The 83,453-nt window shown below is 66.4% G+C and carries 79 protein-coding genes and 3 tRNA genes (1 of these 82 only partly in view); 59 read left to right on the top strand and 23 right to left on the bottom strand.

What is annotated here, in order from left to right; all coding sequences use genetic code 11:
* Together G578_RS0115185 and G578_RS0115180 are read left to right on the top strand one after the other, a co-directional pair.
* Window positions 1-287 (top strand): integrase core domain-containing protein (locus tag G578_RS0115185; RefSeq protein ID WP_028794962.1); only part of this gene is annotated, 287 nt, incomplete at its 5' end.
* Window positions 288-492: 205 nt separating this feature from the next.
* Window positions 493-879, top strand: a complete 387-nt coding sequence (locus tag G578_RS0115180) for a hypothetical protein (protein ID WP_156907338.1) — start codon at window positions 493-495, stop codon at window positions 877-879.
* Between the two features lie 51 nt (window positions 880-930).
* Here the strand turns inward: G578_RS0115180 and G578_RS0115175 are convergent, their stop codons facing one another.
* The 3 genes from G578_RS0115175 to G578_RS0115165 form a co-directional block, all read right to left on the bottom strand.
* Window positions 931-1,389, bottom strand: coding sequence for a hypothetical protein (locus G578_RS0115175; RefSeq protein WP_038014236.1), 459 nt, complete (start codon window positions 1,387-1,389; stop codon window positions 931-933).
* Between the two features lie 104 nt (window positions 1,390-1,493).
* Complete coding sequence (locus G578_RS0115170) at window positions 1,494-3,332, bottom strand: O-acetylhomoserine aminocarboxypropyltransferase (RefSeq protein ID WP_028794959.1); 1,839 nt, start codon at window positions 3,330-3,332, stop codon at window positions 1,494-1,496.
* A gap of 4 nt (window positions 3,333-3,336) precedes the next feature.
* Entirely contained in the window at window positions 3,337-4,149 is an 813-nt protein-coding gene (locus tag G578_RS0115165) for an enoyl-CoA hydratase (protein WP_028794958.1), read from the bottom strand.
* Between the two features lie 311 nt (window positions 4,150-4,460).
* Here G578_RS0115165 and G578_RS29585 point away from each other — a divergent pair, with 311 nt between their 5' ends.
* The gene (locus tag G578_RS29585; protein WP_156907337.1) at window positions 4,461-5,573 is read left to right on the top strand and encodes a hypothetical protein; all 1,113 of its coding nucleotides are present in this window, start codon (window positions 4,461-4,463) and stop codon (window positions 5,571-5,573) included.
* Window positions 5,574-5,607: 34 nt separating this feature from the next.
* On the opposite strand, the gene G578_RS0115160 is transcribed toward G578_RS29585, so the two are convergent.
* A complete protein-coding gene (locus G578_RS0115160) occupies window positions 5,608-6,546 on the bottom strand; it encodes an AEC family transporter (protein ID WP_028794957.1) in 939 nt (312 codons plus the stop codon).
* 128 nt (window positions 6,547-6,674) lie between these two features.
* Here G578_RS0115160 and G578_RS0115155 point away from each other — a divergent pair, with 128 nt between their 5' ends.
* Both G578_RS0115155 and G578_RS0115150 read left to right on the top strand, forming a co-directional pair.
* Window positions 6,675-7,484 carry an alpha/beta fold hydrolase gene (locus G578_RS0115155; protein WP_028794956.1) on the top strand — a complete coding sequence of 270 codons (810 nt, stop codon included), beginning with the start codon at window positions 6,675-6,677 and terminating at the stop codon, window positions 7,482-7,484.
* A 14-nt stretch (window positions 7,485-7,498) separates the two neighbouring features.
* Complete coding sequence (locus G578_RS0115150) at window positions 7,499-8,161, top strand: HAD family hydrolase (RefSeq protein ID WP_028794955.1); 663 nt, start codon at window positions 7,499-7,501, stop codon at window positions 8,159-8,161.
* Window positions 8,162-8,206: 45 nt separating this feature from the next.
* Here G578_RS0115150 and G578_RS0115145 read toward each other — a convergent pair whose 3' ends face one another.
* Window positions 8,207-9,313, bottom strand: a complete 1,107-nt coding sequence (locus G578_RS0115145) for an NADH:flavin oxidoreductase/NADH oxidase (protein WP_028794954.1) — start codon at window positions 9,311-9,313, stop codon at window positions 8,207-8,209.
* Window positions 9,314-9,385: 72 nt separating this feature from the next.
* Here G578_RS0115145 and G578_RS0115140 point away from each other — a divergent pair, with 72 nt between their 5' ends.
* The 5 genes from G578_RS0115140 (at window position 9,386) to G578_RS0115120 (ending at window position 13,480) form a co-directional block, all read left to right on the top strand.
* Entirely contained in the window at window positions 9,386-9,826 is a 441-nt protein-coding gene (locus G578_RS0115140) for a PaaI family thioesterase (protein WP_028794953.1), read from the top strand.
* A 13-nt stretch (window positions 9,827-9,839) separates the two neighbouring features.
* A complete protein-coding gene (locus tag G578_RS26545) occupies window positions 9,840-10,736 on the top strand; it encodes an aldose 1-epimerase (protein WP_051244827.1) in 897 nt (298 codons plus the stop codon).
* 172 nt (window positions 10,737-10,908) lie between these two features.
* Window positions 10,909-11,367, top strand: coding sequence for a 50S ribosomal protein L13 (gene rplM, locus G578_RS0115130; protein WP_028794952.1), 459 nt, complete (start codon window positions 10,909-10,911; stop codon window positions 11,365-11,367).
* Window positions 11,368-11,370: 3 nt separating this feature from the next.
* Entirely contained in the window at window positions 11,371-11,868 is a 498-nt protein-coding gene (rpsI, locus tag G578_RS26540; protein WP_038014234.1) for a 30S ribosomal protein S9, read from the top strand.
* A gap of 163 nt (window positions 11,869-12,031) precedes the next feature.
* Window positions 12,032-13,480 (top strand): TrkH family potassium uptake protein, encoded by a 1,449-nt coding sequence (locus G578_RS0115120; RefSeq protein WP_051244826.1) that lies wholly within the window; start codon window positions 12,032-12,034, stop codon window positions 13,478-13,480.
* 59 nt (window positions 13,481-13,539) lie between these two features.
* Here the strand turns inward: G578_RS0115120 and yghU are convergent, their stop codons facing one another.
* The 3 genes from yghU to G578_RS0115105 all read right to left on the bottom strand — a co-directional run bounded on the left by yghU (window position 13,540) and on the right by G578_RS0115105 (window position 15,684).
* Window positions 13,540-14,394: a glutathione-dependent disulfide-bond oxidoreductase gene (gene yghU, locus G578_RS0115115; protein WP_028794949.1), complete on the bottom strand. Its 855-nt coding sequence runs from the start codon at window positions 14,392-14,394 to the stop codon at window positions 13,540-13,542.
* Window positions 14,395-14,594: 200 nt separating this feature from the next.
* Window positions 14,595-15,032 (bottom strand): YqaA family protein, encoded by a 438-nt coding sequence (locus G578_RS0115110; RefSeq protein WP_028794948.1) that lies wholly within the window; start codon window positions 15,030-15,032, stop codon window positions 14,595-14,597.
* A gap of 67 nt (window positions 15,033-15,099) precedes the next feature.
* Complete coding sequence (locus G578_RS0115105; RefSeq protein ID WP_038014231.1) at window positions 15,100-15,684, bottom strand: NAD(P)H-dependent oxidoreductase; 585 nt, start codon at window positions 15,682-15,684, stop codon at window positions 15,100-15,102.
* 72 nt (window positions 15,685-15,756) lie between these two features.
* Here G578_RS0115105 and G578_RS0115100 point away from each other — a divergent pair, with 72 nt between their 5' ends.
* Entirely contained in the window at window positions 15,757-16,344 is a 588-nt protein-coding gene (locus G578_RS0115100; protein ID WP_028794946.1) for a TetR/AcrR family transcriptional regulator, read from the top strand.
* Window positions 16,345-16,357: 13 nt separating this feature from the next.
* Here G578_RS0115100 and G578_RS28525 read toward each other — a convergent pair whose 3' ends face one another.
* Window positions 16,358-16,930: a formyltransferase family protein gene (locus G578_RS28525; RefSeq protein WP_028794945.1), complete on the bottom strand. Its 573-nt coding sequence runs from the start codon at window positions 16,928-16,930 to the stop codon at window positions 16,358-16,360.
* 122 nt (window positions 16,931-17,052) lie between these two features.
* Here G578_RS28525 and G578_RS0115090 point away from each other — a divergent pair, with 122 nt between their 5' ends.
* Together G578_RS0115090 and G578_RS0115085 are read left to right on the top strand one after the other, a co-directional pair.
* Entirely contained in the window at window positions 17,053-17,574 is a 522-nt protein-coding gene (locus tag G578_RS0115090) for a gamma carbonic anhydrase family protein (RefSeq protein ID WP_028794944.1), read from the top strand.
* A 5-nt stretch (window positions 17,575-17,579) separates the two neighbouring features.
* Window positions 17,580-18,347, top strand: a complete 768-nt coding sequence (locus G578_RS0115085) for a hypothetical protein (protein ID WP_028794943.1) — start codon at window positions 17,580-17,582, stop codon at window positions 18,345-18,347.
* A gap of 124 nt (window positions 18,348-18,471) precedes the next feature.
* On the opposite strand, the gene G578_RS26530 is transcribed toward G578_RS0115085, so the two are convergent.
* Complete coding sequence (locus G578_RS26530) at window positions 18,472-19,380, bottom strand: DMT family transporter (RefSeq protein WP_051244825.1); 909 nt, start codon at window positions 19,378-19,380, stop codon at window positions 18,472-18,474.
* A gap of 79 nt (window positions 19,381-19,459) precedes the next feature.
* On the opposite strand from G578_RS26530, the gene G578_RS28520 reads away from it, so the two are divergent.
* The 5 genes from G578_RS28520 to G578_RS0115055 all read left to right on the top strand — a co-directional run bounded on the left by G578_RS28520 (window position 19,460) and on the right by G578_RS0115055 (window position 23,610).
* A complete protein-coding gene (locus G578_RS28520) occupies window positions 19,460-20,428 on the top strand; it encodes a LysR family transcriptional regulator (RefSeq protein ID WP_028794942.1) in 969 nt (322 codons plus the stop codon).
* A gap of 84 nt (window positions 20,429-20,512) precedes the next feature.
* A complete protein-coding gene (locus G578_RS0115070) occupies window positions 20,513-21,301 on the top strand; it encodes a hypothetical protein (RefSeq protein WP_028794941.1) in 789 nt (262 codons plus the stop codon).
* Between the two features lie 150 nt (window positions 21,302-21,451).
* Window positions 21,452-22,348, top strand: coding sequence for an alpha/beta fold hydrolase (locus G578_RS0115065; protein WP_028794940.1), 897 nt, complete (start codon window positions 21,452-21,454; stop codon window positions 22,346-22,348).
* A 15-nt stretch (window positions 22,349-22,363) separates the two neighbouring features.
* Window positions 22,364-23,128, top strand: coding sequence for an SDR family NAD(P)-dependent oxidoreductase (locus G578_RS0115060; RefSeq protein WP_028794939.1), 765 nt, complete (start codon window positions 22,364-22,366; stop codon window positions 23,126-23,128).
* Between the two features lie 14 nt (window positions 23,129-23,142).
* A complete protein-coding gene (locus G578_RS0115055; protein ID WP_051244824.1) occupies window positions 23,143-23,610 on the top strand; it encodes an L-2-amino-thiazoline-4-carboxylic acid hydrolase in 468 nt (155 codons plus the stop codon).
* Between the two features lie 273 nt (window positions 23,611-23,883).
* On the opposite strand, the gene G578_RS0115050 is transcribed toward G578_RS0115055, so the two are convergent.
* On the bottom strand, window positions 23,884-25,023 hold the full coding sequence (locus G578_RS0115050; protein WP_028794937.1) for an alpha-D-ribose 1-methylphosphonate 5-triphosphate diphosphatase: 1,140 nt from the start codon (window positions 25,021-25,023) through the stop codon (window positions 23,884-23,886).
* Window positions 25,024-25,201: 178 nt separating this feature from the next.
* Here G578_RS0115050 and rpmF point away from each other — a divergent pair, with 178 nt between their 5' ends.
* Entirely contained in the window at window positions 25,202-25,387 is a 186-nt protein-coding gene (rpmF, locus tag G578_RS0115045) for a 50S ribosomal protein L32 (protein WP_028794936.1), read from the top strand.
* A 272-nt stretch (window positions 25,388-25,659) separates the two neighbouring features.
* On the top strand, window positions 25,660-26,940 hold the full coding sequence (locus G578_RS0115040; protein ID WP_028794935.1) for a GGDEF domain-containing protein: 1,281 nt from the start codon (window positions 25,660-25,662) through the stop codon (window positions 26,938-26,940).
* 44 nt (window positions 26,941-26,984) lie between these two features.
* On the opposite strand, the gene G578_RS0115035 is transcribed toward G578_RS0115040, so the two are convergent.
* Genes G578_RS0115035 through G578_RS0115020 form a run of 4 tightly spaced genes read right to left on the bottom strand, consistent with a single transcriptional unit; the run spans window position 26,985 to window position 30,599 of the window.
* Window positions 26,985-28,115, bottom strand: a complete 1,131-nt coding sequence (locus G578_RS0115035) for an Ldh family oxidoreductase (protein ID WP_245565617.1) — start codon at window positions 28,113-28,115, stop codon at window positions 26,985-26,987.
* On the bottom strand, window positions 28,112-28,882 hold the full coding sequence (locus G578_RS0115030) for an HpcH/HpaI aldolase family protein (RefSeq protein ID WP_038014230.1): 771 nt from the start codon (window positions 28,880-28,882) through the stop codon (window positions 28,112-28,114). Before G578_RS0115030 ends, G578_RS0115035 begins: the two co-directional genes overlap by 4 nt.
* 27 nt (window positions 28,883-28,909) lie before the next feature.
* On the bottom strand, window positions 28,910-29,884 hold the full coding sequence (locus tag G578_RS0115025) for a hydroxyacid dehydrogenase (RefSeq protein WP_028794932.1): 975 nt from the start codon (window positions 29,882-29,884) through the stop codon (window positions 28,910-28,912).
* A 10-nt stretch (window positions 29,885-29,894) separates the two neighbouring features.
* Entirely contained in the window at window positions 29,895-30,599 is a 705-nt protein-coding gene (locus G578_RS0115020; RefSeq protein WP_028794931.1) for an RraA family protein, read from the bottom strand.
* A gap of 195 nt (window positions 30,600-30,794) precedes the next feature.
* On the opposite strand from G578_RS0115020, the gene G578_RS0115015 reads away from it, so the two are divergent.
* From G578_RS0115015 to G578_RS0114995, 5 genes are all read left to right on the top strand, one after another.
* On the top strand, window positions 30,795-31,703 hold the full coding sequence (locus G578_RS0115015; RefSeq protein ID WP_028794930.1) for a sugar kinase: 909 nt from the start codon (window positions 30,795-30,797) through the stop codon (window positions 31,701-31,703).
* A gap of 316 nt (window positions 31,704-32,019) precedes the next feature.
* The gene (locus G578_RS0115010; protein ID WP_245565616.1) at window positions 32,020-32,970 is read left to right on the top strand and encodes a TRAP transporter substrate-binding protein; all 951 of its coding nucleotides are present in this window, start codon (window positions 32,020-32,022) and stop codon (window positions 32,968-32,970) included.
* 167 nt (window positions 32,971-33,137) lie between these two features.
* Window positions 33,138-33,797: a TRAP transporter small permease subunit gene (locus tag G578_RS26520; RefSeq protein WP_051244823.1), complete on the top strand. Its 660-nt coding sequence runs from the start codon at window positions 33,138-33,140 to the stop codon at window positions 33,795-33,797.
* 3 nt (window positions 33,798-33,800) lie between these two features.
* The gene (locus G578_RS0115000) at window positions 33,801-35,414 is read left to right on the top strand and encodes a TRAP transporter large permease (RefSeq protein WP_051244822.1); all 1,614 of its coding nucleotides are present in this window, start codon (window positions 33,801-33,803) and stop codon (window positions 35,412-35,414) included.
* Window positions 35,415-35,542: 128 nt separating this feature from the next.
* Window positions 35,543-36,487 carry an alpha/beta hydrolase gene (locus G578_RS0114995; RefSeq protein WP_028794927.1) on the top strand — a complete coding sequence of 315 codons (945 nt, stop codon included), beginning with the start codon at window positions 35,543-35,545 and terminating at the stop codon, window positions 36,485-36,487.
* Between the two features lie 18 nt (window positions 36,488-36,505).
* Here the strand turns inward: G578_RS0114995 and G578_RS0114990 are convergent, their stop codons facing one another.
* Window positions 36,506-36,946 carry a type II 3-dehydroquinate dehydratase gene (locus G578_RS0114990; protein ID WP_028794926.1) on the bottom strand — a complete coding sequence of 147 codons (441 nt, stop codon included), beginning with the start codon at window positions 36,944-36,946 and terminating at the stop codon, window positions 36,506-36,508.
* 26 nt (window positions 36,947-36,972) lie between these two features.
* Complete coding sequence (gene recG / locus G578_RS0114985) at window positions 36,973-39,051, bottom strand: ATP-dependent DNA helicase RecG (RefSeq protein WP_028794925.1); 2,079 nt, start codon at window positions 39,049-39,051, stop codon at window positions 36,973-36,975.
* A gap of 127 nt (window positions 39,052-39,178) precedes the next feature.
* Here recG and G578_RS0114980 point away from each other — a divergent pair, with 127 nt between their 5' ends.
* The 4 genes from G578_RS0114980 (at window position 39,179) to G578_RS0114965 (ending at window position 44,967) form a co-directional block, all read left to right on the top strand.
* Window positions 39,179-39,445: an FAD assembly factor SdhE gene (locus G578_RS0114980; protein ID WP_028794924.1), complete on the top strand. Its 267-nt coding sequence runs from the start codon at window positions 39,179-39,181 to the stop codon at window positions 39,443-39,445.
* 19 nt (window positions 39,446-39,464) lie between these two features.
* A complete protein-coding gene (mfd, locus tag G578_RS0114975; protein ID WP_156907336.1) occupies window positions 39,465-42,962 on the top strand; it encodes a transcription-repair coupling factor in 3,498 nt (1,165 codons plus the stop codon).
* A 219-nt stretch (window positions 42,963-43,181) separates the two neighbouring features.
* Window positions 43,182-44,006: a formate/nitrite transporter family protein gene (locus G578_RS0114970; RefSeq protein WP_028794922.1), complete on the top strand. Its 825-nt coding sequence runs from the start codon at window positions 43,182-43,184 to the stop codon at window positions 44,004-44,006.
* A 1-nt stretch (window position 44,007) separates the two neighbouring features.
* Window positions 44,008-44,967: an ABC transporter transmembrane domain-containing protein gene (locus G578_RS0114965; protein WP_038014227.1), complete on the top strand. Its 960-nt coding sequence runs from the start codon at window positions 44,008-44,010 to the stop codon at window positions 44,965-44,967.
* 49 nt (window positions 44,968-45,016) lie between these two features.
* On the opposite strand, the gene G578_RS0114960 is transcribed toward G578_RS0114965, so the two are convergent.
* Both G578_RS0114960 and G578_RS0114955 read right to left on the bottom strand, forming a co-directional pair.
* Complete coding sequence (locus G578_RS0114960) at window positions 45,017-45,676, bottom strand: DsbA family oxidoreductase (protein ID WP_028794920.1); 660 nt, start codon at window positions 45,674-45,676, stop codon at window positions 45,017-45,019.
* A 93-nt stretch (window positions 45,677-45,769) separates the two neighbouring features.
* Window positions 45,770-46,150: a hypothetical protein gene (locus G578_RS0114955; RefSeq protein WP_028794919.1), complete on the bottom strand. Its 381-nt coding sequence runs from the start codon at window positions 46,148-46,150 to the stop codon at window positions 45,770-45,772.
* Window positions 46,151-46,372: 222 nt separating this feature from the next.
* Here G578_RS0114955 and G578_RS29580 point away from each other — a divergent pair, with 222 nt between their 5' ends.
* Together G578_RS29580 and G578_RS0114945 are read left to right on the top strand one after the other, a co-directional pair.
* Complete coding sequence (locus G578_RS29580) at window positions 46,373-46,510, top strand: helix-turn-helix domain-containing protein (RefSeq protein ID WP_156907334.1); 138 nt, start codon at window positions 46,373-46,375, stop codon at window positions 46,508-46,510.
* 94 nt (window positions 46,511-46,604) lie between these two features.
* Window positions 46,605-48,230, top strand: coding sequence for an acyl-CoA synthetase (locus tag G578_RS0114945; RefSeq protein WP_028794918.1), 1,626 nt, complete (start codon window positions 46,605-46,607; stop codon window positions 48,228-48,230).
* Window positions 48,231-48,501: 271 nt separating this feature from the next.
* On the opposite strand, the gene G578_RS0114940 is transcribed toward G578_RS0114945, so the two are convergent.
* Complete coding sequence (locus G578_RS0114940) at window positions 48,502-51,027, bottom strand: mechanosensitive ion channel domain-containing protein (protein ID WP_028794917.1); 2,526 nt, start codon at window positions 51,025-51,027, stop codon at window positions 48,502-48,504.
* A gap of 83 nt (window positions 51,028-51,110) precedes the next feature.
* Between G578_RS0114940 and G578_RS0114935 the strand changes: the two genes are divergently transcribed.
* Window positions 51,111-52,145, top strand: coding sequence for a Gfo/Idh/MocA family protein (locus G578_RS0114935; RefSeq protein WP_028794916.1), 1,035 nt, complete (start codon window positions 51,111-51,113; stop codon window positions 52,143-52,145).
* On the opposite strand, the gene G578_RS28515 is transcribed toward G578_RS0114935, so the two are convergent.
* Window positions 52,138-53,940 (bottom strand): adenylate/guanylate cyclase domain-containing protein, encoded by a 1,803-nt coding sequence (locus tag G578_RS28515; protein WP_051244821.1) that lies wholly within the window; start codon window positions 53,938-53,940, stop codon window positions 52,138-52,140. The genes G578_RS0114935 and G578_RS28515 overlap by 8 nt on opposite strands.
* A gap of 154 nt (window positions 53,941-54,094) precedes the next feature.
* Here G578_RS28515 and G578_RS0114925 point away from each other — a divergent pair, with 154 nt between their 5' ends.
* The 10 genes from G578_RS0114925 to G578_RS0114880 all read left to right on the top strand — a co-directional run bounded on the left by G578_RS0114925 (window position 54,095) and on the right by G578_RS0114880 (window position 64,979).
* Entirely contained in the window at window positions 54,095-55,684 is a 1,590-nt protein-coding gene (locus G578_RS0114925) for a peptide chain release factor 3 (RefSeq protein ID WP_028794915.1), read from the top strand.
* Window positions 55,685-55,779: 95 nt separating this feature from the next.
* Window positions 55,780-57,213 carry a malonyl-CoA decarboxylase domain-containing protein gene (locus G578_RS0114920; protein WP_028794914.1) on the top strand — a complete coding sequence of 478 codons (1,434 nt, stop codon included), beginning with the start codon at window positions 55,780-55,782 and terminating at the stop codon, window positions 57,211-57,213.
* Window positions 57,214-57,274: 61 nt separating this feature from the next.
* Complete coding sequence (locus tag G578_RS0114915) at window positions 57,275-57,721, top strand: GFA family protein (RefSeq protein WP_211228909.1); 447 nt, start codon at window positions 57,275-57,277, stop codon at window positions 57,719-57,721.
* Between the two features lie 87 nt (window positions 57,722-57,808).
* Window positions 57,809-57,893 (top strand) — tRNA-Leu (locus G578_RS0114910).
* Between the two features lie 85 nt (window positions 57,894-57,978).
* Complete coding sequence (gene tig, locus G578_RS0114905; RefSeq protein ID WP_028794912.1) at window positions 57,979-59,535, top strand: trigger factor; 1,557 nt, start codon at window positions 57,979-57,981, stop codon at window positions 59,533-59,535.
* Window positions 59,536-59,657: 122 nt separating this feature from the next.
* Complete coding sequence (gene clpP, locus G578_RS0114900; RefSeq protein ID WP_028794911.1) at window positions 59,658-60,293, top strand: ATP-dependent Clp endopeptidase proteolytic subunit ClpP; 636 nt, start codon at window positions 59,658-59,660, stop codon at window positions 60,291-60,293.
* Window positions 60,294-60,457: 164 nt separating this feature from the next.
* Window positions 60,458-61,735, top strand: a complete 1,278-nt coding sequence (clpX, locus tag G578_RS0114895) for an ATP-dependent Clp protease ATP-binding subunit ClpX (protein WP_028794910.1) — start codon at window positions 60,458-60,460, stop codon at window positions 61,733-61,735.
* Between the two features lie 129 nt (window positions 61,736-61,864).
* Window positions 61,865-64,279 carry an endopeptidase La gene (lon, locus tag G578_RS0114890; RefSeq protein ID WP_028794909.1) on the top strand — a complete coding sequence of 805 codons (2,415 nt, stop codon included), beginning with the start codon at window positions 61,865-61,867 and terminating at the stop codon, window positions 64,277-64,279.
* A 239-nt stretch (window positions 64,280-64,518) separates the two neighbouring features.
* Window positions 64,519-64,791: an HU family DNA-binding protein gene (locus tag G578_RS0114885; RefSeq protein WP_028794908.1), complete on the top strand. Its 273-nt coding sequence runs from the start codon at window positions 64,519-64,521 to the stop codon at window positions 64,789-64,791.
* 112 nt (window positions 64,792-64,903) lie between these two features.
* Window positions 64,904-64,979, top strand: a tRNA-Val gene (locus G578_RS0114880).
* Window positions 64,980-65,006: 27 nt separating this feature from the next.
* On the opposite strand, the gene G578_RS26510 is transcribed toward G578_RS0114880, so the two are convergent.
* Together G578_RS26510 and G578_RS29900 are read right to left on the bottom strand one after the other, a co-directional pair.
* A complete protein-coding gene (locus G578_RS26510; protein ID WP_051244820.1) occupies window positions 65,007-65,717 on the bottom strand; it encodes a DUF2161 family putative PD-(D/E)XK-type phosphodiesterase in 711 nt (236 codons plus the stop codon).
* 17 nt (window positions 65,718-65,734) lie between these two features.
* Window positions 65,735-66,160, bottom strand: a complete 426-nt coding sequence (locus G578_RS29900; RefSeq protein WP_051244819.1) for a hypothetical protein — start codon at window positions 66,158-66,160, stop codon at window positions 65,735-65,737.
* 280 nt (window positions 66,161-66,440) lie between these two features.
* Between G578_RS29900 and G578_RS0114870 the strand changes: the two genes are divergently transcribed.
* The 17 genes from G578_RS0114870 to G578_RS0114790 form a co-directional block, all read left to right on the top strand.
* A tRNA-Asp gene (locus tag G578_RS0114870) sits at window positions 66,441-66,517 on the top strand.
* A gap of 226 nt (window positions 66,518-66,743) precedes the next feature.
* Window positions 66,744-67,109: an NADH-quinone oxidoreductase subunit A gene (locus G578_RS0114865; RefSeq protein WP_028794907.1), complete on the top strand. Its 366-nt coding sequence runs from the start codon at window positions 66,744-66,746 to the stop codon at window positions 67,107-67,109.
* Window positions 67,100-67,639, top strand: coding sequence for a NuoB/complex I 20 kDa subunit family protein (locus G578_RS0114860; RefSeq protein ID WP_028794906.1), 540 nt, complete (start codon window positions 67,100-67,102; stop codon window positions 67,637-67,639). Before G578_RS0114865 ends, G578_RS0114860 begins: the two co-directional genes overlap by 10 nt.
* 65 nt (window positions 67,640-67,704) lie before the next feature.
* Window positions 67,705-68,343 carry an NADH-quinone oxidoreductase subunit C gene (locus G578_RS0114855; RefSeq protein ID WP_028794905.1) on the top strand — a complete coding sequence of 213 codons (639 nt, stop codon included), beginning with the start codon at window positions 67,705-67,707 and terminating at the stop codon, window positions 68,341-68,343.
* Window positions 68,343-69,521 carry an NADH-quinone oxidoreductase subunit D gene (locus tag G578_RS0114850; protein ID WP_028794904.1) on the top strand — a complete coding sequence of 393 codons (1,179 nt, stop codon included), beginning with the start codon at window positions 68,343-68,345 and terminating at the stop codon, window positions 69,519-69,521. Before G578_RS0114855 ends, G578_RS0114850 begins: the two co-directional genes overlap by 1 nt.
* Window positions 69,518-70,189 carry a complex I 24 kDa subunit family protein gene (locus G578_RS0114845; RefSeq protein WP_028794903.1) on the top strand — a complete coding sequence of 224 codons (672 nt, stop codon included), beginning with the start codon at window positions 69,518-69,520 and terminating at the stop codon, window positions 70,187-70,189. The genes G578_RS0114850 and G578_RS0114845 overlap by 4 nt, the downstream gene beginning before the upstream one ends.
* A 1-nt stretch (window position 70,190) precedes the next feature.
* Window positions 70,191-71,495 (top strand): NADH-quinone oxidoreductase subunit NuoF, encoded by a 1,305-nt coding sequence (nuoF, locus tag G578_RS0114840; protein WP_028794902.1) that lies wholly within the window; start codon window positions 70,191-70,193, stop codon window positions 71,493-71,495.
* Between the two features lie 30 nt (window positions 71,496-71,525).
* On the top strand, window positions 71,526-73,625 hold the full coding sequence (gene nuoG / locus G578_RS0114835; protein WP_028794901.1) for an NADH-quinone oxidoreductase subunit NuoG: 2,100 nt from the start codon (window positions 71,526-71,528) through the stop codon (window positions 73,623-73,625).
* 22 nt (window positions 73,626-73,647) lie between these two features.
* On the top strand, window positions 73,648-74,652 hold the full coding sequence (gene nuoH, locus G578_RS0114830; RefSeq protein WP_028794900.1) for an NADH-quinone oxidoreductase subunit NuoH: 1,005 nt from the start codon (window positions 73,648-73,650) through the stop codon (window positions 74,650-74,652).
* A 20-nt stretch (window positions 74,653-74,672) separates the two neighbouring features.
* Complete coding sequence (gene nuoI, locus G578_RS0114825; RefSeq protein WP_028794899.1) at window positions 74,673-75,161, top strand: NADH-quinone oxidoreductase subunit NuoI; 489 nt, start codon at window positions 74,673-74,675, stop codon at window positions 75,159-75,161.
* A 96-nt stretch (window positions 75,162-75,257) separates the two neighbouring features.
* Window positions 75,258-75,866 carry an NADH-quinone oxidoreductase subunit J gene (locus G578_RS0114820; protein ID WP_028794898.1) on the top strand — a complete coding sequence of 203 codons (609 nt, stop codon included), beginning with the start codon at window positions 75,258-75,260 and terminating at the stop codon, window positions 75,864-75,866.
* Window position 75,867: 1 nt separating this feature from the next.
* Complete coding sequence (gene nuoK / locus G578_RS0114815) at window positions 75,868-76,176, top strand: NADH-quinone oxidoreductase subunit NuoK (RefSeq protein ID WP_028794897.1); 309 nt, start codon at window positions 75,868-75,870, stop codon at window positions 76,174-76,176.
* Window positions 76,177-76,180: 4 nt separating this feature from the next.
* Entirely contained in the window at window positions 76,181-78,112 is a 1,932-nt protein-coding gene (gene nuoL / locus G578_RS0114810) for an NADH-quinone oxidoreductase subunit L (RefSeq protein ID WP_028794896.1), read from the top strand.
* Between the two features lie 4 nt (window positions 78,113-78,116).
* A complete protein-coding gene (locus tag G578_RS0114805; protein ID WP_028794895.1) occupies window positions 78,117-79,628 on the top strand; it encodes an NADH-quinone oxidoreductase subunit M in 1,512 nt (503 codons plus the stop codon).
* A 19-nt stretch (window positions 79,629-79,647) separates the two neighbouring features.
* Window positions 79,648-81,099 carry an NADH-quinone oxidoreductase subunit NuoN gene (gene nuoN, locus G578_RS0114800; RefSeq protein ID WP_028794894.1) on the top strand — a complete coding sequence of 484 codons (1,452 nt, stop codon included), beginning with the start codon at window positions 79,648-79,650 and terminating at the stop codon, window positions 81,097-81,099.
* A gap of 64 nt (window positions 81,100-81,163) precedes the next feature.
* Entirely contained in the window at window positions 81,164-81,982 is an 819-nt protein-coding gene (locus tag G578_RS0114795; RefSeq protein WP_028794893.1) for a type III pantothenate kinase, read from the top strand.
* Window positions 81,979-83,453, top strand: the 5' portion of a protein-coding gene (locus tag G578_RS0114790; protein WP_028794892.1) for a ribonuclease J. Its footprint extends 205 nt past the window's final position; 1,475 of the gene's 1,680 nt are visible here — the first part of the coding sequence; its start codon is at window positions 81,979-81,981; its stop codon lies beyond the right edge, outside the window. Before G578_RS0114795 ends, G578_RS0114790 begins: the two co-directional genes overlap by 4 nt.

Here is an 83,453-nt window from a genome sequence, read left to right as displayed (position 1 = left end):
CGAACGCCATCCTGGCTTGGCAAGAAGAGCGCGGTGTCGAGTGGCATTACATCGCGCCCGGCAAACCGATGCAGAACGGCCTGGTCGAAAGCTTCAACGGACGGCTGCGCGACGAGTGCCTGAACGAGCACCTGTTCTCCAGCCTGCGCCATGCCCGCCAGTTGATCGGCGCCTGGCGCGACGACTACAACCAACACCGCCCCCACACGAGCCTCGGCGGGCTCACACCGTGGGAATACCGCAACCGGTCAATCGAGGACCAAAACCGGAACAGAACTAACTTCTGAACGAGGACATATCGGGGAGCAGGTCAATGTCGACCTGCAGAATCTGCGCCTCGAACATTGGACGCTCGACTGGAGTTGGCCCTGGATCGGCTTCTCAAAGGATCCCGACAACGATATCCCCGCGCTTCGGCGCCTCAAGGAACTGGCCGAGGCGAACCGGCATCACGACGCGGCAATGCGGTTCTTCGGAGACGAGCGACGGGCCATGCGCTGGCACCCCCGACATCTGGGGAAAGCAGCCTCATGGCTTGAGTGGATCTACGACGGGTTGTCCCGGTACGGCCAGTCTGTCGCTCGTCCGATTGTTGGTCTGTTCGTTAGCACACTAGTCTTCGCCCGGATTCTCTTCGACCTGGCGACCCAGGCGCCCAAGCAGGGCGTTTGGATGTTCGGTGAGGCGCTCTCCGCATCGATCGCCAATACTCTGCCCTTCATTCCATCGGTGCGGGCGGTTCGTATAGACGCGCTCGACACACTGTTTGGGCAGGATCCCAGCTTCTGGGTCGATATCATGAACATCGGCCAAGGCGCTGTCAGCTTCGTGTTCCTGTTCCTGATCGGCCTTGGACTCAGGAATAGGTTTCGGCTGTGAGGACACTGTGATGCCAGGGGCGCTGAGTCTAACGAGGGAGGGCGCCCCGGGTCAGTCGATCCGGTCCGGCAGGCCGCGGCCGTTGTTCCACCAGCGGTTAGGGTTGTCGCTGGTCGGGTCGTAGGCGGCCCGGCTGGCCCAGTCTTCGCGCAGGAAGATCACCGGCTCCTCGTAGTGATGGGCGTAGATGATCGCGTCCATCACCTGCTCCAGCGCCTGCAGATCCCGCTCGAGGGAAATCTTCAGCTCGACCATCGGATAGGTCTCGGTCGACCCGGCCTCGAAGCCGTCCACATGGGTCGTCGTGGTCGAGCCCGGTTCCGGCTGGGCGGTCTCCTTGCCGACCGCGGAGATACTGGCATTGCGCTGATACCGCCCGAAGCTGAGCGGGTGGACCTTCATGACCGCGTCCAGGATCCGGTCGGTATCCTCGGCCAGCGTCTGGATTTCCAGCGTCCAGACCGGCACGAAGCGGCCGGACTTCGCCTTGTAGGCGGACAGGTACGTCATGGCGCGCATCTCCAATTGTTCTTGTTATGTTCTATGCGTTGGGATGCGAGGGGTCAACGGGGCGGTGCGTGCGAACCGACCGGCGATGGATAGGGGCGTGTCGTTCAGCCCAGCGCCCGCTCCAGGTCGGCGATGATGTCCTCGGCCGTCTCCAGGCCGATGGAGAGCCGGATCACGTCGTCGCCGGCCCCCGCCGCCGTCCGCTGCTCCTCGGTGAGCTGGCGGTGGGTGGTGCTGGCCGGGTGCAGGATCAGCGAGCGGGTGTCGCCGATATTGGCCAGGTGCGACAGCAGGCGGCAGCGCTCCACCACGGCCATGCCGGCCTCGTAGCCGCCTTTGACCCCGAAGGTGAACACCGAGCCGGCCCCCTTGAGCAGGTAGCGTTCGGCCAACTGCTTGTACTTGTTGCCTTCCAAGCCCGCGTAGCTGACCCAGGCGACCTTGTCGTGCGCCTCCAGCCATTCCGCCACCGTCTGGGCGTTGGCGACGTGGCGCTCCATGCGCAGGGCCAGGGTCTCGATGCCGGTGATGGTCAGGTAGGCGTTCATCGGCGCCATGGTGGGCCCCAGGTCGCGCAGGCCGACCGCGTGGCCGTAGGTGGTGAAGGCGAGGTCGCCGAATGTCTCGTAGAAGGTCAGGCCGTGATAGGCCGGCTCCGGCTGGGACAGGGACGGGAACTTGTCGTTCTGCGACCAGTCGAAGGTGCCGCTGTCGACCACCGCCCCGCCCATGGCGTTGCCGTGGCCGGACAGGAATTTGGTGGTCGAGTGTACGATCAGGTCGGCCCCATGCTCGAACGGCCGGCACAGGTAGGGGGTGGCCATCGTGTTGTCGATGATGAGCGGCACCCCGGCGTCCTTGGCGATGCGGGACAGGGCGGCGATGTCGGTGATCACGCCGCCCGGATTGGCCAGGCTCTCCGCGAAGATCGCCTTGCACTTGTCCTGCATGGCGGCGGCGCGGACCGCCTCCAGATCCTCGGCATCGACGAAGTCGCAATGCCAGTCGAACTTCTGGAAGGTGCGGCCGAACTGGGTGATCGAGCCGCCATAGAGCCGGCGCGAGGCGACGAACCGGTCGCCCGGGCTCATCAGCGCGAACAGCGCCAGCATCTGGGCCGCATGGCCCGAGGCGGTGCAAGTGGTGCCGCGCCCGCCTTCCAAGGCGGCAATCCGCTCCTCCAGCACCGCGACGGTCGGATTGGACAGGCGCGAATAGATGTTGCCGAAGGTCTGCAGGTTGAACAGCGAGGCGGCGTGGTCGGCGTCGTCGAACACATAGGCGGTGGTCTGGTAGATCGGCGTGCCACGGGCGCCCGTTGCCGGGTCCGGCGAGGCGCCGGAATGCACCGCCATGGTCTCGAAGCCCTTGGGAATGAAGCCGTCGCCCACGTCGCTCTGCTTCGACACCTTGTCGGAGCGGCCGGGCATGCGGCGCTTGGAGGAGACGACCCGGCTGTTGAACCCGTGCCAGCCGAGCTCGCCGAACAGGCGGGAGAACTCGATCTTCGGGCAGCGGTCCATGATGACGGTGAGACCGGCGGCCTCGGCCCGGTCGGCGGCCTCGTCGTTGCGCACGCCAAGCTGCATCCACACGACCTTCGCCCCGTGCTCGATGGCGGCATCGGAGATCGGTCCGGCGGCGGTGGAATTGCGGAACACGTCGACCATGTCGACCGTTTCCGGCAGGTCTGACAGCTCGGCATAGGCCTTCTCGCCGAGGATCTCGCCGCCCGCACCCGCGACCTTCGGGTTCACCGGATAGACCTTGTAGCCCTTCTGCTGCAGGTACTTCATGGCGAAGTAGGAGGGGCGGTTCCAGTTGTCCGACGCGCCGACCATGGCGATGGTCTTCACGTCGCGCAGGATGTCGCGGATCACGTCGTCGTCGTAGACGAGTCCGCCATTGGCATCGGTCGCGCGCTTCGGGTCGATTTCGGCCATGGGTTTATTCTCCCTTCCAGACGGGGGCGCGCTTTTCGATGAAGGCGTCGATGCCTTCCCGGGCGTCGTGGGCCAGCATGTTGCGGGTCATCACCGCGCTGGCATAGGCGTAGGCCTCGTCCATCGGCAGCTCAAGCTGACGATAGAACGCTTCCTTGCCGATCGTGAGGGTCAGCGGGGATTTGGATGTGATCTTGGCGGCGAGCGCATCCACCGCGGAATCAAGATCCTCGGCCGGGACCACCTTGTTCAGCAGACCGGCGGCCTCGGCGGTGGCGGCGTCCAGCGGTTCGCCGGTGACCAGCATCTCCATCATCTTCTTGCGGCCGACATTGCGGCTGATCGCGACCATCGGGGTCGAGCAGAACAGGCCGATATTGACGCCCGGCGTGGCGAACTTCGCGGTGTCGGCGGCGACGGCCAGGTCGCAGGCGGCGACGAGCTGGCAACCGGCCGCCGTCGCCATGGCGTGCACCTTGGCGATGACGATCTGCGGCAGGCGGTTGATTGCCATCATCAGGTCGGAGCACTGATCGAACAGCGCTTTGAAGAACGGTTCGCCCTCGTTCTCGCGCACTTCCTTCAGGTCGTGGCCGGCGCAGAAGGCCGGGCCGGCGGCGGCCAACACCACCACCTTGACCGTGCGGTCTGCCGCGATCGCCGCCAGCTCGCGCTGCAGCTCGGCCATCAGCGCCCGCGACAGGGCGTTGCGCTGCTTCGGCCGGTTCAGGGTCAGGGTGGCGACACCGTCGATGTCCTCGCGGACCAGGATGGGCAGGGCGTCGGTATCCGGCGTCTCAGCCTGGGGCAGGGCCATGGCTGTCTCCCTCGGTTTCTTGATTGGTGGTCACAATGCGCTCTCGCAGAAGGATTTCAAGATCTGTTGGGCAGCCTAGTGGGTCCAGGTCGCGCAAGAAACAACCGTGAGATTAGTCACGGACTTTTCCATAAATTTCGCGGACAAATAACAAAACCAACTAAAGACCGGGGGCGGTTATGTTGCGGATTTTGAGGCTGTTGTGGATAGGCTTCATAGCGTCAGGGATTTTCCTTGCAGATTGCCGGAATAACGCAGTGCTAGCACAAGGAGATCCGCCGTCGCCCGCTTCGCTTTCTATGGAAACTGCGGTGGCGCCCGAACCCGCTGCCGCGCTACCGGCAAATACTTCGGCACCTGCATTAATCGTGAATCAGTCACGCGAGAGCTGGAAAATTCGTTTTGAAAGAATTGTTTCGAAGAAACCGCCTACAGATAACGTAGATCAAAAGATTGAAGTTTTTAAAGGGGATGTAAACGCGATATTTCGCTGGATTCGGAGGGAGCGTGATACGTATTTCACGTTACGTAAAAATCAGGAGATTACGCTTCGTGAAATAAAGGATTTATCGGAGAAGAGAGAAAGTGATATTGACAAGAGTTTGAATAGAATTGAATTATTAAAGAGTCGTATAGGTGATTTACAAGGTAGAAAAGATCTTGATCGTCTACAGAGGCTGATTTCGGATGGACGTAAATCAGGGATTCAACGAAGCAGAGTTGAGCAGGATATTATAAGAATAGAAAAGCTATTGAGCGCATATAATCTATCACCAGAAGAAATAAAAGAAAATAACTTAAAATTACAAGAACTTAGGGATGAGTTAGAGTATATAAATTATGATACCCAGGATATTAAAGCAGAAATTGAATATGTAGAGGCAAGTTTAAAAGATAGAGCAGATGAAAAAGAAAGATTAGAAAAAGAGCAAAAAATTATTTTTGCAGAAATAAATGATATTAGGGATGATTTCAATTTATTGAATCAATATCATTTAACGCTAAGCGATAATTCCATTGTGACCGACGACTATCTTGAGCAAATTGACGATCATGCGGCGCTTATACTTCTTCCAGAGTCAGAGAAAAACGAATTTAAAATGATAATGTCCGCGACATTTGCTGGATTGGTACTTTCAGTCATTGTTGGGTTTTTTGTTGTATCTTATAAAGATGAATATGTGAGAAAATCGATATTTTCTAATCAATCTGGTATTCAATTCATTACGCTATTTTCTCTTGTTATTGCGATTATTTTATTTGGGATACTAGGAGTATTGGGGGACAAAGAGCTTGCGGCTCTTCTTGGTGGATTGTCTGGATACATTCTCGGCAAGGTCGGCGACGGTATCGGTCGGTCAAGGCCACCCGCTCAAGCCGTTGATCAGCAACCGAAGGGACCCGATCCGGTTGTACCAGGCTAGCTTGGGTGATGGTCAGAAGCGGTGCCGCCTGCTTCTAGCGCACGTCCAGCAGCAGCAGCACGCCGGCGACCGAGAGGACCGACAGGCCGGTGGAGATCAGGATTGCCGTGGTCGACTGGGCGACGGCCGACTGGTAGCGCTGGGCCATCAGATAGACGTTGATCCCGACCGGCAGCGAGGCCAGCAGCACCGCCACGTCGCGCCACAGGGTCTCCACTCGGAACACGTGGGTCGCCAGCGCCCAGACCAGCAGCGGGTGCAGCGCCAGTTTCAGCACGGTGCCGACCGCCGCCTGCTGAACTGCCCCGGCGATCCGGTAGGCGGCGATGGAGGCGCCCATGGCGAAGACGGCACAGGGCAGGGCGGCGCGGCCGAGCGTGCTGGTCAGGGTGTCGATGAAGCCGGGCAGCTTGAAGCCCAGCAGGTTGACCAGCACCCCGAGCAGCAGGGCGATGATGATCGGGTTGGTGATCAGCCCCTTGGCCACGTTGACCGGCAGCCGCCGCATCTCCTGGCGGGCGCCGATGCCGACCTCGGCCTGGATGGTGACGACCGAGAGAAGCTGCCAGGAATGGAAGGCGATGATCAGGAACAGCGGCAGGGTCGCCACGTCGCCGAAGGTGGTCAGCACCAGCGGCACGCCGAGCATGACCGTGTTGGAGAAGGCGCCGGTCATCCCGGCGATGGCCGGCGCCGCGCCGGAGCCCTTGAAGGCATACCGGTTCAGCAGCGATCCGACGATCCAGGCGATATAGCCGCCGCCGAAATAGGAGATGAGAAACCCCCACTGGATCGTCGCCGGCAGCTCCGTCGTCGCCATGGTGCGGAACAGCATCGCCGGTATCGCGTAGTCGAACACGAAGCGCGACAGGCCCTTGGTGGCGTCGTGCGGGAACAGGCCGGTGCGTGCGGCCCCGTAGCCCAGCGCCACGATACCGAACACCGGCACGATGATCTCGAGAAGGATCTCCATGAAGACGGGCTTAAGGGGCGCGGACCGACGGCGCCAGATGCTAATCTCGCGTTGACGGCGTTTTGCGCCGCGCGCTACCGCTGAAGCAGAGCGTGATCCATAAGAATAAATCTTCCGGGAGGACGACCATGCCGCATCTTGAGATCGCCGACGGCGAGAGCCTGTATTTCGAGCACACCGCACCGAGCGATCCCGCCGGCAAGACCTTCGTCTTCGTCAACGCCCTGACCGGCAGCTACACCATGTGGGAGGCCTCGATCGCGCCGGCCCTGCGTGAGGCCGGCCACGGTACACTGGTCTACAATTTCCGCGGCCAGGCGGAGAGCCGCACGGCGCCGACGACGAAACCGACCCCGACCCAGATCGTCGACGACCTCGACCGGCTCTGCGCCGAGGTGCGGCCGGCGCGTCCGGTGCTGGTGGGCCTGTCCATCGGCGGGCTGTTCGCCGCCCAGGCCTATGCCAGGGGCCTCCGGGCCGACGGGATCGTGCTGATCAACACCCTGCGCAAGCCGACCGAGCGGCTGGAGTGGATCAACACCGCCATGGCCCACGGGGTCGCGGCCGGCGGCTTCCGGCTGATCATGGAGCTGAACCTGCCGATGCTGGTGAACCCGGACCAGCTCGCCAAGATGCGCGCCGACGTGCAGACCGGGGCGCCCTACACGCCGATCGATCCGGCGGATGGCGGTTACCGGCTGATGGTCGAGTCGGTGGCGACCGACTGGAACTTCCCGTGGGAGACGCTCGACATTCCGGCGCAGATCATGGTCGGCTTGCACGATCGGGTATTCTACGTTGCGGATGACGTGGAAGAGCTCGCGGCGCGGATCCCGACCACCTCGCGGGTCGTGTTCCCGGATGCGGGCCATCTGATTCCGATCGAGCGGCCGGGCGCCTTCACCGAGGCGTTGCTGGATTTCGCGAAGACGGTATGAGAGGGGAGACCGCCGTGGCCTGGAAGCCGGCGCTGGTAATTTTCGACTGCGACGGCGTCCTGGTGGACAGCGAGCCGATCGCCACCCGCATCATCGCCGCCGCCCTGACCAAGGCGGGGCTGGAGATGAGCGGGGAGGCGGCCCTGCACCAGTATCTCGGCGGCAAACTCACCCGCATCAAGATCAAGGTTGAGGAGGATCTCGGCATCGAGCTGGGGGACGGCTGGGTCGAGGCGATCTACGAGAAGCAGTTCGCCGCCTTCCGCGCCGAGCTGCAGCCGATCCCGGGCATCGTCGACGCGCTCGACGCCCTCGACCTGGCGGGCATCCAGTACTGTGTCGGATCCAACGGGCCGCTGTACAAGATGGACGTGTCCCTGGCGGTCACCGGCCTGCACGAGCGGCTGGAGCACCGGATCTTCTCGGCCGACATGGTGCCGGAACCGAAGCCGGCGCCGGACCTGTTCCTGCATGCCGCCGCCAATTTCGACGTGCCGCCGGGCGACGTGGCGGTGGTGGAGGACAGCCCACCCGGCGTGCGCGCCGGGGTGGCGGCCGGGATGCGGGTCTTCGGCTATGGAAAGGATTCCGGCGTCGACCGGCTGAAGGAAGCCGGGGCCCAGGTGACATTCGAGAACATGGCCGACCTGCCAAAACTGCTGGGCGTCGGCGGTTGAGCGGCGGACCCGGCCGAGAGAAGACCGGCCGGGCCCTTTCTGATCCTACTTCTTCGGCACGAACGAGCCGTGGCCGGCGCGCCAGATGTCGGGGCGGCAGCGCACGTACTGCGGCGGATACTCGATCTTGACGTCCAGCGCCTGGGCGGCGTGCCAGGCCCAGCGCGGATCGTCCATCGCCCCGCGGGCGACGGCGACCATGTCGGCCTTGCCGGTGGCGACGATCTCCTCGGCCTGGGTCGCGTCGGTGATCATGCCGACCGCCATCACCGCGATGCCGACCTCTTCCTTCACCTTCTCCGCGAAGGGCACCTGATAGCCCGGGCCGACACTGATCTTCTGTCCCGGATCGTTGCCGCCGGAGCTGACATCGACGAAGTCGCAGCCGGCATCCTTCAGCGCCTTGCAGACTTCCACGGTTTCCTCGACGGTCAGACCGCCCTCGACCCAGTCGGTCGCCGACAGGCGCATGCCCATGGCCTTGCCCTCCGGCCAGACCGCGCGGCAGGCCTTGAACACCTCCAGCGGGAAGCGCATCCGACCCTCGATCGAGCCGCCGTAGCCGTCGTTGCGGGTGTTGGACAGAGGCGACAGGAACTGGTGCAGCAGGTAGCCGTGGGCGCCGTGGACCTCGGCGACCTCGAAGCCGACCCGGTCGGCCCGCTTGGTGCTCTCCACGAACTGCTGCTTGACCCTCTCCAGCCCGTCGGCGTCGAGCGCCTTCGGCGCCGGCCAGTCGCCGTAGCCGCGATCGGACGGGCCGAGGGTCTGCCACGGATTCTCGTCCGGCTGCAGCGGACCGCCGCCGTTCAGCGGGATGCGGTTGGAGGCCTTGCGGCCGGCATGGGCGATCTGGATACCCATCACCGAGGTGCCGTACTGATAGCAGAAGTCGACGACCCGCTTCAGAGTCTGCTCGTTCTCGTCCGACCACAGGCCGAGACAGCCCGGGGTGATGCGCCCTTCCGGCGACACATGGGTCGCCTCGGTGAAGACGAGGCCGCCCGCGCCCATGGCGAACTGGCCGAGATGCATGAGGTGCCAGTCGTTGGCGCTGCCATCTTCGGAAACGTACTGGCACATCGGTGCCACCACGATACGGTTCGGCAGAGTGACGTCGCGCATCGAGATCGGCGAAAACAGTTGGCTCATGGGGTCCCCTCTGGTTGTCCTGTCGGGCAGGCCGGGGGACGGTAGCGGGTCGCGCCAGGGGGAGGAAGTGCCATGACGGCAAAAGTGTCTGTCGCCGAAATGAACCAGATTCTGCAGGAGGACCTGTCCTTCATGGGGAATCTGGGGGCCCGGTTCGAGGAGATGACCGACGGCTACGTGGTCGCCCGGCTGCCGTATTCGGACCTGCTGCTGCGGCCCGGCGGAACGATCAACGGGCCGGCGATGATGGGGCTGGCCGACGCGGTGCTCTACGCCGTGGTGCTGTCGCGCATCGGCATGGTGAAGCTGGCGGTGACCACCAGCCTGACCGCGAACTTCCTGCGCCGTCCCAAGCCGGGCGACCTGATGGCGGTCGGCAAGCTGATCAAATGCGGCCAGCGCCTCGCATATGGCGAGGTGCTTCTCCATATAGACGGTAGGGACGACGATCCGGTCTGCCACGTGACCGGCACCTATTCGATCCCGCCGAAGGAAGACCGGCCCAACGGTTAAGGAGAGTGCTGCAATGAGCCATCCGATCACCCTTGCGAGGGGCGCGGTCAGTGCCGTGGTCGAGCCGGCCTTCGGCGGGCGCATCACCGCTTTCCGCCACGGCGACACCGACATCCTCGCGCCGATCCCGGCCGACGGGTCGCGCGATCTGGCGTCGCCCGCCTCCTGCGGCTGCTTTCCGCTGGTGCCCTGGTCGAACCGGATCCGAGACGCTCGGCTCCATGTGGAGGGCGAGACGGTCGACCTGGCGCCGACCGAGCTGCCGGCCGGCCACGCGATCCACGGCCACGGCCTGCGCCGGATCTGGGAGGCGGAGAGCAACGGTACCACCCTGCGCATGCACTACGCCCACGAGGCGGGGGTCGGCGGCTGGCCCTGGCCCTACCGCGCCGCCCAGGTGATCGAACTCGACGAGGACGGCATGACCGTCACCCTGTCCGTGCTCAACAGCGGCGAGGGGGCGATGCCGGTCGGCCTGGGCTTCCATCCCTATTTTCCGCAGACCGCGGGTACCCGGCTAACCCTGCCGGTCGCCACGTCCTGGCCGCCGACCGAGGCCGAGAAGTTCCCGGTCGCCGGCGGCCAGCCGGTGCCGCCCGAGCTCGACCGGCGGGAGGAGGGACCGGTGCCGATGGGCCTCGACCAGGGCTTCGGCGGCTGGGAGAAGACCGCCCGGATCGCCTGGCCGGAGCGTGGCGTGGCGCTGACCATGACCGGCGAGGGGCCGCTGGACCATGTGATCGTCTACACCCCGACCCATGGGAAGTATTTCTGCGTGGAGCCGGTCACCCACGCCATCGACGCGGCCAATCTGACGGAAACCCAAGGCGTTGCGGATACCGGCCATGCCATTCTGCCGGCCGGCGCGGAGTTTTCGGTATCTCTGAGGTTTACTGTTGAGGTAATATAATACCGCAATCGCAACGCCCCTGAAAAAACGACGTTTTTCCGCTTGATTCCCGACCGTTCGCGCGGCATAAGGCGGCCTCCGTCGGAGGCGGGTTGTTTTCCGTGCCGACTCCAGATTTCCAGGAACCTGGCTGTGCACTGCGGTGCAGGGCCGATCGAGCGAGGGGACCGTCATGCGGACCTATTCGGCAAAGCCGAGCGAGATCGAGAAGAAGTGGGTTGTGGTCGACGCCGAAGGGCTCGTCCTCGGCCGGCTCGCTTCGGTCATCGCGAACTACCTGCGCGGCAAGCACAAGCCGACCTTCACCCCGCATATGGACTGCGGTGACAACGTCATCGTCGTCAATGCCGAGAAGGTCAAGCTGACCGGCAACAAGATGATCCAGAAGCAGTACTACTGGCACACCGGCCATCCGGGCGGCATCAAGTCCCGCCGGGTCGACCAGGTGCTGGGCGGCGCGCATCCCGAGCGCGTGATCACCAAGGCGGTGCAGCGGATGATCGCCCGCGGCCCGCTCGGCCGTCAGCAGATGTCCAACCTGCGGGTCTATGCCGGTGCGGAGCATCCGCATGAGGCGCAGCAGCCCCAGGTGCTGGACGTTGCGGCCATGAACCCGAAGAACGCGAGGTAAGCGATGTCGATGGAAACCGAGACCACGTCGACGGATGAGGCCCAGGGCCTCGACAAGCTCGCCGAGCTGCAGGCCGAGACCACGGTCGCGCCGGCGGAGCCGGTGGTCGACAAGTTCGGCCGCTCCTACGCGACCGGCCGTCGTAAGAACGCCATCGCCCGTGTCTGGATCAAGCGCGGCCAGGGCGTCATCACCGTCAACGGCAAGCCGTCGGCCGAGTATTTCGCCCGTCCGGTGCTGCAGATGATCATCGATCAGCCGTTCGAGGCGGCCGAGCGGACCGCTCAGTTCGACGTGTTCTGCACGGTCACCGGCGGCGGCCTGTCCGGCCAGGCCGGTGCGGTGCGCCACGGCATCTCCCAGGCCCTGACCCTGTTCGAGCCGGGCCTGCGCCCGACCCTGAAGAAGGGCGGCTTCCTGACCCGCGACCCGCGCATGGTCGAGCGTAAGAAGTACGGCAAGGCCAAGGCCCGCCGCAGCTTCCAGTTCTCCAAGCGCTAAGGCGGTCCGGAGCCGGGGCGGTGGCCCCGGACAAACGAAGATTTTGGAAAAGCGCTGTCTTCGGGCAGCGCTTTTTCGCTTTCTGGTGCATCATCCCGGCGCCGATCCCACGCAGCGATCTTCGGGCGGGGCGGTGACCACCGGCTGACACGGAGACTTCGCGGTGCTGGACCTCAGGGTCGTTGCCCACATCCTGGGATGGGTGATGATTTCCGTCGCGGTGACGCTGCTGCTGCCCGCGGGCCTCGACTGGGTGCGGGCGGATGCCGACTGGCCGGCCTTCGTGGTGGCCGCCGTGATCTCCGCCCTGTTCGGGGCGCTGATGATCCTGGCCAACACCATGCCGGAGCGCCCGGATCTGAGCCTGCGCCAGGCCTTCGTGCTGATCGCCTCGGGCTGGCTCACCGTCTGCGTGTTCGGCTCGATCCCGTTCATGGCCTACGGGCTGTCGGTCACCGACGCGGTGTTCGAGACCATGTCGGGGATCACCACCACCGGATCGACCGTGCTGACCGGCCTCGACGCCATGCCCGAGGGCATCCTGCTGTGGCGCGCCCTGCTGCACTGGATCGGCGGCATCGGCATCATCGCCATCGCCGTGATGATCCTGCCGTATCTGCGGGTCGGCGGCATGCAGATCTACAAGATGGAGACCTCGGTCCACGAGGGCGAGGCGGCGTCCTTCACCAGCCGCATCCTGCTGCGCCTGTCGGTGGTCTATATTGGCCTGACGATCCTTTGCTTCGCGGTGTATTGGGTTCTCGGCATGGGCTTCTTCGATGCCGTCACCCATTCCATGGCGACGATCTCCACCGGCGGTTACTCGACCCACGACTCGTCGTTCGGGCATTTCGAGTCGCTCTGGCTGCACTGGGCGGCGATCGTGTTCATGATCTGCGGGGCGATCCCGTTCATCCTGTTCGTACGCGCGACCCAGGGAAACCTGCGCGGCCTGGTCAAGGACGAGCAGGTGCGCGGCTTTCTCGGTTTCCTGGCGGTGTTCAGCATCCTGACCGCGCTGTGGCTGATGAGCCGCGACGACGGGCTCGGTTTCGGCCGGGCACTGACGCTCACCGCCTTCAACATCACCGCCATCGTCACCACCACCGGCTTCGCCACGACCGACTACACGCTGTGGGGCAACGGGGCGGTCGGCCTGTTCCTGCTGCTGATGTTCGTCGGCGGCTGTTCCGGATCGACCTCGGGCTCGATCAAGATCTACCGCTATCAGGTGCTGTGGCTGTTCGTGCGCGCCCATCTGAAGCGCCTGTTCTCGCCGCGGCGGATCGTGGTGCTGCGCTATAACGGCGCGACGCTGGGCGAGGACGTGCCGCTGTCGGTGCTGGCCTTCCTGGCCGTGTTCATCGCGACCATCGCGATCTTCACCGTGGTGCTGACGTTCTTGGGGCTCGATCTGGTCACCGCCTATTCGGCGGCGGTCACCGCGATTTCCAACGTGGGTCCGGGCCTGGGGCCGATCATCGGGCCGTCCGGCACCTTCCAGTCGCTGCCGGATCCGGCCAAATGGGTGCTGGTCGTCGCCATGCTGGCCGGCCGGCTGGAGGTCCTGGCGCTGTTGGTGTTCTTCGACCGCGACTTCTGGCGGGCGTAGGGCGCGGATATGAAAAGAGCCGCCCGAAGGCGGCCCTTTGAGTTGGTCCGGAGACTGTCTCAGAGACCCATGGCGTCGATATCGGCGGCGCTGTGCCGCTCTTCCAGCTTCTCGTCCTCGGAGCCGCGCACCCGGTTGACGACCCGGCCGCGCTTGACGCCCTTTCGCTCGGCGATCTCGTTGGTCCAGCGCTGGACGTTCTTGTAGGAGGCGACGTCGAGGAACTCGCCGGCATCGTAGAGCTTGCCCTGGGCGAGCTGGCCGTACCACGACCAGATGGCCATGTCGGCGATGGTGTACTCGTCGCCGGCGATGTAGCGGTTCTCGGCGAGCTGGCGCTCCATCACGTCGAGCTGGCGCTTGGTCTCCATGGCGAAGCGGTTGATCGGATACTCCCACTTGTCCGGCGCGTAGGCATAGAAGTGTCCGAAACCGCCGCCGAGATACGGCGCGCTGCCCATCTGCCAGAACAGCCAGTTCATGGTCTCGGTGCGCTTGGCCGGGTCCTTCGACAGGAAGGCGTCGAACTTCTCGGCCAGGTAGAACAGGATGGAGCCGGACTCGAAGACCCGGATCGGCGTGTCGACGCTGCGGTCGAGCAGGGCCGGGATCTTGGAGTTCGGGTTGACCCCGACGAAGCCGCTGCCGAATTGGTCGCCGTCGCCGATCCTGATGATCCAGGCGTCGTACTCGGCGCCCTTGTGACCGGCGGCCAGCAGCTCCTCCAGCATGATGGTGACCTTCACGCCGTTCGGGGTGCCGAGCGAATAGAGCTGCAGCGGGTGCTCGCCGACCGGGAGCTCCTTGTCATGGGTCGCGCCGGCGATCGGCCGGTTGGTGCTGGCGAAACGGCCCCCGTTCTCCTTGTCCCAGGTCCAGACCTTCGGCGGGGTGTAGGACGGCATGTCGTTCATGGCGGTCTCCGTTGCTGATGTCGTCGTCGGCAGAAGGCTCTGCCCAAAGTCGGTGTCGGGGTGCCGGTCTCGGGCGCTCGGTCCCGGTCCTGGCGATCTGGCTTAGCGGCCGGCGATTACAACCCACAACCCGGTCGCACAGTAGTCACGCTCGCGCATCGGTGTCTGTCCCCACCGAGGAGAATGAAGCGGCGCGGGGGTTAGAACACGCCGAGAATGAGCGCGGTGACGATGACGTAACGCAGGGTCTTGGCGATGGCGACGAGAATGACGAAGACCCAGAGGGGCTCGCGCATCAGCCCGGCGGCGAGTGTCAGGGGATCGCCGATGAACGGCGCCCAGCTCAGCAGCAGCGACCAGTAGCCGTAGCGCTGGTACCAGCGTGACGCCCGGTCGAGCTGCTCGGGCGTCGCCGGAAACCATTTCTTGTCCTTGAACTTCTCGATCTGCAGGCCGATCACCCAGTTGATGACCGAGCCGAGCGTGTTGCCGAGGCTGGCGACGAGGACCAGGGCGACCACGGAATAGTCGGTCTTCAGCAGCAGGCCGGTGAGCAGGAACTCGGACTGGATCGGCAGGAACGTGGCGGCCCCCAGCGAAATCAAGAAAAGGCCGCCATAGGCGCCGATGAAACTCATACAGTCCCGCTCCGTGCTCCGATCCAAGGGCATATGGAGCGGGACGCCCGAATGTCATCGTCTTGCGTCACGCCGCCGCCCGGACACCGAGGGTGCGGGCCCGGTCGATCCAGGCGCGGATCTTCTCGGGGGCGGCGGTCTTCACCGATCCGAACTGCAGGGCCCGGCGCGTCTTCACGCCACAGAAGCCGAGGATCTGATTGATCAGGACCCGGCGCCCCGGCCGCCAGTACAGCAGGGTGTCGAGCAGCGGCGGGGTGTCGGAGGTGATCATCACATCGGCGGTCTTGCCGGTCAGCAGCTTGTCCCAGCCGAGACCCCGGCGGTGGTACTTGAAGGCGAAGCCGGGGGCGAGCGCCCGGTCGATCACCGCCTTCGCCTTGGTCGGCATCGCGCCCCACCAGTAGGGATGGACGATCAGGATGTGGTCGGCCCAGGCGACCGCCTCCTGCCAGGCGATCAGGTCGGGCTCCAGCGGCGTGGCGTCGGCGCCATAGCCGTCGGTGTTCAGGTCGAAGCGCATGTCGCAGAGATCGATGCGGCGAACCTCGCCGCCCTTGACCTCCACGCCCGTCTGATAGGCATCGGCCATGCCCCGGCACAGGGAGTTTTCCTTGGGATGCGCAACCCAGATGAAGATGCGTCTGCTCATCGTCGGCTCCAGTTCGAATGAGGTTTACACAGTGTAAATTGACACGATGTCAAATATGGCTAGATTGACGCCATGTCAAGTGCACAGCCAGATACCCGAGAGCGCATCCTGACCGCCGCCTGGACCCTCCTGGAGGAGGGCGGCGGCCGCGGCGTGCGGATGGCCGATGTGGCCCGGCAGGCGGGCCTCAGCCGTCAGGCGGTGTACCTGCATTTCCCGAGCCGCGCCGAACTGCTGATCGCCACCACCCGCTATATCGACGCGGTGAAGGATGTCGAAGGCCGGCTGGCCGAATGCCGGGCCGCGGTCGGCGGGTTCGCCCGCATGGAGGCCTTCATCCGTGCCTGGTGCGCCTATATCCCGGAGGTGCATGGCGTCTGCGGTGCGCTGCTGGCGATGCGCGACAGCGACGCCGAGGCGGCGGCGGCCTGGGACGACCGGATGGACGCCCTGCGCGAGGGGTGCGCGGCTGTGGTGCGCGACCTGGCCGCCGACGGAAGCTTGCGGGCGGACCTGGACGGCGAAGCGGCGACGGACCTGCTGTGGACCCTGGTGTCGGTGCGGAACTGGGAGCATCTGACCGGCGACCGCGGCTGGTCGCAGGAGCGCTATGTCGCGGCGATGGTCATGATGGCGCGCCGGGTGCTCTGCGACCTCTAGGTCTCTGTAACCTTTAGGCCGGCGTCTCGGCGTGGAGGGCCCGCCAGGCGGCCTCGCTGCAGTCCCGCTCGGCCCAGGCGAGATCCGGATCGGGCGTCAGGGGAAGCTCCGCCGCAAGTGTCGGCATCAGGCCGAACATCAAGGCGAATCCGGCGCGCCAGGTGAGATAGCGCAGGGCCTCCTCGGTCATGCCGTCGGTGATCGGAAAGCGCTGGACCGAGAGGATCGGTCCGGAATCCACCGGCAGGGTCATCACGTGGGCGGTCACGCCATAGCTGCGTGCCCCGTCGCGCAGGGCGAACTCGAGGGCGCGCCGGCCGGGATAGTCCGGCGGTGCGGGGTGGATGTTCACCGGCTCCAGCGACATGGCGTCCAGGTAGTGTTGCGGCACGATCACGTCGCTGTAGAAGGCGACCAGCCGGCCGGGCCAGGGCCGCTCGGCGTCGAACGGTTCGAACAGCCGGTCCAGGGCGGCGCGGCTGGAGACGAAGAACACGGTGTTCGGCAGGCCGCGCGCGGCCGACAGGGTCGAGATGGCGGCGGCGGAGACCATGTCCGTCAGCAGGGCGATGGGGGCGGAGGTCATGCGTGGGCCCCGTGCCGTGGGTCTGTCACGGTCTTGCCACTTGGGCGATGAAGGCTGGTCCCCAATTCGGCTACAGTGCGCGTCAACAAGCGCCTCAATAAGATACGCATTGGAGGAAACAGATGTCCGCCCTTATCCGACCGCATCACGGCCAGACGCCCCGGGTGGCGACCGGCGCCTTCATCGCCGAGACCGCCGTGCTGATCGGCGAGGTCGAGATCGGCGAGGACGCGTCGATCTGGTACGGCACGGTCCTGCGCGGCGACGGCCAGTCGATCACGGTCGGCGCGCGCACCAACATCCAGGACGGAACGATCGTCCATATCACCTCCGACCGGTTCCCGACGGTGATCGGCTCCGGCATCACCATCGGACACGGCGCGATCATTCACGCCTGCACGCTGGAGGATGACAGCTTCGTCGGCATGGGCGCTACCGTGATGGATGGGGCGGTGGTCCAGCGCCACGCCATGGTCGCCGCCGGCGCCCTGGTCACGCCGGGCAAACTGGTGCCGACCGGCGAGCTGTGGGCCGGATCGCCGGCGAAGAAGATGCGCGACCTCACCGAGGCCGACTTCGACCAGATCCACCGCTCGGCAGAACATTACTGCGAGCTTGCCCGCAGCTACATGGTCGGACGGTGAGCGCCATGGCACGTCTGACCTTCGCCCTGTGCCTCATCCTGGCCGCCATCGGCGCCGGACCGGCCGCCGCCCAGACCCCCGCCCAGACCCCCGCGTCTTCGGAGAAGGATCCGGTCGTCCTGGTCCGCCTGACGCCGGAGATCCTGGCGCAGTTCGCCGATCCCGATCTGCTGCTGCGGCAGGGGCCGCTGGAGATGTCGAAATACGATGAGGCGACCAAGAAGGACGTCGTCATCCCGCCGGTGACCGACTGTTCCACCCTCCGGGCCAGGCAGGAGGAGGGCTACTACACCTACACCTCCCAGGGCATGGCCCAGGAGACCGTCGTCTCGGACGTCTGCCGCATGGGCGAGCGCTACGCGGCGGCGACCTTCGAGGAGACCACCGCACCGAAGCACACCCTGCATGCCGACGTGCTCGACCTGTGGTCGGCCTGGTTCCAGCTCGCGGTCTCGGCCAATGTCGCCGATTCGGTGGCGGAAGCGGTTGAGCGCGGCGTCTCCCTCGGCGCGTTCCATGAGCCGTCGCTGGAATCCTGCGGGCCGCGGGCGGTGGAGCGCAAGGATCCCTGGACGATCACCGCGCGGAACAAGTGCGACGGGCTGTACCTCTCGATCGTGGGGGAGGAGTTCACGGCCTCGGGCAAGGTGCGTCCGGTGGTGTTCTACCACCTGAACGCCACCGGGGGCTCGCTGCGCACCGGCGGCTATACCGCGGTGGACCGCCATCCGGCCTCGGGCGTGTGGACTCCGGTGCAGTTCCTGTCGCGCTAGAGGGCGATCGGTTCAGGTCGAAACGATCTGAACCGTGAATCGCCCTCTGACCCATTAGAGATAGAGAAAATTCACACGAACAGATGTTTCCATCTGATCGTGATTTTCTCCAGGGAGGGACCTGCTAAGCGGTCTGCGGGCGCGGCGGCGCGATCGGCGGGACCAGCAGGATCGCGGCCAGGACGAGGCCGGAGGCCGCGATCTCGCGCGCCCCGACCGCCTCGCCGAAGGCCAGCCATCCCAGCGCGATCATGGTCGGAAGTTCGACCGCGCCGGCCGCCGCACTGCGGCCGGGTCCGATCTTCGGGGCCGCCACCGTATAGAGAAGCTGCGGGATCAGGGCGGTGACCAGGCCCATGGCGAGCAGGATCAGCCAGACATCGCCGTCGCGCGGCAGGAAGGCGGCCGGATCGGTCAGCGCCACCAGCGGGGCGAGGCCGATCACGCAACCGACCATGCCGCAGGCCAGCTTCTCCACCGAGGTGAGGCTTGGGGTGAGGCAGGTCAGCACCACGATGATCAGCGCGAACATGATCGGCGCCGGCAGCGACAGCAGCAGGGACCAGGACGCGGCCCCGCTCACGCCGCCGTCGAAGATCAGCAGGGCGGCTGCCAGGACCAGGGCGCAGCCGCCCCAGGCCCGCAGCGTCGGCGTCTGCCGCGCCAGCAGCCAGGCCAGCAGCAGGGCGAAGACCGGATAGGTCATGTAGACCAACCCGACCATGGCCACCGACTGGACCTCCAGCGCCTCCAGATAGCTGACCCAGCCGATCCCCATCAGAATCCCGGCCCCGAGCAGCCGGAAGGCGTCGCGGCGCTTCTCCCGGGCCAGGGGCAGGAAGGGAAACATGATCAGCGCGCTGGAGGCGTAGCGGAAGAAGCCGATCGAGGCCGCCGACATGCCGGCGTCGAGCAACAGCTTGGCGAACAGCGGCACCATGCCGAAGCTCACGCAGGCGGCGGTGACGGCGAGCGTGGCCGTGGCCGGAGTCAGCCGGGGCGCGCGCAGGGGAAGGGGTCGGTTCAGGCTCATGCGCTTCCAGATAGAGCTCGGACGGGTTGTCGAAAATTTCCAAATATTCATGTTCGACATGAAATGATTTAATGACTCTATGAATCCACGCCTTGGCACCAACCATCTCGCCCTGCTGATCGCGCTGGCCGAGACCGGCAGCGTCGCGGCGGCCGGCAACCGCCTGGGGATCACCCAGTCCGCCGCCTCCCATCGTCTGCGCGAGGCCGAGCGGCGGCTGAACACGCCGCTGGTGCGGCGCAGCTCCACCGGCGTGACCCTGACCGAGGAGGGGGAGCGGCTGCACGCCTTCGCCGACCGGTTCCTGCGGGAGCTGGGGCGGCTGGAACAGGACATCGAGAACACCCGGGCCAGCGGCCGCGACCTGGTCCGTGTCGGTCAGGCGACCTACAGCCGGTTTCACTGGCTGCCGGCCTTTCTCGAGTTTCTGGAGCGGCGCGATCCGACCCTGTCCTGCGATCTCTCCGTCGGCGCGACCCTGCGCCCCCTGGGCTGTCTGCAGGAAGGGGCGGTGGATGTGACCGCGGTCTATGGCAAGCCGACCGGATCCCGCCGCTTCCGGTGGCAGTGGCTGGCCAACGATCCGGTCGTCGCGGTGATGGCGCCGGACCATCGGCTGGCCGGCGAGGCGTATGTCGACTCGTCCCTGCTGGCGAACGAGCGGGTGTTTTCCTATCCCTTCGCCAGCGATCCCGGCTTCGAATGGGAGACGCTGATCGGTCCGCCGACCACGCCCTATCGCCGCCTGACCGTGCTGCCGACGCCGGAATCCTCCATCGACCTGTTGCGGGCCGGCTACGGGGTCGCGCTGTTCAGCCGCTGGGCGATCCGCCCGGAACTGGCCGACGGCACGCTGATCGCCAAGCCGATCGGCCAGGAAGGCCTGTCCCTGGACTGGTGGGTGGTGACCCGGGCCGACGATCCGCCGGACGCGCCGTCGAACCGCATGGTGGCGGCATGGCTCGACTGGGTGGCCTACGGCAAGCAGGGCTTCGCCACCCTGTCGTTCGACGGGGCGACGGGTGTCATGCAGGATCCGGGGGACTGACCGGCGACGCGGGAGGTTGCTTTTGGCGTCGCCAGAGGCTTGTCTCTGCCGCCCCCTTCGGCCGCCCCCTTGCATAGCGGTTCCATGACCCTCGTTCTGTTCTCCATTCTCTGGAAGACCCTCGCCACCGCCTCGGTGATCATCGCCGCCGGCCGTCTCGCCCGCCGGCTCGGCCCGCTGCTCACCTCGGTGCTGATCACCATGCCGTTCAACGCCGGCCCGGGGTTCTTCTTCGTCGCCCTGGATCAGGAGCGGCAGTTCATCGCCGAGGGCGCGCTGATGGCCTTCGGCGTGACCGGGATCATCCTGATCTACTGCACCGCCTGGGTGCATGCGGCGCGACGGTTCAATTTCGTCGTCACCTCGCTGCTGGGCATCTGCGCCTGGCTGGCCGGGGTGCTCGCGCTGGACTCGCTGACGCCGTCGCTGCTGGTGGCGAGCTGTTCGGTGGCGCTGGGCGCCCTCGGGGCGCTGGTGCTGCGCCGGCGCGGCATTCCCAAGCCGGTGGCCCCGCCCTCGGCCGCCGGATGGCGCTTCGCCATCGTGCGCGGGTTGGCCGCCGGCATCGTGGTGGCAACGGTCGCCACCGCCAGCCCCTGGCTCGGGGCGCACTGGTCGGGGATTCTGCTGGCCTTCCCGACGACCCTGCTGGCCTCGACCTGGATGCTGTGGGGCCATTACGGCCGGGACTTCACCGCCGCGACCATGAACGCCGCCCAGCCGTCCCTGGTGGTCTATGCCAGCTTCTGCCTCGCCCTGCACCTGCTCGCCGGGCCGATGGCCGGGGTCGCTGCCGTGCTGACCGCCTTCGCTCTCTCCGGCGTGGTGGCGGGGCTCTACGCGGCCGTGCTGATGCGGTTCTCCCGGCGTTAGAGCACGATCGCTTCAGATCGACTCGATCCCAGGCGTGAATCGTCCTCTCGACCATTAAAGCTGCTTGAACCATTGCCGCCGCGCCGAAAGCGGTGCTCCAATGCCGTCCTCAGCAATCAATCGAGCCAGGACGCTCCCGGGGGACTGACAATGGGTCACGTGACGACCGACGACGGTGTGAAGCTCTACTTCGAGGAGGTCGGAGAGGGCACGCCGATCGTGTTCGTGCACGAGTATGCCGGCGACCACCGATCGTGGGAGCCGCAGATGCGCCATTTCGGCCGGCGCTACCGCTGCATCACCTACGCCGCGCGCGGCTACGCGCCGTCCGACATTCCGGAGAGCCCGGAGGCCTATGGCCAGGACCGGGCCCGTGAGGATATCCGCTCGATCCTGGACGGGCTCGGCATCGACGCCGCCCATATCGTCGGCCTGTCCATGGGCGGGTTCGCCACCCTGCATTTCGGCTTCCACCATCCCGACCGGGCCCTGTCCCTGACCGTGGCCGGCTGCGGCTACGGCGCCGATGCCGACCGCCGCGAGCAGTTCCGCAAGGAAACCGAGGCGACGGCCGACCGCATCGCGGCGGAGGGCATGGACGTGGTCGGCAAGGCCTATGCCATCGGCCCGACCCGGGTGCAGTTCGAAAACAAGGATCCGCGCGGCTGGAAGGAGTTCGAGACCCAGCTCTGCGAGCATTCCACCCTGGGGTCGGCCAACACCATGCGCGGCGTGCAGGCGCGCCGGCCGTCGCTCTACGATCTGGTCGACCAGATGAACGCGCTGACCGTGCCGACCCTGATCGTCAACGGCGACGAGGACGATCCCTGTCTGGACGTCGGCAATTTCATGAAGCGGATGATCCCGTCGGCCGCCCTGTCGGTGCTGCCGAAGACCGGCCACACCATGAACATCGAGGAGCCGGCCCTGTTCAACGCCGTGGTGGAGGACTTCTTCCACACCGTGGAGTGCGGGCGTTGGGCATTGCGCGATCCGCGCTCGACCACCGGTGCCATCATCACGGCGGGGCCGGTCAACGACAAGTAAGGGGAGGGTGCCGCCATGGCGGACAAGCTGGAAGGACGGGTGGCCATCGTCACCGGTGGCGCGCGCGGCATCGGCCGGGCGATCTGCGAGGCCTTCGTGGAGGAGGGGGCGGCGGTGTACGTCGCCGACCTGCACGGCGGCGAGGCCGAGGCCCTGGCGGCGTCCCTGGTGGAGAGCGGCGGCCGGGCGGCCGGCGGCTATTGCGACGTGCGCTCCACCGACAGCGTCCGCGACGTGGTCGAGCAGGCGGCCCGGGCCTTCGGCGGCCTCGACATCCTGGTGGCCAACGCCGCGACCCTGACGCCAAAGGCGACCATCGAGACCCTGGAGGAGGAAGCCTGGACCCAGGCCCTGGCGGTCAACCTCACCGGCGCCTTCCACCTGTGCAAGCACGGCATCCCGCATCTGAAGCGGGCCGGCGGCGGGTCGATCATCCTCACCGCCTCGCAGATGGGGCGGGTGGCGCGGGCCGGCAGCACGACCTACTGCACGACCAAGGGCGCGCTGATCCAGATGGCCAAGGGCATGGCGCTGGACCACGCCGAGGACGGCATCCGGGTGAACACCCTGTCCCCCGGCGGCACCGCCACCGACCGCATGATCTCCCAGTTCGGCACCATGGATGAGGCGGAGAAGCAGTGGGGGCTGGCCATGCACCCGCTCGGCCGTCTCGGTCAGCCGGCGGAGATGGGCCGGGGCGCGGTGTTCCTGGCCAGCGACGATTCCAGCTTCATGACCGGTGCCGATCTGCTGCTCGACGGCGGGTACAGCGCGCGATAGCGCAGGAGGAGACGATGGCCGACAGACTGCCGATCCTGGAACAGCGCCGAATCGAGGCGGAGGTGATCAAGCCGATCTACGAGGAGATGGTCGCCCAGCTCGGCAAGGCGCAGGCCCAGGACATCCTCGACAGCGCGATCCGGAAGGCGGCGATCGCCCAGGGCCAGAGCTTCGCGGCCGAGGCCGAGGGCGGCACCGACCTGGACAGCTTCGCCGACATCCAGAAGCACTGGACGGCGAGCGGCGCGCTGGAGATCGAGCCGGTCGACCGGACGCCGGAAACGCTGGACTTCAACGTGACCCGCTGCCGGTACTCGGAGATGTACAAGGCGATGGGGCTCGGCGAGATCGGCCACCTGCTGTCCTGCAACCGCGACGGCACCTTCTGCGAGGGCTACGACCCGCGCATCAAGCTGGAGCGCACCCAGACTCTGATGGGCGGGGCGAGCCACTGCGACTTCCGATACACGTTCGAGGAATAGGCGCGGGGCGCGTCGGAAGGGCGCGCTCACTCCTTCCCGTCTTCCCGGCCTTGCGCCGGGATCCAGGGTAAAGCAGCCGGAACTCCGGAGGACGATTCCTGACGCTCCTGCAGCGTGATGGCTGGATCCCGGCGCAAGGCCGGGAAGACGGCAAAAAACGGCCGGGACGACGGGAAAGACGGCCGGGAACACGGGGACCCGTTCAGAGCCGAGTCCTCATCCAGGCGAGCCGCGGGCTCGACCCGGGGCGCGGCGAAGGGCCGCCCGGGCAGCCTACGCCACCCGCTGGCCTTCGACCCACACCCCGCGCACCACCGGCCGTCCTTCGATCAGCCGCACCCGGATCAGGTCCGCCCGCTTGCCCGGCTCCAGCACGCCGCGGTCGTCCAGTCCCGCGTAGCGTGCCGGCGTCGCGGTCACCGTGGCGACCGCGCGCGGGACGTCCCAGCCGGCCACATGCTCCACCAGCGAGAACGCCCCGTGCAGCATGCTCGCCGGCACGTAGTCCGACGAGATGATGTCCAGCAGCCCGGCGGCGGCCAGGTCGCGCGCCGTGATGTTGCCATAGGACGACCGGCCCCGGACCAGATTCGGCCCGCCCATCAGCACCGCCAGCCCATGGGCGCGGCAGGCCTCGGCGGCGACCCGGGTGGTCGGGAACTCGGCGATGGAACAGCCGATCTCGGCCGATTCCCGGACATGCGCCTCGGTCTCGTCGTCATGGCTGGCGAGGCTGATTCCGCGCTCCCGCGCCCAGTCGGCCACCGCGCGGCGCTGGTGCGGGCCGCGGGTGCGCGAGGCCTCCGTCAGGCGCTCGTAGGCCTCGGCGATCTCCTGCTCGCTCTGGCCGTCCACCTCGCGGCGCAGGCGGCGCCAGACCTCGATATCGGCGGTCTGGCGCTGGCCCGGCGCGTGGTCCATCAGCGAGACCAGCCCGACCAGCGCGTTGTCGTCATGCTCGCCGAGCTGGTCGAGAACCTCCTCGCCGATGACCTCGCACCGCAGATGGATCCGGTGATCGGCCCGCAGCATCCCGGCGGTCCGGGCATCGGCGATGCCCTGGATGATCGGACCCACATGCGCGGCGCGCAGCTCGCCCTTCTCGGTCAGTCCCAGGCAGAGCGAATCGTAGACCGTGGTGATGCCGGAGGTGGCGATATGGCCGTCATGGGCGACGGCGGCCGAGACCGCGTCCCAGAACACCTGGGCCCGCGGCTGGAAATGCTTCTCGATATTGTCGGTATGCAACTCCACCAGCCCGGGCAGCAGGTAGTCGCCCGCGCAATCCACCGCGTCCGGCGGGGCGGCGGCGGTGTCGTCGACGGCGGAGATCTGCGATCCGGCCACCGACAGGGTTCCGTCGATCACGGCATCGGGGAGGACGATCCGGGCATTCTTGAAGGCGAGGGACATGGCGGGAGCTTGTGCGGCCTGTGGGGTGAGTCGAGTATGCGGCGACGGTTGTGCGGGCAAGTTACCTTTATGTGTCGACGCGGGACAGGAACCCTTGCGTCGCACCGCCAAGTTCCGTATATACCGCGCTCCGCTGCGGGGGTGCCCGCGGCACCGTGTTTCTATTGGAGTGCGAACGATGGCGGTTCCCAAGCGTAAAACTACCCCGTCCAAGCGGGGCATGCGCCGGGCGCACGACAAGCTGACGTCCGATGCCTATGTCGAGAGCCCGGACACCGGCGAGCTGCACCGGCCGCACCACATCGATCTGAAGACCGGCATGTATCGCGGTCGCCAGGTGATGAAGGTCAAGGAGCGGGTCTGATCCCGGTCCGGCGGCGTTCGTCGAGCGCCGCGTCGAGATTGAAGAGCCCCGGTGTGCCGCATCGGGGCTTTTTCGCGTCCGACCTCTGGCCTTGGGACGATCGCGCCCTGAAACCCGGTGACGACGGAGCACGGATGGCGGGTCGCAACGGCGCTTGCCGCCAGGCGGAAGACCTCCGGCGAAAACGGCTCAGCCATGCAGTTACCGGCGTTGTCGCCGCGCCGTTTGGCGTGTAGGACTGGTCGCGAACTCGCACGAAGGGCGCCTTTCGCATGGCTATTACGCTGGAAACCAGCAACTTTTTCCTCCTGCTGGCCCAAGCGTTCTCCTATTTCTGCGTAATGGCCGCGCTGTTCTGGGCGCGCCGCCGGGTCGGACTCGGCGTATTCCTGTGCGCGCTCGGGGTCATGCACTTCCTGGAGACCTATCTGGCGGCGGTGTTCTACATCCAGCTGCCCTTCGGGATCATCTCGCCGGGCTCCACGGTGCTGTTCTCCGGCAAGCTGCTGATGATCCTCCTGCTCTATATCAAGGAGGACGCCGCGACCGTGCGGCAGCCGATCTACGGCCTACTGATCGGCAATTTCCTGATCGTCGGGCTGGTGGTCGTGCTGCGCAACCACGAGGTCGTGCCCGCCGTGCCCGGACGCGAGCCGAACATCGCCTTCGTCGACGAGATGGGCTGGCTGATGGTCTGGGGGACGGCGCTGCTGTTCCTCGATTCCATCGGCGTCATCCTGCTCTACGAGCAACTCGGCCGCTGGTTGCGGAGCCATCAGCTCGCCCGGATCTTCCTCGCCTCGGCGGCGATGCTGACCTTCGACCAGTTCGGCTTCTTCATGGCGCTGCACTACGTCACCGGGGCGCCCTGGCATGTGCTGTATGGCGGCTGGGCGGCGAAGATGGGGGCCGCATTGGTCTTCAGCCTCATGGTCTTCGCCTATCTGCGGCTGGTGGAGCGCCGGACCCGGGATCTGCTCCCGGCGCAGCTTTCCGACGTTTTCGATACGCTGACCTATCGCGAGCGGTATCTCGACCTGCTGGGCGAGAGCGGCCGGGACCGACTGACCGGGGCGCTCGACCGTGGGCGGTTCGATGCCATGGGGCAGGATCTGGTCGGGCCGACCCTGGCGACCGGCGAACCGGTGAGCCTGCTGGCCATCGACGTGGACGGTCTGGGCCGGATCAACGACGGTGAGGGGCGGCCCGCCGGGGATCTCATCCTGCGTGACCTGGCGCGCCTGCTGATCGGGACCATGGGCGATGGGCGCTGCCACCTGTTCCGTCACGGCGGGGGTACCTTCGCCGTCGTGGCCCAGGGCCTGGACCATCCGACCGCGGTGGATCTGGCGGAGCTGCTGCGCCGCACCACCGCCCGGGCGGAGATGTCGGAGCGCGGCGCAATCGTGACGGTCAGCGTCGGCGTCGCCACCGCGCCGGAGGATGGTCGCGACCTGTATCGGGCCTACGCGGTTGCCGAGTCCCGCCTGCGCGAGGCCAAGGCGGCCGGCAAGGACCGGGTGGTCGGCCGCGACGGGGTGGTGCTGGGGTAGGAGCGAGGAGCGGGCCGGTCCGTTACTCGGACCGGCCCGGGCCGTCAGCGCATCTCGACGTCGTTGACGCCCTTGGACCGGGCGGTGGCGACGATGTCGTCCCAGGCTTCGGCCGCCAGCGGCAGACCGGTCTTCAGCCGCTCCGCCATCACCATCTTCTCCTTCTCGCCCGGGATCAGCACATGGCCGCCCGGTTCGGTCGGGCGCGCCGACTTCACGAACTCCACGTAGTTGCGGACCTCCTCGGCGAACGGGTGGCCCATATGGGTGGGCACGCCGGTGACCGCCTCCAGGTTCACATAGATGGAGAACATACCGTTGCAGAACGGCCGGTTCTGTTCCTCGCCCAGCGCGCCGGCGGTGCCGGAGCCGGTGAGAGCACCCGCCATCATCTCCATCAGGAAGTTCATACCGAACCCCTTATGGTCGCCGAAGGCCCGCAGGGCGCCGGGGCCCCTGGCCGGGTCGGGATACTGGCCCGGCGGGGTCTCGCCGTAGAGCGGCTTCGGGTCGCTGGTGATCGTGCCGTCGGCATCGACCAGGGAGCCGGCGGGAAGCGGCTTGCCGCCCTTGAGCGCCACCAGCGCCTTGCCCTCGGCCACCAGGGAGGTGGCGAAGTCGAGGATGATCGGGTCGTCGTCCGGCATCGGAATCCCGGCGCAGAACGGGTTGGTGCTGCCGCGCCGGTCGACACCGCCGAACGGGGCGACGATCAGCGAGCCGCGCACGTTGACCATGTGGATGGACACGATGCCCTGGGCCGCCGCCCGCTCGGCCCAGTCGCCGATGCGGCCGAGATGGCCGGAATTGCGCAGGGCGGTCATCGCCACGCCGTGCTGCTTGGCCTTGGCGATGCCGATATCGACCGTCTGCTCGCCGATGCTCTGGCCGAAGCCGAATCGGCCGTCTATCACCGCGAAGCTCGGCTGGTCGAGCATGACCTCGATGGTCTGATTCGGCACCTGCCGGCCGTCGTCGATCCACTGCACGTATCGCGGCACGCGGATCACACCGTGGCTGTCATGGCCGCGCAGGTTGGCGCCGGCCAGCCGGGTGATGATGGTCTCGGCCTCCTGAGGCGAGCAGCCGCTCGCCTCGAAGGTGGCCTTGCCGACCCGCTCCATCACCTCGGCCGGGACGAAGACCTCCTTGCCTTCGCGCCGAACAGCACTCATCGGTCGCCCCCGCCGAGCTTGCGGAACTCGGCCACGCCGGCGGCCTGGGCGGCGGTGAAGATCCGCACGTCGCTGGCCAGGGTGACGAAGTCGAAGCCCTGCTTCACCGCGTCCGCCATGAACGGCGGGTTCAGGCAGTGCATGCCGCATTTCAGGCCGGCGGCCTTGGTCTTCTGCAGGATGCCGTCGATCACGCCGGCCATCTCCGGGTCGGTGTGGTCGAGCGCCGGCGGCTTCCCCATGGACACGGCGAGGTCGCCCGGCCCGACATAGACGCCTGTCAGGTTCGGGGTCGCCAGGATGGCGTCCAGGTTGTCCACCGCCTGCACCGTCTCGATCATCGCCAGGGTGACGATCGTGTCGTTGGCGTTCTTGAAGTAATCGGGATAGATCAGCCCGGCCCGGGTCGGCCCCGACGAGCGGTAGCCCCGCGGGGCGTACTGGCAGGCGCCGACGAAGCGGGCGGCCTCCTCGGCGGTGTTGATCATCGGGCAGATGATGCCGAGCGCGCCGCCGTCCAGCAGCTTCATGATGATGCCCGGCTCGTTCCACGGCACGCGGGCGAGCACGGTCTTGCCGTATCCGGTCACCGCCTGCATGAGCTCCAGCGCGCTCTGGTAGTCCACCAGCCCGTGCTGCAGGTCGAGGGTGAGGCTGTCGTAGTCCTGAAGCGCCGTGATCTCTGCCGTCACCGTGGACGGGATGGAGAGCCAGCCGTTGAGCGCGCCGCGATCGGCGGCCCAGACGTCGTGCAGGCGGCTTTTCATGATGTTTCCTCCGGAAGTGGGGTCCCCTTAGCCGAGGACCTCCTTGTTGACGACCACGTCGGGGTCGAGGGTGCCGTCGAAGACCGCCAGGATGTTCTCCACGGTCTGGTAGGAGGAACGCTGCCGCGCCTCCAGGCTCATGCCGGCCGAATGCGGGGTCATGAGGATGTTCTTCTCGCTGAAGAACGGATGGTCCATCGCCGGCTCCACGTCGAACACGTCCAGCCCGGCGCCGACCAGATGGCCGGATTTCACCGCGTCCAGAAGGGCCGGCTCGTCGACGATGCCGCCGCGCGCGCAGTTGATCACCAGCGCGCCGGCGGGAAGGGCGTCGAGCTCCTTCTTGCCGATCAGGCCGATGGTCTCCTTGTTGCGCGGGCAGTGGACGCTGACCATGTGGCACTCGCCCAGGACCGTGTGGAAGTCCGCCACCGGCTCCACACCCATCGCCCGGATCTTCTCGGGGTCGATATAGGGGTCGTAGCCGAACACCTTCATGTCGAAGGCGAGCGCCCGCTTGGCCAGCCGCGAGCCGATCCGGCCCAGGCCGCAGATCAGCAGGGTCCGGCCGGCGAGGTCGAAGGCTTCCACTTCCGACCGGCGGTTCCAGGTATTGGCGCGGACCATCGGGTCCAGCACATGCATCTGCTTGGCATGGACCAGCATGAACATCATCGCCTGCTCCGCCACCGACGGGGCGTTTGAGCGGGGCGCGATGCAGAGCGGGATCTTGCGCTCGGTCAGCGCGTCCTGGTCGACGCTGTCGTATCCCACGCCGTGGCGCGAGACGACCTGCAGGTTCGGCGCGTTGTCGATGACCAGCCGGTTGATCTGGGCGACGCGCACGCCGATGCCGTGGGCGTCGGCGGCGTGGCGCTTGATCACTTCGGGATCGAGGGTGTCGATGACCTCCACCGTGATGTCGTCGCGCCCTTCGAGCAGGGCCATCCCGTGCTCGTGGATCGGGCCGACGATCAGCACCTTCTTCTTGTTCGTGCTCATGATGTCGGCCTCAGTGGATGTCGGCCGACTGGCCCATGGCGGCCTTGAGCTTGTCGAAGCTGAAATCCGGGGCGCGGGCGGCGTCGAGGATCACCGCCTCGCGGCGGGTCAGCAGATCGATCGCGTCCGGCAGCTTCTTCACGGCTTCCGGCGGGATCACCACCGCGCCGTGGCGGTCGGCGTGGACGATGTCGCCGTCATTCACCACCATGCCGAAGATGTTCACCTGGCCACCATGGTCGACCACGTGGACATGGGCATGGCTCGGCCCGACCTTGCGGGCGAGGAGCTGGAAGCCGGGGGCGCTGGCGTCGAGGTCGCGGATCGAGCCGTCGGTGATCACGCCGAGGGCGCCGAGCCCCTTATGGATGGAGGTGTTCACCTCGCCCCAGAACGCGCCGAAGCCGGGCTCGCTGTCGAGATCCTGGATGACGGAGATGGACGGCGCCGGGCCGCCCTTGGCGACATACTCGTAATAGGCCTGGCGCGAGGCGACGTTCTCCGCCCCGGTGCGCTTGGGCGCCACCATCGCGCGGATCGTGGCGGTGCGGGCGTAGCCGCAGATCGGCTTCAGCTCCGGGAAGGCGCAGAACATCACGCCGGTGGTGAAGCCCAGGGCGCGCCGCTCCGGGTTGGTCACTTCCAGGCCGTTGCAGATCGTGGGGGTGTCCCAATCGGTCAGGCGTTCGAGATCAGCCGCCGTGATGTCGGTCATCGTTTCTTCCCTATGGATGCTTTTGTCATGGGCGGCGCCGGTCGGCCCACCCCTCTTGCCGCCTACGATGGTGGCCCGAAGCCGTTAGGGGGCGCAAGCGGCCAAGGTGAGCTTTTCGCAATGTGGAACAGTCCATAGGCTGTCCGGCGGCGGCGCGAGACCGCCTGAGGAAATGCCCAAGGGAGGAGAGACGGGATGGATTTCGACCTTCTGTGTTTCGGCGAGGCGATGATTGAACTCACCCGGATGGGCTCCGGCGACTACAAGGCCGGATACGGGGGCGATACCTCCAACTGCGCCATCGCCGCGGCCCGCCAGGGCGCGCGGGCGGGCTACATCACCGCCGTCGGCGACGACGCCTTCGGGCGCGAGTTGCTGGACCTGTGGCAGCGCGAGGCGGTGTCGACCGAGTTCGTGCGGGTCGACTCCACGGCACCCACCGGCCTCTACATCATCACCCCCAGCCCGGCCGGCCGGGACTTCGCCTATTACCGGGCGGGCTCGGCGGCCAGCCGCTATACCGCCGCCGATCTGCCGGTCGCGGCGCTGCGGCGGACGCGGATCGTTCAGCTCTCGGGGATCAGCCAGGCGATCGGCGCGGGGCCGCTTGCGGCCGGAACCGCCCTGATCGAGGCCGCCCGGCAGGCGGGATGCGAGGTCGCCTACGACACCAACCTCCGGCTGAAGCTCTGGGACCTGGAGCAGGCCCGCGCGACCATGCATGCGGCGATGACGCGGTGCACGATCGCCCTGCCGTCGATCGACGATTCGCGGGTCCTCACCGGCCTGGAGGACGCGGATGCCATCGCCGATGCGTATCTCGCCATGGGGCCTCGGGTCGTCGCCCTGAAGATGGGGGAGGCGGGGGCGATGATCGCAACCACAAAGACGCGTGTGGTCATTCCGCCACACAGGGTCACGCCGGTCGACGCGACGGGGGCGGGCGACACCTTTGACGGCGCCTTTCTCGCCAGGCTGGCGGCCGGTTCCGACCCGGTCGACGCGGGTCGATATGCCGCGGTCGCGGCCGCCCTGACGACCACCGGATACGGAGCGGTTTCGCCGATCCCCCGCTTCGTGGAGGTCCAACCGGTATTGAGTTAAACCACAGAATTCAGATGGAGATTCCATCTTCATTTATGCTTCAAAACAGCAACGGTGAGACGACAACCCCTGTATCCTTGCCAAATGGCAAATGGTCTATTGACATAAACCGGACGTTTTCCGGTAAGGTGTCGGCGATCAATCGATCGTGTTGATCGTGAAATGCGGGCATAACAAAAACTAACCCGCAATAAAAAGGGAGGTTACCTCTATGTCGTTGAATTTGTTGAAGAAGGCTGGCCTCGTGGCAGCTGCGGCGGCGTTTGTCCTGTCGGCTGGTGCGGGTGACGCTGAGGCCAAGAAGGTCCGATGGAAGATGCATTCGGCGTTCGGTACGAACGTCGCCGTGCTCGGCCCTGTCGGAGTTCGCATCACCGACTGGGTCAACAAGATCTCGGACGGCGATTTCGACATCAAGCTGTTCGAGCCGGGTGCACTGGCCGGTGGCTATGCCTATTACGACCCGATCAGCCAGGGCGCGTTCGACGCGGCCTACGGTACGCCGGGCGCGAACCAGGGCAAGAACTCGGCTTTCGCGTTCCTGTCCACCTGGCCGTTCGGCCCGGGCGCGCTCGAGTTCAACGCGTGGCTCCAGTACGGCGGCGGTGTTGAGATCGGCAAGGAGCTCTATGCCCGCGACGGCATCGAGTACTTCTACTGCGGCATGATTCCGCCGGAGACTTCCGGCTGGTTCCGTGAGCCGATCGAGAGCCTCGACCAGCTGAAGGGCCTGAAGATGCGCTTCTTCGGCGTCGGCGCGAAGGTCATGCAGAAGCTCGGCGTGTCCACCCAGCAGCTTGCCGGCGGCGACATCTACCCGGCGCTGGAGCTCGGTACGATCGACGCGACCGAATTCTCCATGCCGGCCATCGACCGGTCCTACGGCTTCTACCAGATCGCGAAGTACAACTACTTCCCGGGCTGGCACCAGCAGTCGACGACCAACGAGGTCCTGGTCAACAAGGCCAACTGGGAAGGCCTGGAAGACGTGAAGAAGGCCCAGTTCGAGGTCGCCTGCAAAGCCAATATCGGCGTTGAGCTGGCCGAGGGCGAGGCGCTTCAGCCGGCGGCGATGATCGCCAACCAGAAGGACGGGGTCACCAACGTCACCTGGTCCGACGACGTCCTGAATACTCTGCGCGAGAAGTGGGAAGAGGTCCTGCAGGAGGAGCTCGCCGCGAACCCCGACGTTCAGAAACTCTGGGACAGCTACACGGCGTTCCACGAGGAGTACAAGGTCTGGGGCGAGATGGGCTACCTCAAGTAAGCCTCACGACGCCTGGCCGGGGGTGGGACGACCACCCCCGGTTGCTCTGACTGCTTAGCTTACGGCGGCGAGAAGCGCCGCCGTTTCTTTACCGACTGTCAGATTGGACGCGGCCGGCGCATGCGTGCGTCGAGGCCGAGGCGTAGCAACCAACCGAAAGCAGAGAGATGGGTGCACTTCTAAGCGTCGCCGGACTCCTGGACGGGATCGCCAGATGGATCGGCAAGACGATCGGCTGGATCATGATCCCCCTGATCCTGGTGATTATTTTCGACGTCATCACGCGGAAGATCGACTTCACGCGTTTGCTTTTTGCCGAATATACGGCGGCGTCCGGCTATTCGGTTTCCACGATCCTGCAGGACCTGCAGTGGCACTTCCACGCGGCTCTGCTGATGCTGACTTTCGGTTTCGGATACCTGGCGAATGCGCATGTCCGGGTCGACGTGTTTCGGGAGCTGCTTTCGCGCCGGCCCCAGGCCTGGATCGAGATCTGCGGCCTGATCTTCTTCGGCTTGCCCTTCGTCGTGCTGATGATCTTCTACGCCTACCAGATGACCGAGCTGTCCTTCCATCAGGGCGAGGGCTCGGAATCGATGACCGGCATCGGCCAGCGCTGGTTCATCAAGAGCTTCATGCTGTGGGGCTTCATCGTGACGATGATGGCGATCCTGGCGACGCTGTTCCGGCTGATCGCCTATCTGTTCGGCGACCAGGACGCCCAGGACGAGGCGCAAGAAGGCCTGGAGATCTTCGCGGACGCTAATGACGAGCTCGAGGAGGCCCGTCGTCTGGCGGAAGAAGCCCTCAAGCGTGGGGGAGACTGACCGATGGAGTTCTTCGACGCGATCTACGATCACCTCTATGAGTTTATCGGCGCCTACATGTTCCTGGCGCTGGCGCTGACGCTGTTCACGGGTCTGCCCGTGGCCATCGCGCTCGGCGGCATTTCGGTGATCTTCGGCGGTGTCGCCATCTACCTGGAATTCCTCGACGTCGCGGTGTTCTTCCAGGTCATCCAACGCGTCTGGGGCGGTGACGGGGCCTCCGGTGCCGTGCAGAACCCGATCCTGGTGGCGGTCCCATGTTTCGTCTTCATGGGAACCATGCTGGAGAAATCCCGTGTCGCCGAGGACCTGCTGCATATCCTGCAGGTCATGCTGCGGCGCGTGCCGGGCGCCCTGGCGCTCTCGGTCACGGTCATGGGCACGATCATGGCGGCGACCACCGGCATCATCGGCGCCTCGGTCGTCATGATGACGCTGCTGGCCCTGCCGGCCATGCTGCATCGTGGTTACCATCCCGCACTTGCCACAGGCACGATCGCCGCCTCTGCGACGCTCGGCATTCTGATCCCGCCGTCGATCATGCTGGTCCTCATGGCCAACCTGCTCGCGGTGTCGGTCGGCAACCTGTTCATCGGGGCGATCTTCCCGGGACTGGTGCTCTCCGGCCTGTACTTCGCCTACATTCTGCTGATCAGCGGCATCCGCCCCCAACTGGCGCCGCCGCTGCCCGACGATGCGATCGTTCTCGACCCGACGCAGAAGAAGAACGTTGCCCGTGTCTGTTTCATCGTGGCGGGGATCGTTCTGATCGCCTATCTCGGCACCACGTTCATCGGTGACGAGACGATCAACTGGGGGCTGTCCGGCTTCCTGGCGATCTTCGCGGCCTGCATGCTCCTCGGACGCGTGGAAGGCGACACGATGCTGGGCGGTGTGCTCAGGGGCTTCGTGCCGCCGATCTTCCTGATCGTCATGGTGCTGGGCTCGATCTTCGCCGGCTGGGCGACGCCGACGGAAGCGGCGGGCGTGGGTGCCTTCGGCTCCCTGATCCTGGCCTGGTTCAACCGGACGCTGACCCGCCAGGTCCTGACCCAGGTGATCCACCGGACCGCCCTGACCACCGCGATGATCTTCTTCATCTTCGTCGGTGCCACGGCGTTCTCGACGATCTTCCGGAACGTCTACGGCGAGGACCTGATCATCGAGTTCATCGAATGGCTCGACCTGCATCCCTGGTCGCTGCTGTTCATGCTGATGTTCACGATCTTCCTGCTGGGCTTCTTCTTCGACTTCCTGGAGATCACGCTCATCATCCTGCCGGTCTTCGCCCCGGTCATCCGGGCGCTGGCGCCGGCCTTCGCGAACCATCTGGGGTATGCGGAGCCGTCGAACGTGGCGGAAACGCAGTTCTTGGAGGCACAGGTCATATATTGGTTCGCCATCCTAGTGGCGACGAACCTACAGACCTCGTTCCTAACGCCTCCATTCGGGTTCGCGCTGTTCTATATGAAGGGCGTGGCACCATCCTCGGTGAAGATGCAGGACATCTACTTCGGCATCATCCCGTTCGTGGCTCTGCAGGTGGTCGGCATCCTGCTGGTCCTCGAATTCCCGGGGCTGGCGCTCTGGCTGCCTGAGCAGATCCTCGGACGCTAGCCAGGCTGATCTGAACACCGACCAAAGCGGCCGCTCCGGACCTCCGGAGCGGCCGTTCTCATTGTGGAACCGGCGCGCTACGATCGGGTCACCAAGAGTCGACAAGAGCCCCCGAGGAGAGGAAGACCATGGCGCTGGATCCGCAATGCGTTGAGCTGATGGCCGCGATCAACGACATCGGCTCGCCCTTCGACACGGACGATCCGGTCGAGGCGCGGCGGCGGGTGCAGGAATCCGTCGACCGGGCCAAACCCTATGGCGGGCGCTTCAGCGCGGTGGAGAACGGCAGCCTCGACGGGCCGGAGGGCACGATCGCCTACCGGCTGTACCGGCCGGAGGACGCGGTCGAGAGTCCGGGGCCGGTGCTGGTCTACTACCACGGCGGCGGCATGGTGTTCGGTTCGCTCGACAGCCACGATCCGATCTGCCGGGCGATCGCCGAGGCGGTGCCGTGCACGGTGATCTCCATCGACTACCGCCTGGCCCCCGAGACGCCGTTTCCGGGGGCGGCCGAGGACGCGATCGCCGCCTTCCGCTGGGTCGTGGCGCAGGCCGAACGCCTTGGCATCGATCCTACGCGGGTGGCGGTCGGCGGCGACAGCGCCGGGGGCAATCTGGCGGCCGTGGTCAGTAACGAGACCCGGAGCGACCCGATTCCGCCCTGCTTCCAATGGCTGATCTATCCCAATGTGGACCTGGCGGCCGAGGGCGGGTCGATCGACGCCTTCGCCGAGGGCTACTTCCTCACGAAGTCGGCGATGGACTGGTACAAGAACTTCTATGCACCCGATTCCGCGAGCCGGCTCAACCCGCTGTGCTCGCCGCTGCGCGCGGAGAGCCTTGTCGGCGTCGCCCCGGCTCTGGTGACCACGGCCGGGTTCGACCCGTTGAAGGACGAGGGCAGGGCCTATGTGGAGAAGCTGAAGGCCGACGGCGTGCCGGTCGAGTACATCGACTATCCCGGCATGATCCACGGCTACCTGCGGGCCTTCGCGATCGTCGACGTGGCGCGTCAGACCATCGTGGAGTCCGCCCGGTCGATCCGCGCGGCGTTCGGGATGCCGGCCGCCTGAACCGGGGAGGGGCGGCGGTCAGTCCGCCCGTTTCTTCTTCACCACCCGGATCAGGGCATCGAGGCCGAGCAGATAGGAATCGATGCCCATCCCGGTGATCATCCCGTCCGCCTCGCTGGACGGGATGGAGGGGATGCCGCGCCGCTCGATGTTCGACATGTGAACCTCCACATAGGGCAGCTCCACCCCGCGCAGGCAGTCGCGCAGGGCGTATCCGGCGTAGTTGAAGCCGGCCGGGTTCATCATCAGCCCGTCGATCCCGTCGCGGGCGGCCTGGTAGATCCGGGTGATCGCTTCGCCCTCGACGTTTGTATAGTAGATGTCCAAATCGACTCCGTGCCGCCGGGCTTCGGCCAGCAGCAGCGCGTCGAGCTCGGCGGCGGTCGTGGTGCCGTAGACTTCCGGCTGGCGGCGGCCCAGCCATTCCATGTTGGCGCCCTGGATCAGCAGCAGCTTCACCGGTTCCTCCCTTGGTCTTCTGACTTTTATGCGCCCCGCAGGTATCGCACGGCGGCATCCCGCTCGAACAGGTAGAGAAGGGTGCGCACCGCCTTGCCGCGCGCGCCCTCCAGCTCCGGGTCCTGGTTCAGCAGCAGCCGGGCGTCGTCGCGGGCGACTTCGAACAGGTCGTTATGGGCGGCGGCGTCGGCCATGCGGAAGGTCGGCAGGCCGCTCTGCCGCGTGCCCAGCACCTCGCCGGCGCCGCGCAGCTTCAGGTCCTCCTCGGCGATGCGGAACCCGTCCTCGCTGTCGCGCATGACCGACAGCCGGGCCCGGCCGGTCTCGCTCAGCGGCGCGGCGTAGACCAGCAGGCAGGTGGAGGCCTTGTCGCCGCGCCCGATCCGCCCGCGCAGCTGGTGAAGCTGGGCCAGGCCGAAGCGCTCGGCGTGTTCGATCACCATCACCGTGGCGTCCGGCACGTCGACCCCGACCTCGATCACCGTGGTGGCGACGAGCAGGTCGACGGAGCCTTCCTTGAAGGACGCCATCATCTTGTCCTTCTCCGGCCCCTTCATGCGGCCGTGGATCAGCCCGACCCGGTCGCCGAACCGTTCGCGCAGGGTGCTGGCGCGCTCCTCGGCGGCGGCCACGTCCAGCACCTCGGATTCCTCCACCAGCGGGCAGACCCAGTAGACCTTGGCGCCGGCATCCATGCGCCGGGCTATACCGTCGATCACATCCATCAACCGGTCGTTGGAGACCACGCGGGTGTCGATCGGCTGGCGCCCCGGCGGCTTCTCGGTCAGGCGCGAGACGTCCAGGTCGCCATAGGCGGTCATCACCAGGGTCCGGGGGATCGGCGTGGCGGTCATCACCAGGATGTCGACGCCCTGACCCTTCTGGCCCAGCACCATGCGCTGGTGCACGCCGAAGCGGTGCTGCTCGTCGATCACCGCCACGGCGAGGTCGCGGAACTCGACCTCTTCCTGGAACAGGGCGTGGGTGCCGACGACGATCTGCGCCGTACCCTCGGCGATGCGGCCGAGGATGGTGCTACGGGTCTTGCCCTTGTCCCGACCGGTCAGGATCTCGCAGCGGATGCCGACGGCGCGGGCCAGCGGCTCGATGGTGGCGAAATGCTGGCGCGCCAGGATCTCGGTCGGCGCCATCAGCGCCGCCTGGGCGCCGCATTCGATCGCGTTGGCCATGGTGACCAGCGCCACCAGGGTCTTGCCGCTGCCCACATCGCCCTGCAGCAGCCGCAGCATCCGGTTCGGCGCGGCCATGTCGCCCTCGATCTCTGAGAGCGCCGTGCGCTGGGCGCCGGTCAGGCTGAACGGCAGGTTTTTCAGGATCGCGTCGCGCAGCCGGCCGTCGCCCTTGATGATGCGGCCCTTCTGTTTCTTCATCCGCGCGCGCACCAGGGCGAGTGCCAACTGGTTGGCCAGGATCTCGTCATAGGCCAGCCGCTGCCGGGGCAGGGAGTCCGGCTCCATCTCCAGCCGGTTCTGCGGATGGTGCACCGCCTTGACTGCCGCGTCCCAGGCCGGCCAGCCGCGCGCCTGGACCAGGGTGGCGTTGATCCACTCGTCCAGCACCGGCACCCGGGCCAGCGCGCCCTCGATGGCCCTGCGGATCGTGCGCTGGTGCAGACCGTCGGTGGACGGATGGGTCGGCTCGACGATGCGCACGCTGTCGGCCTCCTCCAGCGGCACCACGTGGTCCGGATGCGGCATCTGCGCCTTGCCGCGGAACCGCTCGACCTTGCCGCTGATCACCCGCTTCTGGCCGTGCGGCAGCAGCTTCTCCAGCCAGTCGCCCTTGGCGTGGAAATACACCAGCTCGATCTCGCCGGTCTCGTCGGCGCAGATCACCCGGTAGGGCGCGCGGCCGCGTCCCGGCTCGTGGCGCATCGTGGTGACGGTGAGGGTGGCGATCATCCCGTCCGGCGCGTCGGCCACCGTGGGGGAGAACCGGCGGTCGACCATGCCGCTCGGCAGGTGCCAGAGCAGGTCGACGATCTGCGGGCCGGCCGCCTTCTCGATCAGCTTGGCATAGCGCGGTCCGATGCCCGACAATTGGGACACATCGGCGAAGAGCGGGAAGAGGATCTCGGGGCGCAATGTCGCAACTCGTCCAGTCGGCGTGCCGGGGGTGGTCTCGGGTCTGTCCCTGCTTTATATCCCACAGCCCGGCATTGCGAGACCATGACAAGCCATCGGGACGGGACAGCTTGAAGAGGAGTGCGGCATGACCGAGGCCCTGGACGCCCGCCGCAAGCGCCTGCGCTACCGCAGCACCTATACCGGCACCAAGGAGACCGACCTGCTGCTCGGCGCCTTCGCCGACAGACATCTCGGGTCGCTGTCGGACTCCGATCTGGACGATTACGAGCATCTGCTCAGCATCGAGGACCCGCGGCTCTATACCTGGATCACCGGGCAGGAGACGCCGCCGGCGGAATTCGAGACGCCGGTGCTGCAGATGCTGCGCGACTTCAAACTGACCCAGGCCTGATAAGAAGAAGGACCGGCCCATGGACATGGTGGGCGACCACGACCGGCTGTTTGCCGACTTCCCGACCGCCGTCGGCCGCGTGGCCATCGCGTCGGCCCCGGAAGGGGTGGACGCGGAGGCGATCGCCGCACTCGCCAATGCGCGCGGCCTGCTGCTGCATGTGGCGCGCGACGATACCCGCGTCGCGGCCCTGGCCCGGGCCATCGCCTTCTTCGACCCGGATCTGCGGGTGATGCAACTCCCGGCGTGGGACTGTCTGCCCTATGACCGGGTGTCGCCCAATACCGAGATCGTCAGCCGCCGGATCGACACCCTGGCACGGCTCGCCGCCCGCAAGCGCAGCGCCAAGCCGACTGTCGTCCTGACCACGGTCAACGCCGTGCTGCAGCGGGTGCCGCCCAAGAGCTTCTTCGACGGCGCCACCCTGGTGCTGAAAGTCGGCCAGTCCATGCCACTGGACGAACTCACCGCCTTCTTCACCCGCAACGGCTACAACCGCTCCGACACGGTGCGCGAGCCCGGTGAATACGCCGTGCGCGGCGGCATCGTGGACGTGTTCCCGACGGGAACAGAGGAGCCGGTGCGGCTCGACTTCTTCGGCGACGACCTGGAGGAGATCCGGCGCTTCGACCCGATGTCCCAGCGCACCACCGGCAAGCGCAAGAGCGTGGCCTTCCTGCCGGTCGGCGAGGTGCTGCTGGACGAGACCACGATCCAGCGCTTCCGCTCCGGCTACCGCTCCCGGTTCGGCGCCGAGGTGACCGCCGATCCGGTCTACGAGGCGGTCTCCGCCGGCCGGCGTCATGGCGGCATGGAGCACTGGCTGCCGTTGTTCCACGAGAGTCTGGGCACCGTGCTGGACTATGTCGGCGACGCGCCGGTTACCCTGGACCATCAGGCGGAGGAATCCGCCTCTGCCCGGTTCGAGCAGATCCAGGAATATCACGACGCCCGGGTGCAGATGCTGCGCGCCGGCGGGGCGGAGGCCGGCGGCATCTACCGGCCGCTCGACCCCTACGCGCTGTATCTGGCGCCGGCGGATTGGTCGGTGCTGATGGCCGACCGGGCGGTCGGCGCCTTCACCCCGTTCTCCCTGCCGGAAGACGGTGCGGTGATCGATTTCGGCGCGCAGTCCGGCGTCGATCTGGCCGAAGCTCGCGCGCGCGGCGGCTCCGCCGTCTACGACGCTGTGCGCGACGCGGTGGTGGACGAGATCGGCAAGGGCCGCCGGGTCGTGGTCGCCGGCTACAGCGAAGGCTCCTGCGACCGGCTGGCCCATCTGCTGCGCGACCACGGCATCGACGCGATCGAGCCCGCTCCCAGCCTGCAGGCCGCGATGGCCCTGCCTCCGGCCACGGTGGCGACGGCGGTGCTGCCGCTGGAGCACGGCTACCGCCGGGGCGCGCTGACCGTCATCTCCGAGCCGGACATCGTCGGCGAGCGGCTGGTCCGCCCGTCCAGGCGACGCAAGCGCCGGGGCGAGGACTTCCTGCGCGAGGTCTCCTCCCTGGAGGCGGGCGACTACGTCGTCCATTCCGAGCACGGCATCGGCCGCTATCTCGGGCTGGAGACGCTGGAGATCGGCGGCGCGCCGCACGACGTTTTGCGCCTGGAATATCTCGGCGGCGACAAGCTGTTCGTGCCGGTCGAGAACATCGACGTGCTGTCGCGCTACGGCAGCCAGGAGACCAAGGCGCAGCTCGACAAGCTGGGCGGCGCCGGCTGGCAGGCGCGCAAGGCCCGGGTCAAGAAGCGGCTGCTGGACATGGCCGAGGCGCTGATCGGCATCGCCGCCGAGCGCGAGCTGCGCAAGACCGAGCCGCTGTACCCGCCGCCGGGTACCTATGACGAGTTCTGCGCCCGCTTCCCCTTCACCGAGACCGAGGACCAGCTCAAGGCCATCGACGATGTGCTGGAGGACATGGCGTCCTCGCGGCCGATGGACCGGCTGGTCTGCGGCGATGTCGGCTTCGGCAAGACCGAGGTGGCCCTGCGCGCGGCGCTGGTCGCCGCGGGGCAGGGCTATCAGGTCGCGGTGGTGGTGCCGACGACGCTGCTCTGCCGCCAGCATTACCGGAACTTCCGCGACCGGTTCCAGGGCTTCCCCATGCGGGTCGCCCAGCTCTCCCGGCTGGTCACAACCAAGGACGCCAACGAGATCCGCGAGGGCCTGCGCTCAGGCGACGTGAACATCGTGGTCGGCACCCACGCGGTGCTGTCCAAGCAGATCCAGTTCGACAATCTCGGCCTCGTCATCGTCGACGAGGAGCAGCATTTCGGCGTGACCCAGAAGGAGTGTCTGAAGGACCTGCGCAAGGAGGTCCACGTCCTGACCATGACGGCGACGCCGATCCCTCGCACCCTGCAGATGGCCCTGTCCGGCGTGCGCGAGATGAGCCTGATCGCCACGCCGCCGGTCGACCGGCTGGCGGTGCGCACCTTCGTCATGCCCTATGACGGGGTGATCATCCGCGAGGCCCTGCTGCGCGAGCGCTATCGCGGCGGTCAGACCTTCTATGTCTGCCCGCGCATCGAGGACCTGAGCCGGGTGCACGAGCGGCTGATCAAGCTGGTGCCGGACCTGCGCATCGGCCTGGCCCATGGCCGCATGGCGCCGACCGAGCTGGAGGACGTGATGACGGCCTTCACCGACGGCAATTACGACGTGCTGCTGTCCACCAACATCGTGGAGTCCGGCCTCGACATCCCGTCGGCCAACACCATCGTCATCCACCGCTCCGACATGTTCGGCCTGGCCCAGCTCTATCAGCTCCGCGGCCGGGTCGGGCGGTCGAAGACAAGGGCCTATGCCTATCTGACCACCCATCCGACCAAGGTCCTGCCGCCGATCGCCAAGCGCCGGCTGGAGGTGATGCAGACCCTGGACACGCTGGGGGCGGGCTTCTCGCTGGCCAGCCACGACATGGACATCCGCGGGGCAGGCAACCTGCTGGGCGACGAGCAGTCGGGCCAGGTCAAGGAAGTCGGCATCGAGCTGTATCAGGAACTGCTGCGCGAGGCGGTGGAGGCGGCCCGCGCGGGCGAGGGGACGGTCGCCGAGGACACGTCCTGGACGCCGCAGATCGCCCTCGGCATGCCGGTGCTGATCCCAGACGCCTATGTGCCCGACCTGTCGGTGCGCATGAGCCTGTACCGCCGCATCGCCATGCTGGTCGACAAGGACGAGATCGACGGGTTCGCCGCCGAGCTGGCCGACCGCTTCGGGCCGACCCCGCCGGAGGTGGAGAACCTGCTGAAGGTGGTCGCCATCAAGGGCCTGTGCCGCTCCGCCGGGATCGAGAAGGTCGATGCGGGCCCGAAGGGTGCCATCGTCGCTTTCCGCAACAACACCTTCGCCAACCCGCAGAAGCTGGTGAATTTCATGCAGCAGCAGGCGGGGTCCGTGCAGCTCCGCCCGGATCACAAGCTGGTCTACCGCCGGGCCTGGAACAAGCCGGAGCAGCGGGTGCTTGGCCTGACGCGCCTGATGGAGGAACTGGCCGCGATGGCGGCCTGATGGTCGCCGCACCGGTCTTCGCGACGCCGGACTCCTATATGGCGCGGCTGACCGATACCGGCTTCCGGCGGCCCTATCTGGCCACCATTCTGTTTCCTGGTCTGACGTCCCCCGTCCGTCTAAATGGGGAACCGTCGTCGCTTCCCGCGGGTTTACCATTGACGGGACCCCAATCGGAATCATCTGACGGGTTATTCCGATTGGGGAGCGGGCGGCCGGATGACGAACGAGCGAACGGAACAGGACGAAGCCGAAAAGAGCGCTGAGCGCATCGACGCGCTGAAACCGCTCTCCTCCGACGAGATGTTCGAGGTCGTGCGCCTCAACGGAGTGGAGGAGCTGAGCCGCCCGACCGTTTCTCTGGCGTTTTCAGGCCTGGCGGCCGGTCTGGCCATCGGCTTCTCCGTCATCGCCGAAGCGGCGGTGGTGGGCAGGCTGGACAGCGAGGCGAGCTGGGCCTCCCTACTCGGCGACATGGGCTATACGGTCGGCTTCATCATCGTCGTCCTCGGACGCCTTCAGCTGTTCACCGAGAACACCATCACCCCCGTGCTGCCGATCTGCCATGCGCCGACCCGCCGGAATTTCCTGGCGCTCGCGCGCAACTGGAGCGTGGTGCTGACGGCGAACATCGTCGGCGTGGTGATCTTCGCCGCGTTCCTGATGTTGCTGCCCTCGATCCCTCCCGAGATGCGCGAGGCCGTGGTGGATCTCGGCCGGCACTCGGTCGATGGCGGGTTCCTCGTAACCATGACCAAAGGGGTCGGCGCCGGCTTCCTAGTGGCGGCACTGGTCTGGGTGAACGCCAACAGCCGGGGCGCCAGCCTGATGGCGGTGTTCGTGATCACCTATGTCATCGCGCTCTGCGAGTTCTCCCACGTGATCGCCGGCACCATGGAGATCGCCGCCCTGGTGATGGTGGACAACATCACCCTGTCGGGCGCGGTCTTCGGGTTCTTCCTGCCGGCTCTGATCGGCAATGTCATCGGCGGGACGGTCCTGTTCGCGTTCATTTCCTACGGACAGGTATACCAGGAGATCTGAGGTGTTTCTGAGCAGGCCCAAGCGGATCGACCGGACGGGCGACGACCGGCCGGCATCGAATCTGGTGTCGTTCATGTGGCGCATGAGCGGCTGGTACCAGCTGCCGGCCTGCGCGCTGGCGCTGATGGTCGCGGGTCTCACCGTTGTGCCGCTGGAGCTGCAGCGCCGCATCATCGACGACGCGCTGAGCCAGGGGAACGCCGATCTGCTGATGATCCTGGCGCTGATCTATCTCGGAGTGATCACCCTCAATGCCGGGGTCAAGTTCACCCTGCGGATCTACCAGGGCTGGCTGGCGGAGAGCGTCATCGCCTATTGCCGCCGGCACATCATCGACCTGCACGGCCGCCAGCCGACGGGAGACGGGCAGGGCGGCACGGCGGTGTCGATCGTCAACCACGAGCTGGAGGCGATCGGCGGCTTCGTGGGAGACGGGATCTCCGACCCGCTGGCCCAGGTCGGGGTTCTGCTGGCGATCGTTATCTACATGGTGACGGTGGAGCCGATGATCGCGCTGGTCAGCGTGGTCTTCCTCGGACCGCAGATCGTCCTGATCCCCGTGATCCAGCGCAAACTGAACGCCCTGGTCGACAGGCGGATCGACCTGATCCGGTCGCTGAGCGAAGACGTCGCCGAACGGTCTGACGACGCCGACGACCAGATGCGCACCGACAACGACATCCGTCGGGTGTTCGGCAACCGCATGCGCTTCTTCGTCTGGAAGTTCCTGGGCAAGGTGGCGCTGAACTTCCTGAACGCCGCCGCCCCTCTGATGGTGCTCGGGTTCGGCGGCTGGATGGTGGTTCAGGGCCAGACCGAGGTCGGCGTGATCGTCGCCTTCATCTCCGGGTTCAATCGGATGGCGGAACCGCTGCGGGACCTGATCAACTATTACCGCACCTACGCCCAGACCGAAGTGAAGCACGACAAGGTCGCCAGCTGGATGGACACGCGGGCGTAACAGGGCGGGCGTAACAGGAGACGGGCGTAACGGGTAAACGGTCGGGCGGTCAGGCCGTGTTGGCTGCGGCCGGCCGGGCGGCGGCTTCGTTCTGGACCAGCTCGAACAGCGGGAAGAAGGCCTCCGGCTCCTGCGCGCCGGCCAGCGCATAGCGCCGGTCGAAGATGAAGCAGGGCACGCCGTTGATGCCGTTCTCGTAGGCGAAGCGGGTTTCCGCCAGCACGTCGGCCACGGCCTCGTTGCTGTTCAGGAACTCGATCGCCTCGTCCCGGTCGAGCCCGGCCTCGGCGGCGATGTCCGCCAGCGTCTCCACGTCGCCGATATTCTGACCGTCGTAGAAATAGCCGGTGAACAGGCGCTCCACGAGAGCGTCCGACGCGCCGCGTTCCGACGCGAAGCGGATCAGCCGATGGGCCCGAACCGTGTTGGGCGTGGTGCCGATCTTGTCGAACTGGAAGTCGAGGCCTTCCTTGCGGCCGTTCTCGCGGATCGTCTCGTAGATCTGCGCCGCCCGCTCCGGCCCGCCGAACTTGGTCTGCAGGTAGGTCTGGCGCGGCATGCCCTGAACCGGCATGTCGGGATTGAGCTGGAACGCGCGCCAGTGGATTTCCACCTGCTCCTGCGGACGCTGGGCCAGGGCTCGCTCCAGCCGGCGCTTGCCGATGAAGCACCAGGGGCAGACGACGTCGGAGAAAATGTCGATACGCATGAACAGACCCTAACGTGCACCCCCGGCGCATACAACCGATCTATGGCGATGGGGCCGGGGAGTATGCGGCCCTGACGGACGGTACGTGCCGGGTCAGCGAACGATAGGGCCGTTCTTCCGATCGGTCGTAAAGTAGCGTCCGTTGCTGGTCACCACGTTGTCGTTGTTGTCCACCATGTGGTCAAACACATGATACGTCCTGTTACCGGCACTCACCGTGGTGTGAAGGTTTCCAGACCCGGCAACACATTCGGATCCGCCGGCATGACCGCCGTCGAGGATGGTGCACGTTTCGTTGTCGTAGGCCTGTCGAAGTGCCCGGCTGGTCGACGCGGCGATACGGTCGAAGTCCCTGGAACCGATCGGGTGTGTGTGACTGTTCGAGATATCGCACGCCCAGGCACCCGGGGCGGTGACCAGAGCGGCGAGACAGATCGTCAGACCGAGCCCGAGTGCGATCATCGTTTTCTTCATAGGAACCTCCTGACAACGAGACCGGTTTGCGGATCACGCTCTGCGGCGCGACCTCGCTCGGGACTCGGGGACTGCGCGAAAGGGACGGGATATGCGGGACGCCAGCGGCTCACTGCGCGGCGCATTGGCGATCCACTGCTGCACATTGGCGGGCAGGCCCCGGTTCGGTTTCGCCACCGAGCAGGCCGTGCTGTTCGCTGTGCCGGCCGGCCGCTGTCGGAGGTGGCGGAGGCGCGCGGCACCAAGATCAGCACCGTGCGCTGGCACCTGAAGAACCTTCAGGCGAAGCTGGGAGCGACGGACAAGGCCGGGGTCGTCGCCTGGATCGCCCGCAGTCCGGCCTGCGGGCTCGCGCGGTAGGCAGGAGCCGATCGCACGCTTGACGTTTGCCCGGCCCACGGAAATGGTTAAGTCCCGCTCGCCAAGGACCCGCTCGTCAAGGACACGACTGCCAATGACCGACTCGATCTACGACCGCGACCTAGACCGACGCCCGGCGAACTACGCACCGCTGACACCGAGCGATTTCCTGGCTCGGGCCGCCCACACCTATCCTGACAAGGTGGCGGTGATCCACGGCACCCTGCGCCAGACCTATGCGCGGACCTATGCCCGGGCGCGGCGCCTGGCCTCCGCCCTGGTGCGGCGCGGGATCGGCACCGGCGATACGGTGGCGATCCTGGCGCCCAACACGCCGGCTATGCTGGAGGCGCATTACGGCGTGCCGATGGCGGGCGCGGTTCTGAACGCGATCAATACCCGCCTGGACGCGTCTGCCGTCGCTTTCATTCTGGATCACGGCGCCGCCAAGGTCGTGCTGGTCGACCGCGAGTTCACCGGCGTCATGGCCGACGCCCTGTCCCAGTCCGAGGGCGCGCCGACGGTCGTGTGGATCGACGACATCCTGGCCGAGAGCGGAGACCCATTGGGCGCGTGCGACTACGAGGCTTTCCTGGCGGAAGGCGACCCGGACTATGCCTGGTCCTGGCCAAAGGACGAGTGGCAGGCGATCTGCCTGAACTACACGTCGGGCACCACGGGCGATCCCAAGGGCGTGGTCTATCACCACCGCGGCGCCTACCTGAACGGCATGGGCAACGCCATCGCCTTCCAGGTCGACCGGAACTCCCGGTATCTGTGGACCCTGCCGATGTTCCACTGCAACGGCTGGACCTTCACCTGGGGCGTGACGGCGGCCTGCGGCACCCATGTCTGCCTGCGCAAGGTCGATCCCAAGCTGATCTTCGAGCTGATCGGCGAGCATACGGTCACCCATATGTGCGGCGCGCCGATCGTGCTGACGATGCTGATCCACGCGCCCGACGAGGTGAAGCGCCGCTTCGACCATGAGATCTGGATCGGCACCGGCGGGGCCGCCCCGCCGAGTGCGGTGATCTCCGGCATGGAGCAGATGGGCTTCAAGGTCATGCACCTGTACGGGCTGACCGAGACCTACGGCCCGTCGGGCATCTGCGCCTGGCCGCCGGAATGGAACGAGCTGGTGCTCGACGACAAGGCCCGCAAGATGGCCCGCCAGGGCGTCGGCTATCCGACCCTGGAGGGGTTCCGCGTGGTCGACCCGGAGACCGGCGAGGACGTGCCGCGCGACGGCAAGACGATCGGCGAGATCGCGATCCGCGGCAACACGGTGATGAAGGGCTACCTGAAGAACCCGGCCGCCACCGCCAAGGCCTTTGTCGACGGCTGGTTCCGCTCCGGCGACCTGGCGGTGATGCATCCCGACGGCTATGCCGAGGTGAAGGACCGTTCCAAGGACATCATCATCTCCGGCGGCGAGAACATCTCCTCGCTCGAAGTGGAGGACGTGCTGTTCCGCCACCCGAAGATCATGGAGGCGGCCGTGGTCGCCCGGCCGGACGAGAAGTGGGGCGAGACGCCCTGCGCCTTCGTCACCCCGAAACCGGGCGCCGATCTCACCGTGGAGGAGGTGGTGGCCTTCTGCCGGGAGAACATGGCGCATTTCAAGGTGCCGAAGACCATCGTCTTCACCGACCTGCCGAAGACCTCGACGGGCAAGATCCAGAAGTTCGTGCTGCGGGAGCAGGCGGTCGCGATGTAGGGGAGGGCGGTCATGGCTGCCGAGACCGGCTTCCAGACCCGCCGACCTGGGTTCGCAGCGGACAGCCGGTTGTCGCAGCGGCGACCCTTCGATAGGTCGCTCCCCTGGATCAAGTCCAGCGGCTTCTCAGGGTGAGGTCATCTCATAAATCCAGTCGTCATCCCGGCCGATCGTGGGATGACGGATATTTAACACTACCGATACCCTCGCCCTGAGCGGCGCCGGCTCAAGGCCGGAGCGCGTCGACGGGCCGGGCAGCGCACCCAGACCTTTAGCTGTCCATCTCGCCGCCCTTCGGCGCCTGATGGTCGAAATCGCGGTCCGCCGGCACCGGGCCGAGCATCCGGTCCTGCACGTCGTCGCGGCGCAGGCGGGTGTCGGTGTGCGGGCGCGGGAAGGCGATGCCCGCGGCGCGCAGGCGTTCGGCCACGCCGAAATGCAGATCGTTGGTCACCGTCAGGAAGTTGTTGATGTCGATCAGATAGACCCGGAGCTGCAGCCGCATCGCCACGTCGTCGAAGCCGTGGAAATACAGGTACGGCTCTGGCCATGTGGCGACCATCGGGTGTTCGGAGGCGACGTCGAGCAGGATGTCGCCCACCTTCTTCGGATCCTCGCCGTAGCTTACCGGCACGGCGACGTCGATGCGGCCGTACTTGTCCTTGTGGGTGTAGTTGATCAGCGCCGAGGTGATCAGCTCGGAGTTCGGGATGATCACTTCCGAGCGCTGGAAGGTCTGGATCTCGGTGGCGCGCACGTTGATGCGCTTCACCGTGCCCTCGAAGGCACCGATCTTGATCCAGTCGCCGACCTTGATCGGCCGCTCCGCCAGCAGGATCAGACCGGAGACGAAGTTGTTCACGATCGCCTGCAGGCCGAAGCCGATACCGACCGACAGCGCACCGGCGATCAGCGCCAGATTGGACAGATCGAAACCGACCGTCGCCACCGCGGTCAGCAGCGCCAGGGTCACGCCGATATAGCCGATGCCGGCGGTAACCGAGTGCTGCACGCCGGAATCGATATGGGTATGCGGGAAGATCCGGCGCACCAGGCCGCGCTGGATCATCCGGGTGATCACCAGGGCGACGAAGAAGGCCAGGAGTCCCGCCAGCAGACTGCCCGGCGAGATCCGCACCGAGCCGACATCGAACCCCTCCAGCGCCCGCATCACGATCAGATACAGATCGCCGGCGCTCATCCCGACGATCAGGGCGATGCCGAGCATCGCGCCGGCGAAGGTCGCCAGGTCGATCAGGATGTTGAACCAGAAGATCGTGCGCGTGATCGCCGCGTCGCTGGCGCCGGCGATCCGCTGGACCCAGCGATGGGCGCGGGTGGTCGGGTCGTCGACGATGCCGCCGAGGTCGCGTACCAGGCCGCGCGCCATGATCAGGGCCAGGGCGAGGAAGCTGACGTCGATCAGCTTGGACAGCAGCCAGATCGCGGCCTCGCTGTAGCCGATCAGGGCGAAGGCGACGCCCGAGACGGCGACCAGGATCAGGAGCCAGCGGATCACGGTGCCCGGATCGATGCCGGTCCGGGCGTCGTCGGACTCGTCCTCCCCGTCGGCGGCCTGGGCCTGCGGTTCCCAATAGTCCCGGCGCAACAGGGCCAGCAGGTTGGTGGCGATCAGCACGCTGAAGACGAGCGCGAAGCCCGAGCGCAGTTCCGGCGAGATGTTCAGGTTCTGCGCCACCTCGATCAGGAACAGCGCGACATGCAGGGTCGTCAGCAGGATCAGCGACCGGCGCCAGATGACCGAGACCGACTCGTCCGGAATGTCGGGCAGGCGCCAGGGCGTGTTGTGCGGCGCCAGGGCGGCGCGGATCAGTCCGGTCAGCAGCAGGAACCGCACCAGCGCTTCCTGGGCGGAGACCAGGACGATGGTGGCGAGCCCCGAGGTGACCGCGAGCTGTTCGATCACGAAGACCGGGGCGGCGATCAGCGCGGCCGGAGCAAGTCCGCGCGAGATGGCGACGACGATGGCGGCCAGCACCCTGCGCGAATAGGACGTCGGCTCGCCATGGGGGCCGAAGCGGCGCTCCAGCCAGAACAGGGAGGCGAGCCAGACCGCCAGGGCGATGACCGTCACCGTAATCAGCGGCGGAAGCGCCGACAGGCTGCGCTCGAGTCCCCGGCTCAGATCCATGAGCGGGGCGGAGATGATCCGTGCCAGCACGTCCAGCCCGTCGCGCAGCCCGGTCAGGAGCACCTCCGGGCGCAGCGGCGTGGGATACTGGGTGAACAGCCGCTCGCGCAGCTCCGCGACCCGGGCGACGCCGATCTGCTCGACCAGCTGGTCGGCCAGCTCGATCAGCAGGCCGATCTCCTTGTGCCGGCCCTCGACCTCGCGGATGCGCTCGGTCAGCTCGCCGCGTCGCCGCAGGACCGCGTCCGGCTCCAGCCCGTCTTCGGGGGGCGGGCCCAGGGAGTCGAGTTGGGCATGGAGCTGCGAGATCTGGGCGTCGAGCTGCCGCCGGCGCTCCTCGATCACCGCCTTGGTGTCGACGATCTGGGTACGGATGACCGCGAGCTGCTCCTGGCTGAGATCGGCGCGGCCGCCGATCAGCCGGAACACCTCCAGCGCCTGTTCCCAGCGCGCGATATCGCCGTCGGTTTCTTCCAGGACATGGTCGGTGTCGGGCGCCGGGGACGGCCCGAGCGAGCGCGTGATGGTGTCCTGCAGGCTGCTCGTGGAGGGGGGGCTGGCCGGCTGGGCGTGGACGTTCCCGGCTGCGAGGCTCCACGCCACGGCCGCAAGGACGGAGCCGACAAGGAAGGCGGAGCGCAACATAGGGGGCGATGTGCCATGGCACGCGCTTGCGCACAAGCGGCGTCTGGACGAGCCTGGGCGGCAACAAGAAAAGGGGGAGGCGGATGACGGATCGGATCGCCATCGTCGGCTGCGGCTATTTCGCGGCGTTTCATCACGAGGCCTGGGCCCGGATGCCGGGCGTGGAGGTCGTCGCGGTCTGCGACCGGGAGCCCGCGAAGGCCGAGGCGGTGCGCGCGGCCCATCATCCCGCCGCCACGGTGTTCGACGACGTGGCGCGGATGCTGGACGAAACCGGTCCAAGCCTTGTCGACATCGTCACCCCGCCGGCCACCCATGCGCCGCTGGTCGCGCTCTGCGCCGCGCGCGGGATCGACGTGATCTGCCAGAAGCCGCTCGCGCCCGACCTGGAGGCCGCGCGCCGGCTGGTGGACGAGGCCGAGTCCGCCGGGATCCGGCTGGCGGTGCACGAGAACTTCCGGTTCCAGCCCTGGTTCCGCGAGGCCCGGCGGCTGATCGACGGGGGCCGGTTCGGAGCGCTGCATTCGGTCGCCTTCCGGATGCGGCCGGGGGACGGGCAGGGGCCGCGCGCCTATCTCGACCGGCAACCTTATTTCCAGAAAATGGACCGCTTCCTGGTGCACGAGACCGCTGTGCACCTGATCGACACCTTCCGCATGCTGATGGGCGAGGTCGCCACCCTCTATGCCGACCTGCGGCGGATCAATCCGGCGATCGCCGGCGAGGATGCCGGCTACATTCTGCTGGGCTTCGAGACCGCGGCGACCGGGCTGGTGGACGGCAACCGGCTGAACGACCACGTCGCCGAGAACACGCGCCTGACCATGGGCGAGATGTGGCTGGAGGGCGAGGGCGGCGTGCTGCGGCTCGACGGGTCCGGAGGCCTGCACTGGAAACCCCATGGCGGGACCGAGGCGGAACACGGCTATGCCTGGCAGAACCGGGGCTTCGGCGGCGACTGCGTCTTCGCCACCAACGCCCATATCGTGGAGGCCTGGCGCGCCGGCGCGGCGGCGCAGAACGAGGGCCGGGCCTATCTGCGCAACATGGAACTGGTGGACGCGGCCTACCGCTCCAGCGAGGCCGGACGCCGGCTGGACGTCCGGACCGTCAGCTGAGCCGCCAGATCCCGATCGGGTGGGAGAGGCCGCGCAGGGTGCGGTCGCCCAGGTTCTGCGCCGCCGCGGGCGGATCCCCGGCGCCCTCGACCGTCACCGCGCTGGCCAGCGCCACCACCTCGCCCTGCGGATCGACCTCCTTGCCGAGCTGCTCGATCCGGTTGGCCACGTTCACCGGGTCGCCCACCAGGGTGTAGTTGATCCGGCCCGGCGCGCCGATATTGCCGACGACGACGGTGCCGGAATGCAGGCCGATGCGGATCCTGACCGGCGGCTCGCCGGCCGCCGCGCGCACCTCGTTCTCGGCGTGCACGGCCCTGGCGATGGCCTGGGTGGCCCGGATGGCGCGGGCGGCGTGATCCTCCTGCCGGCTGGGCGCGCCCCAGAAGGCCATGACGCTGTCGCCGATATACTTGTCGATGGTGCCGTCCTCGGCCTCCACGCAGCGGGCGACCAGCGAGAAATGCGCGTTCAGAAGCTCGGAGATCTCGCCGGCGCCCTTGTTCTCCGACAGGGTCGTGAAGCCCGAGATGTCGGTGAACATCACCGTCACCTCCCGGCTGCGCGTCGGAAAGCCGTCGGTCTGGGAGGCGTCCATCAGCCGCTTGACCAGGCGGCGCGGCACGTAGATCTCGAACCAGCGCAGGGCGCCCACCATGCTGTGGAAGGCGGCGGACGCGTCGCGCAGCTCGGCGACGGTGGTCTCCGGCGCGTCAGGAATGGAGTCCAGATCCAGGCGGCGGATGCTGTCGGAGGCGAGCGCCAGGGCGGTGACCGGCTGGCGCACCGACTGGGCGACCCGCCACAGCAGGAACAGGGTGAGCGCGAGCACGGCGCCGCCGGCGATCAGGATGGCGTAGAGCCGGGTGAACAGGATCTCCGAGCTCTCGGTGCTCGCGGCAACGCCTACGGTCCATTCCAGCGGCAGGACGGCGGGAAGATGCTGGGTGATGATGGCGTATTCGACGCCGTCGACCTCCACGATCGCGGTCTTCAGCCCCTCCAGACCGCGCAGCAGGCTGGTGTCGCGGGAATCGCCGCGGATGAACGCGGCGAGCACCTCGTCGCCCAGCTCCTCGGCGGTCGGCGTCGCGCTGCGGTGCTCGTCGAACCGATTGATGTGCGGGTCGTGGTGGGCGACCACATGGTTGCTGGAGTCGAGCAGGAAGGCTCGGACCGACGGGCTGGACAGCCGGGCCAGGAAGGTGGAGAGGTCGCCCGTGGTGATGCCGCTGGCGACGAAGCCGAGCACCTCGCCATTGGCCCGGATCGGATACTGGGCGACGACGATGGCGTGGCCGATATCGGCGGCCCAGACCGGGTCGCTCCACGTCACGCCGTCGACCCGGGTGCGGGCCTCGAAGCCTTCCGGGGTGATCCCGAGATCCTTCCAGGTCCCGCGCGCGACCAGATCGTTGCGGCCGACGCGGATCGTGCGGCCGTCCTTCAGCACGATGGCGGTGCCGCGGATCTGCGGCATGGCGGCCATGGTCAGGCGGATCCGGTCGATATCGGCGGAGCGGAAATCGAAATTCTCGCTGGCGATCATGTCGGCGACGACACGGGCATGATCCTCGGCCGGGCGGAGGTGAGTCGCGGTGCGGGTGGCGACCACGGCCATGACCTCCGACACCCGCTCGCGGATCAGGTCGACGGTGTTCCGGCCGGCGGCGATGAAGCCGGTGGCGAGGACGATCACCAGGGACAGGGTGACCAATGTGCCGACCCCGCCGAGCAGCAGCCAGGCGATCGGAACGCTGCGCGGACGCAGTACGGGTTTTTTGCGCGAGAACATCGGATACGTCCATAAGCGCCCGACAGCGCGCCGTCCAGCCCCACGCCGTTGCGGTCGGCGCCGAGCCTATGCGTGGCGATGGCCGAGCCTTTACTTGATGACAGCCCGCCCGGGGTTTATCTAGCGCCGGTCTCTACACCGAGCGGAAATGTCCATGCCCAGCCTGGCCGAGGAAGTGGACCGGCGCCGCACGTTTGCGATCATTTCGCATCCGGACGCCGGCAAGACGACGCTGACCGAAAAGCTGCTGCTGTTCGGAGGCGCGATCCAGTTGGCCGGCGCGGTCAAGGCCCGCGGCGAGCGCCGGCGTGCGCGCTCGGACTGGATGAAGGTCGAGCAGGAGCGCGGCATCTCGGTGGCGTCCTCGGTGATGACCTACGAATATCTGGGCCGGACCTTCAACCTGCTGGACACGCCGGGCCACGAGGATTTCTCCGAGGACACCTATCGGACCCTGACCGCCGTCGACAGCGCGGTCATGGTGATCGACGCCGCCAAGGGCATCGAGGCGCAGACCCGCAAGCTGTTCGAGGTCTGCCGCCTGCGCGACGTGCCGATCGTCACCTTCGTCAACAAGCTGGACCGCGAGGGCCGGGACCCGTTCGAGCTGCTGGACGAGGTCGAGCAGACCCTGGCCCTCGACGTCACCCCGGCGAGCTGGCCGATCGGCATGGGGCAGCGCTTCAAGGGCTGCTACGACCTGATCCACGACCGGCTGATCCTGGTGGAGCGCGGCAACAACGACCGCCCGGCCGAGGGCATCCAGTGCAACGGTCTGGACGATCCGAAGCTCGACGAGCTGCTGCCGGCCGATCTGGTGACCGAGCTGCGCGAACAGGTGGAGATGGCGCGCGGCCTGTGCCCGGAATTCGACCTGGAGGCGTTCCGACAGGGCACCATGACGCCGGTCTATTTCGGCAGCGCGCTGAACAATTTCGGCGTGCGCGAGCTGCTGGAGGGGGTGGCGGACTACGCGCCCTCGCCGCGCCCGCAGCCGGCGGTCGAGCGCTCGATCTCCCCGGCGGAGGACAAGGTCTCGGCCTTCGTCTTCAAGATCCAGGCGAACATGGACCCCAAGCATCGCGACCGCATCGCCTTCGTGCGGCTCAGCTCCGGCCATTTCAAGCGCGGCATGAAGCTGAAGCACGTGCGCAGCGGCAAGATGATGACCATGCACAACCCGGTGCTGTTCCTCGCCCGCGACCGCGAGGTGGCGGAGGAGGCCTGGCCGGGCGATATCATCGGCATCCCGAACCACGGCAACCTGCGGATCGGCGACACCCTGACCGAGGGCGAGGACCTGCACGTGAAGGGGATCCCCAGCTTCGCCCCGGAACTGCTGCAACGGGTCCGGCCGACGGATCCCATGAAAATGAAACACTTGTCGCGCGCCGTTGAGCAATTGGCTGAAGAAGGTGCCGCCAAGGCTTTCAAGACCCGCCTGGGCAGCCAGTGGATCGTCGGCGTGGTCGGCGCCCTGCAGTTCGAGGTGCTGGCCGATCGCATCCGCACCGAGTACGACGTGCCGGTGACCTTCGAGACCGCGGGTCTTCATACCGCGCGCTGGCTGGCGGCGGACGATCCGGCGGAGCTGAAGAAGTTCATCGACGCCCACCAGGGCGATCTGGCCGAGGACCATGACGGCGACCCGGTCTTCCTGGCCCGCAACGGGTGGCATCTGAACCACACGGCGGAGACCTGGCCGAAGCTGCGGCTGCTGGCCACCAAGGAGCCGGCGACCTGAGCGCTCCGGCGCACCGGATCGGGGCGTCATAAAATCGCATAGCGCCGCGGGTTAAGTGTGTTGTCGGGATTATGGGTTGGAGGCATGCTGCGGCCATGAGCGACGCGACCGTTGAAAGTTTTCTCGACCGGACCCTGCGCAACCTCCGCGGTGCGTGGGAGGACATCTCCGTCTCCACCCGCCACTACTGGACCGGCGCGCCGCGCCCGGACCTGCCGACCGACGATCTTGAGAAGATCCGGGGCCAGATGTCGGACTGCCTGTCGGACAAGGGCGGCGAGGTCACGGCCCGGGTTCGGGCCGCCGATCTGGGTCGGTCCTATCTGTCCCTGAACCAGACCGGACGCCATCGCTTCCTGTCGCTGCTGGCGACCGAGTTCGGCGCCGACCACGTGGCGGTCGACACCGCCATCGCCAAGCTGCGCGAGGCCAAGGACGAGGAAGGCCGCCGACGGGCCGAACGGTCCCTGCGGACGGCGCTGGTTCCGCGCTGGCGCACCCTGCTGCGGCGCTTCACCGCCCTGCCGGAAGGGGTGAAGTTCCTGGTCGACCTGCGCGCCGAACTCATCCCCTTCGCCCGCGAGACACCGGAACTGGCCGATCTCGACGGCGACCTGAAGGATCTGCTGGCCGCCTGGTTCGACGTCGGGCTGCTGGAGATGAAGCGCATCACCTGGAGCGCGCCGGCCGCCCTGCTGGAGAAGCTGATCGCCTACGAGGCGGTGCACGCCATCCGCTCCTGGGAGGATCTGAAGAACCGCCTGGACAGCGACCGCCGCTGCTTCGCGTTCTTCCATCCCAACATGCCGGACGAGCCGTTGATCTTCGTCGAGGTCGCGCTGGTCAGCGGCATGTCGGACAACGTCCAGACCCTGCTCGACGAGGATGCGCCGTCCAGCGATCCGAGGAACGCCGACGCCGCGATCTTCTATTCGATCTCCAACGCCCAGCGCGGGCTGGCCGGGATCAGCTTCGGCAACTTCCTGATCAAGCGCGTCGTCGACGTGCTGAAGAACGAGATGCCGAACCTGAAGACCTTCGCCACCCTGTCGCCGATTCCGGGCTACCGCCGCTGGCTCAATGCCCGGCTGGAGGAGGGCGAGGGGCTGTCGCTGACCGCATCCGAGCGCAAGGCCCTGGTCCAGGTGCTGGAGCCGGGCAAGGACGTGTCCGATCTCGACCTGATCAGGGCCGGCCTGGGCGTCGACGGCTGGTGGGACGACGAGGGACTGTCGGAGGCGCTGAAAGGCCCGCTGATGCGCGGTGCGGCACGCTACCTGACGACGGAGAAGCGGCGGAGCGGCAACGGCGCAGGCGACCCGGTGGCGCATTTCCACCTGTCGAACGGCGCGCGCATGGAACGGCTGAACTGGCTGGGCGACCGCTCGGCCAACGGCTTCCGCCAGTCCTGCGGCATGATGATCAACTACCTCTACCGGCTGGCCGATATCGACGACAACCACGAGGCCTATACCGATGACGGGCGCATCGCCCAGTCCTCGCAGATCCGCAGCCTGTCCAAGGGCTGATTTCCGCCCAGGGGCCGATCTGCGCCCACGGACCGGCGCCCCCCGGCGGCGGGTGGGCGCGGTGAGGGACCTGTCTGGCCAGTGTCTGTGCGGAGCGGTCCGCTATCTGGTCGCCGATGGTTTTTCCTACGCCGCCAACTGCCACTGCGGCGATTGCCGGCGGGCGACAGGTTCGGCCTTCAAGCCCTTCGCCGGGATCGAGCGCGAGCGGTTGCGCCTGGTCGGCGGCACGGCGATGGTCATGGTCTACGGCGATACCGACGGTGCGGGACAGGCGGGCGACGTCCACTGCCGGACCTGCGGCTCCCTGTTGTTTTCGATCGTGCGCGACGGCGCCTGGGTGCATGTCGCCATGGGCACGCTGACCGACGCGCCCTCGATCCGTCCGGACAGGCACATCTTCGTCGCCTCCAAGGCGCCCTGGTACACCATCACCGACGATCTGCCCCGATATCGCGGCCATGCGGTCGCCGGCGGCCCGGACATGCCGGCCGAACAGGGCGGCTAGGCGCGCGGCGGTTACCCGGGCACGGTTGACGCCGCCCCCGCCGTCATATAGCAGTGCGCGTCCCCAATGTGGGCGCGTTTGCCCGGCGCGGGTGTGGTGGAATTGGTAGACACGCTGGATTTAGGTTCCAGTGGCGCAAGCCATGGGGGTTCAAGTCCCTCCACCCGCACCATGCGGCCAGGACGCGCGGCCCGGCGGGGAAGAGACACACTGGCCCACGCCACGAAAATGGCCCTGTTCGAGCGGGATTTTTCCTTATGCAAGTGAACGAAACCCTCAACGAGGGACTGACGCGCGAATTCACCATCACCATTCCGGCCGCGGACCTGGACGCCGAGCTGAACGGCCGTCTGGTCGAGCTCGCGCCGCAGGTGAACATGCCCGGCTTCCGTCCGGGCAAGGTGCCGCCGGCACTGCTGCGTCAGCGCTACGGCGACTCGCTGCTCGGCGAGGTGATCGAGAAGTCGGTCAACGAGAGCTCCCAGCGCGCCCTGGACGAGCGTGACCTGCGTCCGGCCTCCCAGCCGAACGTGGAGATCACCTCCTACGAGAAGGGCAAGGACCTGGAGTACAAGCTCTCGGTCGAGCTGATGCCGGAGATCGAGACCGTCGATTTCTCCACCCTGGAGCTGGAGCGGGTGGTCGCCGAGCCGAGCGACGACGACATCAACGACGCGCTGAAGCGCATGTCCGAGGGTCAGAAGGAGTCGGCGCCGATCGAGGAGGCCCGCCCGGCCGCCAATGGCGACGTCGTGGTCATCGACTTCGTCGGCAAGATCGACGGCGAGCCGTTCGACGGCGGTGCCGCCCAGGACCACCACCTGGAACTCGGCTCCAACACCTTCATTCCGGGCTTCGAGGAACAGCTCGTCGGCGCGAATGCCGGCGACGAGAAGGCGGTCACCGTCAGCTTCCCGGAGGACTACCAGGCCTCGCACCTGGCCGGTAAGGAGGCCGTGTTCGACGTCACGCTGAAGGAGATCCGCGAGCCGAAGCCGGTCGAGATCGACGACGCCTTCGCCCAGCGCTTCGGCCTGGACTCGCTGGACGCCCTGAAAGAGGCGATCGGCGAGCAGATGAAGGGCGAGTACCTGACCGCCACGCGCACCCGCATGAAGCGTCAGCTCCTCGACATCCTGGCCGATAAGCACTCCTTCGAGGTGCCGCCGAAGATGGTGGAGGAGGAGTACAAGGGCATCGTCCACCAGGTCGTCCACCATTCCGAGGGCGAAGCGGGCCATGATCACGATCATGACCACGACCATGATCATGACCACGGGCATGACCACGATCACGCGCATGATCACGACGCCGGCCACGACGCCGACGAGAAGAAGCTCAGCGAGGAGGACCGCGCCGAGTACCGCGGCATCGCCGAGCGCCGCGTGCGCCTGGGCCTGCTGCTCTCCGAGGTCGGCCGCCAGAACAACATCCAGGTGACCGACGAGGAAGTCTCCCGCGCGATCCAGGAGCAGGCCGCCCGATTCCCGGGGCAGGAGCGGTTCGTCTTCGACTACTACCAGAAGAACCCGCAGGCCCTGGCCCAGGTCCGCGCCCCGCTGTTCGAGGACAAGGTCGTCGACTTCGTGGTCGAGATGGCCAAGGTCACCGACAAGACCGTGACCGCCGAGGAACTGTTCCGCGATCCGGACGCCGAGGACGAGGCCGCGAAGAAGGCGGACGACGCCGAGAAGAAGCCGGCGAAGAAGAAGGCCGCGGCCAAGCCGAAGGCCGCATCCTCGAAGGCCAAGACGGCGTCGAAGTCGAAGAAGAAGGCGGACGATTCCGACGCCGAGGCGGATTCCGACGCCTGAGTGGAGAGCGCCGGCAACCGACGCACTGGTGCCGGCGCTTCCGACGACCCATATTAGCGGGGCGTGATAGTTAAAGGGGCTGGGCAAGAGCCCGCGACCAACCGGACGAAGGAAGAGGCACTATGGCCAACCCGGCCGAAATCTACATGAACTCCCTGGTGCCGATGGTGGTCGAACAGACCAACCGCGGCGAGCGCGCGTACGATATCTACTCACGCCTGCTCAAGGAGCGGATCATCTTCGTGATGGGCCCGGTGAACGATGCGGTCGCCAGCGTGGTCTGCGCCCAGCTGCTGTTCCTGGAGGCGGAGAACCCGACGAAGGACATCTCCATGTACATCAACTCGCCGGGCGGCGTGGTGACCTCCGGCCTGGCGATGTACGACACCATGGAGTACATCCGTCCCGACGTGTCCACGGTCTGCATCGGCCAGGCGGCCTCCATGGGCTCGCTGCTGCTGACCGCCGGTGCGACGGGCAAGCGCTACGCGCTGCCGAACGCCCGGATCATGGTCCATCAGCCGTCCGGCGGCTTCCAGGGTCAGGCGACGGATATCGAGATCCACGCCCGCGAGATCCTGTCGGTGCGTTCGCGTCTGAACGAGATCTACGTGAAGCACACGGGCCAGAAACTGGACGATATCGAGAAGGCCATGGAGCGTGACAACTTCATGACCCCGGAGGCCGCGAAGGGCTTTGGCATCATCGACGAGGTGATCGAGAAGCGCGCGAGTCCCGTGGAAGACGGCGCGGACTGACGGGTCCCGTTTGTCCTTCCGATCCGAAAAGTCGAATCCGGTTTCTCGCGGTATACCGTCGGTAAAGGGTTTTTTACTGATGGCGTGGGATATTTCGCATTGTGACTATGCGGGCCGGGTGGCTAACATAGAACCGATGGAACAGGTAAACAGGGCCGAGAACCATGAGCAAATCTGGTAGCGGCAGCGGCTCCAGCGAGTCCAAGAACACCCTCTACTGCTCCTTCTGCGGAAAGAGTCAGCACGAGGTCCGCAAGCTTATCGCGGGCCCGACGGTGTTCATCTGCGACGAGTGTGTCGAGCTGTGCATGGACATCATCCGCGAGGAACACAAGACCACGCTGGTGAAGTCCCGCGACGGCGTGCCCACCCCCCAGGACATCTGCACGGTACTGGACGATTACGTCATCGGCCAATACACGGCGAAGCGCATCCTGTCGGTGGCGGTGCATAACCACTACAAGCGGCTGGCCCACGGGGCGAAGAACAACGATGTCGAGCTGGCGAAGTCCAACATTCTGCTGATCGGCCCGACGGGCTGCGGCAAGACCCTGCTGGCGCAGACCCTGGCCCGGATCATCGACGTTCCGTTCACGATGGCCGACGCGACCACGCTGACCGAGGCCGGGTATGTCGGCGAGGATGTCGAGAACATCATTCTCAAGCTGCTGCAATCCGCCGACTACAACGTGGAGCGGGCGCAGCGCGGCATCGTCTATATCGACGAGGTCGACAAGATAAGCCGCAAGTCGGACAACCCCTCGATCACCCGCGACGTGTCGGGCGAGGGCGTGCAGCAGGCGCTGCTGAAGATCATGGAAGGCACGGTCGCCAGCGTGCCGCCCCAGGGCGGCCGCAAGCATCCGCAGCAGGAGTTCCTGCAGGTGGACACGACCAACATCCTGTTCATCTGTGGCGGCGCCTTCGCCGGGCTGGAGAAGATCATCTCCAACCGCTCCAAGGGCTCGTCCATCGGCTTCGGCGCCGATGTCCGCGCGCCGGACGACCGCCGCACCGGCGAGATCCTGCGCGGGGTCGAACCGGAGGATCTGCTGAAGTTCGGTCTCATTCCCGAGTTCGTCGGCCGTCTGCCGGTCATCGCGACCCTGGAGGACCTGGACGAAGAGGCGCTGATCGAGATCCTCACCAAGCCGAAGAACGCCCTGGTCAAGCAGTACCAGCGGCTGTTCGAGATGGAGGACGTGAAGCTCGAGTTCCGCGAGGACGCCCTGACGGCCATCGCCAAGAAGGCGATCGAGCGCAAGACCGGTGCCCGTGGCCTGCGGTCGATCATGGAGAGCATCCTGCTCGATCCGATGTACGACCTGCCGGGGGCCGACGACGTCGAGGAGATCATCATCAACGGTGATGTCGTCGCGTCCGGGGCCAAGCCGATCTTCGTCCATGGCGAACGCCGAGAGGATGCAAACGCGGGCGCGTGACCGAGAAGCCTTGATCCTCGGGGGTCCGCGCGCCACCTAATGTCCTCGTGCGCAGGGTTCATCCCCCGCCCTGTGTGACGCCAACGCATTTTCGTCACGGGGGAGGCGCTTATATCGAGGCCAATTGACGTGACCGCAGGAAACGAGGTCTATCCCGTCCTCCCGCTTCGGGACATTGTGGTGTTCCCGCACATGATCGTGCCGCTCTTCGTGGGGCGCGACAAGTCGGTGCGGGCCCTCGAGGACGTCATGCAGGACGACAAGAAGATCCTGCTCGTAACTCAGCGCAATGCCGCTGACGACGATCCCGCACCGGGCGACATCTACGACATCGGCACCATCGGGACGGTGTTGCAGCTGCTGAAACTGCCGGACGGCACCGTGAAGGTGCTGGTCGAGGGCGGTCAGCGCGCGAAGATCCACCGCTACACCTCCACCGTCGCCTTCTTCGAGGCCGAGGCGGAGACGATCGAAGAGGATGCCGGCGACGAACAGGAAGTCGAAGCCCTGTCCCGCGCGGTGGTCGGTCAGTTCGAGCAGTACATCAAGCTGAACAAGAAGATCCCGCCGGAAGTACTTGTTTCCGTTAACCAGATCGAGGAGCCGGCGAAGCTCGCCGATACGGTCGCCTCGCATCTGGCGCTGAAGATCTCGGACAAGCAGGAGCTGCTGGAAAGCGCCGGCGTGATGGACCGGCTGGAGCGGGTCTACGGCTTCATGGAAGGCGAGATCGGCGTTCTCCAGGTGGAGAAGCGCATCCGCACCCGCGTGAAGCGGCAGATGGAGAAGACCCAGCGCGAGTACTATCTGAATGAGCAGATGAAGGCCATTCAGAAGGAGCTGGGCGAGACCGACGACGGCCGCGACGACCTGGCCGAGCTGGAAGAGCAGATCCACAAGACGAAGCTCTCCAAGGAGGCCAAGGACAAGGCGCTGCAGGAGTTCAAGAAGCTCCGCAACATGAGCCCGATGTCCGCCGAGGCGACGGTGGTTCGCAACTACCTCGACTGGCTGGTCAACATCCCCTGGAAGAAGCGCTCCAAGGTGAAGAAGGACATCTCACACGCCGAGGTCGTGCTCGATGCCGACCATTACGGCCTGGAGAAGGTCAAGGAACGGATCCTGGAGTATCTCGCCGTGCAGGCCCGGGTCGGCAAGGTGAAGGGCCCGATCCTGTGTCTGGTCGGCCCGCCGGGCGTCGGCAAGACCTCGCTCGGCAAGTCGATCGCCAAGGCGACCGGCCGCAACTTCGTGCGCATGTCGCTCGGCGGCGTGCGGGACGAGGCGGAGATCCGCGGCCACCGGCGCACCTACATAGGGGCGCTGCCGGGCAAGGTCATCCAGGGCATGAAGAAGGCCAAGACCTCGAACCCGCTGTTCCTGCTCGACGAGATCGACAAGCTCGGCCAGGACTACCGGGGCGATCCGTCCTCGGCCCTGCTCGAGGTGCTCGATCCGGAGCAGAACAACAGCTTCCAGGACCACTATCTGGAGGTCGATTACGACCTGTCGGACGTGATGTTCGTGACCACGGCGAACACGCTGCGGATGCCGCAGCCGCTGCTCGACCGCATGGAGGTCATCCGGCTCTCGGGCTACACCGAGGACGAGAAGGTCCAGATCGCCCGCCGCCACCTGATCGAGAAGCAGATCGCCGATCACGGCCTGCGCAAGGGTGAGTGGACGATCTCCGACGAAGCCCTGTACGACCTGATCCGCTACTACACCCGCGAGGCGGGCGTGCGGAACCTGGAGCGCGAGCTGGCCAACCTGGCCCGCAAGGCGGTCAAGGAGATCGTGCAGAACGGCAAGAAGCGGGTCGCCGTCACGCCGAAGAACCTGGACAAGTACGCCGGTGTGCGCCGCTACCGCTACGGCGAGGTCGAGGAGACCGACCTGGTGGGCGTCACCACCGGTCTGGCCTGGACCGAGGTCGGCGGCGAGCTGCTGTCGATCGAGGCGCTGACCCTCCCGGGCAAGGGCAAGGTCACGTCAACCGGCAAGCTCGGCGATGTGATGAAGGAGTCGGTCCAGGCGGCCGAGTCGTTCGTGAAATCACGCTCGCTGACCTTCGGAATCCAGCCCAAGGTCATCGAATCCCGCGACATCCACGTGCACGTTCCGGAAGGGGCGACCCCGAAGGACGGTCCGTCGGCCGGCGTGGCCATGGTCACCTCCATCGTATCGGTGCTGACCGGCATTCCGGTGCGCCGCGACGTGGCGATGACCGGCGAGATCACGCTGCGCGGTCGGGTGCTGCCGATCGGCGGGTTGAAGGAGAAGCTTCTGGCCGCCCTGCGCGGTGGTCTGAAGACCGTCCTGATCCCGCGCGACAACGAGAAGGACCTCGCGGAGATTCCGGATAACGTCAAGAAGGGTATGAAGATTATCCCCGTGGGGACGGTCGACGAGGTGATCGGGCACGCCCTGACTTCGCAGCCGGTTCCGATCGACCCGGCGACCTTGGATCCGGACAAGGCGGGCATCGAAAGCCTGTCCAAACCGGCCAAGCCCGAAGGGGTCGAAGGTGTGGTAACGCACTGACATCCTTCCACTTCCCTATATGCTTCTCCGGCCGCTCACTCAGTGCAGCGGCCGGTTGCATTCAGGGGGTGAAGTGATGATCTTGCTTTGAAGTCAAGCTCGAAAACCGCAGAAAACCTTGAATTCTGGTCCTCACGAACGTTGACGGACACAGAATGAGCGGCATAGAGTCTGGGCCGCTAACGTCGCCCAGACGACGCCATTTATGATTTACCCAGCCACATTGGGGGGCTCCTAAAGTGAACAAGAATGATCTCATTGCTCAGGTCGCCGAGGCGGCCGATCTCTCCAAGTCCGACGCGGCCAAGGCTGTTGACGCAGTGTTCGACTCCATCACTGGCGTTCTGAAGTCCGGCGGGGATGTCCGTCTTGTCGGTTTTGGTACTTTCTCCGTGGCGGCCCGTGCCGCCAGCGAGGGCCGCAACCCGCGCACCGGTGAAAAGATCAGCATCCCGGCTTCCAAGCTGCCCAAGTTCAAGCCGGGCAAGGGTCTGAAGGACGCCGTCAACTAACACGGTTTCCTGGAGTACTAAGCGCCAGCCTTCCCTGGAAGGCTGGCGTTTTCTTTTCCGGCTCGCCCCCGAGCTGTGCCAAAGTCGGGGCGAAGTCGGATTATCTCTTTGGGGGCGGTTAGCTCAGCTGGGAGAGCGAGCGGTTTACACCCGCTAGGTCGGCGGTTCGAACCCGTCACCGCCCACCATCCATCCGGACAGTTTCGGGATCTTGATCAGGTTGCGGCGTCTTCCGCGGCCTTGAGCCGTTCGACCCGTTCGCGGTGCGCCGCCATGCCGAGCTCGGTGAGCCGGTACGTGCCCCGGGATACCCGCTCGAACCAGCCGTAATGGTTCTTCTGCAGGATCGCCGCCGCGCGCGCGACCCCGGCGGTGTCGCGAATCGCTTTGACCGGTTGCGGGCCGGAGGCCAGGGCCTCGGCGCAGCGAATCGCATCCTGACGATAGGCGGTGACGATCGTGCGCCGGGTCACCCCGCCCAGGTTCGGGTCGCCGACCCGCTTGGAGAACTCCGTGGCCAGCCGGTGATGCGCCTTGCGGTCGCGCCGCGGCTTGTAGGGGCGGGGATCGACCACGATCTCCACGGCGCGCTCCGGCCGGGCGGCGGGGTCCACCAGCATCAGGCCCAGTTCCAGGCGGCGGCAGAGCCGCAGCAGGGCCCGCCTGCGGCCGCGCCAGTTCTTGCGTTTGGCCGGTGTGTCGGGGGCCGGGACCGCCAGATAGACGTCGTCGCTGAGCCGCTGGCGGCTGATTCCTTGCAGGACCAGGTCGAGGGAAAAGGCGGTCTTCAACTCGACCACCAGGGGCGGGGTGTCCGGGTCGGGCAGGCGGGCGACCACGTCGCAGCCCGTCACTTCCGCCTTCACCTCATAGCCGCGCGCCTCCAGGAACCGCTTCACCGGCAGATAGAGATCGGATTCCTTCACCGTCCGGCCCCTCCGGCTCAGATCCGGGTGCGGCGCAGGATGGCGTAGTTGTACATCGTCTGCAGCTCGCCCCGGGCCGAGGGGGTGAGCCGGCCGCCCTTGATGGCGTCGGCGAGCCGGCGGATGTCCCGCTTGGCGTCGACCGAGACATTCCCGCTGGCCAGCAGCAGGTCGTACATCTGCTGCGGCGTCGCCTGACCCAGGGGCGGGGGACCGACTGTCTCCGGATCCACGGGAGCGGCGGCGTCGGCTTCCTCCGGCGCATTGGCGCGCACCGGCAGCAGCTTGCGGGGCAGCAGGATGTCGCTCCAGGCCAGCCCATGGGCGTTGAGCAGCCGGTTGATCGCCGTGGTCGCGTTCAGAACCTCGCCGTCGCTGTCGCTGCCCAGCATGTTGATCAGCTTCAGAAGGCGCTCGTAGTCGCCGGCATTCATCTGGTCCAAGGCGGCCCTCCCAGGGCGTCTTCACGCTACCTTAACAGTTTAGCGCCTTTTGCCGGGAAGGGGGACCGTGCCCGCGGGCCTCGCCGCGCCTGCGGCTCGGGGGGAACGTTGAGGCCCGGACCGGCAGGAACCCTTGGGATGCGCCAGGGCCCGATGGCCGGGCCGCAAAAACCGTCAAAAAAGCGCAGCGAGGGTTGTTGACAGCCCCCGGGGTAGCGAGTACACCACGCGCCTCGACGCCGGGCGGCACACCCTTCGAACCGCCCCGACGTCTCCCGGAGGGGGTGTAGCTCAGTTGGTTAGAGCGCTGGCCTGTCACGCCAGAGGCCGCGGGTTCGAGTCCCGTCACTCCCGCCACTCTTCGACATTGCGACGACGTCGGAAAGTTCCCCTCCCGGGGAGCTGTCGCCATGCGCGAACGGCCGTTCCGCGCGCTTAGGCCGCGCCCTGAAATCGACCAACGGCCTTCCGAAACGGGTTGCACCGCACTATAGTCCGCCGCATTGTGCGGTGCGCGACCGGACCCGGTTTCGGATCGCTGGAAAACGGCACTAAAGCCGTAGAGATAAAAGGGGACTTCCCCATGAACGCCATGTTGACCGAATACCTGCCTATCCTGGTGTTCCTGGTGATCGCGATCGGACTTTCCGCTGTCATGGTGGCGGCCTCGTTCGTCATCGGTCACCAGCGGCCCGATTCCGAAAAGCTCTCCGCCTATGAGTGCGGATTCGAGGCTTTCGATGATTCGCGCCGGCAGTTCGACGTGCGGTTCTATCTGGTCGCCATCCTGTTCATCATCTTCGACCTCGAAGTGGCCTTCCTGTTCCCCTGGGCGGTCTCGCTCGGCGATATCGGGCTGTTCGGCTTCTGGTCGATGATGGCGTTCCTCGGGGTGCTGACGATCGGATTCGTCTACGAGTGGAAGAAGGGAGCCCTGGAATGGGAGTGATGCAGTCCGACCGTCCGGTGCCGGCAGGCGCCGACCAGGACGCGGTCCTGTCCGCCGTCGGCGACGAGCTCCAGGAGAAGGGTTTCGTCGTCGCCCAGGCCGACAAGCTGTTCAACTGGGCCCGCACCGGGTCGCTGTGGCCGATGACCTTCGGTCTGGCCTGCTGCGCCGTTGAGATGATGCACACCGCGGCCAGCCGCTACGACCTGGACCGCTTCGGCATCATCTTCCGGCCGTCGCCGCGCCAGTCCGACGTGATGATCGTCGCCGGCACGCTGACCAACAAGATGGCGCCGGCCCTGCGCAAGGTCTACGACCAGATGGCCGAGCCGCGCTGGGTGATCTCGATGGGCTCCTGCGCCAATGGCGGCGGGTACTACCACTATTCCTATTCCGTCGTGCGCGGCTGCGACCGGATCGTGCCGGTCGACATCTACGTGCCGGGCTGTCCGCCGACGGCCGAGGCGCTGCTGTACGGTGTGATGCAGCTCCAGCGCAAAATCCGCCGCACGGCGACGATCGCCCGCTGATCGCGGGTTCTGGGACAAGTCGGCGGGCTGCCGCCGCTAACAGCGAGGACGGGGCGAGCGACGACATGGAGACGGCGACGCCAAATGAGACGGCTTCCGCGCTCAAGGAGCTGGCGGGCTATATCGAGGCCCAGCTCGGGAGCGACGTGAGCGAGGTGGCGATCAGCAAGGGCGAGCTTTCGCTGCGCTGCGCGTCCAACAACCTCATCAAGGTCCTGACCTTCCTGCGCGACGACACCCAGTGCCAGTTCAAGGCGCTGATGGACGTGTGCGGCGTCGACCATCCGGAGCGCGAGCCCCGGTTCGACGTGGTCTACAACCTGCTTTCGATCAGCCAGAACACGCGCGTCCGGCTGAAGACCGCGACCGACGAGAACACCCCGGTGCCGTCGGCGACCGCGGTCTTCCATTCCGCCAACTGGTGGGAGCGCGAGGCCTGGGACATGTACGGCATCTTCTTCGCCGATCACCCGGACCTGCGCCGGATCCTCACCGACTACGGGTTCGAGGGGCATCCGATGCGCAAGGACTTCCCACTGACCGGTTATGTCGAGGTCCGCTACGACGACGAGCAGAAGCGGGTCGTGTACGAGCCGGTGAAGCTGGTCCAGGAGTTCCGCAATTTCGACTTCCTGAGCCCGTGGGAAGGCGCGCAGTCGTTGCTCCCGGGCGACGAAAAGGCCGAGGAAGAGGCGGCGAGCTGATGGCCGAATCGCAGATCAAACCGCTCACCATGAATTTCGGGCCGCAGCACCCCGCGGCCCACGGCGTGCTGCGCCTGGTGCTGGAGATGGACGGCGAGGTGGTCGAGCGCGCCGATCCGCATATCGGCCTGCTGCACCGCGGCACCGAGAAGCTGATCGAGTACAAGACCTACCTTCAGGCGGTGCCGTATTTCGACCGGCTCGATTACGTCGCGCCGATGAACCAGGAGCATGCCTATGCCCTGGCCGTCGAGAAGCTGCTGGGGCTGGAGGTGCCGAAGCGCGGCCAGTACATCCGCGTGCTCTACGCCGAGATCGGCCGGCTGCTGAACCACCTGCTGAACATCACCACCTTCGCGCTCGATGTCGGCGCCATGACGCCGCTGCTCTGGGGCTTCGAGGAGCGCGAGAAGCTCATGGAGTTCTACGAGCGGGCCTCCGGCGCGCGTCTGCATGCGGCGTATTTCCGTCCCGGCGGCGTGCACCAGGATCTTCCGGCCGGCCTGCTGGAGGACATCAAGGCCTGGGCCGACAGGTTCCCGGCCTTCATCGACGACCTTGAAAGCCTGCTGACCAACAACCGGATCTTCAAGCAGCGCACCGTGGATATCGGCGTGGTGACCCGCGCCGAGGCCCTGGATCTGGGCTTCTCCGGTCCGGTGCTGCGCGGGGCGGGGGCGGCCTGGGATCTGCGCACGGCGCAGCCGTACGATTCCTACGAGGATTTCGACTTCGACATCCCCATCGGCAAGACCGGCGACTGTTATGCGCGCTACCTGGTCCGCATCGAGGAGATGCGCCAGTCGCTGAAGATCATCCACCAGGCCATCGAGAAGATGCCGGACGGGCCGGTCAAGGCGCTGGACCGCAAGGTGACGCCGCCGAAACGCGGCGAGATGAAGCGCTCGATGGAAGCGCTGATCCACCACTTCAAGCTCTATACCGAGGGCTATCACGTCCCCGCCGGCGAGACCTACACGGCGGTCGAGGCGCCGAAGGGCGAGTTCGGCGTGTTCCTGATGTCCGACGGATCCAACAAACCGTATCGCTGCAAGATCCGCGCGCCGGGGTTCGCCTTCCTGGCCGCTATGGACTTCCTGGGACGCGGACACATGCTGGCGGACACGGTGGCGATCATCGGATCGCTGGACATCGTGTTCGGGGAGATCGACCGATGAGCACCAAACCGATCGCCGAGGCCCATCTCCAGCCGGACAGCTTCGAGTGGACTGCGGAGAGCAAGGCCACGATCGAGGAGATCGTCGCCAAGTACCCCGCCGGTCGCCAGGCCAGCGCGGTGATCCCGCTGCTCGACCTGGCCCAGCGCCAGCACGACAACTGGATCCCGCTGAAGGCGATGGACACCATCGCCGCCACGCTGGACATGCCGCGTATCCGGGTGATGGAGGTCGCGACCTTCTACACGATGTTCAACCTCGCCCCGGTGGGGAAGTGGTTCCTGCAGGCCTGCACCACGACCCCGTGCTGGCTGCGCGGGTCGGACGACGTGATGCGCTGCATCAAGGACAAGCTCGGCCTGTCGAAGAACTACACCACCACGGCGGACGGTCAGTTCACCCTGCTCGAGGTCGAGTGCCTCGGTGTCTGCGCCAACGCGCCGGTCGTGCAGGTGAACGACGATGTCTACGAGGACCTGGACTACGAGCTGACGGCGAAGCTGATCGACGACCTGAAGGCCGGCAAGGCCCCCGAGGTCGGTTCGATGCTGGGCCGCAAGGGCTCGATGTCCAAGGACGGTCCGACCTCGCTGGTCTCGCTGAAGGACAGCGACGGGGTACCGCCCTGGTTCGCCGAGAAACAGGCCTCTGCCGGCGGAGACGACTGAGATGCTGAAGGACGACGATCGCATCTTCACCAACCTCTACGGTTGGTTCGACCCGAGCCTTGCCGGCGCGCGCAAGCGCGGCGACTGGTCCAACACCAAGGAGATCCTGTCGATGTCCCCGGAGGACGTCGTCGAGGTGATCAAGGCCTCCGGCCTGCGCGGTCGCGGCGGCGCGGGTTTCCCGACCGGCCTGAAGTGGTCCTTCATGCCGAAGGAGGTGAAGGACAAGCCGCATTACCTCGTGGTCAACGCCGACGAGTCGGAGCCCGGCACCTGCAAGGACCGGGAGATCATGCGCCACGATCCGCACAAGCTGATCGAAGGCTGCGTGGTCGGCGGCTACGCCATGCGGGCCAAGGCCGCCTACATCTATATCCGCGGCGAGTTCTACAACGAGGCCGTGGCCCTGCAGCGCGCCATCGACGAGGCGTATGACGCCGGTCTGATCGGCAAGAACGCCTGCGGCTCGGGCTACGATTTCGACGTGGTCCTGCACCGCGGCGCCGGCGCCTATATCTGCGGCGAGGAGACCGCGCTGCTGGAGTCGCTGGAGGGCAAGAAGGGCCAGCCGCGCCTGAAGCCGCCGTTCCCGGCCGGCGTCGGCCTGTACGGCTGCCCGACCACGGTGAACAACGTCGAGTCGATCGCGGTCACGCCGACGATCATGCGGCGCGGGGCCGAGTGGTTCGCCGCCATCGGCCGGCCGAAGAATTCCGGGCCGAAGATCTTCTCGATCTCCGGCCACGTGAACAATCCGTGCAACGTCGAGGAAGAGCTCGGCATTCCGCTCAAGGAACTCATCGAGAAGCATGCCGGTGGTGTGATCGGCGGCTGGGACAACCTGCTGGCGGTGATCCCGGGCGGCTCCTCGGTGCCGCTGATGCCGAAATCGACCTGCGACGAGATCCTCATGGACTTCGATTCGCTGCGCGAGGTCCGTTCGGGCCTCGGCACCGCGGCGGTCATCGTCATGAACAAGCAGACCGACGTGGTGAAGGCGATCGCCCGGCTGAGCGCCTTCTACAAGCATGAGAGCTGCGGCCAGTGCACCCCGTGCCGCGAGGGCACCGGCTGGATGTACCGGGTGATGGAGCGCATGGTCCGCGGCGAGGCGGATGTCGACGAGATCGACACGCTGGAGGAGGTGACCCGCCAGGTGGAGGGTCACACGATCTGCGCATTGGGTGACGCGGCCGCGTGGCCGATCCAGGGCCTGATCCGGCATTTCCGCCCGGAGATGGAACGTCGGATCGCGGCGCATAAGGCGGGCGAGCCGGTGACGGCGACCGCCCAGGCCGCCGAGTAACGGCCAGGAACGGTCGGGAGAGAGGGCACGATGCCGAAGCTGACAGTCGACGGAATTGAGGTCGAGGTCCCCCAGGGAGCCACCGTTCTGCAGGCCTGCGAGGCCGCGGGCGCCGAGGTGCCGCGCTTCTGCTTCCACGACCGCCTGTCGGTCGCGGGCAACTGCCGCATGTGCCTGGTGGAGATGGAGAAGGCGCCGAAGCCGATCGCGTCCTGCGCCTTTCCGGCCGGCGACGGCATGGTGATCCACACCCAGTCCGACGTCGCCCGCAAGGCCCAGAAGGGCACGATGGAATTCCTGCTGATCAACCACCCGCTGGATTGCCCGATCTGCGACCAGGGCGGCGAGTGCGACCTGCAGGACCAGGCCATGGGCTACGGCTACCACTCGACGCGCTACGACGAGAACAAGCGCGCGGTGACCGACAAGTACATGGGCCCGCTGGTCAAGACGATCATGACCCGCTGCATCCACTGCACCCGCTGCGTGCGGTTCTCGACCGAGATCGCCGGCGTGACCGACATGGGCATGCTGAACCGCGGCGAGGACGCCGAGATCACCACCTATCTGGAGAAGGCGCTCGACAGCGAGCTGTCGGCCAACGTGATCGACCTGTGCCCGGTCGGCGCGCTGACCTCCAAGCCCTACGCCTTCGTCGCCCGCCCGTGGGAGCTGAAGAAGACCGAGAGCGTCGACGTGATGGACGCGGTCGGCTCCAACATCCGGGTCGACGCCCGCGGCGCCGAAGTGCTGCGCGTGCTGCCGCGGCTGCATGAGGACGTCAACGAGGAGTGGATCTCCGACAAGACCCGCTATGCCTGCGACGGCCTGAAGCGCCAGCGCCTGGACCGGCCGTATGTGCGCAAGGACGGCAAGCTGCAGCCGGCGAGCTGGCCGGAGGCCTTCGCCGCCGTGGCCGGTGCGATGAAGGGGCTGAAGGGCGACCAGATGGCCGCCATCGCCGGCGACACCGTGGATGCCGAGTCGATGTACGCGTTGAAGCGCCTGATGGGCGATCTGGGCAGCGCCAATATCGACTGCCGCCAGGACGGCGCGAAGATCGGCGGGGGTGCCCGCTCGGGCCACCTGTTCAACACCACGATCGCCGGGATCGAGGAGGCCGACGCAATCCTGCTGGTCGGCACCAACCCGCGCTGGGAAGCGGCGCTGGTCAATGCCCGCATCCGCAAGCGCTGGATGGCGGCGCCGGTCGCCATCGGCCTGATCGGCGCGCCGGTCGACCTGACCTACGATTACGAGCATCTGGGTGCGGGGCCGAAGACCCTGGCCGAGGTCGCCGACGGCAGCCACGCCTTCGCCAAGGTGCTGAAGGATGCCAAGCGGCCGATGATCGTCGTCGGCATGGGCGCGCTGACCCGCGAGGACGGTGCCGCCGTGCTCGCCGCCGCCCGCAAGATCGCCGACGACACCGGCATGGTGATCGCCGCCTCCAAGGACGACGAGGGTACCGAGATCCCGGCCTGGAACGGTTTCAACGTCCTGCACACCGCCGCCTCGCGGGTCGCGGGCCTGGACATGGGCTTCCTGCCGGGCGAGGGCGGCCGCGACGTGGCCGGCATCGTCGAGGGTGCCAAGTCGGGCGCGGTGAAGCTGGTCTATCTGCTGGCCGCCGACGAGGTGGCGAGCGAGTTCGGCGACGCCTTCGTGATCTATCAGGGCCATCACGGCGACAACGGTGCCCATGGCGCCGACGTGATCCTGCCGGGGGCCGCCTATACCGAGAAGGACGGGCTCTACGCCAATACCGAGGGCCGGATCCAGATGGGCGTGGCCGCGACCTTCCCGCCGGGCGAGGCGCGCGAGGATTGGAAGATCCTGCGGGCGCTGTCCGAGGCGGTCGGCAAGACGCTGCCCTTCACCACGCTGGAGGACGTCCGCGTGGCCCTGCGCAATGATTTCCCGACCTTCGCCGCGATCGACACGATCGAGCCGGCGGAATGGGGACCGTTCGGCGCCGCCGGCGCGACCGACGACACGCCGTTTGCGTATCCGGTCGATAACTTCTACATGACCGACCCGATCAGCCGCGCGTCGAAGACGATGGCCGAGTGCACGGAAGCCTTCGTGCTGCCGAAGCGCGCCGGCGCGGCGACCGGAACGGACGGATGAGCGGCGGGGCAGGGCGCGGGTAATGGAGTTCATCGATACATACGTGATCCCGGGCGCGATCATCGTCGCCCAGATCATGGCCTTGGTGGTGCCGCTGCTGGTGGCGGTGGCCTACCTGACCTTCTTCGAACGCAAGGTGATCGGCGCGATCCAGCTGCGCAAAGGGCCGAACGTGGTCGGGCCGTTCGGCCTGTTCCAGCCGTTCGCCGACGCGCTGAAGCTGCTGTCGAAGGAGACCATCCTGCCGGCGGGCGCCAACAAGATCATCTTCCTGCTGGCCCCGATGCTGACCTTCATCCTCAGCCTGATCGCCTGGGCGGTGATCCCGTTCGACAAGGGAATGGTGCTGGCCGACATCAATGTCGGCGTGCTGTATCTGTTCGCGATCAGTTCGCTGGGCGTCTACGGCGTCATCATGTCGGGCTGGGCCTCGAACTCGAAATACGCCTTCCTCGGCGCCCTGCGCTCGGCGGCGCAGATGGTGTCCTACGAGGTCTCCATCGGCTTCGTGATCATCACCGTGCTGCTCTGCGTCGGCTCGCTGAACCTGACCGCCATCGTCGAGGCGCAGCGCACCGTGTGGTTCGCGATCCCGCTGCTGCCGATGTTCGTGGTGTTCTTCATCTCCGCGCTGGCGGAGACCAACCGGGCGCCGTTCGACCTGCCGGAAGGCGAGTCGGAGCTGGTCGCCGGTTACTTCGTCGAATATTCGTCGATGAGCTTCGCGCTGTTCTTCCTCGGCGAATACGCCAACATGATCCTGATGAGCGGCATCACCGTGGTGCTGTTCCTGGGCGGCTGGCTGGCACCGTTCGACATCGCCCCGTTCAACTGGGTCCCGGGACCGATCTGGTTCATCCTGAAGATCTCCCTGGTCCTGTTCGTCTTCTTGTGGGTCCGCGCCACGTTCCCGCGCTATCGCTACGACCAGCTCATGCGTCTCGGTTGGAAGGTCTTCCTGCCGCTGTCGCTGCTGTGGGTGGTGATCACGGCCGGCGTGCTGGTGACCTTCGACTGGGTTCCGTGAGGAAAGGAAGAGGCTGAGCCATGGCTTCCGTCCAATACCGCGCCAAGAGCATGCTGCTGACCGAGCTGGTCGGCGGGCTGGCGCTGACGCTGAAGTACTTCTTCCGTCCCAAGGTGACGCTGAACTACCCCTATGAGAAGGGGCCGCTCAGCCCGCGCTTCCGGGGCGAGCACGCGCTGCGCCGCTATCCGAACGGCGAGGAGCGTTGCATCGCGTGCAAGCTGTGCGAGGCGATCTGCCCGGCCCAGGCCATCACCATCGAGGCCGAGCCGCGCGCCGACGGGTCGCGCCGCACGACGCGCTACGACATCGACATGACGAAGTGCATCTACTGCGGCTTCTGCCAGGAAGCCTGCCCGGTGGACGCCATCGTCGAGGGACCGAATTTCGAATTCTCGACGGAGACCCGCGAGGAGCTGTTCTACAACAAGGACAGGCTGCTCGCGAACGGCGACCGCTGGGAAGTCGAGATCAGCCGGAACCTGACGGCCGATGCGCCCTATCGCTGACGGCGCATCGCATAGCTTAGGTATCGGTTTAGAAATACGGGATAACCGGTTGAATTTAATCGGTGACGGGTCGAAAGACCGGGGAAAGGGATCGGCATGGCTCTACAGGCCTTAGTCTTCTACCTGTTCGCCTTCGTGGCGGTCGCATCGGGCGTGATGGTCGTCACATCGCGCAATCCGGTGCATTCGGTGCTGTTCCTGATCCTGGCCTTCTTCAATGCCGCCGGTCTCTTCGTCCTGATGGGCGCGGAGTTCCTGGCGATGATCCTGGTCGTCGTCTATGTCGGCGCCGTCGCGGTGCTGTTCCTGTTCGTGGTGATGATGCTCGACATCAACTTCGTCGAGCTGCGCCAGGGCTTCGCGCGCTACCTGCCGATCGGCGGCCTGATCGGCCTGGTGCTGCTGGCCGAGCTGATCTTGATCGTCGGCGTGTGGAGCTTCGCGCCTGAGGTCGCCGTCGTGGCCGCCTCGCCGATCCCGCAGGATGTCACCAACACCGAGGCGCTCGGCCAGGTGATCTACACCCACTACGTCCTGGCCTTCCAGACCGCCGGCATCGTGCTGCTGGTCGCCATGATCGGCGCCATCGTGCTGACCCTGCGCCAGCGTCCCGGCGTCAAGCGCCAGTCGATCGACAAGCAGAACCTGCGCCGTCCGGAGGATGTCGTCGAGGTCGTCAAGGTGACCCGCGGGGGAGGGGTCTGAGATGGAAATCGCTCTGGGCCATTACCTCACGGTCGCCGCGATCCTGTTCACCCTGGGAATCTTCGGCATTTTCCTGAACCGGAAGAACGTGATCATCATCCTGATGTCGGTCGAGCTCATGCTGCTGGCCGTCAACATCAACTTCGTGGCGTTCTCGACGCATCTCGGCGACCTGGTGGGCCAGGTCTTCGCGGTGTTCGTGCTGACGGTCGCCGCGGCCGAGGCGGCCATCGGCCTTGCCATCCTTGTGGTGTTCTTCCGCAACCGCGGCTCCATCGCGGTCGACGACATCAATCTGATGAAGGGCTGAGCCGATGTACGCCGCCATCGTCTTTCTTCCGCTCATCGGCGCCCTGATCGCCGGCTTCGGGAACAAGAAACTGGGGGACCGCGGCGCGCAGATCGTGACCTGCGGCGCCATGCTCACCTCCGCGGTCCTCGGCATCGTCGCCTTCTGGGAAGTCGCCCTGCAGGGCAACGCCCAGACCGTGGAGCTCTTCACCTGGATCGACAGCGGCAGCTTCGAGGCGAGCTGGGCGCTGCGCTGGGACACGCTGACCGCCGTCATGGTGATCGTGGTCACCGTCGTGTCGTCCTGCGTCCACGTCTATTCCGTCGGCTATATGAGCCACGATCCGTCGATCCCGCGGTTCATGGCGTATCTGTCGTTCTTCACCTTCGCCATGCTGATGCTGGTGACCTCGGACAACCTGATCCAGATGTTCTTCGGCTGGGAGGGTGTGGGTGTCGCCTCGTATCTGCTGATCGGCTTCTGGTACGACCGGCCCTCGGCCAACGCCGCCGCGATCAAGGCCTTCGTGGTCAACCGCGTCGGCGATTTCGGCTTCGCGCTCGGCATCTTCGGCTGCTTCCTGCTGTTCGACGCGGTGAGTTTCGACGCGATCTTCGCCGCCGCCCCGGAAATGGCCGGCACCACCTTCGGCTTCCTGTGGTGGGAGGAGGTCGACGCCCTGACGGTGATCGCCATCCTGCTGTTTATCGGCGCCATGGGTAAGTCGGCCCAGCTCGGCCTGCACACCTGGCTGCCGGACGCCATGGAAGGCCCGACCCCTGTCTCCGCCCTGATCCACGCCGCCACCATGGTGACCGCCGGCGTGTTCCTGGTCGCGCGCATGTCGCCGCTGTTCGAATACGCCCCGACCGCCCTGGTCGTCGTCACCGTCGTCGGTGCTGCCACCGCCTTCTTCGCGGCGACGGTCGGCACCACCCAGAACGACATCAAGCGGGTCATCGCCTATTCGACCTGTTCGCAGCTCGGCTACATGTTCTTCGCGCTCGGCGTGTCGGCCTATCCGGCGGCGATCTTCCACCTGATGACCCACGCCTTCTTCAAGGCGCTGCTGTTCCTGTCGGCCGGTTCAGTGATCCACGCCCTGCACGACGAGCAGGACATGCGCAACATGGGCGGCATCTGGCGCAAGATCCCCTGGACCTACGCCATGTTCTGGATCGGCTCCCTGGCGCTGGCCGGTATCCCGTTCTTCGCCGGCTACTACTCCAAGGACATGATCCTGGAGTCCGCCTTCGCGGCCCATACCGGGGCCGGGCAGTTCGCCTTCTGGGCCGGCATCGTCGCCGCCCTGCTGACCGCGTTCTATTCCTGGCGCCTGCTGTTCATGACCTTCCACGGCAAGCCGCGGATGGATCAGCACACCTTCGACCATGCCCATGAGTCGCCGCCGGTCATGCTGGTTCCGCTGATCGTGCTGGCGATCGGCGCGGTGTTCAGCGGCTTCATCGGCTACGAGTATTTCGTCGGCCACGAGATGGACGCGTTCTGGGGCTCGGCCATCAAGGTGCTGGAAGAGAACAACGTGATCGAGGCGGCGCATCACTCGCCGACCTGGGTCAAGCTGCTGCCCCTGGTGGTCGGCGTCATCGGCATCGGCGCGGCCTATGTGGCCTACATCCTGAACCCGGGCATCCCGGCGAAGGTCACCAGCGCGATCCGTCCGGTCTACCTGTTCCTGCTGAACAAGTGGTACTTCGACGAGCTTTACGACTGGCTGTTCGTCAAGCGCTCCTGGCAGGCCGGCCTGATGTTCTGGAAGACCGGCGACGGCACCATCATCAACGGGTTCGGTCCGGACGGCGTGAGCGCCATGACGCGCTGGTGCGCGGGGCAGGTGGCCCGACTGCAGACCGGTTACCTCTATCACTACGCATTCGCCATGCTGATCGGTGTCGTGGCGCTGGTCTCCTGGTACCTGGCCTTCGGGGGTTGAGCTGATGCTCGAACAATGGCTTCTGACGATCGTGACGTTCGGCCCCCTGCTCGGGGTGGCGTTCATTCTGACGGTCCGCGGCACCCCGGAGCAGGTCGCGAGCTCTTCGCGCTGGCTGGCCCTGGTGGCGTCGGGCTCGGTGTTTCTGATCTCGCTGCTGATCCTGACCTATTTCGATCCCCAGTCGGCTGAGTTCCAGCTGGTCCAGAAGGTCGACTGGATCCCGGGCTCGTCGATCGCCTATCACATGGGCGTGGACGGCATCTCGGTCTGGTTCGTGCTGCTGTCGACCCTGCTGACGCCGATCTGCATCCTGGCGAGCTGGGAAGCGGTGCAGAAGCGGGTGCGCGAGTACATGATCGCCTTCCTGGTCCTTGAGACCATGATGGTGGGCATGTTCTGCGCCCTGGACATCTTCCTGTTCTACATCTTCTTCGAAGCCGTCCTGATCCCGATGTTCCTGATCATCGGCGTGTGGGGCGGGGCGCGTCGGGTCTACGCGGCCTTCAAGTTCTTCCTGTACACGCTGGCCGGCTCCGTCCTGATGATGCTGGCGATCCTGGCGATGTACTGGCAGGCCGGCACCACCGACATCCCGACGCTGATGGCGACCCGCTTCCTGCCGGAGCTGCAGACCTGGCTGTGGCTGGCCTTCTTCGCCTCCTTCGCGGTGAAGGTACCGATGTGGCCGGTGCATACCTGGCTGCCGGACGCCCACGTGGAGGCGCCGACCGCCGGCTCCGTCATCCTGGCCGGCGTGCTGCTGAAGATGGGCGGTTACGGCTTCCTGCGCTTCTCGATCCCGATGTTCCCGGAGGCCTCGGCCGATTTCGCGCCGCTGGTCTACACGCTGAGCGTGGTGGCGGTGATCTACACCTCGCTGGTGGCGCTGGTGCAGCAGGACATGAAGAAGCTGATCGCCTATTCGTCGGTCGCCCATATGGGCTTCGTGACCGTCGGCATGTTCACCATGACCACCCAGGGCGTCGAGGGCTCGATCTTCCAGATGCTGTCCCACGGCATCGTGTCGGGCGCGCTGTTCCTGTGCGTCGGCGTGGTCTACGACCGCATGCACACCCGCGAGATCGACGCCTATGGCGGTCTGGCGCAGAACATGCCGCGCTACGCCCTGATCTTCATGCTGTTCATGATGGCCTCGGTCGGCCTGCCGGGTACCTCGGGCTTCGTCGGCGAGCTGCTGATCCTGGCCGGCGCCTTCCAGGTCAACACCTGGCTCGCGGCCTTCACGGCGACCGGCCTGATCCTGGGCGCGGCCTACATGCTCTACCTCTACCGCCGGGTCATCTTCGGCAAGCTGGAGAAGGAGCAGCTCAAGGCGCTGCTGGATCTCAGCCCGCGGGAGATCGCGGTCTTCGCGCCGCTGGTCATCCTGGTGCTGTGGATGGGCATCTATCCTTCGACCTTCACCGACCTGATGTCGGCCTCGGTGGAGAACCTGATCACGAATTACAAGGTGGCGCTCGGCGAAGCCGGCACCGCCCTGGCGGCCCGTTAAGACGGCCGGGAGCACGGATATGGACGCGGCAACGACCCTTCCGATCATGGCGCCGGCCTCGGCGGAGATCTTCCTGGCCATCGCCGGCCTGGCGCTGCTCATGGTGGGCGTCTTCAAGGGCGAGAGCAGCCTGAAGATGCTGTCCTGGGCGACCATCGCGGCCCTGGCGGTCGCGGCCGTCCTGGTGGTGGTCAAGGGCGGGGAGGCGCTCGCCTTCCAGGGCCTGTTCGTCACCGACGGCTTCGCCCAGTACGCCAAGATCCTGATCCTGCTGGGATCGGCCTTCTCGATCGTCCTGTCGCTCGGCTATCTGGAGCGCGAGCAGGCGGGCCGGTTCGAGTATCCGGTGCTGATCCTGTTCGCCACGCTCGGCATGATGCTGATGGTCTCCGCCAAGGACCTGATCATGCTGTACATGGGCCTGGAGCTGCAGAGCCTGGCGCTCTACGTGGTCGCGTCGATCCGGCGCGACACGCTGAAATCCACCGAGGCGGGCCTGAAGTACTTCGTCCTCGGCGCGCTCAGCTCGGGCCTGCTGCTGTACGGCTGTTCGATGATCTACGGCTTCACCGGCACCACCAGCTTCGAGACCCTGGCCACGGTGCTGGGCACCGGCGCGGCGCCGTCGACCGGCCTGGTGGTCGGCCTGGTGTTCCTGGTCTGCGGCCTCGCCTTCAAGGTGTCCGCCGTGCCGTTCCACATGTGGACGCCGGATGTCTACGAAGGCGCACCGACGCCGGTGACCGCGCTGTTCGCCGTCGCCCCGAAGGTCGCCGCCATCGCCCTGTTCCTGCGCGTGATGGTCGATCCGTTCGGCGACCTGCTGGCCTCCTGGCAGCAGGTGGTGGTGTTCGTCTCGCTCGCCTCCATGGTGGTCGGCGCGCTCGCCGCGATCATGCAGAGCAACATCAAGCGCCTGATGGCCTACAGCTCGATCGGCCATATGGGCTACGCCCTGGTCGGTCTGGCCGCCGGCACCGAGGCCGGGGTGACGGGCGTCATGATCTACATGGCGACCTATATCTTCATGAATGTCGGCACCTTCGCCGTCATCCTCGGCATGCGCCGCGACGGCCGCCTGGTGGAGAGCCTGTCGGATCTCGCCGGCCTGTCGCGCACCCATCCGATGATGGCCCTGGCGCTGATGATCTTCATGTTCTCCATGGCGGGCATCCCGCCGCTCGCCGGCTTCTTCGGCAAGTGGTACGTGTTCATGGCGGCGCTCGATGCCGGTCTCTACGGCCTCGCCGTGGTCGGCGTCCTGGCCAGCGTGATCGGCGCGTTCTACTATCTGCGGATCGTGAAGATCATGTATTTCGACGAGGCGGAGCAGCCGCTCGACGGAGCGGTGGCCGGCGACCTCCGGCTGATCCTGTACGGTTCGGCGGTGGTCACGGTGCTGTTCTTCCTCGGCCTGTCGCCGATCTACGATACCGCCGCCGCCGCCGCCGCCAGCCTGATCGGGGCCTAGACCCTGCCGGATGCGCGGCGATCCGGTAATCGGCCCGGTAACTAGCCATGGCCGGGAATGACAGATGCTGCTGGTGATCGACTGCGGCAACACCAACACGGTGTTCGCCGTCTATGAAGACGGGCGCGAGGAGCCGATCGGCTCCTGGCGCACCTCGACCAACGCGGACCGCACGGCGGACGAGTACGCCGTGTGGCTGACCCAGCTCATGGCGCTGGACGCGCTCAATACCGGTGGTATCGACAGCGTGATCATCGCCACGGTGGTACCGGCCACGCTGTTCAACCTGAAGACCCTGTGCCGCAAGCATTTCGGCATCGACCCGATGGTGATCGGCCAGAGCCCGACCGAGATCGGCATCGAGGTCCGGATCGACCGGCCGGAAGAAGTCGGAGCGGACCGGGTGGTCAACGCGGTCGCGGCGCACAAGTTGTATGGCGGGCCCCTGATCGTCGTGGATTTCGGCACGGCCACCACCTTCGACGTGGTGGAGGACGACGGCGGCTATGCCGGCGGCATCATCTGCCCGGGCATCAACCTGAGCCTAGAGGCGCTCTACATGGCCGCCGCCCAGCTTCCCCGGGTGGCGATCCGGCCGCCGGAGCGCATGCCCGGCGACAACGACCCGGTCCGGGTGATCGGCAAGAACACGCGCGCCGCCATGCATTCCGGGATCTTCTGGGGATATGTGGCGATGATCGAGGGTCTGGTCGCGCGGATCCGCACCGAATACGGCCGGCCCATGAAGGTGGTCGGCACCGGGGGCCTGGCGGCGCTGTTCGCCGACTGGACCTCGGCCATCGAAATCGTGGACGACGACCTGACATTGGCGGGATTGCGCATGATACACGACAAGAACCGGGGGCAGACGGGAGCCGCATGACCCTGAAGCTCAACCCCAACGACGACGACCTCTACTTCCTGCCGCTGGGCGGGTCCGACGAGATCGGGATGAACGTCAACCTGTACGGCTATGCCGGACAGTGGCTGATGGTCGATCTCGGCATCACCTTCGGCGACGACACCACGCCGGGCGTGGACGTCATCCTGCCGGACATCTCCGCCATCGAGGCCCAGAAGGACAAGCTCTGCGGTCTGCTGCTGACCCATGGTCACGAAGACCATATCGGCGCGGTGCCGTATCTGTGGGAGCGGCTGGGCTGCCCGATCTACTGCACGCCCTTCACCGCCTCCCTGGTGCGGCGCAAGTTGATCGATGCCGGGCTTCTGGAGAAGGTGGAGCTGATCGAGATCCCGGTCGCCGGTTCGGCGGTCATTGGCCCGTTTGAGATCGAGATGATTCGGGTCACCCATTCGATCCCCGAGCCGAACATGATCGTCCTGCGCTGCGGTGCCGGCACGGTCGTGCACAGCGGCGACTGGAAGTTCGATCCCACGCCGTTCATCGGCGGGCCGACCGATTTCGACGCGATCCGCGCCGTGGGCGAGGAGGGGGTGCTGGCGCTGATGGGCGACAGCACCAACGTCTTCGTGCCCGGCCGCACCGGGTCGGAGGCCGAGGTCCGCATGGCCATGACCGAGCTGTTCGCCCAGTACGACGGGCAGGGACGGATCGCGGTCGCCTGCTTCGCCTCCAACGTGGCGCGGCTGGAGAGCATCGCCATGGCGGCGGCCGCCAACGACCGGCAGTGTGCCCTGATCGGCCGCTCCCTGTGGCGGATGCACGACGCGGCCAAGGAGAACGGCTATCTGCAGGACGCCCCGGCCTTCGTGAAGGAGGACGAGGCAGGCTATTTCCCGGAGGACAAGATCGTCCTGATCTGCACCGGCAGCCAGGGCGAGTCCCGGGCCGCCCTGTCGCGGATCTCCGACGGCGCCCATCCGCACGTCTCCCTGGGCGAGGGCGACATCTGCATCTTCTCCTCGCGCCAGATCCCCGGCAACGAGCGGGCCATCGGCCGGGTGCAGAACCGGCTCGCCGCCCGCGGGGTGGAGATCATCACCACCGAGGACCAGCCCGGCATCCACGTCTCCGGCCACCCGGCCCGCGAGGAGCTGGCCGAGATGTACCAGATGCTGCGCCCGCAGATCGCGATCCCGGTGCATGGCGATGCCCGCCACCTGCGCGAGCACGCGCGGCTGGCCAAGGCCTGCCAGGTGCCGGAGACCGTGGTGCCGTCCAACGGCAGCCTGATCCGGCTCGCCTCCGGCCATGCCGAGATCGTGGAATGGGTGGAGGGCAAGGGAGCCCAGGTGGTCGATGACGGCCAGATCCTCGGCCTGCAGTCCGAAACCTTGCGCGACCGGCGGCGAATGCTGCACAACGGGGCGGCGACGGTCACCCTGGTGCTGGACGCCAAGGGCAACCTTCAGGCGGATCCGGTCGTCTCCCT

It is taken from the genome of Thalassobaculum salexigens DSM 19539 (assembly GCF_000423805.1).
Classification (GTDB): Bacteria; Pseudomonadota; Alphaproteobacteria; order Thalassobaculales; family Thalassobaculaceae; genus Thalassobaculum; species Thalassobaculum litoreum.
This window is presented reverse-complemented; position numbering and strand designations above follow the sequence as displayed.

Coding starts and splice junctions, on each gene's coding strand:
- G578_RS0115110 (WP_028794948.1), bottom strand. CDS start 15,032: ATGAGTTTCATCGGCGCCTATGGCGGCCTTTTCTTGATTTCGCTGGGG.
- G578_RS0114925 (WP_028794915.1), top strand. CDS start 54,095: ATGCCCAGCCTGGCCGAGGAAGTGGACCGGCGCCGCACGTTTGCGATC.
- G578_RS0114920 (WP_028794914.1), top strand. CDS start 55,780: ATGAGCGACGCGACCGTTGAAAGTTTTCTCGACCGGACCCTGCGCAAC.
- G578_RS0115015 (WP_028794930.1), top strand. CDS start 30,795: ATGGATTTCGACCTTCTGTGTTTCGGCGAGGCGATGATTGAACTCACC.
- G578_RS0115155 (WP_028794956.1), top strand. CDS start 6,675: ATGCCGCATCTTGAGATCGCCGACGGCGAGAGCCTGTATTTCGAGCAC.
- G578_RS0115100 (WP_028794946.1), top strand. CDS start 15,757: ATGTCAAGTGCACAGCCAGATACCCGAGAGCGCATCCTGACCGCCGCC.
- rpsI (WP_038014234.1), top strand. CDS start 11,371: ATGTCGATGGAAACCGAGACCACGTCGACGGATGAGGCCCAGGGCCTC.
- nuoL (WP_028794896.1), top strand. CDS start 76,181: ATGTACGCCGCCATCGTCTTTCTTCCGCTCATCGGCGCCCTGATCGCC.
- G578_RS0114865 (WP_028794907.1), top strand. CDS start 66,744: ATGAACGCCATGTTGACCGAATACCTGCCTATCCTGGTGTTCCTGGTG.
- G578_RS0115165 (WP_028794958.1), bottom strand. CDS start 4,149: ATGGCCCTGCCCCAGGCTGAGACGCCGGATACCGACGCCCTGCCCATC.
- rpmF (WP_028794936.1), top strand. CDS start 25,202: ATGGCGGTTCCCAAGCGTAAAACTACCCCGTCCAAGCGGGGCATGCGC.
- G578_RS26520 (WP_051244823.1), top strand. CDS start 33,138: ATGGGTGCACTTCTAAGCGTCGCCGGACTCCTGGACGGGATCGCCAGA.
- G578_RS0115145 (WP_028794954.1), bottom strand. CDS start 9,313: ATGAGCCAACTGTTTTCGCCGATCTCGATGCGCGACGTCACTCTGCCG.
- G578_RS0114860 (WP_028794906.1), top strand. CDS start 67,100: ATGGGAGTGATGCAGTCCGACCGTCCGGTGCCGGCAGGCGCCGACCAG.
- clpX (WP_028794910.1), top strand. CDS start 60,458: ATGAGCAAATCTGGTAGCGGCAGCGGCTCCAGCGAGTCCAAGAACACC.
- G578_RS0115065 (WP_028794940.1), top strand. CDS start 21,452: ATGGGTCACGTGACGACCGACGACGGTGTGAAGCTCTACTTCGAGGAG.
- G578_RS0115105 (WP_038014231.1), bottom strand. CDS start 15,684: ATGAGCAGACGCATCTTCATCTGGGTTGCGCATCCCAAGGAAAACTCC.
- G578_RS0115180 (WP_156907338.1), top strand. CDS start 493: ATGCGCTGGCACCCCCGACATCTGGGGAAAGCAGCCTCATGGCTTGAG.
- G578_RS26530 (WP_051244825.1), bottom strand. CDS start 19,380: ATGAGCCTGAACCGACCCCTTCCCCTGCGCGCGCCCCGGCTGACTCCG.
- nuoH (WP_028794900.1), top strand. CDS start 73,648: ATGGAGTTCATCGATACATACGTGATCCCGGGCGCGATCATCGTCGCC.
- G578_RS0114820 (WP_028794898.1), top strand. CDS start 75,258: ATGGCTCTACAGGCCTTAGTCTTCTACCTGTTCGCCTTCGTGGCGGTC.
- rplM (WP_028794952.1), top strand. CDS start 10,909: ATGCGGACCTATTCGGCAAAGCCGAGCGAGATCGAGAAGAAGTGGGTT.
- clpP (WP_028794911.1), top strand. CDS start 59,658: ATGGCCAACCCGGCCGAAATCTACATGAACTCCCTGGTGCCGATGGTG.
- nuoK (WP_028794897.1), top strand. CDS start 75,868: ATGGAAATCGCTCTGGGCCATTACCTCACGGTCGCCGCGATCCTGTTC.
- mfd (WP_156907336.1), top strand. CDS start 39,465: ATGGACATGGTGGGCGACCACGACCGGCTGTTTGCCGACTTCCCGACC.
- G578_RS0115030 (WP_038014230.1), bottom strand. CDS start 28,882: ATGAAAAGCCGCCTGCACGACGTCTGGGCCGCCGATCGCGGCGCGCTC.
- G578_RS0115035 (WP_245565617.1), bottom strand. CDS start 28,115: ATGAGTGCTGTTCGGCGCGAAGGCAAGGAGGTCTTCGTCCCGGCCGAG.
- G578_RS0115025 (WP_028794932.1), bottom strand. CDS start 29,884: ATGAGCACGAACAAGAAGAAGGTGCTGATCGTCGGCCCGATCCACGAG.
- G578_RS0114980 (WP_028794924.1), top strand. CDS start 39,179: ATGACCGAGGCCCTGGACGCCCGCCGCAAGCGCCTGCGCTACCGCAGC.
- nuoN (WP_028794894.1), top strand. CDS start 79,648: ATGGACGCGGCAACGACCCTTCCGATCATGGCGCCGGCCTCGGCGGAG.
- tig (WP_028794912.1), top strand. CDS start 57,979: ATGCAAGTGAACGAAACCCTCAACGAGGGACTGACGCGCGAATTCACC.
- yghU (WP_028794949.1), bottom strand. CDS start 14,394: ATGAACGACATGCCGTCCTACACCCCGCCGAAGGTCTGGACCTGGGAC.
- nuoG (WP_028794901.1), top strand. CDS start 71,526: ATGCCGAAGCTGACAGTCGACGGAATTGAGGTCGAGGTCCCCCAGGGA.
- G578_RS0115090 (WP_028794944.1), top strand. CDS start 17,053: ATGTCCGCCCTTATCCGACCGCATCACGGCCAGACGCCCCGGGTGGCG.
- G578_RS0114995 (WP_028794927.1), top strand. CDS start 35,543: ATGGCGCTGGATCCGCAATGCGTTGAGCTGATGGCCGCGATCAACGAC.
- G578_RS0115175 (WP_038014236.1), bottom strand. CDS start 1,389: ATGACGTACCTGTCCGCCTACAAGGCGAAGTCCGGCCGCTTCGTGCCG.
- G578_RS0114945 (WP_028794918.1), top strand. CDS start 46,605: ATGACCGACTCGATCTACGACCGCGACCTAGACCGACGCCCGGCGAAC.
- G578_RS0115160 (WP_028794957.1), bottom strand. CDS start 6,546: ATGGAGATCCTTCTCGAGATCATCGTGCCGGTGTTCGGTATCGTGGCG.
- G578_RS0115010 (WP_245565616.1), top strand. CDS start 32,020: ATGCATTCGGCGTTCGGTACGAACGTCGCCGTGCTCGGCCCTGTCGGA.
- G578_RS0115055 (WP_051244824.1), top strand. CDS start 23,143: ATGGCCGACAGACTGCCGATCCTGGAACAGCGCCGAATCGAGGCGGAG.
- G578_RS0114850 (WP_028794904.1), top strand. CDS start 68,343: ATGGCCGAATCGCAGATCAAACCGCTCACCATGAATTTCGGGCCGCAG.
- G578_RS0115020 (WP_028794931.1), bottom strand. CDS start 30,599: ATGACCGACATCACGGCGGCTGATCTCGAACGCCTGACCGATTGGGAC.
- G578_RS0114960 (WP_028794920.1), bottom strand. CDS start 45,676: ATGCGTATCGACATTTTCTCCGACGTCGTCTGCCCCTGGTGCTTCATC.
- G578_RS0115085 (WP_028794943.1), top strand. CDS start 17,580: ATGGCACGTCTGACCTTCGCCCTGTGCCTCATCCTGGCCGCCATCGGC.
- G578_RS28520 (WP_028794942.1), top strand. CDS start 19,460: ATGAATCCACGCCTTGGCACCAACCATCTCGCCCTGCTGATCGCGCTG.
- G578_RS0114795 (WP_028794893.1), top strand. CDS start 81,164: ATGCTGCTGGTGATCGACTGCGGCAACACCAACACGGTGTTCGCCGTC.
- G578_RS0114970 (WP_028794922.1), top strand. CDS start 43,182: ATGACGAACGAGCGAACGGAACAGGACGAAGCCGAAAAGAGCGCTGAG.
- G578_RS28525 (WP_028794945.1), bottom strand. CDS start 16,930: ATGACCTCCGCCCCCATCGCCCTGCTGACGGACATGGTCTCCGCCGCC.
- G578_RS26545 (WP_051244827.1), top strand. CDS start 9,840: ATGAGCCATCCGATCACCCTTGCGAGGGGCGCGGTCAGTGCCGTGGTC.
- G578_RS0115060 (WP_028794939.1), top strand. CDS start 22,364: ATGGCGGACAAGCTGGAAGGACGGGTGGCCATCGTCACCGGTGGCGCG.
- G578_RS0114845 (WP_028794903.1), top strand. CDS start 69,518: ATGAGCACCAAACCGATCGCCGAGGCCCATCTCCAGCCGGACAGCTTC.
- G578_RS0114940 (WP_028794917.1), bottom strand. CDS start 51,027: ATGTTGCGCTCCGCCTTCCTTGTCGGCTCCGTCCTTGCGGCCGTGGCG.
- G578_RS0114955 (WP_028794919.1), bottom strand. CDS start 46,150: ATGAAGAAAACGATGATCGCACTCGGGCTCGGTCTGACGATCTGTCTC.
- G578_RS0114855 (WP_028794905.1), top strand. CDS start 67,705: ATGGAGACGGCGACGCCAAATGAGACGGCTTCCGCGCTCAAGGAGCTG.
- G578_RS28515 (WP_051244821.1), bottom strand. CDS start 53,940: ATGTTCTCGCGCAAAAAACCCGTACTGCGTCCGCGCAGCGTTCCGATC.
- G578_RS0115000 (WP_051244822.1), top strand. CDS start 33,801: ATGGAGTTCTTCGACGCGATCTACGATCACCTCTATGAGTTTATCGGC.
- G578_RS0115140 (WP_028794953.1), top strand. CDS start 9,386: ATGACGGCAAAAGTGTCTGTCGCCGAAATGAACCAGATTCTGCAGGAG.
- G578_RS0115170 (WP_028794959.1), bottom strand. CDS start 3,332: ATGGCCGAAATCGACCCGAAGCGCGCGACCGATGCCAATGGCGGACTC.
- G578_RS0115070 (WP_028794941.1), top strand. CDS start 20,513: ATGACCCTCGTTCTGTTCTCCATTCTCTGGAAGACCCTCGCCACCGCC.
- G578_RS0114935 (WP_028794916.1), top strand. CDS start 51,111: ATGACGGATCGGATCGCCATCGTCGGCTGCGGCTATTTCGCGGCGTTT.
- nuoF (WP_028794902.1), top strand. CDS start 70,191: ATGCTGAAGGACGACGATCGCATCTTCACCAACCTCTACGGTTGGTTC.
- nuoI (WP_028794899.1), top strand. CDS start 74,673: ATGGCTTCCGTCCAATACCGCGCCAAGAGCATGCTGCTGACCGAGCTG.
- G578_RS0115050 (WP_028794937.1), bottom strand. CDS start 25,023: ATGTCCCTCGCCTTCAAGAATGCCCGGATCGTCCTCCCCGATGCCGTG.
- G578_RS0115040 (WP_028794935.1), top strand. CDS start 25,660: ATGGCTATTACGCTGGAAACCAGCAACTTTTTCCTCCTGCTGGCCCAA.
- G578_RS0114805 (WP_028794895.1), top strand. CDS start 78,117: ATGCTCGAACAATGGCTTCTGACGATCGTGACGTTCGGCCCCCTGCTC.